A 108,204-nucleotide genomic window follows, 5' to 3' on the forward strand; every position below is an offset into this window, starting at 1 on the left:
CTCATCCCATCCTGGGGCTGGAGAAGGTCCCAAGGGTCGGGCTGTTCGCCCGTTAAAGGGGTACGTGAGCTGGGTTTAAAACGTCGCGAGACAGTTTGGTCCCTATCTGCCGTGGGCGCAGGAGACTTGAGGGGAGCCCTCCCTAGTACGAGAGGACCGGGAGGGACGCACCTCTGGTGTACCGGTTGTCCCGCCAGGGGCAGCGCCGGGTAGCCATGTGCGGACGGGATAACCGCTGAAGGCATCTAAGCGGGAAGCCCACCCCAAGATAAGGTCTCCCGTGAGAGTCCGAAAGGGCTCTCCCTAAAGGCCCCTTGGAGACTACGAGGTTGATAGGCCGCAGGTGGAAGCTCAGTAATGGGTGAAGCCGAGCGGTACTAATCGGCCGTGCGACTTGACCACAAAAACTAAGCGTCTTCCATATTCAAAATATTTTTTAAAATTCATGTCCCGGTGGCTATACCGGAGGGGCCACACCCGATCCCATTCCGAACTCGGAAGTTAAGCCCTCCAGGGCCGATGATACTGCGGCGATTCCGCCGTGGGAAAGTAGGTCGCTGCCGGGACTTTTTTATTCAGAGCTATATTTTAAAAGTATTATTCCCCATACACCAAAAAGAAGATTAGGAAACCAAGCTGCTAAAAAAGGGTAAATATAGCCACTTTTTCCTAAAGCAATAGAAAATGCTTGAATGACCCAAAAAATAAAAGCAATAAGTATTCCTAAACCAATTAAAGCAGCAGTCTTTGTCTCTTTTCCTTTAAAAACAAGTGCCATACCAAAAATTATTAAAATCAATGGGGTAAATGGAATTGATGTCCTCTGCCAAAGATCTGTAGCATAAGAAGACACATTATATCCTTGTTTTTTTAATTTCTTTACATAATTTTTTAATTGCCAAAAATCAAGTTGTTGATAATTTGCTTTTAAAAATTGAAAATCTTTTGGTGTTTCTTTTAAATTTATGTTTTTTTTAATAAAAGGAATCATCTTTATTTTTCCTTTAAATATTACTTGCTCAACTCCTTGATAAAAAACCCATATATTTTTTTGGGAATTCCAAGTAACTTTAGAGGCATCAAGTCGTTTTTTAAGTTGAAAATTCGGTGTAAAAAAATAAATAGTAACTCCATATAGTGTATTTGTTTTCAAATTTATAGCATCAATTTGATAAATTGCATTTTCTCCCTTTAACCAAATTCCCTGTTGAAAATATCCTCCTTTTGTTTTTCTTTTTTTTACCTTAATATTCCAGATATAGTTTGTTATAGCTTGCGTTTTACAGACAATAAATTCATTGTATAAAAATAAACTTATAGAAAAAATTATACCAAACAAAATATAAAAAGCACCAATCCGATATGGACTTATTCCACAGGCTTGCCATGCAATCAATTCATTATGTTTTTTTGCTAAACTTAAACTAAATAAGGTGCTAAGGAGACAAGCAGTAGGAAATAATTGACTGAGAATACCTGGAATGGAAAGTATAAAGTAAGTAATAATAGTTTTTGTATCTATACCCGCTTCAGAAAAATTATCTATTTTTTCTAAAAAATCAAATACAAGATAAATAATTACAAAAGAGACTAATAAGAGGATCAAAATTTTAATAAATTGTTTAGCTAAATATTTATCTATTAATTTAATCATTTACAATTTTATGCCAAAGATATAAAGTTACACCAATTACAACAAAATTAGGTATCCATAAGCAAATATGTGGAGATATTACTTGGATTTTTGCTAGTGTCTTGCCAGTTAAAAATAATATTTGATAAATGATTAACCAGATAAAACCTAAAGAAACAGCCCCTAAATGTTTTTTCTTTTCTTCTCTTAATCCTAAAACAGCTCCCAAAAAAACAAAGATAAAGGAAGTTACAGGAAGAGCAATATTGTGATGAAATGCAATGATAAAAGCAGGATCTTTTTCTTTTTTAATTCTTTGCCATAACTCCCAAAGATAATGTTCTTTGGGTCTCCTTCTCCTTTTATTTTTTTTATTTGGTGTTTCAATTAAAAAAGTATATTTTTTATAAGCTAAAAAATGACTTGCAAGTTTTTTTATAGGTTTTGTATCTTTCCAAATATAACCATTTTTAAAATAAAAAATAATTTTGCCTTTTTCTTGAGAAATTGATCCAGATTCTGCTATAATTAATTGATTTTGATAAATTTTCTCCTTTTTTTTATTTCTTTCATCATATAAAAAGATTCCTTTTAATTGTTCATTTTCAATCCTATCTACATAAAAAATTAAACCTGGTAAGGGGTTAGTAAATATTCCTGGTTTTATTGATATTTCTATTTTCTTTTGTGTAAGAGAAAAGATTAATTCTTTAGAAGCTCTGTATCCAAGAGGAAAGATTATACTTGTAATAAAAAGGTTAGTAAAAAAACAAAAACAAGCAAAAAGAAAAAGAAAAGATAAGAAACTGATTGGACTTATACCAGCAGTTTTAATAGCAATGTATTCATTGTCTTGTCTCATTCGTAAAAAAGTAAATAAAGTGCTAAGTAAAGCAGAAATAGGAATTATATAAGAGAGAAAATAAGGAAGTGCATAACAAAGGAGTTTTAAGATTACATTTAATCCAATATGATATTTAATAATAAGTCGCGCAAGCTCAAAGGTTTTTCCCATAAGGAAAAGAAATGAAAAGACTAAAGTACTTAAAAGAAAATAAATAAGGATTTCTTTAGTTAAATAATAAGAAAGAGTACGATAGCGTATAAACATAAATATGTTTTAACTAAGATTGATAGAATTGACAACTTAACTTGGGCAAGTTACTTTGAAATGATGAGTGTGATTTTGATTATTGCAGGATTTGATCCTTGTGGTGGAGCTGGACTTCAAGCCGATTTAAAAACAGTTACAGTATTAGGAGGGTTAGGTCTAACAGTAGTTACTGCCTTAACAATACAAAATACACAAGGTGTTAAAGAAAGTATTCCTATAGATAAAGAAAATTTAAAAAAACAAATAGATGTTTTATGTGAAGATTTTAAAATAAATGCTGTTAAAATAGGAATGTTGCCAAATGAAGAAATAGTGAAAATAACTAGTGAGGAATTGAAAAGATTTTCTTTGAAAAATTTAGTAATTGACCCAGTGATAAAGGCAAAAAATAAATTTTTACTTAATCAAGCAGTGAAAGTAATGTTAAATTGCCTTTTTCCCTTAGCTGATTTAATTACACCCAATCTTGACGAAGTAGGTTATATTTTAGGTAAAAAACCATTAAATGTATCAGAAATGAAAGAAGCAGCTTTAAAATTAAAAGAATTTGGACCAAAAGCTGTATTGATTACAGGTGGTGAGCTTTCACCGGCAATAGATGTGCTGTATGATGGTCATAACTTTTATGTATGGGAAACAACTAAAAAACAAAATATGCCTGTTCATGGTACAGGATGTGTATTTAGTAGTGCTATTGCTACGTTTTTAAGCAAAGGTTTTTCTTTGTTAGATGCAGTTATTCAAGCAAAAAAGGTAATTACTTTAGCGATTGATGGAGCTCTTGATTTAGGTAAGGGAAGTTTATTATCACATCCATTTGCTTATATTGAACAAGAAAAAGCACGATATGAGGTAATTGAGGCTTTGAAGGAAAGTTTAAAACAACTTCAAAAAATACCATTTATAGCAAAAGTTTTTCCAGAAGTAAGAATGAATTTTGTCTATGCCTTACCTTATGCAAGGAGTTTAATGGAAGTAGCTGGTTTCCCAGGCAGGTTAACTGTTATAAATGGTAAGATTTGTGCTTTTACAGCACCTACTTTTGGTGTTTCACACCATATGGCTAATGTAGTATTAAAAGCTATGGAATTTGATAAAAGTTATCGTGCTGCTATTAATATAAAATTTTCTTCAGAAATAGTAGCAAAAGCAAAAGCTTTAAGATATAAAGTTGAAGGAGTTTCTCGAACAGAAGAACCACTTGAATTAAAAGAAATAGAAGGAGTAAGCTTACCTTGGTTAGTAGAAAAAGCTGTTAAAAAAAGAGGAAGTGTTCCTGATTTAATTTATGATAAAGGAGATTGGGGTAAAGAGCCAATGATTCGAATATTGGGTAAAAATCCATATGAAGTAGTAGAAAAACTATCAAATATTTTGAAGGAGGTTTTTAAATATGGCTGAGACTCAAATTACTCTGGCCAAAAAGGGTGTTGTTACACCTGAAATGAAAGTAATCGCTGATGAGGAAGGTGTTGAGATTGAAGATTTAATGGCCAGAGTAGCTGATGGGAAAGTAGTTATTCCTGCAAATAAAAGAAAGAGGTTAAAAAGACCAATAGGCATTGGTGAAGGATTACGAGTAAAAGTAAATACCAATATTGGTACTTCTTCTGATCATGTAAATATAAATGAAGAGCTTGAAAAATTAAGGGTAGCTTTAGAGGCTGGGACTGATACAGTAATGGATTTAAGTACAGGTGGAGATTTAAATCACATTCGGCAAATACTTTTAAAGGAAACACCTGTGCCTTTTGGTACAGTACCAATTTATCAAGCAGCCATTGAAGTGGCTCAAAAAAAAGGCGGTATTATTAAAATGACAGTAGATGATATTTTTAATGTCATTGAAAAACATGCACAAGATGGTGTGGATTTTATTACTGTCCACTGTGGTGTTACTTTGCAAAGTTTAGAAAGGTTAAAAAAACAAGGACGGATAACAAATATAGTTAGTCGAGGTGGAGCATTTTTAACTACTTGGATGCTTTATCATGAAAAAGAAAATCCTCTTTATGAGTATTATGATCGCTTATTAGAAATCGCAAAAAAATACGATGTAACTTTAAGTCTTGGAGATGGATTGCGTCCTGGTTCTTTACCAGATGCTACTGATAGAGCTCAAATAGAGGAGTTAATTTTGTTAGGAGAATTAGCTGAAAAGGCTAAAGAAGCAGGTGTGCAAGTAATGATTGAAGGTCCAGGACATGTTCCATTAAATCAGATTGCTGCCAATGTGCTTTTAGAAAAAAAATTATGTAAAGGTGCTCCTTTTTATGTTTTAGGCCCATTGGTTACAGATATTGCCTCTGGCTATGATCACATTGCAGCAGCAATTGGTGGTGCTTTAGCAGCTTGGGCTGGAGCTGATTTTCTTTGTTATGTAACACCTGCTGAACATTTGCGTTTACCTACTATAGAGGATGTAAGGGATGGAGTTATTGGTGTAAGGATTGCTGCTCATGCAGCAGATTTGGCTAGAGGTAATAAAAAAGCATGGGAAAAAGATAAAAAAATGTCTGAAGCTAGAGGAAAACTTGATTGGGAAACGCAAATAAAACTTTCTATTGATCCAAAAAAAGCAAAATATTATCGTGAGACAAGTAAACCTAAAATAAGTGATGTATGTACAATGTGTGGCAAATATTGTGCTATTAAATTGCTAAAAGAATTTCTTGGTTGTAAAGATTAATAAAGCCCTCCTCTTAAGAGGAGGGCAAAATTTTAAAACAGATTCTTTAACTCCTTTCCAGGCTTAAAACGTACAACTTTAGTTGCTGGGATTTTAATAGGAGCACCTGTTTGAGGATTTCTTCCCTCACGTGCAGCCCTTTCTACAACACGAAAGGTACCAAAACCTGTCAATGTAAGTTTTCCATCTGTTTTGAGAATATTTTTCGCTTCATCTAAAAATGCACTTAAGACCCTCTCTACATCAACTTTTTTCATTCCTGTCTTATTTGCTAATCTTGACACTAACTCTGCCTTTGTCATATTAAACCCTCCTTTCTTTAAAAACTGCCATGTATAATTTTTTTTAAAAATATTTGTCAATTCCCTACCATAAAAAGATTTTTTTGGCAAGAGAAAAATTTATTTTAACCATCCTTTTTTCGCAAAGCTAAAAAATTCAGTGTTTCCTAAGATAATATGGTCTAAAATAGGTATGCCTATAATTTCTCCGGCTTGTATTAATTGATGAGTAATTTTTATATCTTGTTCACTAGGGGTAGGATTACCACTTGGATGATTATGAATAAGTATAATGCTTCGTGCTGCTTCAATAATAGCTTCGCGGAATACTTCTCTTGGATGTACTACACTAGCATTAAGTGTACCTTCAGAAACAGTTACTTCTTTTATAAGCTGATTAGCACTATTTAAAAGAAGAACTTTAAAAATTTCCTTTTTCAAACCTCGCATTAATGGAAGATAGACCATAGCTACATCCTCTGGTGTTTTAAATCTTTTTGGCCTTTGTCTTTGTGCTTGTAACCTTTTTGCTAGTTCAAAAGCAGCTGCTAAAATAACAGCTTTGGCCATGCCAATGCCTTTAATTGCACCATATTCCTTAGGATTGCATTGAGAAAGACGAAAGAGATTTTCAAATTTTATTAATAACTCTCTACCTAAATCTACAGCGGTTTTTTCTTTTGTACCCTTACCTATAAGAATAGCTAATAATTCAGCCTCTGTGAGAGAATGAGCTCCCATGTTTAATAACTTCTCTCTTGGTCTTTCCTGAATTGGCCAAGAGGGAATTTTATACTTCATTTAATCACCCCCATATATAAATAATAATTGCTCCTAAACACATAAGTCCTGTAGCTAAAAAACGAAGGAAAAATTTTTCTTCTTTAAGAAAAATTCCTCCATAAATTACACCAAAAAGAGGTGCTAAACGTTTAATGCTAATCATATAAACTGCTTTTATTTGACTTATGGCTATTACATGACTTACAATCATAAGGGCTGTGAAAAAGCCTATCATACAACTAGGAATTAAAATAGTTTTTTTCTTAAAGATTCTTTTTTTAAAAAAGAATGGTAAAAAGAATAAACTTAATCCTATGTAATAAAAGGGGCCAAAAAATAGAGCATTTGAATAAAGTATTGCTTTTTTTCCTAAAGCCGAAGTAATAGCATAAATGGCGGATACGAGTAACATTAGAAAAGAGCCTTTTTCTTCCCAAAATAATCGAAATGATTCTTTTAAGTTGAAAAATTGAGGTGGTAAATAAAGCAGATAGCTTCCAATAGCTATAGCCAAAATCCCCATTATACCTAAAAAATTTGGCATTTCTTTGAGAATAAACCAACCTGTTAAGATAAGAAAAATAGGGGTAAAAGAGAGAAAAGGTAATGTTAATGAAAGAGGAGAGATTTTAATAGCAGCCATATAAAGAAAAAGAGCAAGGATTTCCAATGGATAAAGGAAAAGCAAAGTTAACCAAAATTTTTTATTTAATAAGGGCCAAGAGAGAAAAAATAAAAATGGAAGTAAAAAAGGTAAAGCGTATATAATACGGATAGTACTCATTTCCCAAGGAGAAAGAAATTTTAAGTATTTTTTTGTAATAAAATCAGCTGTAGCAAGAGATAAAGCAGAAAGTAAAGACCAAAAGAGCCAGTTCATATTTTTATTTTCCACCATAGAAATAAAGAGATTATTTGTAAACAAATTATTGCTAAAATAACATAATTAAGTGAGATTTCATATAAAAATCCTATTAATCCACCACCTAAAAACCATGCCAGTCCATAAATGGTGTTAAATATTCCATAAGCAATCCCCCTTTTACTCAAAGGGGTTATATCAGCAACAGCAGCTCGCATAATTGTTTCTTGAATACCCATAACACTTCCCCAAATTGTTATACCAACTAAAATAAGAGAAGTATAAGAAGTGAAAATAAAAAATGGAATAAATATATTTAAAAAAGGTAATATAACTAAACAAGCTAAACCAAATTTATCATAGACTTTGCCAATCAATAAGGCAAAAATAGCGTCCACTCCCATAGCAATAGCATAAAAAACTGGAATATTAATATCTGAGAGGATCATTTTGGTTTTAAAATGATAAGAAATAATTTGAAAGTTTATAAAACCTGCGACTGTAAAAAAACTAAAAAGTGTGTAAATCCAAAAATTTTTAGAAATTTTTTCTTTTTTTAAAAAAACTTTGTCTTCTATTAAAACAAATGATGGATATTTAATTTTAGCTAAAGATAGAAATATTACAAGAAAAATGGCTGGAATAAATAAAAAAGCAAATCCCGTTTGATATGTTTTTTTTAAAGAAAAAATAAAAGAAAGAAATAAAGGTCCAATTATAGCACCAATTTGATCAAGTGCTTCATGAATTCCAAATCCAATCCCCCTTCCCATTCTTTCTGTAACATGTGAAAGAATAGCGTCTCTTGCAGGCGTTCTGATAGCTTTTCCAATCCGTTCTAAAATAATTAGAAAACATGCTAATTCCCAACTTTTTGTCCAAGCTAAAAAAGGTATAGCTAAAAGCATACCATAGCCAAGAAAAATCATTAACCAATAACGATTTGTGCGATCAGCTAAATAACCAGAAAGTAAGCGTAAGGAATAACTAAAAAATTCTCCTAATCCAACTATTAATCCTACTACTACTGCACTTGCACCAAGTAGAGACAAAAAAGGACCTATGATACTTCTAGCCCCCTCATAGATGATATCACCAAAAAGACTTACCAAGCCTAAAAGAAAAATAAATTTTAGGGCATTTTTTTCAATTAAATTCATTTTAACGAAAAACAATACCCCTTTTTGGATCTATTTGAATTACATCTCCAGGTTTTAAATGCTTAAGAATATTTTTTACACCAATAATAATTGTTACTCCTTTTTTCACAGCTTTTTTAATTATTTCAGGATTAAATATTTCATTTTCGATAATTACTCCTTTGAAAGAAAGAAGAGTAAATATCTCAGGCATTTCTTTTCTAACAAGAATTTCTCCCCTTTCATTTATTCCAAAACATACCTTTCCCCTTACTCGCCTTTTGCCAAAAGCAACACCTTTGCCTAAGATGTCACCCACAACTTGTACACGAATAATATTTGTGATGCCAGAAGGGCCAGAAGGTTCACCAGATGTAATTATTATTGTATTTCCTTTTTTAAGAAGTCTTTTTTTTAAAGCATTTTTAATAGCACTAGTAATAGTTTCGTCAGTAGTTGGTAATTTTTTGGTAAGAAAGCCTTGTGCTCCCCAAAGAATGGAAATTTGACGTAAAATTTTTTTGTTATAGGTAGCTACAAGAATTTTTGTTTTAGGTTTATGTCTTGAGATAAGTCTAGCTGTTTTGCCTGAACGGGTAAGACAGAGGATGGCATCTGCTTCCATTTCCTTTGCTAACAAAGTAGCAGCATTGCTTACATTGTGAGAAATGCCACCTTTTAATTCAAAAAATAGTGAAGTTTTAAAAAAGAAAGTTTCTGTTTTTTTAGCCACTTTTACTAATACCTTTACTGCTTCTATAGGGTATTTTCCTATAGCTGTTTCTCCAGAAAGCATAAGAGCATCAGCGCCATCTAAAATAGCATTAGCAATGTCTGAAACTTCAGCTCTGGTAGGTATAGGTTGATTTATCATTGTTTCTAAGATTTGTGTAGCAATAATAGTCGGTTTAGCTTGTGCCATAGCCATTTTTAAAAGATATTTTTGAACTTCAGGAAGTTCTTCCACTGGCATTTCCACCCCAAGATCACCCCTAGCAACCATAATGCCATCGCTTATCCATAAAATTTCTTCTATGTGTTTTATGGCACTTTTTGTTTCAATTTTGGCAATAATAGGTATGTTGCCTTTAAATTCTGTCAAAGCCTTTTTTATTTCAAAAATATCATTTGCCCGTCGAACAAAAGAAGCAGCAATAAAGTCAATTTCATTTTTAACAGCAAATTGAAGATAATTTAAATCTTTTCTAGTAAGATAAGGAAAGGGAAAATCTTTTCCTAAAACATTTACTCCTCTTTTCCCTTTTATCTTCCCGCCTTGAATTATTTGAGTAACAATTTCATCTTTTTTAACCTTAATTACTTTTAATTTAATCTTACCATTATCTAAAAGTACTATATCGCCTTTGTCTAAAAAAGGCGAAAGAGAGCGATTAAGAGAAAGCCGTTTTGATGTGCCAATAATATTTTCCGATGTAAGTAAAAGAGTTTTACCTTCTTTTAATTCTATTTCATCATTTTCTACCTCTCCTGTTCTTATTTCTGGTCCTTTTATATCCAACATTATACCTATGAATTTTTTTGTTTTTTTAGAAGCCTCTTTTAATCTTTCTACAAGATGCTGATGATATGTTGTATTACCATGAGCAGTATTAATGCGTGCAATATCTGCCCCAGCTCGAATAATACTTGTCATCATATGTATGTTTTCAATTGCAGGCCCTAAAGTAATAATAATTTTTGTCCTTTTCATAAAAACTCCTAATTAGTTTTTTATCATTGACAGTAATAAGAATGATAATTCCTAAAATAAAAAAAATAGCAATAAATAAAATAGAATAACGTAAGTTACCAGTAATATCGTGAATAAGTCCAAAACTAAATGGTCCAATGATAGCAGCAAATTTATGACTTATGGTATAAAATCCAAAAAATTCTGCACTATGTTTTTTGGGTATGAATAAAGTGTAAAAAGAGCGACTTAAAGCCTGAGTTCCACCAAGAATACAACCTACCATTCCGCCCAATATCCAAAATTCTAAAATTCTTTTCATAATATATGCATAGAGAATTATACCTAACCAAAGACTTAAAATAACAATTAATGCTTTTTTTGTTCCTATTTTTTTGGCTATTTTTCCCCAAAGTATTGTAGTAGGAATACTTATAAACTGAATAAATAATAAAACTTCAATTAAAGTAATTTCATCTAAAAGAAGTTCATTAGTAACAAAAATGGTAGCTAGAGCAATTACTGTTTGGATTCCTTCATTATAAAAGAAAAAGGCTATTAAAAATTTTAATGCCTCTTTAAAATGTTTTATTTTTTTTAATGTTTGAAAAAAAGTTGAAAGGTCATAGTGTTCAATAGATCCTTTTTTCTCTTTAAGAAAAATAAAAGTAGGAATAGAAAATACTGCCCACCAAATAGCCACTATAATAAAAATTATACGAATAGCCATTATCTGAGAAGATAAACCAAAACTTTTATATTTTGAAATTATTAATAAACTGAACAAAAGTAAAATTCCTCCACCAAAATAGCCATAAGCAAATCCCTTTCCAGAAACCAAATCCATCTCTTTTTCAGAAACAATGTCTTTTAAAAAAGCATTATAGAATACATTTCCAAGAGCAAAGGCCATATTAGCTGATATAAAAAGAAATATAGCCAGCCAATAGTCTCCAATTTCTACAAAATAAAGTAAACTAGTTAATATGCATCCTAGATAACAAAAGGAAAAAAGAAATCTTTTTCTTTTATAATAAAAATCAGAAATAGTTCCTAAAATAGGAGCAAAAAGAGCAACTAATAGCATAGAAATAGAAATAGCATATCCCCATAAGGCACTAGCATAAGAGGTAAATTTAAAGCCCAAAAAATAAAAAGAAATTTCATTTGGAGCTACATAACGAATAAAATAAAAAGGTAAGAGAGTTGCAAGGATAATAGTAGCAAAAGCAGAATTTGCAAAGTCATACATTAACCAGCCAAAAATTTCCTTATTCATTGAGTGATGTTTGTAACATTGTAAAGAGGAAAAATCAATTTAATGTTGACAAAAAAGGACTTGTGAGGATATAAAAATGCCTTAGTTATTAATGGAGGGAAGATATGGAGCCTAAGGAAATAGAGCTTATTAATAAATTGATTGAAAAAGATGAAGAGTTGAAAAAGTTATGGGAAGAACATTTAGATTTAGAAAAAAAGATTGAGGAATACAATAAACGAGTTTATCTTACTCCTGAAGAGGAGATAGAAAGGAATAGACTAAAAAAGATTAAATTGGCTGGAAAAGATAGGATACATGAAATTTTAAAAAAATATATGAAGGAAATGGGAGAATGAAGTTAACTGGTGCTCAAATAGTTGTTGAAAGTTTAAAAAAAGAAAATGTAGAAGTGATTTTTGGATTACCTGGAGGAGCAATTATAGATGTTTATGATGTACTTTATGACTCCTCTATTCGACATATCCTTGTACGTCATGAACAAGGAGCTATTCATATGGCTGATGGATATGCGAGGGCAACAGGTAAAGTAGGAGTAGCAATGGTAACTTCTGGTCCTGGTGCTACTAATACTGTAACAGGCATTGCTACTGCTTATATGGATTCTATTCCTATTGTTGTTATTACAGGTCAAGTTCCTACTAAACTTATTGGCAATGATGCTTTTCAAGAGGTAGATATTGTCGGTATTACTCGCCCCTGTACAAAACATAATTATCTTGTTAAAGATGTAAATGATTTAGCTCGAATTATTAAAGAAGCTTTTTATATTGCTAAGTCTGGGCGTCCAGGTCCTGTTTTAATTGATTTACCAAAAGATGTACAACAAGCAAAAGCAGAATTTGAATATCCTGAAAAAATTTCTTTACGAGGTTATAAACCTACATATTATGCTAATGTAAAACAAATAAAAAAAGCAGCTCAATTATTAATTAAAGCAACAAGGCCAGTTATTTATGCAGGTGGTGGGGTAATCTATTCTAAAGGAGCATCAGAAGAATTACGAAAATTAGCTGAAAATTGCTCAATTCCAGTAACTAATACTTTAATGGGATTAGGTAGTTTTCCTGGTGAACATCCTCTTTGGTTGGGTATGTTAGGTATGCATGGGACTTATCGAGCTAATATGGCTATCTCACACTGTGACGTTATACTGGCAGTAGGAGCAAGGTTTGATGATAGAGTGACAGGAAAAGTAGATGAATTTGCTCCTGAAGCAAAAATTATTCACATAGATATTGATCCTTCTTCTATTAGTAAGAATGTAGTTGTGGATATTCCTATTGTAGGAGATTGTTATGATGCTTTAAAGAAACTTAATCAGGCATTGAAAGAAATCTCTGAAGTTGATTGGAAAAATAAACATCGTGATTGGCTTGAGCAAATAGAAGAGTGGAAACGCTCTCATGCACTTGCATATGAACAACCTGAAGATGGACCTATTAAACCACAATTTGTTATTGAAAAAATTTATGAGTTAACAAAAGGAGAGGCAATAATTGCTACAGAAGTAGGTCAAAATCAAATGTGGACAGCTCAGTATTTTAAGTTTAATCGTCCTAGAAGTTTTCTTACTTCTGGTGGTTTAGGTACTATGGGTTATGGTTTTCCAGCAGCTATTGGTGCGCAAGTGGCATTTCCTGATAAATTAGTAATAGATATCGCGGGTGATGGAAGTATTCAGATGAATATTCAAGAATTAGCAACAGCAGTGGGGAATAAATTGCCAATAAAAGTGGCAATTTTAAATAATGGATATTTAGGTATGGTGCGGCAGTGGCAGCAATTATTTTATAGAGGTCGTTATTCACAAACAAGTCTTGAATATTCACCAGATTTTGTCAAAGTGGCAGAAGCATATGGTGCGGTTGGTTTGCGAGCAACAAAACCTCAAGAAGTAGAAGAAGTTGTTAAAAAAGCATTAAGTATTAATAATACTGTTTTTATGGATTTTATTATTGAATCTGAAGAAAATGTCTATCCTATGGTACCAGCTGGGGCACCAATTACTAAAATGCTTTTAGGTGGAACAGTTTTATTATAAGGATGGAAAAGCAGACGAGACATACTTTATCTTTACTTGTAGAGAATCAGCCAGGGGTACTTTCCCGTGTGGCTGGTCTTTTTAGTGGACGTGGTTTTAATATAGAAAGTTTATGTGTAGCTGAAACTATAGATCCTCAAATCTCAAGGATTACTCTTGTTACTATTGGAGATGAACAAATTATAGAGCAAATTAAAAAGCAATTAAATAAACTTATTAATGTTATTAAAGTCGTTGATCTTTCTGAAATGGATTCTGTAGAAAGAGAAATGGCTTTAATAAAAGTAAAGGCAGAACCACAAAATCGAGCTGAAATTTTAAGAATAGTAGATATATTTCGAGGGAAAATTGTAGATGTGAGTCCTCTTTATTACACAATAGAAATTACAGGAAGTGCTGATAAGTTAGAAGCTTTTATTGAACTTCTAAAGCATTTTCAAATTAAAGAGATTGCTCGTACAGGTACAGTTGCTTTACCAAGAGCAAAAAAGGATGTTAAAGGAAAGGAGGAATAAATGAAGATTTATTATGATTCAGATGTGGATGTGGTAGCATTAAAGGATGCAACTATTGCTATTATTGGTTATGGAAGTCAAGGTCATGCCCATGCTTTAAATTTAAGGGACAGTGGTTTTAAAGTCATTGTTGCTCAAAGGCCAGGTGGTCCCAATTATCAAAAAGCAAAAGAAGATGGTTTTGAACCTATCTCAGCATCTGAGGCAACTCAAAAAGCAGATTTAATTGCTATACTCACTCAAGAGCAAATACAACCAGAACTTTATAAAAAAGATATAGAGCCTTATTTAACAGAAGGTAAAACTATCCTTTTTGCTCATGGTTTTAATATTCACTATCATCAGATTATTCCTCCTTCTAACATAGATGTAATTATGGTAGCTCCAAAAGGCCCAGGTCATCTTGTGCGTCGCATGTATGAAAAAGGTATGGGTGTACCTGCTTTGGTAGCAGTACATCAAGATGCTTCAGGAAATGCTTTAAAAAAGGCTTTAGCCTATGCTATGGGTATTGGAGCTACAAAGGCAGGAGTGTTAGAAACTACTTTTAAAGAAGAAACAGAAACGGATCTCTTTGGTGAGCAAGTGGTTTTATGTGGAGGAGTGACAAAGTTAATGCAAACAGCTTTTGAAACTTTAGTAGAGGCAGGTTATCAACCAGAAATTGCCTATTTTGAATGTGTTCATGAGTTAAAACTTATAGTAGATTTAATATATGAAGGCGGTTTTAAACATATGCGTTATTCTGTTAGTGATACAGCTGAATATGGAGATTTAACAAGAGGAAGACGAGTTATAAACGAAGAGACTAAACAACGTATGAAAGAAATTTTAAGAGATATTCAAACAGGAGAATTTGCAAGAGAATGGATATTAGAGAATAAGGCTGGGCGTCCTGTATATTATGCTTTAAAAAGGCAAGAAGAAGAGCATCTTATTGAAAAGGTTGGTGCGAAATTGCGAGCTATGATGCCTTGGTTAAAAGAAAAGTAAATAACTTATGCATAAAAGTGGATGGCCATTTGTTATAATTATAAGTATTATTTCTTTATTTTTCTTTTTAAACAGATGGTATTTAATTGCTATTTTAAGTGCTTTTATAACTTTATTTTTTATTTACTTTTTTCGAGATCCAGAAAGATTTTTACCATTAGAACCAAATGCCATTGTTTCACCAGCAGACGGGCAAGTGGTTTTTCTTGGTATAGACAGATTGCCTTTTTCTCAAGAGAAAGCGCAAAAGGTGAGTATTTTTATGTCCCTTTTTGATGTTCATGTTAATCGTGTTCCTTTTGATGGAGAAGTAAAAAAGATTGAGTATAAAAAAGGTAGATTTCTTCCTGCTTATAAAACAAAAGCTAGTATAGAAAATGAAGCTAATATAGTTTTTTTTTCTACTGAAGAAGGGAAATTTTTTGTTATTGTTCAGATTGCTGGAATTCTTGCAAGACGCATTATTTGTCATTTAAAACCAGGACAAAAGGTAAAAAAAGGGGAAAGATTAGGTATAATTTGCTTTGGATCAAAGGTTGAATTATATTTACCTACTTCAGTGAAATTGAAGCCACTTTTAGGTAAACATGTTAAAGCAGGAGAAACTATTTTAGGTTATTGGTCATGAAAGAAAGGAAAAGTGTTTATATTTTACCAAATCTTTTAACTACAGCTAGTTTGTTTGCTGGTTTTTATGCTATTATTGCTGCTATAAATGGTGATTGGAAAAGAGCAGTTATGGCTATTATGGTAGCAGCCTTTTTAGATGGATTAGATGGTCGAATGGCTCGTATTACAGGTACGGTTACTCATTTTGGAGTTGAATATGATTCTTTAGCTGATTTAATTTCTTTTGGTGTTGCTCCTGTTATTCTCTGTTTTACCTATGCTTTAAATCTTTTAGGAAGATGGGGTTGGTTAGCTGCCTTTCTTTATCTAGCTTGTGGTGCTTTAAGATTGGCTCGTTTTAATGCTCAAGTGAAAAGCACGCAATTACGTTATTTTGTAGGATTACCTATTCCAGCAGCTGCCTGTATCCTTGCTTTAAGCATTATGAATGCTGAAGAATGGTATGTTTCTAAAGAATTTATGTCTGTTCCCCTTCTTACACTTACATATCTTCTTTCTTTTCTTATGGTAAGTACTTTTCATTATCGTAGTTTTAAGGATTTAGAATGGGTAAAACTTAAACCTTTTCGAATTTCTATTCTTGCTGTATTTAGTTTAGTGATAATTATGAGTTATCCATTTTTTATACTCTGGTTGCTTTTTCTTATATATATGATATCTGGTCCAGTAGCTTATACAAGTTATTTTATAAGGCGAAGGGCTTTACTTAAAAGAGAAAGCAGGGTGAAATAAATGGGTATGACTATTACTGAAAAAATTTTAGCTGCTCATGCTGGGTTAGAAATAGTAAAACCAGGTCAATTAATTAAAGTAAAAGTAGATTTTGCCTTAGCTAATGATATTACAGCTCCCTTAGCTATTAAGGCATTTAAGGCAGCAGGAGGAGAACGGGTATTTGATCCAGAGAGAATAGCTTTGATATTAGATCATTTTACTCCAAATAAAGACATCCCATCAGCTATTCAGTGTCAAAAGGTAAGAGAGTTTGCTAAGGCACAAGGAATTAAATATTTTTATGATGTTGGTGAAATGGGTATAGAGCATGTACTTTTGCCTGAAGAAGGTTTAGTTTTGCCGGGAGATGTAGTAATCGGTGCAGATAGTCATACTTGTACTTATGGTGCCTTAGGTGCTTTTTCTACAGGTGTTGGAAGTACGGATCTGGGAGCAGTTATGTTTACAGGAGAGATTTGGTTAAAAGTACCAGCTAGTATTAAGCTTGTTTATAAAGGTAGGTTACCTAAATGGATTACAGGCAAAGATATAATCCTTTATACTCTTAAAGATTTAGGTGTGGAAGGAGCTCTTTATCGTAGTATGGAATTTTGTGGAGAAGTTATTAATAAACTTTCTTTAGATGGAAGGTTTACTATGGCTAATATGGCTATTGAAGCAGGGGCAAAGAATGGAATTTTTATTCCCGATGAAAAAACAGAGGAATATTTAAAAAATAGAGCAAAAAGACCATATCAAATTTATCAAAGTGATGAGGATGCTAATTATCTTTTTGTAAAAGAATATGAAATAAGCCAATTAGAACCTCAAGTAGCCTTGCCTCATTCTCCTGATAATGTAAGAAGTATTTTAGAGATTGGTGAGATAAAGATTGACCAAGTAGTAATAGGTTCTTGTACTAATGGTCGTTTAGAAGATTTACGTTTAGCAGCTGATATAATGAGAGGGAAAAAAGTGGCAAAAAATGTACGTTGTATTATTATTCCAGGTACTCAAAAAGTTTTTCTTGATGCCTTAAGAGAAGGTATTATTGAAGTTTTTATTGAAGCAGGGGCAGCTGTTAGTACTCCTACTTGTGGCCCTTGTTTAGGAGGACATATGGGGGTTTTGGGGCCAGGAGAAAAGGCAGTTTCTACAACAAATCGCAATTTTATTGGAAGGATGGGGCATTCACAAAGTGAAGTTTATCTTGCAAGTCCAGCTGTGGCAGCTGCTTCAGCCATAGCAGGTAAAATTGCACATCCTGAGGAAGTGTTATGATTATAAAAGGTAAAGTTTGGCGTTTTGGCGATAATATAGATACAGATGTCATTATTCCTGCACGCTATTTAAGCACTTCGGATTCGCAGGAATTAGCAAAGCATTGCATGGAAGGTGTAAGAGAAGGCTTTGCAAATTTAGTCAAAGAGGGGGATATTATTGTTGCTGGAAGAAATTTTGGTTGTGGTTCTTCTCGTGAACATGCCCCTTTGGCTATTAAGGCAGTAGGAATAAGGGCAATTGTAGCTAAAAGCTTTGCTCGTATTTTTTATCGTAATGCCTTTAATATTGGATTGCCTATTGTAGAATCTCAAGCAGTGGTAGATGCTACAGAAGAAGGGGATATTTTAAAAATTGATCTAGATAAAGGAGAAATTATAAATATTACTAAAAATCTTATTTTTACAATTGAACCTTTACCTAGTTTTATGAAAGAGTTAATAGAAAATGGTGGTTTAATTGCCCATTTAGCTAAAAAAGGGGGGTATTAAATGGCAAAAGAAGTCAATGTAGCTGTAGTTGGGGCTACTGGAGCAGTAGGTAATGAGATGGTAAAAGTTTTAGAACAAAGAAATTTTCCTGTAAAAAATCTAAAACTCCTTGCTTCAGAACGTTCTATTGGCAAGACATTAAATTTTCATGATGAAGAGGTTCCAGTTGAGGTGCTAAGCGAAGATTCTTTTAAAGGTATTGATATTGCTTTATTTTCTGCTGGTGCTAGCATTAGTAAACAATATGCCCCTCTAGCAGCGGCTGCTGGTGCAGTGGTAGTAGACAATTCTTCTGCTTTTAGACAAGAACCTGATGTGCCTTTAGTAGTGCCAGAGGTAAATCCTCATGCCATCGCTCAATATAAAAATCGTGGAATTATTTCTAATCCTAATTGCTCTACTATTCAGATGGTAGTAGTATTGAAACCTATTCATGATGTAGCAAAGATAAAAAAAGTTGTTGTTGCTACTTATCAAGCTGTATCTGGAACAGGAAGAAGGGCTATAAATGAATTAGAAAATCAGGTAAAAGCATTATTTAATTTTCAGCCAGTTAATTGTGAGGTATATCCTCATCAAATAGCTTTTAATTGTTTACCTCATATAGATATATTTTTTGAAAATGGTTATACAAAAGAAGAAATGAAAATGTATTTTGAGACAAAAAAGATTATGGAAGATGAAAATATTATAGTAAGTGCTACTTGTGTCAGAGTACCTGTATTTTATGGCCATTCAGAGGCTGTACATATGGAATTAGAAAAGCCTTTAGATGTAGCGGATGTAAGGAAGATATTGAGTAATTCTCCAGGAATAAAAGTAATAGATGATCCAAGTAAAAACCTTTATCCTTTAGCTATAGAAGCAGCAGGTAAAGATGAAGTCTTTGTTGGGCGAATTAGAAAGGATTTGGCTTTTGAGAATGGTATTGCCATGTGGATTGTAGCAGATAATGTGCGAAAAGGGGCTGCTTTAAATGCTGTACAGATTGCTGAGATTCTTTTAGAGAAATATTTATAAATGCGGGTGATTGCTGGTAAATATAAAGGACATTGTTTAGCAACACCCGCTTATCAGTTTATTAGACCAACAACTCAAAAAGTAAAAGAAGCTATTTTTAATATTCTTACTAACACTTGGAATGATGCGATAGTTCTTGATTTATACGCTGGTACTGGCAATTTGGGGATAGAGGCTTTAAGTCGAGGGGCAAAAAAAGTAGTTTTTGTGGATAAAAGTCCTTTGGCAATTAAAATTATTAAAAAAAATATTTCAAAATTAGGAGATGTCCAAGTTAAAATATGGAGACGGGATGTTTTAAAAGGGCTTAATTTTTTAAAAGAAACATTTTCTATAATTTTTATAGATCCTCCTTATGAAGAAGGTTATGTAGAAAAGACCTTAACTTTAATAAAGAAAAAAACAGATATTTTGAGAAAAGGTGGAATAATAATTATTGAACATTCCCCAAAAGAAAAATTTTCTTTTTTAGGTTTTAATTTATTTGCTAGTAGACGTTATGGACAAACTCAAGTTACTATTCTTAAAAAGGAGATGTAAATGGAACGTGTTGCTGTTTATGCTGGTTCATTTGACCCCATTACTAATGGTCATATTAGCTTAATAAAACGGGCGCTTCAAATATTTGACAAAGTTATTGTAGCTATTGCTGTTAATCCAGATAAAAAACCTCTTTTTACTATAGAAGAACGTTTAGAAATTACAAAACAAGCTATACTTGAAACTATTCCTGAATACCATCGGGTAGAAGTGGATAGTTTTGAAGGATTACTTGTAGATTATGTTCAAAAAAAAGGTTCAAATATTATTTTAAGAGGATTAAGAGCTGTTTCTGATTTTGATTATGAGTTGCAGCTTGCTTTGATGAATAGAAGACTTAATCGTGATATTCAATCAGTATTTTTAATGACTGATTTTAGATGGTTATTTCTTAGTTCAACTATTGTTAAAGAGGCAGCAAGGTTAGGTGGGAATATTGAAGGACTTGTGCCAGATATTGTTGCTAAGAAATTAAAAGAAAAATTTGAGAAAATTAAAAAATAGATTTAAGGGTAGTATAGCCACCAAGGATAATACGGATAAGGAAACCAATGGTGGTAAATTTTGATTGTTTTTTGCTGTGGTTTCCAAAGATGTATTTTTCTTACTTTTAATATAGGATATGGATATTCAATTTCTCCTAAAGGAAGTTTTTTAATTCCCTCAATTTCTCCAATGACAGTAATTTCTCTTCCTTGACTATAAATAGCTACATCTAAATAACCATCATACAATATAAGAAATCTTCCTTCAGATTTATCTGTTTGTTTCGGTCGCCCTTGTCTGTCTAACGGTAAAGCAAGTATTTCTAAAAGTGTACCTTCTTTTTTGTTTATTCCCTTTAAAATTTTACCACCCCACATAACAACTTTGCTTTTAAATATTTCTGGATTTTTCTGTACTTCATAAATAGAAATGTCTTTTATCTTTTGTTTTAATTCTGAAGGTACAATTTGAGTACATGAAAATAAACAAAGAATAAAGATAATAATATAAATTCGCATATTTTTTTAATAAAAAAATTTTACTTGATTAGCAAGTGATAAAAAGTGTATCATTAAAATATGAAAGGACTTATTAGTTTTCAAGAGATGAAAGAAAGATATGAAAGAGGTGAAGATCCATTTGCATTAACATTAGAGAAATGGGTAAGGATTAAAAATTATCTTAATGTTACAGAAGAGATAGGATATCCTGAACTTATAAAACTCCTTGAAGCTGTCATGATGAAAATTCCTTTTTGTTTTGAATATGAATCTAATTGTAATCTTTGCCCATTAGAACGTCTATGTCAAAAATTTCCAAGCACTTATCATCAAATATTAGGATTATTTCATTATTTATTAGCAACTAATGCTCCCCTACCTAAACCATATCTTATCCAATTAATAGATAAATTGATGGTAGAGATTGAAGAAGCAAAAAAATTGTGGAAAAAAATGTTATTATGATCCGTGTAAGGTTTGCTCCTAGTCCTACAGGAACATTACATTTAGGTAATGCTCGTACAGCAATTTTAAATTGGCTTTTTGCCCGCCATTTTGGTGGAAAATTTATTTTACGAATAGAAGATACAGATATAGAAAGGTCTAAAAAGGAATATGAAATTCAATTAATAAATACCCTTATTTGGCTTGGACTTGATTGGGATGAAAAATATCGCCAATCAGAAAGGCTTGAGATATATAGAAACTATGCAAAAAAATTATTAGAAGAAGGAAAAGCTTATTATTGTTATTGTACGCCAGAAGAATTGGAGGCAGAAAGAAAATTTTGTCAGTCAAGAGGATTACCTCCTCGTTATTCTGGAAAATGTCGTTTTCTTACAGAAACTCAAAAAAGACGGTTTGAAATAGAAGGACGTAAACCTACCATTAGATTTCTTGTACCAGAAGGAGAAGCAATAGAGTTTTTAGATTTACTTAAAGGGAAAATGAGATTTCTTACAGATGAAATAGGAGATTTTATTATTATGCGTTCTACAGGTATTCCTGCTTATAACTTTGCTGTTGTAATAGATGATGCTTTAATGGAAATAACTCATGTTATTCGAGGGGAGGATCATTTAAGTAATACAGCTTGTCAGCTTCTCCTTTATAAAACACTGAATTTTAATCCTCCACAATTTGGTCATCATCCATTACTTCTTGCTCCAGATAGGACTAAATTGAGTAAACGTCATGGTGCTGTTTCAGTTGAAGATTATAAAGAAAAAGGATTCCTCCCAGAAGCTCTTTTCTTTTACTTAACTACTTTAGGAGGAACTAAAGAAATTTTAACAAAAAAAGAATTGATTGTTCACTTTGACCTTAAAAAATTAGGTCGAAGTAATGCTATTTTTGATGTGAAATCTCTTTTGGCTATTAATAGAGCATTTATTCGTAATTTACCGTTAGATACCCTTTTAAAATATACTAAGCCTTTTTTACCAAAAGCAAATTCACAACTACTTAAAACAGTGATTGAAATAGTACGAGAAAATATAGGAACTTTAAAAGATATTGAGATATATTGGCCAATATTTACAGAATTAGAAATAAATTTAGATAATGAAGCAAAAAAATTTTTAAAACAAGAAGAAATAAAAAAAATTATTCAATTATTTTATGAGAATATGAAAATAAGTAATGAAAATTTTGAAATTATTTTATCAAAAGTTGTAGAGAAAACAGGATTAAAAATAGGCAAATTATTATTACCATTGCGAGTAGCTCTTACAGGTAGAAAAGAAGGGCCAGAATTGAAAAAAATTCTCTCTTTTTTACCAAAGGAATGGATAAAGTTCAGACTTAAGAGAGCTTTAGAAATTTCTTAATTTTTTCTGAAATTTGAAATATTTTTTCTTTAATATATTTAGTATCAATAGAGGTTATTTTTCCTTTTTCCATAACAATTTTACCATTAACAATAACAGTTTCTGCCTCTTTTATTGAATATACAATGAGGGAATAAATATTGTGAAGAGGAAAAAGAGAAGGATGTTTCAAATCTATAATAATAATGTCAGCTAATGCTCCTTTTTTTAAACAACCTGTGTTTAAGTTAAACATTTTGGCAGGTATAGTAGTGGTCATTTTAATTACAGTTTTTGCTGGCATAATTGTAGGATCAAGGAGAATACCTTTATGGATTTTTGCAGCTGTATCCATTTCTTGAAAAAGATTTAAATTATTATTGCTGGCTGCGCTATCAGTACCTAATGCAACAGGGATATCTTTAGATAATAGCTTTGGTACAGGAGAAAGACCAGTAGCAAGTTTGAGGTTGCTTTCTGGATTATGGACAATACCTGCTCCAGTATCAGCTATAATAGAGATTTCTTCATCTGAAATCCAGTTTGCATGGATAAGGATAGTTTTTTCGTCAAGAATACCTAAATGATAAAGATAATATATAGGTGTAACTCCATAACGTTTTTTTATTTCTTCTACTTCCCATTGAGTTTCAGCGACATGGATAAATAAGAAGGTATTATAATTTCTTGTTATATCTTTTGCTTTTTTTAATGTCTCTGAAGAACATGTATATGGAGCATGCGCAAAAATAGCAGGAGTGATTAAATCAGAAAAATCTTTCCATTTTTTTAAAAATCTTTCAGCATTAATGAGACTTTTTTTTGGTTCTGGAACATCTGGTGTTGGATAATCTAAAACACCTTGAGCAAGAATACCTCTTAATCCTAATGTTTTACATGCTTCGATAGCTTCATCTTCAAAAAAATAGCCATCTGCTAAACAAGTTGTGCCACTTTTTATCATCTCCCAACCAGCCAAAAGTGTGCCCCAGTAGACAAAATCCTTATCTACAAGCTTCCTTTCAACTGGAAAAATAAAATCTTTAAGCCAAGTTTCTAAAGGTAAATCATCAGCTAATCCCCTAAACATGCTCATAGCTGCATGTGTATGAGCATTAATTAAACCAGGCATAATAAGTTTATCTTTAGCATTTATAACTTTATCAGCTTCTTTAAATAATTCAGAAGGTGGGTTTCCTTTATTTAAGGATTTAATTTCATTTTTATCAATAAAAACATAGCCAGGATAAAATAAATTATTATTTTCATCAAGTGTAACAATTATACCATTAAAAATAAGTAAACTCATTTTTGGGGAATTTTTTATATGAAAAGCTTTTATAATGTCAAGTTACCCTTGACTTATTTATAAGTATGGGCATATCTTTAAAATTGTGCAAAAACAAAATCTTTTTCAAAAAATTGTTCTTTTTTTAGGACCATTTCTTAGTATATGTATTCTTATATTCTGTGATTTATCTCCTGGTCATCCAGAAGTTACTAGGATGGCTTCGGTGACCATTTTAATGGCTATGTGGTGGATTGCTGAGTCTATACCTTTAGCAGTTACTGCTTTATTACCTGTAGCTCTTTTTCCTCTTATGGGTATCATGGATAGCAAAACAGTTTCAAGTTATTATTTTAATGACATTATTTTCCTTTTTATTGGTGGTTTTATTCTAGCTTTAGCTATGCAGAGATGGGGATTGCATAAACGCATTGGTCTTAAAATTATTCTTTTTTTGGGAATGAGTCCTAAACGAATTATTTTAGGATTTATGGGAGCAACTGCTTTTTTATCTATGTGGATTTCTAATACTGCTACAACTATGATTATGGTACCAATTGCAATGGCTTTAATATTAGAAATGGAAGAAAGATTTGGAGAAGAGCATATACATTTTTTTTCTATTGGTTTACTTTTAGGTATTGCCTATGCAGCCTCAATTGGAGGTATGGCTACACTTGTTGGCACACCTCCTAATTTAGTTTTAGCTAAAATTTTTTCAATTTCTTTTCCTAAAGGTCCTGAGATTTCTTTTGCACGATGGCTTATTTTTGCCTTTCCTATTTCACTTATCTTTCTTCTTTGCACTTGGTTAATGTTAGTCTTTATGTTTAGTCGGAATATTCAATTTAAAGGTGATTTAGATATTTTTAGAAAAGAATATAATAAGTTAGGTAAAATGAATTTCGAAGAATGGATAGTTTTAATAGATTTTTTTATTACTGCCATCTTATGGCTCTTTCGCAAAGATATCAATATTGGCCATTTTCATATACCTGGCTGGTCATCTCTTTTTCCTGTACCTACATATGTAAAGGATGGTACTGTAGCTATGACTACTACAATTCCTCTATTTTTTATACCATCAAAACGAGAAAAAGAATTTATTATGAATTGGGAAACTGCTTCTAAACTACCCTGGGGAATTGTACTTCTTTTTGGTGGTGGTTTTGCTTTAGCTGCTGGTTTTAAAACATCCGGACTCTCTATATGGATGGGAGAGCGACTTGCTAAACTTGCCCATTTTCATCTTCTTTTAATAGTAATAACTGTTTGTCTTATAATAAGTTTTTTAACTGAATTAACCTCAAATACTGCTACTGCACAGATGGCTTTGCCTATTTTAGCTTCATTGAGTACAGCAATTAAAGTTAATCCATTATTATTAATGATTCCTGCAACTATGTCTGCTTCTTGTGCTTTTATGTTGCCTGTAGCTACGCCTCCAAATGCTATTATTTTTGGTACACAAAAATTACGTATTTATCATATGGCTAAAGCAGGTATAATTTTAAATTTTATAAAAATATTTTTGTTTATAGGAGCCATTTTCTTATGGGGTAAAATAAATTTTGGAAACTTAGTACAATTTCCAAGTTGGGCAAAGTGAAGGATTATTTTAAAAATTTATTAAATTATCGTTGTTCTATAGGGATGTTATCTTGGATATTAATGCGGATTTCTGGTCTTTTATTAGTTATTTTTTTAATACTTCATTTATGGGTCATTTTTTATTATCATCAAAGAATAATTGATTTTTCTCATCTTTTAAGATGGCGTAATATGTCAATTATAAAAGTTTTAGAATTTTTTCTTATTTTAACCATTTGCTATCATGCTTTAAATGGTGTTAGACTTATTTTTATGGACATGGGTTTTTTAATTAAAATGCAAAAACCCTTATTTGTTACTATAATAATAATTTCTTTAATTGTGGCTATTGCATTTGTTTTCCCTTTTCCATCATGATTGGATGGTTGTGGCAAAGGATAAGTGGTTTTGTGCTTTTAATTTTATTATTTATTCATTTATGGAAAGCTCGTACTATGCCTTTTAATTATGAATATTTGAGAATACAATTAACTACTCCAAAGTGGGTAATTTTTAATATTCTTCTTTTATGTTTGGCTATTTCACATGCCTTAAATGGATTGTGGCAAATTGGTCAAGATTATTTAATGGGGAAAAACAAAAAAATTTTTAGCTATTTTCTTTTAATAATAGGAACTTGCTTTATATTATTAGGATTAAGCATTTTTATATTATGAATAAGCATCAACATGAAATTTTAATTATAGGAGCTGGTATCGCTGGGTTGAGTGCTGCTTTAGAGGCATGTTATGGTGGTGAAGTAGCAGTAATTTCTAAAGTATTTCCTATTCGTTCTCATTCTGTAGCTGCTCAAGGTGGTACAGCAGCTGCTTTAGGCAATATGGAGGAAGATCATTGGGAGTGGCATTTTTATGATACTGTAAAAGGGAGTGATTTTTTAGGTGATCAAGATGCTCAAGCCATTTTTTGTTATGATGCTATTAAGATGGCTTATTATCTAGAACATTTGGGCGTTCCGTTTAGTCGTAATGAAAACGGTAAGATTCTGCAAAGATATTTTGGTGGTCATTATAGTCAATTTGGTCAAGGTCCTCCTGTGAGAAGAGCATGTGTAGCAGCTGATAGGATCGGTCAAGCTATGTTGCATACTTTATTTGGAGAATGTCTTAGACGAAAAATAAAATTTTATAATGAATTTTTAGTTACTCATCTTTTGTTTCATAAAGATGGTTGCTGTGGGTGTATAGCATGGGATTTGGTAAAAGGAGAAATACATATTTTTCATGCTAAACTCATTTTATTAGCAACAGGAGGTTATGCTCGCCTTTTTCAATTCAGCACTAATTCTGCTATTAATACTGGTGATGGTCTTGGGATGATTTTAAATGCGGGATTACCTTTAGAAGATTTAGAATTTATTCAATTTCACCCTACAGGACTTTATCCTTGGGGATTTCTTATGAGTGAGGCAGTGAGAGGTGAGGGCGGGTATCTGCTTAATCAGGCAGGAGAAAGATTTATGGAAAGGTATGCTCCAACAAAAATGGAATTAGCACCTAGAGATGTAGTAGCTAGAGCTATTCAAATGGAAATAGAATTAAGTGGAAATCCTTATGTATATTTAGATCTTCGCCATTTATCTGAAGATTTTATTCAAGAAAGACTTCCTCAAGTTAAAGAAATGGCCTTTAAATTTGCAGGGATTAATATCAAAAAAGAACTTATTCCTGTTGCCCCAGCAGCCCATTATACTATGGGTGGTATTCCTGTCAATATAGATGGAGAAGTACTTGCAGATGGTAAAAAAGAAGCGATGCCAGGACTTTTTGCAGCAGGAGAATGTGCTTGTATCTCTATTCATGGTGCTAATCGATTAGGTACAAATTCTACAATGGAATGTGCAGTATTTGGTCATAGAGCAGGAAAAAAAATGGCTTCTTTAGTCAAAAAAACGAATTATTTACCTTTACCTAAAGAGCAAATTTCTTTGGCTTTAGAAGAAATAAATCATCTTTTTGTTCAACCACCTAAAATTTCTATAGCCGAATTAAGACAACAATTACAAGTTTCTATGATGCAAAATTGTGGTATTCTCCGTGACCAATCACGATTAAAAAAACAACTTATAATTATTCAAGATTTAAAAGAAGTTTATAAAAAAATAGGTTTAAAAGGTATTCCTCGCACTTTTAATTTAGCTTTTGAAGAAGTTTGGGAATTAAGAAATATGCTTAATATTGCTGAGGCTGTAGTTATAAGTGCACTTGCACGTGAGGAGAGTCGTGGCGCTCATTATCGGATAGATTTCCCTAAAAGAGATGATAAAAATTGGCTTAAACATACTCTTATTTGGAAAAAAGAAGATAAATTAAATTTAGATTATAAACCAGTAGTTATTACTCAATTTCCACCTTCAGAAAGGTTTTTTTAATGCAAAAAAAATTTATTATTCAACGTTTTTGTCCTGAAAAGGATAAAATACCTTATTGGCAAATATATGAAATAGATTGCCAAGAAGACTGGACAGTATTAGATGCCCTTGAAGCTATTAGAGCTTTTGACCCTACTTTAACTTATCGACGTGTTTGTAGACATGGTGTCTGTGGTTCATGTGCAATGAACATAAATGGTTTTAATTCTTTAGCCTGTGAAACAAGGATAGCTAGTTTACCAAAAAATATTAAAATTAGACCATTGCCTGGTTTTCCTATTATAAGAGATTTGGTTGTTGATTTAGAAAGACTTTATCAAAATTACACTGTTATTAAGCCATATCTTATTGCTTCTTCACCACCAGAAAAAGAATATATTCAATCTTTAGAAGAGCGTCATTTATTAGATGGCTTTTATGAATGTCTTTTATGTGGTGCATGTACATCTGCTTGTCCTACATTTTGGGTCAATCAGAATTTTTTAGGTCCAGGGATATTTTTGCAAGCCTGCCGTTTTATACTAGATAGCCGTGATAAAGGGTTTAATTTACGGAAAGAAATATTGAGAAAGTCTGATATATGGCGATGTCATGGTATTCTCAATTGTGTAGAGGCTTGTCCTAAAGGTCTTAATCCTTTTCAAGCAATTATGCATTTAAGAAAAATTTTATTATTTGGAGGAAAACGATGAAAGAAAAATTTCCTATTATTCCTAATAATCGGGCTGATGACATTCATAATTTAGAACATCTTCATGAAGCGGATTTAATTCTTTATATGGCAGGTAATCAATTTATGGTTATGGAAGAGTTACTTAAAGCTTTTAAAGAGATGCATCCACACATAAAACATATTTTTTATGAAACACTGCCTCCTGGATTAGAACTAAAACAAATTTTAGCTGGAGGTGCTGTTTTTCAAGATAAAATTTTACCTGGTATTCCAGATGTTTATGCTGCTGTTAATGAAAAAGCAATGCATAAATTAGAAGAGGCAGGATTAATTGAAAAAGATAATTATTTTGTTTATTTACATAACCGTATTGTACTTATGGTAAAAGAAGGGAATCCTTTAAAAATAAATTCTGTGCTAGATTTGGCAAGAGATGAAGTAAGAATCTCACAACCAAATCCAGAATTAGAGGATATTGGTATTCACATTCTTAATATGTATCGTGATGCTGGAGGTGAAACATTAGTATATAGAATTATGGAAGAAAAAAGAGCAGAAGGTACTACAATTTTTACTGTTGTTCATCATCGTGAGACTCCTTTGCGTTTAAAAAAATGCACAGTAGATGTTGGGCCTGTTTGGGCAACAGAAGTTTTAACAGCAAAAAAATTTGGTTTAAAAGTAGAAATGATAGAGCCAGGTGAAAATTTGGATCAACGTCATAAAGTTAACTATTTTATTGGTCGATTAAAACAATCTCCACATCCTGAAAATGCAGAGAAATTTTTAGAATTTATTAAAACAAAAACAGCTCAAGCTATTTATGAAAAATATGGATTTATTCCACATTGGTAGGCTTAGTTGACAAAGATTAACTAGTTGTATAAACAAAGTCATGTTTATTGCTGATCTTCATATTCACTCCAAATATAGTCGGGCTACAAGCAGGGATATGGAGGTAAGTACTCTTTATAAATGGGCAAAGCGTAAAGGTATTAAAGTATTGGGGACAGGCGATTTTACCCATCCTCATTATTTAATGGAATTAAAAAAAGAACTTGAACCTTTAGGTAATGGTCTTTTTAAGTTAAAAAAAGGTGATGAATCTGTATATTTTATGCTTACTACTGAAGTAAGCAATATCTTTTCTGTACGTGGGAGAGGAAGACGTATTCATACTCTAATTTTTGCTCCTTCTTTTGAAGTAGTAGATAAGATTAATGCTCAATTATCTCGTCGTGGGGATTTAATGGCTGATGGTCGACCTACATTTGGTTTTCATATAAAAGAACTAGTAAAGATAGTTTTAGATATTTCCTCAGATTGTTTATTGATACCAGCTCATGCTTGGACTCCTTGGTATGGGATATTTGGATCAAATGGGGGATTTGATTCATTAGAAGAAGCATTTGAAGAGGAGGCAAAATATATTTACGCTATAGAGACTGGTCTTTCTTCTGATGCAGCTATGAATTGGCGGCTTTCTGCTTTAGATAAAATTACTCTTATTTCTAATTCAGATGCCCATTCTCCTCACAGAATTGGTAGAGAAGCTAATGTTTTTAACTGTGCCTGTGACTATTATGAAATTATAGATACAATAAAGAAAAAAGATAAAAATCGTTTTTTATGTACTATTGAATTTTATCCTGAAGAGGGAAAATATCATTATGATGGGCATCGTAAGTGTAATATTTTATTTTCACCAAAAGAAACAAAAGAACACAATTATATTTGTCCAGTGTGTGGACAGCCAGTAACAGTAGGGGTAATGCATCGAGTAGAAACTTTAGCAGATAGACCTGAGGGTTATCGACCAGAAGGAGCTATTCCAGAAATTCATCTTATTCCTTTAGAAGAAATTATTGCTGAAGCAATGAATAAACAAATAAGTACAAAAGGTGTGCAAGAGGAATATGAACGTTTAGTAAGTTATGTTCCAGAATTTGATATTTTACTTAAACTATCTATTGAAGAATTATCTAGTTTTGTACCAACAAATATTCTTGAAGGTATTATTCGAGTAAGAGAAGGTAATGTATTTATTCGTCCTGGTTTTGACGGTGTTTATGGAGAGATAAGAATTTTTCCTAAGTCAGAAAAAGAAAAAAAGGAAACTTCTCAACAATTGGGATTGTTCTAAATTATGAAAAATGTAATTGTAATTGGAGCAGGGCTTGGTGGTCTTAGTGTAGCAAGCGCACTTCTTAAAGCAGGTTTTAAGGTTAAAATTTTTGAAAAAACATCTCATATAGGAGGGAGATGTCGTAGTATCTGGCTTGGAAATGAAGAATTTGGCAGATATCCATTTGATGTGGGCCCAATATTCTCAGGAACAAATATTATTAAATTAATTAAAAATGAATTAAAAGAAAAACCTAATTTTAAACCAGAATTTGTAAAAATTTATATATTTTCTAACAAAAAATTCCTTATGAATATGCCTCCCAGACATCATTTATTAAAAAATCTTAAGAAAATGGGATTTTCTTTTTCTGAAAGTATATTTTTTATTTATAAATTATGGAAACAAAGACAATTTGATAGTTATTCATATATGGATTCTCATAATGATATAGCTTGTTTTCTTACAAAAAACCAATTGATGCGAAATATCCTTAATATGAGAGCTGGTTTATTTCATGGGTGTCTTCCAGATGATATGCCTGGTTATACATTTAATGCAAAGGATTATGGAAGACCTTTTTATCCATCTGGTGGCATGCAAAAAATACCAGATACTTTTTTAAATGTTATAAAAAAGTATAATGGCCAAATTTATACAAATATGTCTGTAGATAAAATTTTAATTGAGAATAATAAAACAGTAGGGGTGGTAGTTCAAGGGGAATTTATAAAAGCTGATTTTGTTATAAGTGCTATAAGTATTGTTGAGACAGTATTAAAACTTTGTAAAGGGGTAAGTTTCAAAAATGAATTTCTTAAATTGATTAAATCATATAAACAAGGTTTAGAAGTTTCAATGTTTTTTATGATTGTAGATAAAAATAAAATTGATGTAGAGGATGGTAATGTTTTGTATGCATTTTTGCCAGAGTCTGATTTAAATAAAGTTATGCATCAACTTTTTAACGGCATTTATCCAAATGATCCGCCATTTGGTATATTTTTTACAAAAAGTGGAAAATTTAGACCAGTCACTCTTTTGTTTTATACTCCAAAAGGAGAAAAAAATAAAAAACGTATAATTCAAGCAGGAGAATTTCTTCTTGAAATAGCTAATTTGGCAATCCCTAATCTTATAAATGCCATTGTTTGGAGAAAGATTATTACTTCATTAGATTATCCAAATGAAATAGGTTTTAAAAGTTGTGTTTTGCCTGTTGCTGAAAGCAAAAATTATAAAAAAGTTTCTTTTCAATTACCTATTAAAAATCTTTTTAATGTAGGTTCTTCTGTGCTTCCAAGTGGTGGTGGAACAGTTCAGGCTGTAAAGTCTGGATTAGAATGTGCAAAATTTATTATTAAAGGAAATAAATTATGCAGTTAGAAACTATTACTATGCAAGATTTTGAGAAACAAACAAAGAAAATAATAATTTTGCCTTTTGGCTCAGTAGAAGCACATGGTAAACATTTACCACTTGGTACAGATACTATTATTGCTTATGAAATTGCTTTAAAAGTAGGAGAAAAAACAGGTGCTATTGTAGCTCCTCCAGTTTATTATGGTGTTTGTCGTAGTACAAAAGAACATCCAGGTACAATAAGCATTTCTGCATCAGGATTTAGATTATTGGTGAAAGATATTATTAATAGTTTTATCTCTCAAGGTTGCTATCGTTTTTTAATCTTTTCAGGTCATGCTGGCAGTTTACATATGGCTGCTTTAAAAGAAATAGCTGAAGAGATGATTGAAACAGATCTTGTGAAAAAAATAGCTGTTCTTAGTATTTTGGATCTTTTAGATGAAAATATAGGACTTGAAACAAAAAAAGATAGTCATGCAGGAGAATTAGAAACAGCTCTTATGCTTTATTTAAAACCTTTATGGGTTAAAAAAATACCATCTGAAGATTATCCGAATTTTCCACGTTTTTTATTAGTTAAAGAAAAAAGAAAATATTGGCCAAGTGCTGTTTGGGGGAATCCTCTTGTAGCGTCTAAAGAGAAAGGGGAAAGATTTTTCAATTATTTAGTAGAAAAATTAGTAAATATCGTAAATTTATTAAAAGAATAATGGAAATTTTGGCACCAGCTGGAAATTTTGAAGCTTTTTTTGCTGCTTTAGAAAAAGGTGCAGATGCAATATATGTAGGGATTAAAACATTTAATGCTAGAGCTTATGCAAGGAATTTTACTTTAGAAGAACTGGCATTAATGATTCCTTATGCACATCAATTAGGAAGAAAAGTTTTTGTTGCCCTAAACAGTCTAATTAAAGAAACAGAGTGGAAAGACTTGATAGAGATTATTATTGCTTTAGGGCAAATCAAACCAGATGCTATTATTATTCAGGATTTAGGTATTTTTTGGTTATGTAAACATCGTTTTCCTCATTTGGTTCTTCATGCCAGCACTTTAATGGCTTGTCATAATGTTATAGGAGTAAAAAAGTTAGCAAATATGGGATTTAAACGAATTGTATTAGCTAGAGAGCTTACACTTAAAGAAATAGAAAATATAAAGAAATCAGTTTCAGTAGAATTAGAGGTTTTTGTACATGGAGCTTTATGTTTTAGCTATTCTGGTCTTTGTTTGGCAAGTAGTTATTTAGGTGGGCAGAGTAGTTTAAGGGGAAGGTGTCGTCAACCTTGCCGTTTTCTTTATCAATGGGGAGAAGAAAAGGGTTATTATTTATCCTGTAATGATCTTTGTGCTTTAGAGTTAATACCTATTTTAAAAGAAATGAGAATTGATGCTATAAAAATTGAAGGGCGTATGAAGAGTGCAGAGTATGTAGCTACAGTAGTAGAGGCATATCGGTTAGTGCGAGATGCTTCACTAGACGAATCTCAAGCAGCTATTGATTATGCTAAATCTTTACTTAGTAAAGTTGAAAGTAGACCACTTACCACTGGTTTTTTTCTTACTGTAAAACCTAAAAATGTGCTTGATCCTAAACATCCTGGAGCGTTTGGTATATATTTAGGAAGGGTTTTACGTAAAGAAGGTGAGAGAATCTTTTTTCGACCTGAGGCAGAATTAAAAGCAGGTGATAGAATTCGTGCTCAAAATGAAATTTTCGGTAAAGGGATAGCATGGAAGGTAAAAAATTTAGAAAAAATTGGAGAATTAATTTGTCTTAATGCTCCAACAATGGTTGAACCAGGTTATCTTCTTTTTCGAGTTGTTAGTGCAATACCTGGTTTAAAAAAATCAGATAAAAAATTAAAAACAAAATTAAATCAAATGGTTAAACCAATTGACTTTAAAATTTCTTCTTCATCTAAAAAACGCTTGCAGCAATGGATATATGCTCAAGGTATTGAAATACCAAAAAAAAGATTTAAAAGAATTATTTGGTGGATTCGCCACGAAGAAGTAAATTATTTTCTCAATTACAAATTACCTGAAGGAAGTATTCCCATTTTATCTCTTAATTTTCAAACATACCCACTTATTCTTGCTCATTTTAAAAAATTATTAAAAAAACATCCGTCTTTAACAATCAGCCTTCCTCCAATAATTTTACCTCATCAATTGGCTTTTTTTGAAAAAGCTATAAAACAGCTTTTAGATTTAGGATTTAAACGTTGGCAATTGGCTAATATAGGCCACTTTGAGCTTTTTCCAGAGAAAAAAGGCTTAATCTTTAGTAGTGACTACACCTTTAATATAGCAAATCATTTAGCTTTGCGAACTTTAAAGAATATGGGTATACATTTTTTAATGCTTTCTTTAGAATTAGATAAGAATACTATTAAAACACTAGTTAAATATTGGAATAAACATGAAATAGTTATAAATGTTTATATGAGAATGCCTATTTGGATCTCTCGCTTAAGCTTAAAACCTTTTTGGCGCTCCAATTCTCTTATATCTCCATTAGGGGAAAAATATTATCCTCTTAAAAGAGACGAAATTACTTATATTTTACCTGAAATTCCCATCTCTTTGAAAGATTATCTAAAAGAATTAAAATCATTTGGAATTTATCAGTTCTGTGTGGATCTAAGATTCCTTCTTAAGAAAGAAGTAGAAAAAATTGTTACATCAAAAGGTGTATTTTTACCTAAAGGATATCAGTTCAATTATCAAAGAGGTTTGGCATGAAAAGACTAGCTATTTTTTTATTAATTCTTTTTTTAGCATGTGGAGAAAAAAGTGTTCCTGAATATGCACCAGATTTTACTTTACCAGATTTAAAAGGAGATAAAATTTCTCTTTCTGATTTTAGAGGCAAAATTGTTATATTAGAATTTTTCACTACTTGGTGTAAATCTTGCCGTTTAATAGTACCTGATTTAAATCAACTTTATAATCGTTATAGAGATAAAAATGTAATTTTTTTAGGTATCAGTTTAGATGAGAACGTTGATCGTATTTACGATTTTGCAAAAAAATTGAATATTGCATATCCAATACTTATTGGGAATGAAGATATTGTTTTAAAATATGGTGGGATTTCTGTATTGCCTCATCTTGTTATTGTAGATCCAAAGGGACGTATATACAAAACGCATCAAGGATTTATGAAAAAGAAAAAACTTGAAGATGATATTATAAGTTTAATACATTTAGGACCTTAATGACTAACAGCAAAAAACGAGTATTTATTATTGGACACCGTAATCCAGACAGTGATTCTATTTGTAGTGCTATTGCGTATGCTTATTTTAAAAATATTACTGATAAAAAATACCTTTATATTCCAGCCAGAACAGGTTCTCTTAATGCTGAAACTCAATTTATTTTAAAATATTTTGGCCTTGAAATACCATTTCTTATTAAAAATGTTATTCCTCGAGTAAATGATATTGATTTAAAACCACCTATTTATATCTATCCTGAAGAACCTATATACCATGCAGTTCAAATTATGCGAAAAAAGGAAATTCGTATTCTTCCTGTAGTAGATGAATATCAAAATATATTAGGAATTATAGGACAAATGGATATTGCTCAATATTATGTAGAAAAAATTACTTGGGATATTCTTACTATTCCAATTCAGATTAAAACCCTCGTACTTACATTAAAAGGTCGTATTTTAGCCAATCCTTATAAAAAAGAGGAATTAAAAGGTCGCATATTTATTGCAGCTATGCAGAAAGGCACCACGCTTCATTATGTTCAACCAGGAGATATTGCGATTTTAGGTGATCGTACAGATATCCAATTAGAGCTAATCAAGGCTGGTTGTGAAGTATTAATTTTAAGTGAAGAACCAATTATTAGCGAAGAGGTTTTGGAATTAGCAAAAGAAAAAGGGACAATAATTATTTCTTCTCCTTTTAGTATATACACGATTGCTCAAATTCTTCCTCTTTCTCTTCCAGTAAAGGCTATCATGAAAAAAGCAGAAGTGGTTCATTTAGATACTCCAATTAGTGATGTTAAAAAAAGAGTTTTAGCTTCTCGTTATCGTTCAGTACTTGTAGCAGATTCTGAAGGAAGACTTATTGGTGTAATAACACGTTCTGATTTAATTAGTCCTATTCAAAAAAAGGTTATACTTGTTGATCATAATGATAGTGCTCAAGCAGTATTAGGTATAAAGGAAGCAGAGATATTAGAAATTATTGACCATCATCATTTAGGAGATATTTCTACTTTTAAACCTATTTATGTTTATAATGATCCTATAGGAAGCACCTGTACTATTATAACTGAACTTATGCAATTACATAGAGTAGAAATTGTGCCTGAGATTGCTGGTGCCCTTTTAGGTGGAATACTCTCTGATACTCTTATACTTACCCTTTCCACTACTACTGAAAGGGATAAAAGAGCAGCTTTGTTTTTAGCTAAAAAAGCTGGCGTTAATATAGAAGAATTTGGACGTAAGCTTATAAAAGCTCAGGCTGAAATTAAAGGAAAAACAGCTAAAGAAATCCTTTTTAGCGATTTTAAAGAATATCATATTGGTGATAAAAAAATAGGAGTAGGACAGATTTTGGTATTAGATAGAAAAGAAATTGAACCTTTAACTAAAGAAATTAAATTAGAAATGGAAAAGGCATTAAATGAACAGAATTTTAATTTAGTAACTTTTATCATTACCTGTCCATTTGATCAAAAGGGAGAACAAATTTTTGTTAAAGGAGAGAAAGAAATTATAGAAATGGCATTTGATATAAAAATAGAAAATGATGCTTGTTTTATTCCTCAAGTAATGTCAAGAAAAAGAGATTTTATACCTCAGTTAGCACAAGCAATGACTAAATATGAATTTTAAAATTTTTCCAGATATTTTAAAAGAAATAGAAAATTTACCTGCTGAAGAGAATAAAATTATAAAACAATTTTTTACAAAACTTCAACCAACTTATTCTTTACAAAAAGAATTGTTAACATACCTTTTAGATATTAAAGCAAGAGATGAAATTTCAATAACAGAATTGGTAAAAATGGTTAACGATACAATTAACAATCCAACTTTAACAAGGGAACAAAAACTTACAATTGTAAGAAATTTTTTTAGAAAACGCCGTTTCCCTTTACTTACTAAAGCTGAAGAAATTTTTAATAAAAAAATTAAAAATTTAAATTTGCCATCAAAATGTAAAATTATTCCTCCAATTTATTGGGAAGGGGATGAATATGAGATAAAATTTTATTTTAAAAATAATAAAGAATTTATCCAAAAATTGGAAAGATTGTTAAAAATAAGTCAAATGGATATTTGGCAACAATTGATAGATGGAGGGTGGTTTGAAGAAATTTTTTCCCAAAAAAATTTTGATAGATAAAACAGTTCTTGATTTACCCTATACACAAGAAATTTTAAAAAGAATTTCACATATACCACAGGAAGTAGTGGCGCCAGAGACAGTAAAAGGTGAGGTTTATAATAAAGAAATTCTTTATCTTACACGTAATAAGGGACGTTTTTTTCGCCCTTGTCCTTGTACAAATAAGACATTTTATATTAGCTGTGAATATTATATTTTAGAAGTGGGGACTAATTGTGCTTTTGATTGTACTTATTGTATTTTGCAAAGTTATCTTAATCAACCTTTTATTCAAGTTTATGTAAATTTAGAAGACCTTTTTAAAGAATTAGACGATATAAAAATAAAATTCTATCGAGTGGGAACAGGAGAATTGACTGATAGCCTTTTTTTAGACCATATTACTCAATTAAGCCGTTATTTGGTTCCATATTTCGCTAGACGTGATAATTTAATATTGGAGTTGAAAACAAAAAGTATAATAATTGACAATTTGGCTGATCTTGATCATAATGGACATACTGTAATTTCTTGGTCACTTAATGCTCCAGAAATTGTATTAAAAGAAGAAAAAAATACTCCTACTCTTGAAGAACGTCTTAAAGCTGCTCATCGTTGTCAAGAATGGGGATATTGGATAGGATTTCATTTTGACCCAATAATTTATTATCCTGGTTGGAAAGAAGGATACAAAGAAGCTGTTGACCTAATCTTCAAATATATTCAACCAGAAAAGATTGCTTGGATCAGTTTAGGTACATTTCGATTTATGCCTTCTTTAAAAAATATTATAAGACACCGTTTCCCAGAGAGTAAAATTATTTATGGTGAATTTATATCAGGTTTAGATGGTAAACAACGATATTTTAAGCCTATTAGAATCCTTCTTTATAAAACAATTCTAAAATGGATAAGAGAATATGCTCCTCAAGTAAATGTTTATTTATGTATGGAAAGGCCAGAGATATGGAAAGAAGTTTTTGGCTATGTACCAATAAAAGGTGCATTAAGAGAGATGCTTAATAATATTTTTAAGAAAAACTGATGCAAAATAAGATAGAAGATATCTTAAAACAAGTAAGATTTTTAAAGCCTACAAGTGGTGCAGTTATTAAAGTATTGAATGTATTAAATGATCCCAATACAGATGCAGAAGAAATAAAAGATGCTATTCTTTTAGATCCAGCCCTAACAGCCGATGTTTTACGTATAAGTAATTCTGCCTTTTTTGCCTTTAGACAAAAAATTACTAGCATTAAACATGCTGTAGTTTTATTAGGTAGAAAAATATTAAAGAAAATTGTTTTTACTGTTCAAATGAAAGGTATTTTAAATAAAAAATTGAAAGGATATCCTCAAACAGAACATACTTTATGGGAACATTCATTAGTAGCTGCTGTTTCTGCAGAACTTATTGCTGAAAAACTTAAATATAAAAATAAAGAATTAGCCTATATTGGTGGTCTTCTCCATGATATAGGTAAAATTATATTAGATCAATATGTAAAAAATGCCTTTGAAGAAATTACAAAAAAATTAGCAGAAGGTATGGATTTATTAAATATAGAAAAGGAAATGTTTGGATATAATCATGCTGAAATAGGTGGAATTATTGCTGAAAATTGGCAATTGCCTCTTCCTATAAAAGAATCAATTGCTTTTCATCATTCTCCAACAGAGGCTACTCAAGAAGTTATTATTGCTCTAATTGTCTATCTTGCCAACAACCTTGCTACTTTTATCTCTCCTGTTGGTTTTCATTCTACACCACAAACTGAGTCTCAACTTCTTAATGAAATAGGCTTAAATGAAGCTGATTTAGAAGAAATTATGGTCAATGTTATCGCTAAAAAAGAGGATATTCTAGCTTTTTAATTTTTTTAGTGCTATTACTTCCCTCTTAATATTACTAAAAGGAAGCATAAAACTTTTTTGTATAGCTATTGAAAGATTATATTTTTTACAAATTTGCTCAATTTCTTTTTTATTGTCTTTACCTCCTCTCATGATAATAAGTAAACCTTGATTTGCAACATAAGGTAGAGCTAATCGAATATATTCAGTTAATGGAGCTACAGCTCTCCCCACAACAACATTAAATGTTTTTTTTGATAATAAAGGAGATGGAAGGTGTGTTTGAATAATTTCTATATCTTTTAATTCCAAAAGACGTTTAATCTCTTTTAAAAATACTACTTTTTTTTGTTTTGCTTCAACTAAAGTTAATTTTAAAGAGGGGAGGGCAATTTTTAAAGGAATACCTGGAAAGCCTGCACCAGTGCCAATATCTAATAGCTCCCATTGAGGTTTTAAAAAAGAAAAAATAGTAAGTGAATCTAGAAAATGTTTTATAACAATATCTCTTTCTGTTTTTATCCCAGTGAGATTAATATGATGGCTCCACTTTTTTAATCTAAGTAAGTAGAGTTGGAATTGATAAATTTGTTTTTCCTTTAATTTTATTCCAAGTGTCTCACTACCATTAATTAAAATTTCTTTAATCTTAGCTTCCATAGATGTTGCCATAAATATTGCCATTTTTATAATAAACAATTTTTACTGGAACAATAGTATTAATTTTTAACTTTTCTGACTCAGGAATACGGACTAAAAGATAATTTTCAGTATGACCTTTAAAGTAATTTTTATTTTTTGTTTCTATTAATAAATTTAAAATTTTATTTTTATTTTTTTCAAAAAATTTTGCTCTTTTTTCTTTATCTAAAATTCTCAATATATTAACTCTCTTTTGAATAATTTCTAATGGCACTTTTTCAGTATATCTAGCTGCTAATGTATTTGGTCGCTCAGAATAGGAAAAAATATGACAATAGGCTATAGGTGTTTCTTTTATCAGATAATATGTTTCTTCAAAGTCATTTTCAGTTTCTCCTGGAAAGCCTACAATAACATCAATTCCAATAGCAAACAAAGGAAAATGTTGAATAAGAGTTGAAACTATTTCTTTAAAAAGTTCTGGAGTATAATTTCTACCCATTTTTTGAAGGATTCTTTTAGAACCACTTTGTAATGAAATATGCAAATGAGGACATAAATTTGGCCATGAGATAAAGAGATTTATTAATTCTTTTGTAATTTCAGATGGATTAAGAGAACTTAAACGCAAGCGTGCTTTTAAATTAGAATTTTTTATAGAATATAAAAGCTTTGTAAGAGAAATAGGTGGGGTTAAATCTTTTCCATATTCTCCTAAATGAATGCCAGTCAGTACAATTTCTTTAAACCCTAATTTTTCTAAAAAAATTAATCTTTTTATTACTTCATCAGGAGGTAAACTTCGTGTTCTTCCACGTGCATAAGGTACAATGCAATAACGACAGAATGCATCACATCCATCCTGAATTTTAAGATAAGCTCGAGTGCGTTTAATTGAAGCTGCTGGAGGTAAACAGATTAAAGTATCTAAAGTAGTTGGTTGTTTACTTACTAAAATTTTAGGAGATGGTTGTTTTTTTAAATAAGGTAATAATTTAGGTAAATTGGGCTTTTCTTTATTGCCAATTAAATAATCAATTCCTTTTATTTCTGCCAATTTCCTATATGCTATTTGTACATAACATCCAGTAGCTATACAAATAGCATTAGGGTTTTTTCGAATGATTTGGCGAAGATAATGTCGGCTATCATAATCTGCTCTATGTGTTACAGTGCAAGTATTGACAATACATATATCAGCTTCTTCTATTTTTGAAACAATAGTATACCCTTGTTGAGTAAATAAAAAAGCAAGGGATTCAGATTCATATTGATTTACTTTGCAACCTACAGTAAAAATAACAATTTTCATTTTGCAGATATTATCCAACCTCCTCCCACACAAACTTCATCTTGATAAAAAACTGCTGCCTGTCCAGGTGTTACAGCAAATTGTGGTGTTTCAAATATTATTTGGACCTTTTTTTCATTAATAGGCTTAATTAAAGCCTTTGTTTCAATTTGTTTATATCTTATTTTAACAGAAACATAAAGAGGTTCTTTTAAAGAATCAAAAGGGAAAAAATTTACATTTTCAACAATAGCTTCTTTGAAAAATAAAGCCTGACGCGGAGCTACAATAAGACAATTTTTATCTGCATCAATAACACGCACATAATAAGCTTCTCTTGCTCTAATTCCTAATCCATGCCTTTGACCAATAGTATAACGCCAAATTCCACTATGTTTGCCAATAACCTTGCCTTCTAAGTCAAGTATTTTCCCTTCTTTTGTTAATCTTTCTTTAGCATGTTTTTCTAAAAATAATCGATAATTTCTTTCAGGAATAAAACATATTTCCCTACTTTCTTTAGTATTTAAAGATAATCCAATACTTATAGCAATTTTTTTAGTTTTTTCTTTATTAATTGTTCCTAATGGCCATAAAATATAGGATAATTGTTCTTGAGTGAGAGGAAATAAAAAATAAGATTGATCTCTTTGTTGATCAATACCACGTAAAAGGATGAAGCGATTATTTTTAAAAATTTTGCGAGCATAGTGACCAGTAGCTAAGAAATCAAATCCCATTTTTTTAATTTCCTTTAACAATATGCCAAATTTAATCTTTTGATTGCACCATATGCATGGATTTGGTGTTTTGCCTAAAAGATATGTTTCGATAAAAGGTTTAATAATTTCTTTTTTAAAAATATCCTTTAAATCAAGTTCAATATAATCAATCTTTAACAATTTAGCGATATTTGAAGGAGAGTAGGGAGGTTGATTTTCTGTTAATCTTAAAAAAACACCTGTTACTTTATAACCTTGTTCTTTAAGAAGATAAGCAGTTACTGCACTATCAATACCACCACTTAATGCAACCGCTACTTTTTTCACGAAATAAGACCAAATTTGTTTGCAATTTTTTCAAAATGAGGCATGGCTTTTTTAATAACAGTTTCTTCTACACAAAATGCTAAACGAAAATATCCAGGAGTTCCAAAACCACTTCCAGGTACAGCTAATATTCGTTCTGTCTGTAAAGCTTTCACAAAGGCTATATCATCTGGTATAGGTGTTTTAGGAAAAAGATAAAAAGCACCTTTAGGTAAAATAAAAGAAAAGCCTAAATCGGAAAGTCCTTTACACAATAGGTCTCGATTACGTTTATAAAATTCAATATTTACAGAAGTATTTAATAAATGCTTGATAATTCTCTGCATAAGAACAGGTGCATTTACAAAACCTAAAATACGATTAGCTAAAATACAGGCTTCTATTAATTCCTTTTTATAAGTACAATTAGGATGAATAGCTAAATAACCAATCCTTTCTCCAGCCAAAGATAAATCTTTAGAAAAAGATGTAGCTAAAATAGTTTCTGGATAAATTTTAAATATACTAGGAAGCTTAATACCATCATAAATAATTTTTCGATAAGGTTCATCCATAATAAGATAAATAATATTTTTTGTTTTTTTCTTATGTTCTTTAAGTATTATTGCTAACTCTTTAAGAACAGCTTCAGAATAAACTTGACCTGTGGGATTATTAGGAGAATTTAATAATATTGCCTTTGTTTTTAAATTTAATGCTTTATTAATAGCCTCTAAATCTAAATCAAAATTATCCTTTGTTAAGACAACTTTCATTATTCCTCCATGATTATCTATATAAAATCCGTATTCTACAAAAAAAGGGGCAAGTACAATTACTTCATCTCCAGGATTTAAGAGTGCTTTTAAAATTACATTTAAAGCACCAGCTGCACCACAGGTAAGAATAATCTCATTAGCACAAAATTTAATACCATGTTCTTGGCTAAGATATGCAGCAATTGCTTCTCTTGTTTCTAAGAGTCCTGCATTTGGCGTATAGCTATGACTTTTTTCAATCTCTTTTTTTAAAGCTTGATAAAATAAACTGGGTGGTTGCAAATGGGGATTACCTAAACTGAAATCAAAAACATTTTCAGTTCCATATTTTTGTTTTAAATAAGCTCCTTCTTCAAACATTTTTCGGATCCAGGAAGCTTTCTCAATAAATTCTTGCATTTTTTGTGATATGGACATTTTTATTCTCTTATATGAATTTTTACTGTTATATCCATAGTTTTTAAATTCTGTTGTAAAGCTTTTGCAACCCAATCAATAGGGGCTGGTGTAAAATTTACTAAAATAAGAGGAGTTAAAGGACATAGGCTTATTCCCCGTCCTTCAGCTTCCAAAATTACAGTGTTTTCTTGAATTATTGCTCTATATTTCCACCAGGTTAATGGGAATCCAATTATTTTATTAGCAGTATGTGGTGGCCAATACATCCAAATACTTTCTAAAGAATAAGGAGGGTCTTGAAACTCTACTGGAATTGTTAGTTCTTGAAAAGTATCAAGTACTGTTTGATAAACTTCATAAACATTTGGTTTTCTTTCTCCAGAAGGTACCATGATTGTTTTAGTTGTAGTGCATCCTATTAATATAAGAAAAAAAATAACCAATCCTTTTTTCCCCATTTTACCCCCCATATCTCTTATTTTTGAAAGTTTAGTTTTAAACTCAATTATTTGTCAAGTATAAGATATCTCCATACGTTTCTATATAAAAAACTATTTTCTATATTTTCTTCTATTTCTAAAAACATCTCAAAAGGAATAGCAAAAGTAAAAATATTATCTCCAAGTTGTTTTCTAATATTTTTCCTTGCTGAAAGATCCGTTAGTCCCACTACTGCTTTTTGAGGTTTTGAATAACATTCCTTATAAGCACATATTCCGATTGTTTGACATCCTGCAGCCCAAGGAATAGTTACATTATTAAAACTATCTCTTCCATAATTTGCAAGTACAACAAGAGCTGAAAGTTGATGAGGATTAACAGGAAAAACAATCAAAATAGGCTTTTCTTCATCAAGATTAACCTCTTTTAAGGGTTTAAAAATTACATATTCTGTTGGAACTTCTATAATAGGCAAATTTTCTACAAACTTTTTTACTAACTCAGGGTCTTTTAAATATCTCTCTCCTTCTAAAAATTCATCAAGAAATTCTTTTGTGACATAAGGCTTAATTTTTTCTGCCACCTCCTTACCTTTTTCCCAGTTTTTATTTCCTGAGGATAAAAAATAATAAAAACATTCAATCCCTCCTGGAAAATCAAAATATTTGTTTCCAAAACCTAATCCAACACCTCCTCCCCAACATCCGTAAGTTTTTCTATCAAATACAGCAGTTTTTCCCTTAGCCACATTAGCAAAAAGCCACATTACACAACCCCATTTACCTTCCTTAAATTGTAAGGCATTTTGTGGTTTTTTATTTGACCATATCACCGCTACTGGATTAAACATCATATTTAAAGCTTTTGCTATTTTGCTTTCCATCTCTTACTTTTAAAAATAAAATTATTTAATGATTGTAATGAATTTATGATAATAAGACAAGTGATTAAATTTGACATAATATAAATTATCCGAACTAACAATTCTGCTTGACTAAAAGGATTTATTGAAGTAATTTATGAGAGAGTTGAAAAAGGAGGATTTTATGGATATTATTCTGGAGGAAGAAAAAGTAGATAAACTTACATTGCTTTTAAATAAATTAATAAATGAAGGTGGTGCAAGTTATGTTCTTCTAACTGATATGGCTGGTAATTTGATTTGTAAATCAGGGGAAGGTTCTATAGATGCTACTTCATTAGCAGTACTTTCTGCTGCGAATTTTGCAGCAACAAAGGAAATTGCCCGTTTAATAGGAGAAGATGAGTTTTCTCTTTTATTTCATCGTGGTCAAAAGGAAAATATTCATTTTACAAGAATTGATCCAGAAATCTTAATGATTGTGCTTTTTAAACCATATGTTTCTTTAGGGCTTCTTCGGATAAAAATAGAAGGTATAAAAAAAGAAATCCAAAAAATTCTTGGAGAGTAATTATGGCTGTTATTAATTTTAAAGAAAAGCTAATTCAAGTAAAAATTGTTTATTATGGCCCAGGAAGAAGTGGGAAGACAACAAATTTGATTTATATTTATGATAAACTTCAACAAAAATTAAGTGGAAGACCAGCTAGTAGATTAATTACAATAGATACTAGAGGTGATAGAACTCTTTTTTTTGATTTTTTCCCAGTAGATTTAGGTAAAATTTATGGTATGGATTTAAAAATTCAACTTTATACTACACCAGGACAAGTAGTTTATAATACCACTCGTAAATTGGTATTAAAGGGAGTTGATGGTGTTGTTTTTGTAGCTGATTCTTTACCTGCACGTCGTCAAGCAAATATTGAAAGCCTTCAAAATCTTAAAGAAAATTTAGCTCATTATAACTTAAAAATTGAAGACATACCATTAGTTTTTCAATGGAATAAAAGAGATTTGGAAGATGAAGGATTAGTTTTATTGGACATTGAGACATTAGAGGACGATTTAAATAAAGAATTGAAGGCGCCTTCTTTTCCAGCAAGCGCTATAAGGGGGTATAACGTGTTTCAAACTCTTAAACAAATAGCAAAGTTAACTATTAGTTCTGTTATTAGAAAATTTATGTTATCAGAGCAAATAGTAAAAGTTGCAGGAGGTTAAAATTAAGATGGAAGAAAAAGAATTTTCTTTAGAAAAATGGGAACAAGAAATAAATAAAGAGCTTTCTTTTCTTGAAGAAATTTTAGATGAAAAAGAAACTTCTGAAAAGCCATCTCCAACATGGCAAGTTTTGGAAAAGAAATTAAATAATTTTTTAAAGGTAAAAGATAAAAGTTTAGGAGAAGAAATTCTTTCTCAATGTGAAAGTCTTATTTCAAAAACAGATAAATCAACACAGCTTTATCTTCGTCTTATTCAAAACCTTGTTAAAGGGCTTTTAAAATTTGAAAATATTTCTCAATTATTAAATAAAATGGTTGCAAATTTACCACTAATTTTTTCTAATGCTAATCCTACTAAAAAAGAAGATTTAGTTCAAAGTTTTTATTATCAATATCAGACATTAAAAGGAAAGCCTAGTTCTTCTTTAAGAGAAACAAATTTGAAAAAAGAAGAAATAGAAAATTTATTAAAACAAGTTATTGAAAGTGTTGAAGCCAAATTACACGAAATTAACATTAAAGTGGAAGAAAATCAAAGAACTTTGCATCGTTTATTAGTAGGTCCCTCTCCAGAAAAAATTGAGCAAGAAAAGATAGAAGGTATTAAAGAAACACCTGAAAATGAAGAAAAATTTTATATATTGGAAATAGGAGAAAAGAAATTTGCCCTTCCAGCGGAGACAGTGGTAAATGTTTATAAAATCTCTCCTAAAAAGGCAAAAAAATTAACTCAAAAATCTTTAATTAAATTTGGCCAATTAGGGAGTTTTTTTAACCCTATTACTAAAGGGTTAAAAGGAGAATTAAAGAAAGTTAAAAAGAGCCAGTTAAAAAATATGTTCTTGAATGTATTTCAACCTGCTGAAGGTTTGCAAAATAACAATTACAATGGTGCAGTAGTAGTTAAAGTTTCTGATATAGATAGTTATGGTGTAATATTTGTTGATCGTATTCCTTCTTTAGATAAACCTATTTCAGGAAAACTTCTTGAAGATAAAGTAGAGACTCCAGAAGGTACTTATCCATTTTTAAATTTAAAAGCTTTATGGACAGAAAAGCAAATAGAATTAGGTTTAACATAATAAATAACTATGCTTAAAGGAAATATACAAGATGTTTCTGTAGCAAGTGTAGTCCAGCTTTGTTGTCAGGAGAAAAAAAGTGGTTGTTTATCTTTCTATAAAGATGCCATTAAAATTGGTGATATATATTTCCAGGATGGAGAAATTATTGCTGCCCAAATGGATAATTTAAGTGGAGAAAAGGCTTTTTATAAACTTATTAGATTAAAAAGTGGTGAATTTATCTTTCAAAATAATGTTCCCCTTCCACAACGACAAATTAACAATTCTTTTGAATATCTTCTTTTAGAAGCAGCTCGTTATGAAGATGAAATGAAAGGTTACTTAGATAGTATAGTAAAAAAACTTACAAAAATTGTTGGTAAAGTAAAAGAAATAGAAGAGGCATCTCCATTTATTAAAGAAATTTTTTTATTTTTATCTCAATGTGGTTATCTTTTAGAAGCAGGACCTATAGAATGGATCTGGTTAAAAGAAGAAGAAAATATTTCTTTATTTTTAGAAATAAAAGGAGAGATTTTTAAATTTGCCCTACCCTCTCAAACTATTTTAGAAGAGGTTTTCTCACAAATTTCAATAAAGGGGAAATAAATGTTTCTGCCTCGATTTAAAGTGCGTCTTAGCAATCTTCATACATACTATTTAGAAATGCCTAAATTAATTGAATTTTTAAAAAATGATTTATTTACTGGTTATATACAAATTCAAGCAGAAGGAAAGAATCTAATGATTTTTTTAGATACAGGACAGATAATTAATTGTTTAGAAGTTTCAAACAATGATTATCGTAACATTACTTTAGAAGAATTATTAACTAATATAAAAAAAGAAGAATTTGTTCATGTTTTTTATTTACCTGAAAATACTGTATTATTTTGGGCTAATTTATTTACAGGAAAAATCCTCTACCCTGATCTCAGTACTGAATTTACTGATGCAAATCGATTGATTCAAAAACTTAAACGTGAAAATTTAACAGGTTGGATGGAAATTAATCTACCTATGGAAGAAAAAGGAATCATTTATTTTCAAAATGGTGAAATCATAGGTACTTGTTCTTCTTGGAGAAAATGGAATTTTCAAGAAGGTGAAGAATTTCTTCCTGAAATTACAGAAAGAATATCTCAGGCAACATTTGATGTTTATAAATTGACATTAGAAGAAACATTAGAAAATAATCTTACAGTAGAAAATATTCTTTCTTTTTTTCAAGAACTTATATCTGCTTTGGAAGATATTATTGGAGAGAAAGAATTCTTTTTGTTATGGCGCCATAAAGCTATTGAAAAAGCAGAAAAATATCCATTTCTTGATCCATTTGCTAATGAATTTGAATATAAATCAAAAAAGATAATCTATGAAGGTACTGCATCAGAAAAGGAGTTGATAGATGGATTGAAAGAAATATGTGGGGAAATTATTAAAGAAAGAAAATTACAAAAAGAAATTAGCTCCAAAATAAAAGAATTAAAGGAAAAATATAAACTTTTTATTGAAAAAGCTGAATTATTAGAGCTTTTTAAAGTTTAAAATGGAAAAAATAATTGAAAAAATACTTAATTTAGATGGAGTTAAAGGTGTCTGGTTTATTGAAGGTGAGAAAATAATAGAAAGATTAATACTTCCTTTGGACCCTGAAACTTCAAGACGTTTAAAAAGGATTTTCTCTCGATTGTTCTTATTTTTTCAAGAAAGAAATATAAAAAAAGAAATTGGTGTAGTGTTTAAACATGATTATTTGTTTTTTAAACCAACAAATATGGGTTGGTTCACAATATGGATTAAAAGAGAGACAGAAACTTCTTTAGCATTGCTTAGAATGGAAATTGAAGTTATTTTAAGTGAAATTAATAAACAAAAATGGAGTTTATTAAAGAAATTTAAATTTTGGTAAAAAGAAATGGCTGAGATATTAAAAGGAAATATTAGACAAATTAATATACTTGATTTATTAGGATTACTTGTAAAAGCAAAACATACTGGTAGATTGTCTGTTACTACTCCTGAAGGAGAAGGTCTTGTCTTTCTTAATGGAGGAGAAATTTATGCTGCTACTCTTGGAGGGAAAAAAGGATATGAAGCCCTTTTTGACCTTGCTAGACAGACAGAAGGAAACTTTAGCTTTCAAGACAAATTAGTTACTTCTGAAAGACATTTTCATGAAGATACAAATGCCCTTTTAGAAAAGATTGCTGAAGATTTGAAAACATTTACTTCAATAACTTCTGCTTGGAATAAAGTTGTTACCCTCATTCCTAAAGAACAAGAGGTAACTTTATCTCCTAAAGATTGGATAGTAGTAGCTTTAAGTCAAAAAAACTTAACAATTTCTGAAATAGCTCAAGAAGGGGAAGTGGATCCGGTTGAGGTATTGCGTACAGCTAAAAAATTGGAAGAGATGGGTTTGGCAAAACTTCAAGAAAAAGAAAAAGTTACAGAGAAAAAAACACAAAAGGTAATTCCTCCAATTTTTTGGAAAACTTTAAAAGCAGAATTAGCTGCTCTTATAGGACCTATTGCTGAAGCAGTTATTGAAGATGAGATAGATAGTTTGGGTGAAACAAGGGAGTCATTTCCTTATAATAAAATATCAGCACTTATAGACCGGATTTCTCAAGAAATTGACGGTGAGGAAAGGAGGATTACCTTTAAGAAAAAAATGTTAGAGATACTAAAACGAGCATAGGAGGGGACTATGAGTCTTAAAGGAAAATTTGTTCTAATATTTTTAATTATTTCGCTTATTCCATTGCTTCTTGGTGCAGGTGCCAGTTATTATCATCTCAAAAAAATCCATCAATTATTTTTATCTCAAACTGTTTCTAGTTTAAGAGATTTAGGAGAAATCTTAGTGGAGCAAAAAGTTGAAGATATTGTGAGGATGTTAGATTTTTATATCCAAACACAGGTTCGTAAGCGGCCAGGAGAAAAAATTAATTGGGATGAGCTTCAATATGATCCTGTTTTTATTCGAATAGCTGTTCAAACAGTTGGGAAAACAGGATATTCATCTGTACAAAAAATAGAAGATGGAAAAATTTCCATTTTTGCTCATCCTAACCCCAAATTTATTGGAATAGATATAAACACTTTTAAAAAAAGTAATCCAGATTTTTGGCGAATTATTAAAGGCCCAAAGCCTGGTGAACGGTTTAGTAAGGGTTATTATCCTTGGAAAGAACCTAATGGCCGAGTTGAAAATAAATTTACTGTAGTAATGCCTGTTCCTGATACACCTTTAACTGTAGCTGCTACAATATATACTAAAGAGGTCGAAGCACCTTTAAAAAGTTTTGAAAAAAATCTTTTATCATTTCAAAAACAATTTTTATGGCAATTTCTTTTGGGTGGTGCTATTATTGTGATATTAGTTATTGTAATAGCTATTTTATTTGCCTTACACTTAGTTAAACCAATTTTACATCTTACAGATGTAGCAGAAAGAATTAGTTTAGGTGAGTTGAATGTACCTATTGAAATCACTTCTACGGACGAAATAGGTGATTTAGCCGATGCTTTAAGAAGAATGCAAGCAAGCTTAAGAAAGGCAATTCAACGCTTACAAAGAAGACAAAAAATCTAATTTAGGAGAATAAAGTGAAGATAAAATGCTGGCTATTATTGATATTAGCAATAATTTTCAGTATTACTTTTAAAACTCATTCACAGCTAGTTTCAGCCCCTCCAGAATTATTGAGGATTAGAGATTCTGGTTTCGCAAAATTTGGTCCATATAAGTATCCACCAGTAAGTTTTTCGCATGAGCTTCATGCTGGTTTATATAGGGTAAAATGTTCTACTTGTCATCATCTATATGAAAATGGAAAAAATGTATGGACACCTGAGCATGGAGTTCAAGAATGTTCTGATTGTCACGGGAAATCTAAAACAGAACTTACTGTTGCTTATCACATGAAATGTTGGGGATGTCATGAGAGATTGGAAGGAGTATATTTAGAATCGGATGCACCTATTAATCAATGTTTTAGATGTCATCTTAAAAATATTGAAGTAGAAAAAATAAGAATTCATCAAAAGTTGAAAAAAACTAATAAAAAATTGATGGATGCTATAAAACAACTTGAACTAAAAGGATTTTATAAATAAAAAGATGGGCATTTATAATATTTTAGCCGATTTTATAATAAAAAATAAAATGAAGAGGTAGGTTATGATGGAGCAAATTGATTTAAAAAAATTAGAAGAGGCTGCTTTTTCAGCTATAGATGAGCTTTTTTCTGAAGAACCGGAATTGAAAGACGAGCGCATTTTGCGGCTTGAAGAGGCAATTCTTAGTCTAGATTGGGAGTTTACTCACAAAGATTTAAATAATCTAAGGCTTGCTATTCAAGAATTGATTGAAACTTATGATGATAAATTAAACAAAGCCATATTGTCGATGATGGAAAGCATTACTAAATTTTTAATTATATCTAAAGAATTAGCGCCACCTGAGACTCTAACTGTTTTAGGAAAGATAGCTAAAATTTTTAGGGAATTAAATACTTTAAGTTTTCCTGAAAGGGAAAAGAAAGCTAAAGTTAAAGAAGCTTATGCCCTTTTTAATCGCTGGCGAGAAGAAATAACTCAGATAAAGAAGACAAAAGAAGAAAAAGAGAAAAAATATGAAGAACCTCCTAGAGAGATACCTGTGCCAGCTATTACAGAAAGGGCAGTAGTTGAAGTTAAACCAGAGGTACCCTTAGATCTCTCTGAAAAAATGGTTATAGATGAAAAGACTTTTTCTCATTTAAAGGAATTAGTCCAATCTTTAAAAGAAGATTTACAAGCAGAAGGTAAACAAGTTGCTTTTTACTTTCAAAAATTAGAGACAAAAATTTCAGATGTTTTAAAAGAAATTGAACAAATTTATTCACGATTAGTTATTATTGAAGATTTTAAATTGGAATTTGATTTTCTAAAACAAAAACTAATAGAGTTAGAAAATAAATTAAAAGAAGAAAAAATTGAAGTCGTTGAAGCAAAGGAAAAGGCTTCTTTAGAGGAGATAAAAAAAGAAATAGAAGAAATAGAAAAAATATCAGAAGTAAAAGAAGAGGAAGTGAAAGAAGAAGTTATCGCAGAAGAGCCTTTAGAAGAGATGTGGCCATATGTTTTGGTTTTTTCCTTTGGAAATAAATTAATAGCTTTACCAGTAGAAAACATAGCTAATATTTATTCTATTTCTCCTAAAAAAGCACAAAAGCTTAAAGAGAAAGAAAAAATCTATCTTAAAGAGCTTAAATCATTTTGGCGTAAATTAAGAAAAAATATGAAAGGAAACTTAAAGAATTTAAAAGAAAAAGAATTGGAAAAAATGGAAGTGCCTGTGTTGAGCCTTTCCCAAAGTGATGAGGGGTCTTATAATACAGCTGTACTTATAGAATCTGGAGAGAAACATGGTGTTTTATTTCTTGGAAAAATTATATCTAAAAATACATTTTTACCTGAAAAAGGAAAAAAGATTGAAGAAAATGAGATAGAAGCAGAAGTTGAAATTCCAGATAAAGGTATTGCTTATTTGGTAAATCCAAGTTATTTTTTTGAAACTTAATTATGGCGGTTAGAGCAGAAAGAAAAGAATTAGATCAAACCAAATTTAATACACATTTAAAAGAAGCAGAGATATATTATGATCAAGGACTTTATAGAGAAGCAAAGGAAATTTATTTAAAGTTACTTTCTCAATTAGAAAATATGTCCCCTACTCCGCAAATAGACGCTCAAAAACATATGCTTAAAGCAAAAATTGAAGAAATAGAAAGTATGCAACAAAAAACAGAAGAAAATGTGCTTACTTTTCCAACTACTCATGAAAAAGAAAGTTCTTCTGAAATATATGAAAAAGCTCAAGTTTTTAAAGAATTAGGACTTTATAAACAAGCTATTGAAGAGTTTAAAAAGGCTTTATATAAGGGCTATAAAATAGAAGAGTGTATTCATAATGTTATTAACTGTTATGAAGCTCAAGGTAATAAACTTAATGCTATTTCTTTTTTAGAACAGATTTTAAATCATCCTTCTTTTTCTAGATATAGAGAACAAATTAAATATAAGTTAGGTGAATTATATGAAGCTGTAGGAGCTTATGGTAAAGCATTAAATTACTTCAAGAGTATTAAAAATAAAGAGAAATTTCCTGATGTAGAACAGAAAATTAAAAGTTTATCTTTTCGTGCAAGAGGTGGAACACGTTTTGATTATCTTCTTCGAGAGGGCATTATTACTAAAGAAGAATTGGAAGATGCTGTTACTGAATCAAAAAAAGAGAATAAAAGTGTTGAATTTATTCTTATGCAGAAATATGGAGTGCCTAAAGAAGAAATTGGAAAATCTTTATCACTTTTTTTCGGTTGTGAATTTGTTTCTTTTGACCCCAGTATACCTATACCTTTGGATTTAATTAGAGGATTAAAATATCAATATCTTAAACATAATGGCTGGGTACCTTTACGAAGAGAGGAAAATAAAATTATTGTTGCTATTGATAACCCTCATGATCTTTCTAAGTTAGATATTATTAAAACTCTTCTGCAAAGTTCAGACATTGAATTAGTAGTAAGTATTAGAGAAGATATAGAAAATTTTATTGACTATTTTTGGGGGCAAGAAAGCACACCTTCTATTGAAGAACTTGTTGAAACTGTTGAGGAAGTAGCTATTGACGAAGAAGCTGAAGAAGTATCAGAAGCAGATAGTAGGGTTATTCAATTTGTAAATCAAATGATTCTTGATGCATGGCGAAAAAAAGCATCAGATATTCATATAGAACCTTCTCCTTCAGATAAAATTACACGTATTCGGTTTCGTATTGATGGTATTTGTCAACCTTATATTCAAGTGCCTAATGCATTTACAAGGGCTGTTGTTTCAAGAATAAAGATTATGGCTAATCTTGATATTGCAGAAAAAAGATTACCTCAAGATGGTAAAATAAAATTCAAACAAAAAGGTAAAGATCTTTTGGAATTGCGTGTTGCTACTGTTCCAACAGTAGGGGGACTTGAAGATGTAGTGTTAAGATTGCTACATACTGGTACTCCTTTAAAACTTAATGAAATTGGAATGTCTGAAAGAAATTTAAAAAAATTTATTGATATTATTTCTCAACCTTATGGTTTAGTTTTAGTAGTAGGACCAACTGGTTCAGGTAAAACAACTACCCTTCATTCAGCCTTAAGTTATATAAATACTCCTGATAAAAAAATATGGACAGCTGAAGATCCAGTAGAAATTACTCAACCAGGTTTAAGGCAAGTAGAAGTTCGCCCTAAAATAGGTCTTACTTTTGCTCGTATTATGAGGTCATTTCTTAGAGCTGATCCTGATGTGATTATGATTGGTGAGATGCGTGATGAAGAAACTGCTACTATTGGTATAGAAGCTTCTCTTACTGGTCACCTTGTTTTTTCCACACTTCATACTAATAGTGCCCCAGAAACAGTAACAAGACTTTTAGAGATGGGTTTAGATCCTTACAATTTTGCTGATTCTTTACTTGGTGTCCTTGCTCAAAGGTTGATACGCACTCTTTGCAAAAACTGTAAAGAGGCATATCATCCTACTAAAGAAGAATTTGATGAATTAGTTGCTGAATATGGAGAAGAATATTTTGGGCGAGTGGGAGTGAAATATTCAGGTAATTTAATCCTTTATCGACCAAAAGGATGTGATGTATGTGGTGGCACTGGTTATAAAGGAAGAATGGGTATTCATGAATTACTTATTAATGATGATGAAATAAAAGCATTAATAAAGAAAAAAGCTCCTACAGAGGAAATTAGAAAGGTGGCAATTCGTCAAGGTATGACTACTTTAAAACAAGATGGTATTGAAAAGGTGCTTAAAGGATATACTGATTTGAAAGAAGTAAGGCGTGTTTGTATTAAGTAATCTTTATTTCATTTATTTCTCCAATACTTTTTGTATGTTCTATTTTTCTCTTTAAAAATTGATTAATTATCCAAATATTTGTAATAAGATGTGAAGAAATGATAGTTTTAAAACAAGATTGTCCTGATGCAAGACAAAGATAAGGTATAATTTGATCTGCTAAATGTTCTTCTAAACAAACATTTGCTCTATAATAAGTAAAAAAATATTTAAATACTTCTTCTGCTACTTCTTCTGCAGGTTTTCCCTTTGCACCCAATGCAGAAAATCCTGCTTTTATTTTTTCATCAATCCATAAAAAAAGAAAACTTCCCTTCCCTTTTCCTGAAGCTTCAATTTCTTCTTTAGATTTAATTTCTAATCCTATTTCTTTTAAACGAAAGATTAATCTTTCAATTTGTCTTTTCCTCACATGTTCTGGTAAATGAGAAGAAGCAGAAATGGCTTTAAGACATGAAAAATTAGGTGGTTCATTCCAAGATTGAGCTTTTAATTCTTTGGCAGGAAAGACTCTTATAACTATTTCTCCACCACCTTCTGGATACCAACCCCACTGATATAATTTAAGTTCTATTTTAATCCCTATTGAATTAAGCATTGGCGCAAAAACATATTTTAAATAATGAAATGGAGGACTCCAAGGAACATGCGTACCTCCTTTGATTTTTATTTCTGAAGCTTCATTTGCCATACTTAATGGTAAAAGGATACTTTGTAAAACCAAGCTAGTAGAACCTGCTGTGCCAATATCAAAATTGTATTTTCCTGGAAAAATCCCTTTTGGAGAAAATCTTAATTTTTTTGCACCTATTTCTGCTCCATCTACATCTGCATGTGTAATTTTTTGCACCGCCTTTACACAAACAAGATGCTGAGGACGTAATCCTGGTTTTGGTCTTTTTGCTCGAATATTAAAAATTTCAATTGGTTTTTGTAAAATTGCAGATAAAGCAAGACTTGTCCGTAATATCTGTCCCCCACCCTCGCCATAAGAACCATCAATTTTAATCATGTTCGCAACTCTACAATATCTTTGTCTTGCAATATATAATCTTTCTCTACCCTTAAACCATTTAATTTTTTGTTCCAAATACGAGCAAATTTTAGATTAGCAGCAATTTCCCGATGGACCTTTTCAGCAAAATCTAAGATTGTGCTTCCTTTTTTAATAATAAAAGGTTCTTCTAAATCTGGTTTTTTTCCTGGTGCTTTTGAATAAATGCGAATAACATCTAGATGTTGAAAGATTCTTTCAGCAAGCATATTGAGATTAATATTCTTTTCAACAGAAATAGGAATTAATGGTAAATCCAATTCCCAAAAAGATTGAAAAATCTCAAAAACTTCATTTGCTCCAGGTGCGTCTATTTTATTAGCAGCCACAACAGTTTTTTTAAAAAAGAAACCTATTGTTTTTTCTAAAATCTTAATCTTAAGTTCTTCAAGACGTTTTAAAATATTTTCCCATTGATATAATGGATCATCAGTTAAGTCTAACATTATTAACAATAAATCCGCTCGCCGAAGAACATCTCCTACCCAAGGCTCTATATATTCAATTGTTAAAGCAGGCATATCTATTAGTTGAATTTTGATATCTTCAAATGGCATCATTCCCGGTATAGGTATACGCGTTGTAAAGGGATAATCTGCTACTTCTGGGGTGGCTTTAGTTACTTTTCTTATAAAGGCAGATTTACCTACATTAGGAAATCCAACTAATGCTACCTGTCCTGCTCCTTCTTTTTCAATTACATAACTTACACCCTTTTTAGTCTTTTTTTTAGCTTCAATAGCACTTTTAATTTGTGCTAGCTTTCGTCTTAGAGCTGCTCGCAATTTATCAGTACCCTTATGTTTTGGCATAATCATGAGCATTTCTTCAAGGAAAGCCATTTTTTCTTGTAGTGTTTTTGCTTCTCGATATTTTTTTTCAGCAGCGTAATATTGAGGTGGAAGATTGGCAGGCATAATTATTAACTGCTTAAACTACATTCTTTACAACTTACTGGACACTTCCAAACATCAAAAGCAGCTAATATCCTTTTTTCTTTTTCTTTTCTTTCTTCAGAAATAGGATCAAAACGGAATTTAGGTAACATTTCTTTTAATTCATTTTTTGTTGGAATAGCATTTAAATCTTCAGCTATTACTTTACCTGAATATGTATCTAAAACTTCTGTAGCAAAACCATCAGTAATAACAGTTAAAGGGATTGGGTAATTGTCTAAAAGGCGAGCACAAGCAAGGGTAACTTTCTCTCGAGTGATCAAAGCTGTAGGAAAACATTTGATTAAAATAAGTCTTTTTCCTTCTAACCTTATGATATAATCAATAGGAATTACTATCTTCTTTTCATTTGCTATGGTTTCAAATATAATGTTTATTTCTATATCTGACTTATCATATCCTTTTTCTTCAACTAAAAATCTTCCAACCTTTTGTCTTAAACGTTCCATATCAGTATCTGGCAATTTTTTTCCAGTAAAAAAGTCAACAATTTCTTCTGCCATTTTTGACTCCTTAAAAATTTTTAATATTATATAATTTAAATTATGAGATTTAAAGGTCCTATTTGGCTTATGCAGCCTATACCATATTTTGGAGAAAAATTAAACTTAAAAGAATGGATTTGGGAGCCTAAAATTGATGGTTGGAGAATGCAGATAATAAAATATGAAAATAATAAAATAGAATTTTATGGTAGAAGATTAGAGACTAATCCTAATTGGACAAAAAAATTAAATTATCTCATAAATATAGCTAATCAATTTTTACCCAATTATACATTACTTGATGCTGAACTTTACTCTTCTGGAGGGCGAAGGTTTATACCTTCATTATTTGCACAACAGCCAAAAGCAGAGCCTATAATTTTTGTATTTGATATAATTTTTTTAGAAAAAGAATTTTTAGGCAACTTACCTCTTTTGGAAAGAAGAAAATTGCTTAAAAAAATAAAATTTAAAAAACCATTTTACATTATTAAACAAAATAAGATAAAAGAACTTCCAATAGCACTAAAGGAATCTTTATTACAAGGTAATGAGGGTATAGTGATAAAACAAATTTATTCAAAATATCAAATTTCAAAAGATGGCCCAATAGCTACTGAATGGTGGAGGAAAATAAAGAAATAATTATTTTACAAATCTATCCAATATCTTAGCTCCAACCATGTCACCCCATACATTAACAGAAGTCCTTAACATATCTAAAAATCTATCTACTGCAAGTATTATACCTATTCCTTCTATAGGCAATCCTACTGTATTTAAAACTAAAGTCATGGTTACTAATCCAGCACTAGGTATACCTGCTGCTCCAATAGATGCTAAAGTAGCAGTTAAAAAAATCACAATTTGCTGTCCAAAATTTAAGTTTATGCCATAGATGTTGGCAATAAACATGGATGCAACTGCTTCATATAAAGCTGTTCCATCCATATTTATTGTTGCACCAAGAGGTAAAACAAATCCCGCAACTTTTTTACTTATTTTTGCCTTTTCTTCTGCTACCTCAAGAGATATAGGTAAAGTGGCTGAACTTGAGGCAGTTGAAAATGCTACTAATAAAGCCCCTCTTACTTCCATAAAATGAAATAAAGGATTAAATTTTCCTACTAAATATCCTAAAAATCCTAAATTAATTATTGCATGAATTAATAAGCCAACAACTACAGCTAAAATATATTCCCATAATAAAATTATAGGTTTTATTCCTTTTATAGCTACAATATGGGAGACAATAAAAAATACTCCAATAGGAGTTAGTTTTATAATCCATTTTGTAAGTCTTATCATGCTGTCATTTACTCCATCAAAAAAATTATATATTTGTTCTTTCTTTTTTTCATTGATTGTTAAAACGGCTAAACCAAATAGTATAGCAAAAAAGATAATTTGCAAAACTTTACCTTCTACTAAACTTTTTAAAGGATTTTCGGGAAAAATGTTTAAAATTAAATCTGATATTTTAAATTCATGCTCAAATGTGCACATTTTTTTTGTAAATTCTGCTCCTTTACCTGGAGTTAATATGTTAACAATACTCAATCCTGTAATCACTGAAATGCTAGTTGTTGCTAAATAATAAAAAATAGTTTTTCCTCCCAAATCTTTAATATTTTTTAGAGAACCTAAAGAAACAATACTTACAAATACTGAAGCAAATATTAATGGTACAATAACCATTTTAAGAAGAGTAATAAAAATATCACCAATAAATTTAAATTTTGAAATAAATTCTGGAAAAAAGATACCAAGTAAGATACCTACAATTATAGATAATAATGTAAGATTTTCTATTGTTATAAAGCGTTTTATACCCATGTTTTTCTTATAACAAACTTTTTAAATAAGACAAATATTTTACTTTTAAAAGTTTTAATTCAGCAAAAAGCTTGACATTTACAGCTATATTTAGCATTAAGCTTCTGAGATGATAAAACAATGGCGATTTATTCGTTCAGGATTTTGTGACCCTTACACTAATATGGCTATAGATGAGGCTATATTGATAGCACATAGTAAAAAAGAGAATTTACCTACTTTAAGGGTTTATGGCTGGAAACCTCCTGCTTTTTCTATTGGTTATTTTCAAAAAGTTGAGGAAGTATTAGATTTAAATAAATGTAAGAAAAAAGGAATCTTATTTGTCAGAAGAATCACAGGGGGAAAGGCTATTTTTCATTATCAAGAATTAACTTATAGTTTAACTTGCTTTAAAGATGAGATTAATGCCTTTGGTTCAGTAAAAGAAGGTTTTAAAAAGATTTGTTCATTTCTTTTAAATGCTTATAAAAAACTTGGGCTTAATCCACATTTTGCTATAGAAATTAAGCTGCCTGCTTCAGAAAAATCTTTACTTTGTTTCACTTCTTATGAAGATTATGACATTATCATCAATGGGAAAAAATTAGGTGGTAATGCCCAAAAAAGAAAAAAAGATTTAATCTTTCAACATGGTTCTATTCCTTTACAGCTAGAAATAGATGACTTTTTTTCATTCTTGCGTTATAAACCAGAAGGGTTGGAAGAAAAAGTTTGTTCCTTAGAGGATGTTTTAGGGAGAAAAATAAGTTTTACAGAAATAGAAAATATTATTAAAACATCTTTTGAAGAAACTTTTTCAGTAAGATTGGTAGAAGGGGGACTAACTTTTAAAGAACAAGAATTAGCTACTAAATTAAGGGAAGAAAAATATAAAACTTTAGAGTGGAACCTAAAAAGGTGAAAAAGCCAGTTTGGTTGCATAAAAAGATTGATTTAAAAGCATGTTATGCCTTAAATGTCCTTTTAAAGAACTTAAAGTTACATACTATTTGTCAAGAGGCCAATTGTCCTAATATTTCTGAATGTTTTTCTAAAAAGATAGCTACTTTTTTAATCCTAGGAAACATTTGCACAAGAAACTGCCGATTTTGTGCAGTAAAAAAAGGAAAGCCAGGGGTTGTGGATATAGAAGAACCAGAGCGTATAGCAGAAGCAGTCTCTCGGCTTAATTTAAAACATGTAGTTATTACCAGTGTAACTAGAGACGATTTGCCAGATGGAGGGGCTGAACATTTTGCGAAGACCATTTATAGTATCAGAAAAAAAATGAAAAAAATTGTTATTGAGGTCCTTATCCCAGACTTTAAAGGAGAAAAAGAAGCGATAAAAAAGGTAATAGAAGCAAAGCCAGATATTATTGGGCATAATATTGAAACTGTACCAAGATTGTATCCCATTGTGCGTAAAGGTGCAAATTTTTTACGCTCTTTAGAGGTATTAAAAACTGTAAAAGCACTAAGCAATGGTATTTATACTAAATCTGGCATTATGTTGGGTTTAGGAGAAAAAGAGGAAGAAATATTAGAAGTATTTAAAGATCTTCGTAAAGTAAACTGTGATTTTTTGAGCATAGGTCAGTATTTATCCCCTAGTCGAAAGGCATATCCTGTAAAAGAGTATGTACATCCAGATAGATTTGATTATTATAAAGAAAGAGCTTTAGCACTAGGATTTCTTTATGTCGCCAGTGGGCCTTATGTTCGCAGTTCTTATTTGGCAGAAGAGTATTTGGAACATGTAGAGGATAATAAAAAATGAAAAAAGATTTTGATCTTATTGTCATAGGTGCTGGGCCAGGTGGATATACAGCTGCCATTTGTGCTGCTCAATTAGGTGGAAAGGTAGCTATTATTGAAAAAGGCGATTTAGGAGGTACTTGTTTAAATAAAGGATGTATTCCGACAAAGTCGCTAATTGCCAGTATTCATATTTTAGATTGTATCAGGAAGGCAAAGGAGTTTGGAATTGTTATTGAAAAGGAAAAGATTGATTTTGCTAATGTAATAACCAGAAAGGAAAGAATAGTAAAACAGTTAAGAAATGGAGTTAATTATCTCCTTAAAAGTTATGGTATAGAGGTAATAAAAGGCAATGCATACTTTATTTCTTCTTCTGAAGTAAAAGTGAAGGATGAAATATTTAGATTTAAAAAATGTATTATTGCCACTGGTTCCATTCCATCTGCAATCCCAGGAATTGAGATAGATGGTGAAAATATAATGACAAGTGATGAGCTTCTTGAAATTAAGGAAATACCTTTTTCTCTCCTTATTATTGGAGGCGGAGTGATAGGATTAGAATTTGCTTGTATTTTTCAATCTTTGGGGACTAAAGTAACCATTGTTGAGGTATTACCTTATATTCTTCCTGGTGAAGATAGGGAGATTTCTCAAACATTAGAAAGAATTTTAAAGAAAAAAGGCATTGATATTAAAACTAATACTACTGTAAGGGAAATAAACTATGCTGATAAAGGGCTAGAGATAGTTTTGGAGTCATCTAATGGTTTGAGTAGGCTTTTAGTAGAAAAGGTACTTGTGGCTACAGGGAGAAGACCTTGTATTGAAGGATTGGGTTTAGAAAATGCAGGTATTGTTTGTGAAAATAATAAAATAATCGTAAATAAAAAAATGGAAACAAATATAAAAAATATATATGCCATTGGAGATGTAATAGGTGCTCCTTTTTTAGCTCATAAGGCATATGCTGAGGCTATGGTAGCAGCAAAAAATGTAATGGGAGGAGAAACCATTATTGATTATAAAGCTATTCCGCGTTGCATATTCACTATTCCTGAGGTGGCTAGTGTAGGTTTAACTGAAGAGCAGGCAAAAGAAAAAGGATATAAAATTAAAATAGGAAAATTTCCCTTTATGGCTAATGGGAAGGCTGTTACTTTGGGAGAGATAAATGGATTTGTTAAGGTTATTGTTGATAAAGATAGTGACATTATACTTGGTATTCATATTTTAGGTGTTCAAGCAACTGAGATGATAACACAGGCAGCTTTAGCAATCGATTTAGAATGCACTACAGAAAAACTAATCAGAATAATTTATCCACATCCAACTTTAAGCGAAACAATATTTCAGGCTGTTCTTGATGTTCATAAAAAAGCGACAGATTTGCCCAAAATTAGTTAAATTTATATCCCCATCTTTTCCTTCGTCTATGTTGACAATGCCATGGCCAACCGTTGACTAATTTTCCTTTAAGAAAAAGATTGAGTACTTCTTGCCATTCACCACTAACCCAAGAAATAATTTTAATGCCATGCCAGGTTAAAACTCGCATCCAAAAACAAGGGATAGCGCCACAGATCAAGACATCAACTGCCATGGAACGAATTTGGTTGATTATGCTTAAAGGATTTTGCCAAGAGAGTGTTATTTCTTTTTGTTTTAATAATTTTCCATTTTCTACCTCTAAAATTAACATTTTTAAAGCACAATCAAATCGAGGTGCTACCCGATTCCCAAAAACAGGAATACCTACAATAGTTTTTTTATAATAAACCATAGCGTTTCATTTTTCGCCAAAGTGTGCTTTTATCAATGCCCAGCTCTTGAGCAGCTCGCCCTCGATGTCCTCTATGTTTTTGAAGAGCTGTTTTAATAGCTTTTATTTCTAAAGCTTCTAAAGAAAGCTCCTTTTCTGTAGGAATTTGTACAGGCTTACGAACAGTTTCTATTACTTCTTTAGGAAGATGTTCTAATTGAATAACAGAACCACGACAAAGGATAAAAGCATGTTCAATGATATTTTCTAATTCTCTCACATTTCCAGGAAATTCATACTTCATGAGAAATTCAAGTACTTCATCAGAAACGCCAATAATATTTTTATTCATTTTGGCATTAAGGCGATGGATAAAGTGATCAATCAATAAAGGGATATCTTCACGGCGCTTAGAAAGTGGTGGAAGTTCTATTTTAATTACATTGATGCGATAATATAAATCTTCCCTAAATCGCCCTTCAGCTACTAATTTTGCTAAGTCTTTATTAGTAGCACAAATAACACGTACATCTACTTTTACTGATTTTGTTGCTCCCAATGGTTCAAATTCCTTTTCTTGCAACACTCTAAGTAGTTTTACTTGCATTGCTGGAGAAATATCTCCTATTTCATCCAAAAATATGGTACCTTTATGGGCTAAGGCAAAGCGTCCTGGTTTATCATGTTTGGCATCAGTAAATGCCCCCTTTACATAACCAAAGAGCTCAGATTCTAATAAAGTATCAGGTAAAGCAGCACAATTTACTACTACATAAGGACCATGATGACGGGGACTTAAGTTATGTATAGCTTTAGCAAATAATTCCTTTCCTGAGCCACTTGGTCCTTGGATTAAAACTGTGGCATCACTTTCAGCAATATAAGGAAGAACTTCAAAAATTTTTTGAATTTCATGACTTTTACTAATAATATCTTCAAATGTATATTTTTTTGTAATTTCTCTTTTTAATTCTTCTACAGCAGAAAGGTCTCTAAATGTTTCTACACCTCCTACAACTTTACCTTTTTCATCTCGCAATACAGCAGTGCTGATACTTAAAGGTATTTTTCTGCCCTCGCGATTTATAATATTTATTGGAAGATCAATAACAGGTTTTCCAGTTTTTATAGTTTTTTTTAAAGCACAATCAGTCTGACATATATTGGCATGAAAAACTTCATAACAAGGACGCCCTAAGGCTTCTTCTTTAGAAACACCAGTAATTTTTTCAGCAGCATGGTTAAAATATGTAATTTGCCATTCTTTATTTACAGCAAAAACACCTTCACTAATACTATCTAAAATAATTTCAAAAAAAGACCTTGCTTCTTTTACTCCTTCCATTTCTGTCAAAGTGATTTTTTCTCGCAGCATCTTTTAGGGTCAGCGCATGGATTAGATTTACCACAACAAGAATCACTACGTTTATAATCAGTGGCATAAAAACCGCTACCTTTTAAAATAAAACCTGTCCCACCTGTAATAACCCTTTTGACAGGACCACCACATTTAGGACATATATTTAAAGGTGCATCAGTAATTTTTTGTTCTTTTTCAAAAACAAAACCACAATTGTGACATTGATAAGTATATGTTGGCATTTTTTCTCACCTCCTTTATTTTTTCACTTTATTGCTCCAAATAGGGTCTTGGCCAAATTTATCCCACCACCACCATTCTGTGCCTACCATATTTCTACGAAAAGTTTCTAAATCAAAACTATATTTATAACGTCGACAATAACTAGTAATAATCTCATATGCTCGATTAATTTCAGCCATTTTTTTATGGGCTACTTCTTTATTACACCGGTCTGGGTGCCATTCTTTTATTTTACGCCTATAAGCCTGTTTTATCTCAGCTTGTGTTGCCCGTAATGGTATACCTAAAACTTCTCTAGCCCATGTTAAATCTTCATAGGTAAATTCTTTTTTGTCCATATAAATGTTTATAAATCTTTTCCCACATCTGAGCAACTAAAGATGTCACAGATGCTTTAATTTCAATTACTGTTTTTGCTTGGACTACTGCTTCAGTCACTTTTGGATCAAAGGGAATTTTTCCAACCAAAGTAATTTGATTTTTTTTACAAAATGTTTCTATCTTTTCACTAAATGTAGGATTTAAATCAAACTTGTTAATACAAGCCAAACAAGGAATGCCAAAGTGTTTAAATGCTAATTGCCAAACTCGCTCCAAATCATGGAGACCCGAGGGGCTAGGTTCTGTTACAATCATTACTACACTTGCCCCAGTTACACTTGCAATGACTGGGCAACCAACACCTGGGGGGCCATCCACAATAATTAAGTCATAACCACGATCTTCAGCAATAATTTTAGCCTGTTGACGTACAAGAGTAGCTAAAAGTCCTGAATTTTCTTGACCAATATCTAACTGGGCATGTACCATTGGTCCAAAACGTGTTTCAGATATAAACCATTTTCCACAGGTACGTTGAGGAAAATTTATCGCTTCTTGTGGACAAAAATGGACGCAAACACCACAACCTTCACAGTCTATAGGATTAATTTCAAATTCTTCATTAATAGCATGAAAACGGCAGAGCTCTCTACATTCTCCACATTGAATACATTTCTCTTTATCAATGATAGCATAATGGCCACCTTTAAAAGGTTCCTCATGTTTAATTTGTGGAGAAAGAATGAGATGTAAGTCAGGGGCATCTACATCTGTATCTGCAATGACTTTATCTTTTGCTAAGGACGCAAAGGCTGCAGTTAACGTAGTTTTTCCCGTCCCTCCTTTCCCACTAATAATAACAAGCTCTTTCATTTATAACCTCAATGTGTACCGTAGATGATTTGCACTTTATCTCCAATTTGCTTTTCTAAAACTTCTTTAATTTGAGGGAAAAAGGGGCAAGGGTAATATTTTGATCCTGGATGTTTGCCAACAATACAAGAAGAAAGAACGATTGCTTCTGCTCCTTTTTCTATCATTTTTTCTGCCCGTGGTAAAATTTCTTTTCCAGGACAACCACCACAGGTTACATGTCCGATCACCTCCACTGGCCCTATTTTTTCAAATCCTCCTTTTCCTTCCTTTGCCATTCTAAAACAAGCAGTGCCAGGACACATTGCTTCTGTACCCAAACACCTAATTATACCTGCCTTTTTCATAATTTATCCCCACTTATGGTTTTTATTTTTGTCCACAAGTTTAAAAAACGATCATGCCAAAAGGTTTTTCTCACTAACAATTCACCTTTGGCATAATCTTCAGCAATTTTTTTATCAAATGGGATAGTCATAAGAATAGGGATATTTTCTTTTTCACAATAATCAAATACCCTTTCATCACCTAAATCAGCTCGATTTATTATCACACCCAAAGGAATGTTTAATATGCGCGCTACTCCCACTGCTAATTTTAGGTCATAAAGACCAAAAGGAGTAGGTTCTGTTACTAAGATTGCCATATCTACTCCTTTTAAAGCAGCAATAACAGGACATGAAGTACCAGGTGGAGCGTCTATAACAGCTACTTTATTAGGTTTAATTTCTTTTTTTACTCTTTCAATTAAAGGCACAGCTTGAGCTTCACCAATCTTTAAATACCCATGGACAAATTCAACCTCTTTAGCTATTCCTTTTTCTAATTTGCCTATTTCTTTTGATGTTTCAAAAATAGCCTCTTTTGGACAAATTAATTTACAACCACCGCAACTATGGCAAAGTTCAGGAAATATAAGTACATTTTTTCCTAAAACAGCAATGGCATTGAATTGGCAAAAATCAGCACATTTACGGCAAAAATCGCATTTTTCCAAGTCAACCTTTGGTACAGGTACAGAAACAATTTCAGAATATTCAATCTTTGGTTTTAAAAACAGATGTCCATTTGGCTCTTCCACATCACAGTCCACATACTGAGCAACTTTACCTAAAACTGCTGCTAAATTAGTAGCAATTGTAGTCTTCCCTGTTCCTCCTTTCCCGCTGGCAATACATATGCGCATTTTTTCCTATTCACCCATCATCTGAGTGCCACATTTAGGACAAGAAATTTGTCTACAAGGTACACCTCTTTGATGAGGTACCCTTGTACCACAATTTGGGCATACACAGTGAGTAGGAGGCCCTCCTCCTTGACCCTTACCTTTTCCTCTACCTTGTCCACCACCTCTACCTTGTCCTTTACCTCTTCCATTTGGCATCTTTTTCTCCTTTCATTTTTTAATGATTACATATATTTTCACCAACTTCTAATGTGCCTGCCAGATATTGTTTTACTACTTCCTCTACTGGCATTTCAGGTGCTCCTACTACTACCTGAATGCCATATTGATTAAAGAACTGCTGAGCACGCATTCCCATACCACCACAAATGATTACATCTACCTGAAGTTCATGCATCCAAGCTGGCAGAATTCCAGGTTCATGGGGAGGTGGTATGAGATAGTTAATACTTTCTATCTTACCATTTATAACATCAATGATGGCAAATTCAGGGGCATGTCCAAAATGGGCACAAAGATGCCCATTATTGGCAGGGATAGCTATACGCATTATTCACCTCCCAATTCACCAGAAATAAATTTTTGTACTAATTCTTCTGGTGTTAATTCTGGGACATCTAATAGTACCCCTACTCCATTTTTATAAAATACATACTTTGCTTTTTCTTTCATGCATTTTGTTATTACAAGATCAGCTCCCAAATGTACTAATGCCATAGGTACAACTGCTATGTCTTTTTCTGCTGGTACCATTTTTTCTATCTTTTTAATTCCTCCATCTTTTACATGTATCATAGCCAACTCGTCACATTCTGTGAGAAAATCAGCACGTCTTCCATCCTTTAAAGGAATAGCCACTTTATATTCCTTTCTAGCTCTAATTTCAGCAAGGGATACAGGTTTTACTTCCATTTGCTTTAATTGGTCTACTACATTTGCAGCAATTTTGCTAAATGCCTTGATATAGGGATTGTCTTGATTTTGCATATATTCCAATAATTTTCCTTCATCTCCTGCTTCTACTACGCTTAAATCCACAGGCAATTTGCCTAAGAATGGAATACGAGCAATTTCAGCTGTTTTTTCTCCTCCTCCGGTTTTAAAAATATTTATTTCCTTACCACAATGTGGACAAACAAAACCACTCATATTTTCAATTAATCCAACGATATCCATTTGCACATGTTTGCAAAAAGAAATAGACTTACGAATATCAGCTAAGGCTACCTCTTGAGGTGTAGCTACAATAATAGCCTTAGCATCAGGAATTAAATGTGCAACAGAAAGTGGTTCATCACCTGTGCCTGGAGGAGAATCAATGACAAGATAATTTAATTCTCCCCACTCTACATCTGCTAAAAATTGTCGAATAGCTGAATGTTTTAAAGGGCCTCTCCAAATTACTGCTCGATCTTTATCTTCATCTGCCATAAAACATTCAATAGAAACTACTTCTAAATTTGGCATAAGCTTTTTAGGCAATATCTTTTGCTCTGTAATTTCTAATAAATCTTTAATACCTAAAAGGTGTGGAATACTAGGGCCATGTAAATCTATATCTAAAAGGCCTACTTTATACCCTTTTTGTGCTAAAGCAATGGCTAAACACGTAGCTACTGTACTTTTTCCTACTCCTCCTTTTCCACTCATAACAATAATTTTATGCTTTATACGAGATAATGTTGGTTTTAAAAGTTGTTCTTCATCTATCTTACATACATCCTTGCTTGTACAAGTTTGACACTTTTCCTTTTCTGCCATTTTTTATCCTCCTTCAAACAAATTTTTAAAAGCAATTTATGTGCCAAATAATAATTTATAAGTATTTTCATAAATTAAAACATTGCATATGGCAATAATAATTGCATATTGCAATCATGGTATAAAAGCATATTTTTGCATTTTTTTTGGAACATACCATTTAATAAAATTATAACTAATGCCTGCAGGTGCTGGCTTAATACCATGAAAGCGGGCATGGATAATAGGTAAAGCTTCTGGTACATAAAGAAAAGTATAAGGTTGTTCTTCGGCAAGGATTTCTTGAATGCGAAAATAGTATTTCTTTCTTTCTTCCAAATCAAAAGTATGGCGTGCTTTTTCTATCAATTCATCTACTTCAACATTATGATAACCAATAAAATTTAAACCACCAAGTACATCTTTGGAAGAATGCCAAACATCATATAAATCTGGTTCAGGTGGAATAGTCCAACCAAGAATGGTAGCTTCAAAACGACGTTTATTAATAAATTCTTTGATAAAAGCTGCCCACTCAATCACTCGAATTTTTACTTTAATACCTATTTTAGCTAATCTATATTGAATAATTTGTGCAGCATTTAAACGATTTAAATTACCTTGATTAGTAATAATAGTAAAGGAAAATGGATGACCATCTTTATCTAATATTCCATCTCCATCTGTATCTTCCCAGCCAGCTTTTTTTAATAATTCCTTTGCTTTTTCTGGATTATATGGATAACGTTTTACATTAGGATTATAAGCCCACATATCAGGCTTATAAGGTCCTGTGGCTATTACTCCTAAACCAAGTAGCACTCCCTCTATAATCTCTTTTTTATTTATGGCATAACTTAAAGCTTGACGTACCCTTTTATCTTTAAAGAAAGGATGACGCAAGTTATAACCAAGATAAGTATAACTGGCAGAAAGATACCTATATTTTTTAAAGTGCTTTTTAAACCACTCTGTTTCTGTTTGTCTTCTATACTGCAAAGGTGTTAATCCCATATAATCAATTCCACCAGCTTTTAATTCCAAAAACATGGTCGCCATATCTGGAATCACACGAGTAATATGCCAGTTAATATAAGGACGTCCTTCAAAATAATCAGGATTATATTCTAAAACAATTTTTTGTCCACTTATCCATTCCTTAAATCTATAAGGACCTGTGCCAATAGGATGGCGAATAAGTGAGCTTTTAGTAATGTCTTTACCTTCTAATAGATGTTTAGGAAGAATAGAAATAGTCCAACTAGCAAGACCAGGGGCAAAAGGCTGTTTATAATGGACACAAAAAGTATGTTTATCTAAAACTTCAGCCTTTGCTATTTCAAAAAAATCACTTGCATAAGGGGTAGGTGTATTTGGATCCACCATAAGTTTATAGGTAAAAAGTACATCATCTGCTGTAAGAGGATGGCCATCGTGCCACTTTACTCCTGAACGCAAATGAAAGGTAATTTTTAAACCATCAGAAGAAACTTCCCAAGATTTTGCCAAATCTCCAGTAATTTTTAAATTTTTATCATATTTAAGAAGACCATTATATATTAAGCTTGCAATATCATGAGAAGCACTATCAGAAGCTAAAATAGGGATTAAATTACTTGCTTCGCCAATAGAGCCAACAATAATAGCATCACCATAAGGCAAATTTTCACTCCAGCCAGGTTTTTCCAAATAAAATACAATTATTGACAAAATCAAAAATATCATGGCTAAATAAATAAGATGTATTATTTTATAATCATTTGCATCATCTTTGTAGTGTCAAGTTGCACACTTGTCAAGGTGGCTACTTTTCCAGCTAAAATAGCAGTGAAAACAGTGGAAATTACTGGAAAAGCAACTTGGAAATTGGTTACAGCCCCTTTACCTGAAAGTGAGCTTGAAGGAATTGCTTCTTGGTATGGTTCTGAATTTCATGGTCGTCGTACTGCCAGTGGAGAAATTTACAATATGTATGATTACACTGCTGCTCATAAAACTTTGCCACTTGGGACTTATGTTAAGGTAATAAATTTAGAAAATGGAAAAAGTGTAATTGTTCGTATAAATGACCGTGGTCCTTTTAAAAAAGGAAGAATTATTGACTTATCTTATGCTGCTGCTAAAAAAATTGGTATAATTGAAAAGGGTACTGCTAGAGTAAGATTAGAAATTATAAGCAAACCTTGATAAAATTATTTTATTGGAAAATGAATAACTTCCATTTTTGCTTCTTTTAACATTGTTTGTGAAAGCTCATCAGGATATCCCTTTGCATAATAAATCTTTTTTATTCCAGCATTAATGAGCATTTTTGTACAGATAACACAAGGATGATGGGTGCAATAAATAGTTGCTCCTTTAATAGAAACACCATGATAAGCAGCCTGAATGATGGCATTTTGTTCGGCATGAAGACCACGACAGAGCTCATGCTTTTCACCAGAAGGAATACCTATTTTTTCTCGCAAGCATCCAATATCTAAACAATGAGCAAGCCCAGCAGGTGCACCATTATAACCTGTTGAAAGAATTCTTTTATCTTTCACAATCACTGCACCTACCTTACGTCGCAGACATGTAGAACGTTGCGCAACCATAAAGGCAATTTTCATGAAGTATTCATCCCAAGTAGGTCTTGACATTTTAATAGATGCGCCAGGCAAAGAGAGGAAACTGAGCGCAGAATTCTTTTACCTCCTTTCTTAATTGATTAATAACTTTTTCATTATTAATATTTGTTAAAATTTTTATAATAAATTCACCGATAATTTCCATTTCTTTTTCTTTCATACCTCTAGTAGTTACAGCAGGTGTACCAATCCGAATACCACTTGTGATAAAAGGACTTTTAGTATCAAAAGGAATAGTGTTTTTATTTACAGTAATTCCAGCTGCATCTAAAGCTTTTTCTGCATCTTTGCCAGTAATGCCTTTATCAGTCAAATCTACTAAAAATAGATGATTGTCTGTACCCCCTGAAACTAAACGATAGCCTGCGTTTTTCAAAATTTCTGCCAATTTTTTGGCATTAGCTATTACTTGTTTTTGATATTCTTTAAAACTTTCTGTCAAAGCTTCTTTAAAAGCTAAAGCTTTAGCAGCAATAATATGCATCATTGGTCCACCCTGAATACCTGGAAAGGTTGTTTTATTAATTATCTTAGCAAATTCTTCTTTTGCTAAAATAAAAGCACCTCTTGGACCACGCATAGTTTTATGAGTAGTGGAGGTAATAAAGTGAGCATAAGGTATAGGTGAAGGGTGAAGTCCAGCAGCAATAAGACCAGCAATATGAGCCATATCTACCATGAGATAAGCCCCTACTTCATCAGCAATTTCTCTAAATTTTTTAAAATCTATTATTCTAGGATAAGCGCTTGCTCCAGCCAAAATGAGCTTTGGCTTATGTTTTAAAGCTAATTGTCTTACTTCTTCATAATCAATAGTTTCTGTTTCTCTAGAAACTCCATAAAAAACTATATTATAAAGCTGTCCAGAAAAATTTACTGGACTGCCATGGCTTAAATGCCCACCATGAGGCAAACTCATACTTAAAATGGTATCTCCTGGCTTTAAAACAGCAAAATAAACAGCCATATTAGCTTGAGTACCAGAATGAGGTTGGACATTGGCATAATCAGCACCAAAAATTTTTTTTACCCTTTCAATAGCAAGAGTTTCAGCAATATCTACATACTCACATCCACCATAATAACGTCTTCCAGGATAACCTTCAGCGTATTTATGTGTCATCACACTAGCCATAACCTGTCTTACCCAAGGGCTGGCAATATTTTCTGAAGCTATAAGTTCTAACTTATATTTTTGTCTGTTTATTTCTCCTTCAAGACCTTCTACTAATTCAGGGTCAAATCGTTTTAAATAGCTATAATCATCAAGAGCACAATATTCATTATCAATCTGATTAATTCTTCGAGCATGGCGACCACCAGCAAATTGTGTTTCAAGCCAAGTATTTAAAATTTCTAAAGCATGATTTTGATCAACATCTCTCTCTCCTAATACTAAAATATTGGCATCATTGTGTTCTCGACTTGCTTTGGCTAAGAAACAGTTATTACATAAAGCAGCTCTTACTCCTGGTAAACGATTGGCAACAATACTCATCCCAATGCCACTGCCACAGACAAGAATACCACGGTCACATTCTTGACTAGCTACTGCCCTAGCCACAGCCCAAGCAAAATAAGGATAATCTACTGATTCTTCTGATTGTGTACCTACATCCTTTATTTCATAGCCACGTTCAAGTAAGATGTTTTTTAAAAATTCTTTAAGTTTAAAACCAGCGTGGTCAGAACCAATAGCAATTTTTTGCATTATATACTCCTATTCTTGATACTTTTTAAAAAGCAGGACCGCATTAGTTCCACCAAAACCAAAGGAGTTAGACATAGCTATTTTTGGATTGGCCTTTCTAGCTTTATTAGGCACATAATCCAAATCACATTCAGGATCTGGATTTTCATAATTAATAGTAGGAGGAATAATACCAGTATAAAGTGAAAGAACAGTAAAAACAGCTTCTACCCCTCCTGCACCTCCTAAAAGATGACCAATCATAGATTTAGTAGAACTTATAGCTAATTTATAAGCATGTTCTTTAAATACAGCCTTTATAGCCTTTGTTTCAGATACATCATTTAATGGTGTTGAAGTGCCATGAGCATTGATATAATCCACTTCTTCTGGAACAATACCAGCATCTTTTAATGCATTTTCCATACATAATACTGCCCCCTCTCCTTCTGGTGGTGGGGCAGTAATATGGTAAGCATCACTAGTTGCTCCATAACCAATGAGTTCAGCATAAATTTTTGCTCCTCTTTTTAAAGCATGATTTAATTCCTCTAACACTAAAATACCTGCCCCTTCACCTACAACAAATCCATCTCTTTCCTTATCAAATGGTCTTGAAGCTTTCTCTGGTTCATCATTTCTAGTAGAGAGTGCCTTCATAGCACAAAAGCCAGCAATACAGAGAGGAGCAATGGTTGCTTCTGTACCTCCTACTACCATTACATCGGCTAATCCCATTTTTATATAACGAAAACCTTCACCAATAGCATGAGCTCCAGCAGCACAAGCAGTAGTGGTAGAAATATTTGGCCCTTTAAGACCATATTCAATAGAAATGAATCCAGCAGCCATATTAGTAATAATCATGGGTACAAAAAAAGGAGAAATTCGATTTGGTCCTCTTTCTAAAAGAATCTTATGATAATGCTCAATATAAGGCAATCCTCCCAAACCACATCCTATAATAGCGCCTGCGCGGGGTGCAAGTTCCTCATCTATTTTTAACTGAGCCATTTCCATAGCCATACGAGCAGCAGCTAAGGCATATTGAATAAAGAGATCCATGCGCTTTATTTGCTTTTTTGAAATAAAGTCTTCTGGATTAAATCCTTTTACCTCACCTGCAATTCGGCTATCATAACCTGAAGCATCAAAGCGCGTAATTTCTCCTATACCAGATTTTCCAGCACAAATAGCTTCCCAAGTTTCTTCAACTCCAATTCCTACAGGAGTTACTAGTCCTAATCCCGTGACCACTACCCGACGCAATGTTTCCTCCTATTCTTCTATGTGTTCCTGAATGTAATCAATAGCATCTTGAACTGTGCGAATCTTTTCTGCTTCCTCATCCGGTACTTCCACTCCAAATTCCTCTTCAATAGCCATTATTAACTCTACTAGATCCAAAGAATCAGCTCCAAGATCCTCCACAAAAGAAGCTCCAGGTACTACTTCTTCAGGATTTACCCCTAATTGATTAGCAATAATCTCTTTTACCCTCTCTTCAATATTTGCCATTTTTTCACCTCCTTAAGAATTTACATATACATACCACCATTAACGTGGATGACCTGGCCTGTAATGTAACTAGCAGCATCAGAAACTAAAAAAGCTACTACTTCTGCAACTTCTTCTGGCTTACCAAATCTACCTAATGGAATCATGCTTAGCATGTGTTCTTTTATTTTTTCTGGTAAATTCGCTGTCATATCTGTTTCAATAAAACCAGGGGCAACAGCATTTACTGTAATTCCTTTTGGAGCCAATTCTCTAGCAAGTGCTTTAGTGAAACCAATTAGTCCTGCTTTAGCAGCAACATAATTTGTTTGTCCAATATTACCTATAAAAGCTACAACAGAAGTGATATTTACAATCCGACCATAATTTTGTTTAAGCATAGTCTTAACAACTGCTTTTGTGCAATTAAATGCCCCTTTTAAATTAACAGCCAACACTCTTTCCCAATCTTTTTCCTTCATACGCAAGAAAAGACTATCTTTTGTTATTCCAGCATTGTTGATGAGATAATCTATCCTGCCAAACTTATCAAGTATTTTTTTAAAAAAATTTTGCGTTGCCTCAAAATCAGCTACATCAAATTGATAAGCAAATGCCTCCCCTCCTTTATTTAAAATCTCCTTTACCACTTTTTCTGCTGCCTCTACATTCTTAACACAAGTAATTATTACCTTTGTATTATCTTTTGCTAAGCGAAAAGCTATAGCTCGACCTATCCCCCTTGAACCTCCTGTTATAACAGCTATTTTTTGCATTAGTCTATTCCCCTTGCTTTTTTAATTTCTTTAATAAGTGCAGGGATAACTTCAAATAAATCTCCTATAATACCATAATTGGCTATATTAAATATTGGCGCTTCTGGATCTTTATTGATAGCAATAATTGTCTTTGCTGACCGAATGCCTACAAGATGTTGAATAGCTCCAGAAATACCACAAGCAATATATAATTTTGGACTTACTATTAAACCTGTCTGGCCAATTTGACATCGAGGAGGGAGCCAACCAGCATCCACCACAGCTCGACTAGCACCAATTTGAGCATTTAAAAGAGTAGCCAGTTCTTCTATTAATTTTAAATTTTCTGGTCCTTTTATTCCCCTTCCTACACCAATAATAATATCAGCTTCAGTTAAATTTGGCCCTTTAACTTCTGTTTTTACAAAAGAAATTATTTCTGGCATATGAGGAATTTTTTCCTCATTTATTGGAAAATTTATAATTTTACCTTTATGATTAGAAATAGGTTTAGGTCGTGGTAGAATATGAGGTCTAACAGTAGCCATTTGCGGACGATGTTCAGGACAAGCAATTGTAGCCATAATATTTCCACCAAAGGCTGGTCTTGTTTGAAGAAGTAATCTTTTTTTTATATCCACATCTAAATCTGTACAATCAGCTGTTAAGCCTGTTTCCAAACTAGCTGCAATTTGAGGGATAAGAGAGCGTCCTCGAGAAGTAGCCCCAGCTAAAAATATATTAGGACAGTGATTTTTTAAAATTTCAATTAATACTGTACCATATCGTTTTTCATTAAATATAGATAAACTAGGATGTTCAGCTACATAGACAATATCAGCACCATAGTTTATTAATGTTTGAGCTAAATGACTTATTTTATCTCCAATGAGAATGGCAATTAGTTTCTCTCCAAGTTTATCTGCTAATTCCCTTCCTTTACCCATTAACTCATAGACTACTGTTGCCAATTCTCCATCTTTTGTTTCAGCATAGATCCAGATATCTTTTGCTTTAATCGCAGGTTTTTTCTTTATTTTTTCAGGTAAAGAAATAGCACCTTCTTTACAAGCCTTTACACAAAGACCACACAAGCGACATTCTTCATTAACTACTGGAAACTTATCCTTTAAAACAATAGCACCAAAAGGACAGACATCTACACAATCACCACAACCTGTGCATTTTTCCTTATCTAACAAAAGTTCCATTTTTATTTCAAAATATTATCTATTTTTTCCCAAAGTATCTTAACTTGCTCTTCTAAAGAACCTGAAATAATTTCTTTCCTTTCTCGCAATGGAGGACTGAAGATTTTCAATACTCTAGTAGGAGAACCAGAAATTCCAATTTTTTCTTCTTTTGCTTCAATATCTTTAGCTGTCCAAATAGGGATTTGGAGTTTTTTAGCTCGCATTTTTCCCCTTATTGAAGGTACTCGAGGTTCACCGATTTCCTTAACAATAGTCAAAAGTGCTGGTAAAGTAATCTGAATTATCTGATAACCATCATCTAAATCTCTTTCCACAATAAGACTATTTTCCTTTAACTCAATCTTACGCACATAAGTGACATAAGGTAGATTAAGCCTTTGGGCAAGTTCTGGTCCCACTTGAGCTGTATCACCATCAATAGCTTGTTTTCCACAAAAAATAATATCGTAATGTCCTATTTTTTTAATTGCCTGAGCTAAAGTATAACTTGTAGCTAGAGTATCAGCACCTGCAAATGCTCTATCACTAAGCAAAATTGCCTCATCTGCTCCATAAGAAATAGCCTCTCTTAATGCCTCTTCTGCTTGAGGAGGCCCCATACTCAAAAGGATGATTTTTCCCCCATAACGTTCTTTCATCTGTAAAGCAGCTTCTAAAGCATAGAGGTCATAAGGATTGATAATGCTTTTTACTCCTTCACGAATTAAAGTACCTGTTTCAGGATTAATTTTTACTCCTTCAATTTCAGGTACCTGTTTTATACAAACAATATATTTCATTTTTGTTTCCCATATTCTTTATTTAAAATCTGAGCAATAATGTTTCTTTGAATCTGATTTGTTCCTTCATAAATCTGGAGAATCTTTGCATCTCGCATCATTTTTTCTACTGGATAATCTCGCATATAACCATATCCACCTAAAACTTGCACAGCATCTGTTGTTACTTTCATAGCCACATCTGAAGCAAAAAGCTTTGCCATAGCTGCATATTTGGTGAAATCTTTAGGATTTGTATCAATATATTTACAAATAGTGTAAGTTAGAGCTCTAGCTGCTTCTATTTGAGTAGCCATTTCTGCTAGCATATGTCCAACTGCTTGAAAGGAAATAATAGGTTGACCAAACTGTTTTCTTTGTCGAGCAAATTTAACTGCTTCATCCAAAGCTGCTTGTGCCAATCCTACTGCTAAAGCTCCCACTCCTGGACGAGCGTAATCTAAGGTTTTTAAGGCAATAATAAAACCCATTCCTTCTTTTCCAAGAAGGCGTTCTTTAGGGATACGGCAGTCTTCAAAAATCAAATCTCCAGTAGTAGAGGCTCGTATACCCATCTTTTTTTCTTTTTTCCCAAAAGAAAAACCAAGATCTCCTTTTTCAAGAATAAAGGCACTAGCTCCTCTTGGCCCTTTTTTCTTATCAGTTAAGGCAATGATTACATATATTTCTGCCTCTCCGGCATTTGTAATCCATTGTTTAGTGCCATTTATAATATAATAATCACCATTTTTAATAGCTGTTGTTTGGATACCTCCAGCATCACTACCAGCATTTGGTTCTGTTAGACCAAAAGCAGCCAATTTCTCGCCTTTGGCAATAGGAGGAAGATAAGTACGTTTTTGTTCTTCATTTCCAAATAGAAGGATAGGATAAGCACCAAGTCCACTAGCAGCAAATGCAGTTGCTACTCCTGCACATCCCCAAGCAATTTGTTCCACAGCTAAAGAATTCTCAAAACTGCCAAATCCTAATCCTCCATATTCTTCTGGTATAAAAATGCCAAATAAATCAGCTCGAGCAATTTCCTTTAAGATATCTCGTGGAAATTCTTCTTTTTCATCCAGCTCTGCACGTTTAGGTATAATTTTTTCCTCTGCAATGCGCCTAGCTACTTCTTTAATCATAAGCTGTTCTTCAGTAAGGGGATATAACATTTTTGCCTCCTTGAGATCTTACCATCTCATTAACAATGCCCCATATGTAAAACCACCGCCAAAAGCGTCTAATAATATTAAATCACCAGGTTTTATAAAACCTTGCCGTACAGCTTCATCTAAGGCAATAGGTACAGTAGCAGCTGAAGTATTTCCATATTTTTGAAGATTTACAAAAACTTTCTCTTTAGGTATTCCCAATTTTTGAGCTACCATATTGATAATACGAATATTTGCTTGATGAGGAACAAGCCAATCTACTTCTTCTGGTGATACATTAGCCATTTTAAGCACAATCTTTGCTACTTCTTCCATATGCCTAACTGCATATTTGAAAACTTCATTACCTTTCATCTTTACATAATATTCTTCTTTTGGAACTTCCTCTTTGCAAGGTGGGTATACAGATCCTCCACCAAGTACACATAGTAAGTCCCAAACTTTAGGATTAGATTTGATACAACTAGCAAGTACACCTTTTCCTTCTTCTACACTTCCTACTACTGCTGCCCCTGCTCCATCACCAAATAAAACACAAGTACTTCTATCTTTCCAATTTGTTACACTACTTAATATCTCTGCTCCAATAATAAGGGCTTTAGTATTAGGGTTTTCTTTAATAAATTTTTCAGCAATTACAAGTGCATAAATAAATCCAGTACAGGCAGCAGAAATATCAAAAGCAGCAGCATTATAGGCCTTTAAATTTTCTTGCACAAGACAAGCCCCTGCTGGTAAACGATAATCTGCTGTAAAGGTAGCAGCAATAATAAGATCTAATTCACTTGCTTCTATTTTGGCCATCTCTAAAGCTTTTTTTGATGCCTCAGTTGCTAAAAATGACCAAGTTTCGTCTGAGACAATTCTTCTTTCTTTTATGCCTGAGCGTGTAGTGATCCATTCATCAGAAGTATCAACCATTTTTTCTAAATCATGATTGGTTAGTATTTTTTTAGGCAGATGAGAACCAGTGCCTAAAATACCTACCTTCATTAGGATAAGACCTCTTTTAACCTTCCTGGCATAAATGTTTCATGTTCCTTAAGTCCTTTTTCTAAATGAGCATTGATGTTTTTCTTAACAAAAGTAGCAGCCATTTTGATACCATTCTTTATTGCTTTAGCTTCAGAACGACCATGTCCAATAATTACTGTTCCATTTATTCCTAATAAAGGTGCCCCTCCATATTCAGAATAATCTAATTTTTTAAAAACCCGTTTAAGTAGCCTTTTTGCTAAAATAAGTCCTACTTTAGAAACAAAACTTCTTTTGACTTCCTGTCTTACTAAAGTAAGTAAACTTTCCACCACCCCCTCACCTAACTTTAAAGCTACATTACCTACAAACCCATCACATACAACCACATCAGCTTTGTGCCAAAGGATATCTTTTCCTTCTATGTTTCCAACAAAATTAAGAGGACTTTTTTCTAAAAAAGTATATGTTTCCTTTACTAGTTCATTTCCCTTTAATGGTTCTTCTCCAATATTAAGTAATCCCACACGAGGGTTAGAGACATTTAAAATATATTTAGCAAAGACATGTCCCATTATAGCAAATTGCACAAGATGATAAGCACGACAATCTACTACCCCTCCTACATCTATCATTATAGTGTAACCCTCAGGTGTAGGAATGATGCCTGCAAGAGCAGGTCTTTTTACTCCTTTTAAACGGCCAAGTATAAACATAGCTAAAGCTAAAGTAGCACCCGAATTACCAGCACTAAAAACACCATGTGCCTCTCCTTTTTTAACTAATTCTAAAGCTATTTTAATAGAAGTATCTTTTTTTTGACGTAAAACTTCAGAAGGAGATTCAGCCATGTCCACTACCTGAGGTGCATGGCAAACTCGAATAGGGAAATTTTCAGTATTAGCTTCTTTTTTAAGGATAGGTGTAATTTCTTCTCTTTTCCCCACCAAAATTACTTCCATTCGCATTTCTTGAACAGCTTGAATTGCTCCTTTAACAATCTCTTCAGGTGCATAGTCACCTCCCATAGCATCTACAGCTATGATTATTCGTTCTGCCATCTTTAAACTTCTTTTATTTCTATAATTTCCTCCCCTTTATACTTACCACAATGAGGGCACACTCGATGAGGCAATTTATATTCATGACAATGAGGACATTCAACCAAATTTGGAGGTATTAATTTAAAATGTGTTCTTCTTTTATCTCTTCTAGATTTAGAATGTTTTCTTTTTGGAACAGCCATTTTCCTCTCCTATTTTTTAATAAAATGTTTTAAGGCTTCATAAAATGGAGTATACTTAACAGGGCGACAATTACATTTTTCTTTATTTAAATTTTTACCACAATATGGACATAATCCAGCACAATCTGGTTTACACAACGGCTTTATAGGTACATTAAGGAATATCTGTTCACTTACAATCTGATCAATATTTATTTCTTTACCATCAAAAAATTCAATTTCCATATCATCTTTTGTTAATCTCAACATTTCTTTTTGTGGTGCCAAGCTATAAGGTACAAGCACAAAATCCATAGTAGTTTTTAAAGGAAAAGAAAAAGATTCTAAACATCGTGCACAAAATAATCTCAAAGTAGCTTCAATTGTTCCTTTCACATGTACTTTTTCTTGTATTACTTTTAATCTAATTTTTGCCTTTGAAGGGCCATCCAAATCTACTGAAAGAAATTCTTCTTTTTCTTTCCACCATTTTTCTCTTCTCTCAAACACTACTTCTAACCCTTCTGGAGGAATATCTTCTACTTTAATTATCATAAAACTTCCCTTTTAAAAAAGCGCATGTTAAATATATAGAAAAAAGGGCTTTGTCAAGTAAAGCCCAAAGTGAGCATATCATATTTAATGAGAAAGTTAAAGTGCCAGTTTATCCTAAAGAAAGATTTTCATTTCTTTTAAGCAAAATTCCAAAAGGAATAAAAGAAAAAATTTTTTATTTTTATGGTGATTCTTTCCTTTGTGAGGCAGCAGCTAAGGAAGTAATTGCTCGTCTTAAAAAAGAGAAAACCATTACTTATGAATGTCTACATGAAGAAGATATAGATGAGACTATTCTTATTGAAAAATTGTTTAATATATCTTTGTTTAGCAGTGAAAAGGTAATATGGCTTAAAGATTTTTTTTCTTTTTCTTATTTAAATACAGAAATTCTTAAAAAAACATCTTGTTATATAATAATTACTTCAAAAGAAGATGTATCTCCTGATTTTTTAAAAAAGCTAGCTATAGTAGTAGATTTTACCGTAAAAGCTTCAAAAGATGAGCAAGAAATATGGCAAAAACAAGTAATGTTTAGTATTCTTGAAAAGGCAAATAAAAAAATTACTTCTGATGCTCAAAAATTACTTTTAAATCGAATAGGTTTTAATCTTTTTGCTTTAAAGAACTATCTTGAAATATTAATAAATTATGTAGGAGAAAAAGAGTTTATAGATGAAACAGATGTAAAGCTTCTTGTAACGCCTATAAAGGAAGAGGCAGCTTTTGAAATTGGCGAAAAACTTGTTCAGGGAGATATTGAAACAGCGCTTAATTTTTTTAAAAATCTTCTTGAACAAGGTTTTCATCCTTTAGCTATTTTAGCTATGTTGACAAAAGAATTGAAATCTCTTATTGAAGCAAAAATTCTTCAAAAAGAAGAAAAAATAAAATTTTCACCTTCCTTTACTTATCAAGATTTTCTTAAAATTACTTATCCAGAAATTAAACAAATTTTAATAAACTTTCATCCTTATGCACTTTATCATCTTCTAAAACGTGCCTCTCGATATACATTTAAAGAGCTTTGTAGTATTCAAAAAATGTTATTAAAAACCGAAACAATTTTTAAAAATAATCTAAAAGCTGCTCCTTATCATTTAGAACAGCTTATAATCTTTTGGTGTAGAATAGCTAAATAATAACATTTATTGAGCTTATTTGAAAGCTATGATATATAACTTGTTCAAAAGGAGGAAAATATGTTTATATTAGCTAATTTTTTAAAGGCACTTGCTTCTGTTTTGGATGTAGTCTTAACGTTTTATATGTGGATCATAATTATTCGTGCCTTAATTTCCTGGGTGAACCCAGATCCATACAATCCTATTGTACGTTTTCTTTATGCAGTAACAGAACCAGTACTTTCTCAAATTCGTCGTTATTTACCTGTGGTTTTTGGTGGTTTTGATCTTTCCCCATTAATAGCAATTTTAGGTGTGCTTTTTTTACAAAAATTTCTTGTAAGTACTCTTTATCAATTAGCCTTGAGATTGGTTTAATTTGGATGGTTATAGCTATTGTTGTGGCTGCAGGAGAAGGAAAACGTATGAAGGAAGATGTCCCAAAGCAATTTTTGTTATTAGGTGGAAGACCTATTTTATGGTATAGTTTGTCTGCTTTTGAAAAAAATCCTGTTATTAATGAGACTATTTTAGTAATAAATCCATTATGGGAAAAAAAAGGTCAAGAGATTGCAAAGGAATTTTCTAAAATAAAATATATTGTACCTGGTGGGAAGTTTAGGCAAGAATCAGTATGGGCTGGGCTTAAAATGATAAAAAATGCAGAAATTGTATTAGTCCATGATGGTGTAAGACCTTTTATCTCTCAAAAATTAATAGAAGCAGTAATAAAAGGCGCTTATAAATATGGAGCAGTAGTACCGGCTTTACCAGTAAAAGAGACTGTTAAATGGGTAGAAGGAGATATAGTAAAAAAAACATTACCTAGAGATTATATTTGGCTTATACAAACTCCACAAGGCTTTAAGTTTGATATATTAAAAACTGCTTATTTAAGATTTCGAAAAGAAATATTTACTGATGATGCAAGTCTTGTAGAAAAACTTGGTATAAATGTACATGTAATTTTAGGAGAGCAAACAAATATAAAGATAACAATACCTCAAGACTTAAAATGGGCAGAAATATTGCTGAATTTTCTATAGGATTTGGTTTTGATGTTCATCGCTTAGTTGAAGGAAGACCTCTTATTCTTGGCGGAATAAAAATTCCCTTTCAAAAAGGATTGTTAGGACATTCAGATGGAGATGTTTTAATTCATGCTATTATTGATGCTATTTTAGGAGCGATGGGAAAGGGAGATATTGGACAATACTTTCCAGACACAGATCCTAGTTTAAAAGGAATTTCTAGTTTAAAAATGCTTTTATCTATTAAAGAAAAAATGGATAAATCCAATGTTATCTTAATTCATTTAGATGCAACTATTGTAGCACAAGAGCCAAAAATTTCTCCTTTTTTTTCACAAATGAAAGAGAAAATTGCAAATGCTTTAGATGTAAAAAAAGACATAATAAATCTCAAGGCAAAAACCACAGAAAGACTGGGCTATATTGGAGAAGGAAAAGGAATGGCTGCATATGCAGTAGTTATAGTAAAAAAATTATAATTTTGTTTTAGGTTTTATTGTATCCCATTCTCCACATTTAGGACAATGCCAATAAAGTTTAATTGATTCATAACCACAATGTGAACATTGATATATCTGTTTTGGTAAAGTTTCTGGGATTTTTTTAAGCAATTCAATGGCTTCTTGTGTTTTCCCTTCTTCTAAAAGAATTTGAGCCATAAATTGGCTCGCACTTGGTTGTGAAGGTTCTTCTTCTAATACCTCATTAAAATAAAATTTAGCTTTTTCTAAATCTTTTTTTATGAGACAAAATTTTCCTATAAAAATAGAAGAAAATATATCACGTTCCTTTTTTTCTTCTATTATTTTAATAAATTTATTAAACGCTTTTTCATCCTTTATTTCAGAAAAATGTTTTTCTAAACGAGAATATACTAAAAAACTATATTCTGGTGTAAGTTCTATAACATTTTCCCAAATATCGAATGCCTTTTTAAAATTTTTTTCTTCAAAATAAAGATCACCCAAATGAAGATATGCATCAGTGCATTTTTTATTAGTTTTTATAGCTTTTTTGTAAAAGGATTCTGCCTCTTTCTTATTTCCTTCTTTCTGATGTTTTTTCCCAATTTCTACCAAAAAATGAGCAAGCATGAGACTATAATCTTCTTTTGTAAATTTACTTAATCGTTCAATAATTTCATAAGCTGCTTGCCAATCTTTAAGACTTTGATAAAGATTGGCTAATTCTAAATAGGCTTCTTTTTTAGCAGGATCTTTGCGAATAACTTCCTTAAAAGTATTAATTGCTCGATCAAAAAGACCTGCTTTTTTATAATCTAATGCTAAGTCATAAAGGGCCTGAAGACGGATTTCTGGTTCAAGATGAGGTCTAGTAATAATACTTTGGTGAATACGAATGGCTCTTTCAATTTCTCCTTTATCTCTAAAAAGGCTTGCAAGAGCAAAATATGTTTCTACTGTATCAGTGTCTAAACTAACAGCTTTCATAAAAGCTTCAATTGCTCTATCAGGTTCATTTGAAAGAAGATAGCGAAAACCAGTTAAAAAGGCAACTTTACTTTCTTTTGCTTCTTGAAAGGGATGTGAAGAAAAACGTCGGCCAATAAAAAGACCAACACCAAGACCTATAATAAAAGAAAAAATACCACCATAAATCCATTCCATATTAAATGCCTTGAGGCTTTTCTTCTGTTAAAGGAAGATTACGAAGGGAGTCAAGTTCCTCTTTTAGCTTTCTTATTTCTTCATTTTTCTTCTTTAATTCATTTCTCTTTTTAAACCAAGCTTTAAAAGTATAGGCAAGACCAAAGAGCATTCCAAAGAAGAAAGAAAAAAATAATAAAAGATAAAGTTTTAAAGAAAAATTATAGGTCAAAAATTTTAAATTAGCCATTTGATCAAAAAAATTTAGGTTCTCAATAATGAAAATACCAATCACTCCCAATACTGCTACCCAAAAAATTGCTTTAATCCATTGCATTATTCTTCCTCCCTTAATTTATCAAAATAAGGCTTAAGTCGTTTATATGTTTCCTTAAGACTTTCAGGAATAACCCTTGTTTCTCCTAATGTTGTCATAAAACTTGTATCCCCATTCCAACGAGGTACAATATGAAAATGTAAGTGAGCAGCTACTCCAGCTCCAGCTACTTTGCCTATATTTAATCCTACATTAAATCCATCTGGCTGCATTTCTTTACGAAGAAAATCAACAGAGGCTCGAATCTTAATCATTAAATCAGCTAATTCTTCAATAGTTAAATCATCTAATTCAGGTACATGTCTTATTGGGGCTACAAGAAGATGACCATTATTATAAGGATATTTATTCATTATTACTGTTGTTAGTTTTCCTCTATATAAAATTAAATTTTCCTCATCAGTTCCTTCTCGATTATGAATACAAAAAATACAATTTTTTTCTTTCTTCCCAAGAATATATTTTATGCGCCAAGGTGCCCATAAAATATTCATTTTTATACCTCAAATAGTTATTAAATCAATATCTCCCCAAATAGCTAAATGTTTGTCTAAAATAATGATTAAACCTTTTACACCTTCAATATTTTTTGCCCATTGTGCTGCTTTAGTAATATCTTGTTTTTTCCTTATAAGATTACCTATAGCAGTAGCAGCTGCATCTGCTAAAGCAGCATCTTCAGCGATAACAGTTACTGCATCTGCTTGTCCACTACTGAAAGAATGGCCAATTTTGCCAGAGGAAGTACATACTGCTATAGCTTTTTCTGTAGGCTTTAATTTTAAAGCTATTTTTCCACTTAAAAGTGAAGAACCCGCAAATATACCTATTTGGACAGGCGTTCTTATTTTAAGATAAATATCACCACCATTTTCTACAATTACCTCTTTGGAATACTTTAACAATTCTTCTCCTACTGCTTGAGCAATAGCACCTGCTACCGCTGCCATTGGCCCTACTCCTGCTTTTTTTGCAGCTAAAAGCATCTGGCGCACTATTTTAGGTGCAAATGGGTCAAAAGGCAAGGGCAAGAAGGCATCTTTAAATTCAGGATGAAATTTAATATATTTTTCTAATTGTGCTCTATACTTAAAAACAGCTTCTTTAGCTTCTTTATCAAGAACTTTCTGTGCTTTAATCCATAAATCAGTTTCTTTTACTACAACAGAAAAACTAGTTAAATGCTTATTATGGCACCATTGGCGATAGAAACGATTCATTCTATTATTACTGCTTCATATCCTAATAATTGATTTATCTTTTTTATAAAATCTTCAGTCAATGTCACTTTTAAATGAGGAGGTAAAGCAACAAGGATATTGCTTGGTAAAATTTTAAAATATACAGGTAAATTGCCTTTATATTGCTGAAGTATTTGTTTAAGATACAATAATTGTTTTTTTTCAATATTCCCTTCACGAAGAATAATTTTTATTTCTTTTTGTTGCTCCTTTGAAAAATGTTCTTTTTTGATCAATTTTTCTTTTTCTTCTTCTAAAAAACAAATTTTTTCAGCAATTATTTTACTTGAATTTTCATCTTTGCTTACATGTCCTGTAATAAAAATAGGCTGATCACTATTGAGATAATTTTCTGCTTCTTGATAAACAGAACTAAAAATCACTACCTCTACTTTTCCTCTTGTATCTTCTAAAGTAGCAAATGCCATACGCTCTCCTTTTCTAGAGCTAATTTCTTTTATCTCTGTAATTATACCACCAAGTTTAACTGGTGTTTTATCTGGCAATTCAGAAATTTTTTCTGTGTTTGTATTACTTAAATTTTTAAGCACTTCTTCATAACCCTTTAAAGGATGTCCAGTAAGATAAAATCCAAGAGCTTCTTTCTCATAAGTAAGTCGTATATCATCTGACCATTCTTCCATTGGAGGTAATTCTATTTCTGATGTTTCTTTCACCGTATCAAATAAACTTAGCTGATTTAGATTTGTTCGACGTAATTTGCGTTGAGCTTTATCTATTGTTTCTGATAAAACAAACATAAGTTGTGAACGTTTTACACCAAGACTATCAAAAGCACCAGCTTTAATTAGGCTTTCAATTACCCTTTTATTTACCTTTTGTAAATCTACTCGCTGGCAAAAATCCATTAAAGATTTAAATAAACCTTTTTTTCTTGCTTTAAGAATCTCTGGTACAGCAGCTGTTCCTACATTCTTAATTGCTGCTAATCCAAATCTAATTTTTCCATCCTCTACTACAAAATCCATTTCACTGCGATTTATATCTGGGGGTAAAATTTCTATTCCTTTATCACGACATTCATTGACATATTTTACTACCTCATCCATAGAATTCATTTCACAGGTAAGCAATGCTGCCATAAATTCTGTGGGATAATGTGTTTTTAGATATGCTGTACGGTAAGCAATTAGAGCATAAGCTGTGCTATGAGACTTATTAAAACCATAACCAGCAAATTTTTCCATCAAATTAAAAATATGTTCTGCTTTCTTCCTAGGAATTCCTTTTTTAACAGCACCCTCAATAAAACGAATGCGCTCCTGTGCCATTAATTCTGGCATCTTTTTTCCCATAGCCTTACGCAGATTGTCAGCCTGTCCTAAAGTATAACCAGCTAAAGCTACAGCAATTTCCATTACTTGCTCTTGGTAAAGAATAACTCCATAAGTTTGTTTTAAAATAGGTTCTAATTCAGGCAATTCATATTTTATAGGAATTTTGCCATGCTTACGATTAATGAATTCATCTACCATTCCACTTTCTAATGGACCAGGGCGATAAAGAGCAATTAAAGCAATTAAATCCTCAAAACAATTTGGTTTTAATCTTTTTAAAAGTTCTTTCATTCCAGAACTTTCAAGTTGAAAAACACCTGTTGTATCTCCTCGGCTTAAAAGTTGATATGTTGCTTTATCATCTAAGGGAATTTGAGAAATATCTGGACGTATTCCTTTGTGTTTTTCTATAAGAGAAAGTGTTTTATCAATAACTGTAAGGGTTTTTAGCCCTAAAAAATCAAATTTGATTAAACCTATGCGCTCAACACCCTTCATATCAAATTGAGTGACTACTTCACCTTTATTTCCTCGATAAAGAGGAAGATAATGCACAAGGGGCTTTTCGTCTGAAATAACAATACCAGCAGCATGTGTAGAGGCATGGCGAGGTAGTCCTTCAAGAGCTTGAGCAATTGTTAAAAGTTTTTTTACACGTTCATCTTGTTCAGCTAATTTTTGTAATCTAGGTTCAGCTGCAATGGCATCAGCTAAGCTGATATTCAAAGCCGGTGGAATAAGTTTGGCAATTTTATCTACTTCTTGATAAGACATATCTAAAGCACGTCCTACATCTCTTACCACTGCTCTGGCTTGCATCTTACCAAAAGTGATAATTTGAGCTACATGTTCTTTCCCTCCATATTTTTTAAAAATATACTTTAAAACTTCCTCTCTACGTTCCATACAAATATCTGTATCTATATCTGGTAAGCTTTTTCTTTCTGGATTTAAAAATCTTTCAAATAATAGTCCATAAGGCAATGGATCTATTTCTGTAATATTCAAAGCATAAGCTACAAGGCTTCCAGCAGCAGATCCCCTACCTGGTCCTACTGGAATTCCTCTTTTTTTTGCATAATTAATGATATCAGCAACAATGAGAAAATAACCAGCAAAACCCATTTGTGTAATAACATCTAATTCATATTTAAGACGCTCTCTATATGTTTTTTTATCTTCTTCTTTAATCCCTCTTTTTTCTAATTTTTTTTCTAATCCTTCTTCTGCCTTTTTCCAAAGATAACTTTCTAAAGTTTCACCTTTTGGGACTGGGAAGACAGGAAAATGAGGTATATCTAATTCAAATCTAAGATTACAACGTTCAGCAATAACTAAGGTATTTTTGATAGCTTCTGGTACTTCAGCAAAAATATTCACCATTTCTTCTGGAGACTTAAAATAAAATTGATCATTGCTGAAGCGCAATCTATTTTTTTCATTTACACTTTTACCTGTTTGAATACAAAGTAAGATGTCATGAGCATAAGCATCTTCTTTATTTAAATAATGACAATCATTTGTAGCTACTAAAGGTATTTCTAATTCATGGCTTAAGCGTATTAAACCTTTATTGACAATTTCCTGTTCAGGTAATCCATTTGCTTGTAACTCTAAATAAAAATTTTCTTTTCCAAAAATCTCTACATAGCTTTGAGCTGCTTTTTTTGCTGCTTCATAATTTCCCTGAAGAAGAAGACTAGGTATTTCTCCATGAAGGCAGGCACTCATAGCAATAAGTCCTTCATGATATTGAGAAAGTAAAGCCTTATCTATACGAGGTTTATAATAAAAACCTTCAAGATAAGAAATACTTATCAGTTTTAATAGATTTCGATAACCTATTTCATTTTCTGCTAAAAGCAAAAGGTGTGTTAATTTTTCTTTACCTGCCTTTTTTTTATAATCCGGTGCAATATAAACTTCACATCCAATGATAGGTTTTAATCCACTTTCTAAAGCCATTTCATAAAATTCAATTGCACCAAAGAGATTGCCATGGTCAGTCATAGCTACAGCTGGCATATGATATTCCTTTGCCTTTGCCATTAAATCCGTAAGGCGAATAGCACCATCTAAAAGGCTATATTGAGTATGGACATGAAGATGTACAAATTCAGCCATATCTTTCACTCCCATTCAATAGTACTAGGTGGTTTAGAAGAAACATCATAAACTACACGATTTACTCCTTTTACTTCATTAATAATTCGATTAGCTATTTGAGCAATTAAATTATAAGGAATTTTTGCCCAATCAGCAGTCATACCATCTAAACTTTCTACTATTCTTAAAGCAATAACATGTTCATAAGTGCGTTGATCTCCCATTACTCCTACTGTTTTAATAGGCAATAATATAGCAAATGACTGCCACACTTTATTATACATCTTTGCCTTATGCATTTCTTCTATAACAATTTTATCTGCTGCTCTTAAAATAGTTAAACGTTCTGGAGTTACTTCACCAATAATGCGGATAGCCAAACCTGGCCCAGGAAATGGCTGACGGTGAATAAGAAATTCAGGTAAACCCAATTGATGACCAAGTTCACGAACCTCATCTTTAAATAATTCTCTCAATGGCTCAATAAGTTTTAAAGACATCCTTTCTGGTAATCCAGCTACATTATGATGAGATTTAATTCTAGCTGCTGGACCTTTAAAAGAAACACTTTCAATAACATCAGGATAAAGAGTACCTTGGGCTAAAAAATCTACTTTACCTATTTTTTTTGCTTCTCTTTCAAGGACTTCAATAAATAAGTTCCCAATAATTTGTCTCTTTTCTTCTGGATCTGTTATACCTTTTAAAGCAGAAAGAAATTCATTAGAGGCATCTACATAATAAAAATTAAGAGGGAATTCTTGTGTAAATACTTTTTTTACTTCTTCTGCCTCTCCCTCTCGTAGAAGACCATTGTTAATAAAAATAGCATGAAGTTGTTTCCCAACAGCCTTATGTAAAAGGGCGGCTGTTACTGCAGAATCTACGCCTCCACTTAAGGCACAAATTACTTTACTTTTTCCTATAGTTTCTTTCAATTTAGGTATTACTCGTTCAATAAAGGAACCTATTGACCATTTTTGCTCACAATGACAGATTCGAAATAAAAAATTATGTAGTATTTCTTTTCCTTGAGGGGTATGAACTACTTCAGGATGAAATTGAACTCCATATATTTTTTTTTCTTCATTAGCCATAGCTGCTACTGATGAATTTTTACTAGTTGCAAGCAATAAAAAGCCATCTGGCAATTTTGTAACTGTATCTCCATGACTCATCCAAACCTTTACTTCATTATTTAATGGCAAACCATAAAATAATTTTGTTTCTTTTAAAATTTGGATTGTTGCTAAGCCATATTCTCTTTTTTCACCACTTTCAATCTTTCCTCCTAAAAGGAAGGCTATAAGTTGAAGCCCATAACAAATGCCAAGTATTGGTATATTTAAAGAAAATACCTCCTTATCACATGTTGGAGCATCAGGGGCTAATACACTTGCAGGCCCTCCACTTAAGATAATACCCTTTGGATTAAATTGTTTTATCTTTTCTATTGAATAATCATAAGGCTGTATTTCTGAATATACTCCCAGCTCCCTTATACGTCTGGCAATAAGCTGAGTATATTGGGAACCAAAATCTAAAATAAGGATTTTATCCATCAGACCCCTCTCTCTAATTGATAATTGGGTGCTTCTCTTACAATAATTACATCATGCACATGGCTTTCTCGTAAGCCTGCTGTAGTAATCTTTACAAATTTTGCCTTAGTTTGAAGTTCTTTAATATTGCGACAACCAAGATAACCCATACCTGCACGCAATCCTCCTACTAATTGATAAACAATGCCTGCCAAAGGTCCACGATAAGGCACCCTTCCTTCTATCCCTTCTGGAACAAATTTAGTAGATGGAATAGATTCTTCTAAAGTATATTTAAATTCTTTTGTCTCAAGACTTTGCATGTACCTATCACTAAATCCCTCTTTTAAAGCACCAAGCGATCCCATTCCTCTATACAATTTATACGTCCTGCCTTGATATAAAATAGTTTCACCTGGACTTTCTTCTGTGCCAGCAAAGAGGCTGCCAATCATAACGGCATTTGCCCCTGCTGCAATTGCTTTAGTAATATCACCAGAGAATTTAATACCTCCATCAGCAATAATTGGTATATTATACTTTCTTCCTGCTTTAACAGCATCCATAATAGCTGTAATTTGTGGTACACCAACTCCAGCAACTACTCTAGTAGTACAAATGGAGCCAGGTCCTACTCCTACTTTTACGGCATCAGCACCAGCTTTTATTAAACTTTCAGCTCCTTCTTCAGTTGCAACATTACCAGCAATTACTTCTACATCAGGAAAATTAGCTTTTATAGATCTTACTGTTTCAATTACTTTTTTAGAATGACCATGTGCGACATCTATTACTACTACATCCACATGTGCTTTAATTAAGGCATCAAGTCTTTTTTCCCAATCTGGTCCTACACCAATAGCTGCACCTACCCGCAGCCTTCCTAATTCATCTTTACAGGCATTAGGGTATTTTTTTAACTTCATAATATCTTTAATAGTAATCAATCCACAAAGGTTTCCTTTTTCATCTACAACTAATAATTTTTCAATTCTATGTTTATGTAAAATTTCTTTAGCCTGCTCAAGGCTAATGCCAGGACGTACTGTAATAAGATTTTCTTTTGTCATTACCTCTTCTACCGTTTTTTCTAAATTAGTTTCAAAACGTAAGTCTCTATTAGTAACAATTCCTACAAGTTTTTTCCCTCTTACTACTGGAACACCAGAAATTCTATATTCCTTCATAATTTCAAGTACTTTATAAATCTTCTGTTCAGGTTCAACTGTAACAGGATCAACAATCATACCACTTTCAGATTTTTTTACTTTTTCCACTTCAAGAGCCTGTTTTTCAATAGACATATTGCGATGGATAATACCGATACCACCTTCTCTGGCTAAACTAATAGCTGTGCGAGCTTCTGTTACAGTATCCATAGCTGCACTTAAAATAGGAATATTAAGACGAATGCGAGGTGTTAAATATGTAGAAACATCTACTTCTTTTGGCAACACTTCAGAATATGCTGGCACTAATAAAACATCATCAAATGTTAAAGCTTCTTTTATATCCATTGTTTTTTCCCCCTATAAAATAATTTTTAAATTTTTTTTCTTGCTAATTTTTTCAAGATAATCTATAAGAATACCTTCAAGGAGACCTCCTTCACTTACTATCAATGTATCCTTTTGAAATATATTGAATAATGCTAGAACAATAATAGAGCCACCTAATATAACTTCTTCTCTACCTGATTCAAGACCTGGTATAAGACATCTTTTTTTAGCAGGCAATTTTTTTAAATTATTAAATATTTCTAAGACTCGATTCTTTGATAAAATATGTCCATTAATTAAACGAGGTTGATAAACATCCATTTTTAAATCTATGGCAGCTAATGTAGAAATTGTCCCAGCTGTACCAACAAGTATTTCTGGAGAAGGAATATTTAAATTATATATTTTTTCTTCAGTTAATTTAAATGCTCTATTTATTTCTTCTAAAGAAGGTGGGTCATGTTTTAAAAACTGACATGTAAGCCAAGTAGCTCCGATAGGTAGGCTTAAAGCTATTTTTTTAGCTGGCCAAATAAATTCTGTGCTACCTCCTCCGACATCAACAATCAAACTTTTTGTTTTTTCCACTTCTAATGTAGAAAATACTCCTTTAGCTGTTAAAATTGCTTCTATTTCACCATTTACGACTTTTATTTCAAGCCCAGTCTTTTTTTGTATAGTTTCAATAATTTTTTGACTATTGTCTGCCTGTCTTAAGATGGCTGTAGCTATTGCTTGATATCCTTTTACTTTGTGTAATTGCATAATTTTTGTAAAATTTTTTAAAGTTTTAATTAAAAAATTTATTCCAGTTTCAGTAATATTATTACCATCAAAATAAAATCCTAATTTTGTTATTGATCTTTTTCTAAATAAAGGTCTAAGCTTATTATTTTCAAAAGAAACAATTAATAATCTAGTTGTATGAGTACCTAAGTCTATGGAAGCATAAGGAGAAGCCATAAAGATTAAATAACAAATAAGATAGTCTAGGGCAACTCCTTGCCCTTTAAAAAAAGAAATGCTAGAAATGGCACATGTCAGTGATTGAAAAAATTATTTCTCACAAGAGAAAAGAAATAGAGCAATTAAAAAAGGATAAACCATTAGATAAGATAGTAACTTCTTTTAATCTTTATCCTAATCGAAAATTTTCAGCAGCTATATCTCAAAATAATAAAATAAATATTATTGCTGAATTAAAAAAGGCATCACCTAGTTTGGGTATTATTAGAGCAGACTTTGATCCAATAAATATTGCTCACATTTATGAAGAAGGTGGTGCTGTTGCTATTTCTGTTTTAACAGAAAAAAAATTCTTTTGTGGAGATATTTCTTTTTTACCTGATGTAAAAATGGCAGTAAATCTTCCTATCTTACGAAAGGATTTTATTATTGATTCTTATCAAATTTATGAGTCTAAACTTTATGGTGCGGATGCTATTTTGCTTATTACTTCAATTTTGTCTTTAAATAAATTGAAAGAATTTATTACTTTAATATATGATTTGGGTATGGAGGCTTTAGTAGAAATTCATAATGAAGCAGATTTAGAAAAAGCATTAAAAGCAGATGCAAAAATTATTGGTATTAATAATCGTGATTTAAAAACTTTAAAAGTTGATTTAAAAACCTCTTTAAAATTGGTTTCTAAAATACCAAAAGAAAAGATTAAAGTTGCTGAAAGTGGTATTAATAATTCAAAAGATATTTTAACTTTAAAAAATGCTGGCTTTCAAGCTTTTTTAATTGGGACATCCTTTATGAAAGCTAAAGATATTAAAGCAAAACTTAAAGAATTTTTAACAATATGCGAATAAAAGTGAAAATTTGTGGTTTAACAAGGTTAGAAGATGCTTTTTTTGCAACTTCTCTTGGTGCTCATGCTTTAGGATTTATTTTTTATTCTAAAAGTCCTCGTTATATTAATCCAGAAAAAGCAAAAGAGATTATTGATCAATTACCTCCTTTTGTGCAAGTGGTGGGTGTATTTGTTAATGAAGAGAAAGAAAAAATTAAAAAGATAGCTCAATTTTGTAATTTAAATCTTATTCAGCTTCATGGCAATGAAAGTCCAGAGTTTTGTGAGACATTGGGTTTGCCTTGTATTAAAGCATTTTCTGTTAAAGATAAAGAGAGTTTGAAGTTTTTATCTGTTTATAAAGGTAAAGTTAAAGGGATATTGCTTGATACTTACAAAAAAGGTAAATTTGGTGGAACTGGTGAGACATTTGATTGGAATTTGGCTATAGAGGCAAAGGCACTTGGAATGCCTTTAATTCTTGCCGGCGGATTAAAACCAGAAAATGTAAAAAAGGCAATAAATATAGTGAAACCATTTGCTATAGATGTAAATAGTGGTATAGAAAAAGCACCTGGGATTAAGGATAAATATTTAATGGAAAGGTTATTTAAGGAAATACAAGATGAAATTGCCTGATAGAAAGGGACATTTTGGGATTTATGGTGGTAAATATGTACCTGAAACTCTTATGCCCCTTTTGACTGAGTTAGAAAGGGCTTATAAAGAGGCAAAAAAAGATAAAAATTTTAAAAAAACTCTTCAATATTATTTAACTACTTATGCTGGACGCCCTACTCCACTCTATTTTGCTAAAAATTTAACAGAATATTTGGGTGGAGCTAAAATTTATTTAAAAAGAGAAGATCTTACTCATACTGGTGCCCACAAAATTAACAATACCATTGGTCAAGCCCTTTTGGCTAAAAGGATGGGGAAAAAAAGAGTAATTGCTGAAACAGGAGCAGGTCAACATGGTGTAGCTACTGCTACAGCTTGTGCTCTTTTAGGATTAGAATGTGTGATTTATATGGGTGAAGAAGATACACGTCGCCAGGCAATGAATGTTTTTCGGATGAAACTTCTTGGTGCTGATGTAATTACTGTTAGACAAGGCACTTGTACTTTAAAAGATGCCATTAATGAAGCTATAAGAGATTGGGTAACAAATGTACGTACAACTTATTATTTAATTGGCTCAGTAGTAGGACCTCATCCTTATCCTATGATAGTTAGGGATTTTCAAAGCATTATTGGACAAGAAACTAAGCAACAGATTTTAAAAATAGAAGGACGTCTGCCAGATTATATTATTGCCTGTGTAGGTGGGGGCAGTAATGCTATGGGAATATTTTATCCTTTCAGAAAGGAAAAAATAAAACTTATTGGCGTTGAGGCAGCTGGTTTGGGTTTAGATAAAGGTATGCATTCAGCTACTTTATGTGCTGGAAAGCCTGGAATTTTGCATGGAGCAATGAGTTATCTATTACAAACAGAAGATGGACAGATTCAACCAACACACTCTATTGCTCCTGGTCTTGATTATCCTGGAGTAGGTCCAGAACATAGTTATTTTAAAGATAAAAAACTAGCTTTTTATGATACTATTACAGATGAAGAAGCATTAGAAGCATTTCATCTATTATCTCGTATAGAAGGGATTATTCCTGCTTTAGAAAGTGCACATGCTGTTGCTTATGCTACAAAACTTGCTTCAAAATTAGATAAAGAAAAAATTATTATTATTAATCTTTCAGGTAGAGGAGATAAGGATTTAGAAATAGTTTTTAAGAGAGTTAAAGAAGGAAATGAAAACCATTAAGCAAGTTTTTCGCAATTTAAAGAAACAAGGGCGCCGTGCTTTAATTCCCTATATTACTGCCGGTGACCCAGATTTAGAAACTACAAAAAGGTTAATTTTAACTGTTGCCCAATCCGGTGGGGATATTTTAGAGTTGGGAGTACCTTTTTCTGATCCATTGGCAGATGGCCCTACCATTCAAGCTGCCTCACAGAGAGCTTTAAAAAGTGGCACAAATCTTAAAGAAATTTTAAAATTGATTAAAGAAATCAGGCCTCATACAGAAATACCTATTGTATTGATGAGTTACTATAATCCTCTTTTGCAATATGGCTTAGAAAGATTAGCTCAAGAAGCAGTTAAGGCTGGGATAAATGGTTTTATTGTTCCTGATTTAACTCCAGAAGAAGCAGATAAATGGATTAAAATTTGTCGGATTTATCATTTAGACACTATCTTTCTTATCGCTCCTACTACACCTCTGAGTCGAGCGCGAAAGATAGTTCAAAAGAGCCAGGGCTTTATTTACTATGTCTCTGTTACTGGAGTTACTGGTGCAAGGGATAAACTCCCATCAGATATAATACAAAATTTAAATCAATTAAAACGAATTACAAAAAAACCTATTGCTGTTGGATTTGGCATTTCATCTCCTGAACATGTGAAAATGCTTATTCATTATGCTGACGGTATTATTGTAGGCAGTGCTATTGTAAAAATTATAGGAAATTCAAAAAATACAAATCAAATTTTAAAAAAAGTAAGTACATTTATTAAATCCCTTTCTCAAGCTACAAAGTTATAACATTTTCAATTTTATTCTGAATAATTAACTTAAAAAAGACGAAATTAATTAAAATGAGAAAACTATTTATGTTATTTCTTCTTTTTACAATATTCTTATCAAAGGGAGAGTGTAACTCTGATTTTAATCGTCTTAAAGAAAGATTGATTGCTGATGGATTTGATAAAAAAATAATTGAAAAATTTTATTCCCATCCTAAAGCTAAATTTTTACCACAAGTAATAAAAATATACTCAACATATCGTGAAAGTAAATTAAATTATAAGCATTTTTTAAATAAATGTTTTATCTTTATGGGTCAAAAATATTTAAAACAATATCAAAATACATTTTCTAAGGTATATAAACAATATGGTGTTGATCCAAATATTATTGTTGCTTTGCTTATCATAGAAACAAAGCTTGGTACATATAATGGTAAATATACTGTCTTTAACGTGCTTTCTAGTTTAGCAATTTCAGAAAAATTTAAAAAAAGAGCAAAATGGGCATATAAAGAACTTAAGGCTTTTCTAAGATATGTAATAAAATATAACTTGGACCCATTTTCTATCAAAGGTTCCTTTGCTGGTGCGTTTGGTATACCACAATTTATGCCTTCTAGTTTATGGAAATTTGGTCAAGATGGTGATGATGATGGCATTATTGATTTATATAATCATCATGATGCCATTATGAGTGTAGCAAATTATTTAAAAGCCTCTGGTTGGAAAGAAGATTTAAGTGAGGAAGAAAAGAAAAAAGTTTTGCTTCACTATAACTGGAGCATTTATTATGTAAACACAGTTTTAGAACTATCTAAAAAGTTAAAGAATTCTCAATATCTTTCTTCATCACAGACAAAAAGTTATACTAAATTTTGAACAACACTAGGTCAAAGAAAATTTATTTTTCATTTTTCAATCTTTCGTGAATTAATTGAGCTACTCTTTCGCCAGAAAGGAGCATTCCCCCAAATATAGGCCCCATACGGTAAGAGCCAAAAGTGGCATTAGCAGCCATTCCAGCAACAAAAACACCGGGATATGCTTCTTTTGTATTTTCTACTGTATTAGTTTCAGCAATCTCTGCCCAAAGAGACATTTCTCCCATAATCTTTCCAGTGGGCGTAAACAATTTACCTTCTGTTTTTCGTTCTATTACTTTAATGACTTCTGTATCATGACCAGTAGCATCAACAATATAGCGAGCATGGATTACTAATGGGTCAACATGTAATCCTGTAGTTTCTACAGGAGACCAATTAATGACCAACCCACAAACCCTATTTTCTCTTACTACTACATCTTCAACAGATATACAATTAAATATTTTTACTCCTACCTGACATGCCCTAGCACAAATAACAGTAGCAGCTTCGATGGCATCAGCTGTAAAATAATCTTCTTCATAATGTACATTATTTACACCAAATTCATCAAGGATGCGTTTTGCCTTTTTCTGTACCACAATTTGATTAAACATCATTCCTCCACCCCACATCCCACCACCAATACTCAATTTCCTTTCAAAAATGGCTACTTTATAGCCCTCTTTTGCCAAGTAATAAGACGCTACCATCCCTGAAGGCCCAGCTCCAACGATGGCTACATCCAAATCAAGACAACTTTTTAATTTTTCCATAAATCTTTCAATAATTGCCTGCGTAATTTTTATTTCATTTAATGGCATTTTTTCCTCCTTTATGTCATATTTTCCTCTTCCATCAGAATAATTGCTCCATAAGCGCATACAGAGAGGCAATGTTTACAACCAATACATCTTTCTTCAATAAATGAAACATGCATAGTTTCTCTATTAACAACAAAACACTGGCCAGGACAGCCAGGTACACAAGCAGTACAATGTACACATCTTTCTTCCAACCACTTAATACCCTCAATAACTGGGCGTATTTCTACTTTTAAACTGGCAAGATAATTCATCGCTTCTCTTAAATTTTCTTCTTCTCCTTCTACTTCTACAGTCAATTTACCTTTTTTTCCTGGGGTAACACTTGCCTTCAAGATGTTAATGACTAAGTGGTAATCATGTATAAGATGGTAAGTAATTGGTTGTTCTACAACCTGTGGAGGAAAGACCAAAAGATATTTTCTTTTAACCATAACTTACTCCAAGTTCTTCCAAACTAACAGAAGGTTGAGTAAGAGTAAAACGGCCTTCTTTAATCCAACGCTTTAATATTTCTGCCACTTCCCTTGCTCTTGCATAGCTAGAAAGACTACCAGTAGGTACTTTTTTGCCTCCAATTTCTACTTCTCCTGATTGTAACTCTGCATAAGTTACTTCTTCTAAAACTTCTTCTTTACCTTGAGGATAAGCTTCACCATAATCCACTACAGGCATATGGATATCTTCATTAGTTACTAAAGTATAATAAAGAATTTCTTCATCTAATAAAGGGATGGGTATACCTACACCAACAGCCAAACTTACTCCATAGCCTTTTAATGAAACCCCTCTTAACCAATAACTATTCATCTGTTTTAAATTGCCAATAAGTGCTAATGTTCCAGCAGGACGAGTAGGAATGCCTTTGTTTGTTCGTGGTACCTTACTACGGTGTTGAGTACCATACCAAATAACATAGCCTATTCCACCACCAAGAAAAATACGTGTGCCAATACCAATAGTTTTACCATAAGGATCATTGAAAAGAGGAGAAAGTTGTCCTGCTGTAGCATAATTGGCATTTCCTAATCTAGGAAGTAAAACTCCCATATAAGTATAAAACACTTTATGAGATAGATTTACAGCAACATTATAATTCTGATATACATTGCGAGGATTTAATAAAAAAGCATTATTTAATGAATGAATGTTAATAAAACCAGTATATTCTGTACGAGGATAACAATGAGTGCCATAAGCATAGGCTTCTATTTTAATATCTTTTCCTGCTACTAATTCCTCAATTACATGTCCTCCACCATATTTAAACTCTCCAGGATAAACTTTATTTCTAGGGTCATCTTCAGGTAAAGCTGTAGCCCCTAAATAAATATCAGCTGCTGCCAATCCACAATAAGCAGGTACACTATTTAAATAAACCTCTCCTCCCCCTAGCTTCATCAAAGATACAGAAGATTTTAAATTTAATAAAATACCAGAAGAACACATAGGGCTAAAAGTACCAGTGGTTACTACATCTACTTCTTGAAGTGTCTTTTTAACACCTTTTTCTTTTACAACTTCTATAATTTCTTCTGCTGTAACTACCACTACTTTACCTTTTTTTATTTTAGCATTAATTTCTTCGATAGTTTTCATCTTTTGCCTCCAAAGTTCTACCTTTCTATAAATCAAACTCAAACTTGTCAAGTTTTTTCTCGATGTCGCCAAAGAGGGCCATAAGGTGTATCTATTATTTCTATGCCTTTAGATAAAAGAAAATTGCGTATAGCATCAGCCTTTACCCAATCTTTCCTTTTTCTTGCCTCCTCTCTTTCTCTAATCATACTCAACAATTCTTCATCAATATGTATAGGGGTAAAGTCCATAATATTTAACACCATATCAAGTTTTTTAAAACTTTTTAATATTTTTTCTTTATCTGATTGACTTAAACCTTGCTGCCAAAAGATAGGATTGATTTTATTAATAAAACTAAATATAGCAGCCAAGGCAGCAGATATATTTAAGTCATCATCCAATGCTTTAACAAAGCGTTGTTCCATCTCCTTTAAAATTTCTGAAGTTTTCTCATACCCTTTTCCATGAACAGGTTGATGTAAAAGTAAAATAAAATTGTTTAGGCGAGAAAGGCTTTGTTTTATAGCCTTTAATGCTTGATGAGAAAAATTAAGTGGCTTGCGATAATGGGTAGCTAAAAGAAAATATCTAATTTCCTTTTCAGTATAACCATCTTTTAAGAGATCAAAGACAGTAATATAATTACCAGCAGAACGAGACATTTTTTTCCCATCTACAAATACTAATTCAGTATGAATCCAATAATGGACAAATGGTTTACCAGTTAAAGCTTCAGCAATAGCAATTTCATTTTCATTATGTGGAAAAATTAAATCCTTACCACTTGTATGAATATCTATAGTTTTATCAAGATATTTTATAGCCATTGCTACACATTCTATATGCCAACCTGGTCTTACTTTTCCCCATTCGGTGTCATAAAAAATGCCAGCTTTCAATTCACTTAAAGTACATCGTTTGAAAAGTGTAAAATCTCTTGGGTCTTCTTTTTCATAACTATCTAAATCTACTGTTAAACCAACTTTTATTTTATTTAAGTTTATTCGGGAAAGTTTTCCATAATTTTTAAAGCGAGCAATATTAAAATAAACAGAATGGTGTTTTTCATAAGCATAACCCTTTTTTAAAAGCTCTTTTGTGATATTTACCATTTCTTCAATATGCTCACTAGCTTTTGGATAATGGTCTGCTGGTTTAATACCCAAGACTTTTGTCACTTTTAAAAACTCTTGTGTATAAAAAGAGGTTATTTCTTGTAAAGGTTTTCCTTCTTGCTGCGCTTTGTTTATGGTTTTATCATCTATATCAGTAATATTGACAATATGTTTTACTTTGATTCCTTTAAATTCTAAATATCTCCGCAATAAATCAGCTACTACTAAACGGCGACATACTCCTAAATGAGGAATATCATGGACAGTAGGACCACAGGTATACATGAGGATTTTTTCAGGAATAATAGGTTTTAAAAATTCCTTTTTACGAGTAAGAGTATTATAAAGACGTAAAGTAAGGGTTGGTTTTTCTATAAAAAGAGCAGTACTCAAATAACGTTCTCCACCATCAGGGAAAATTACTACAATTACTCCTCTATTTAAACTTTTAGCCTTTTCTAAAGCAGCAAACATAGCAGCTCCTGAACTAATACCTGCAAGTATTCCTTCTTCCTTAGCCAACTTGCGAGTTATACTTATAGCATCTTCAAGGCTTACATTTACTTTCTCGTCTAAAAAACGTTTATCATAAATCCCTGGGACATAAGATTCTTTTAAATTTTTAAGCCCTGGAATCTCTTCCCCAGGATATGGCTCTACTCCTACAATTTTAATATTTGGATTATATTCTTTAAGACGGCGAGAGATTCCCATAACTGTACCAGTAGTGCCAATACCTGCTACAACCATAGTAACTTTTCCTTGTGTTTGTTGCCAAATTTCTTCAGCAGTGCCATAATAATGAGCTTTCCAATTATATGGGTTATTAAATTGATCCGTAAGATAATATTTTTCTGGATGTTCTCGTACAAGCTGATATACTTTTTCAATAGCTCCATCTGTCCCTAAATGAGCTGGTGTTAAAAGAAGTTCTGCACCATAAGCTTGTAAAATGCGTTTTCGCTCTGCACTTACTGATTCAGACATAGCTAAAAGTAACTTATATCCTTTTATTGCTGCTACCATAGCTAGACCTATACCAGTATTACCACTTGTTGCCTCAATGATAGTTTTCTCCTTAGTTAATTCTCCGCTTTTTTCAGCCCCTTCAATCATAGCTAAGGCTACTCTATCTTTTATAGAACCGCCTGGATTAAACATTTCTAACTTAGCTAAAATGGTTACTTTAGGATTGGAATTAAGTCTGCGTATTTCAACTAAAGGAGTATTGCCTATTAATTCCAAAAAACTTTTATATACTTTCACGATTGGCATTCTATATTATGGTTAAACAATTGACAACTTTTCTACACCAAGTTAACTTGAAATATGTCTTATTTACATTTTATTTTATTTTTCACCACTTTTATCACCACAACAGTTGCTGGTGCATTTCAAGCTGGTTACAATCCTTTTTCTTCTTTTATTGCTTTTAGTAAAGGATTCCCTTTTTCATTTACTCTTATGTTTATTTTGCTTTCACATGAACTTGGACATTATTTTGCCTCTAAATATTACAATGTAAAGGTGACCCCGCCTTATTTTATTCCAGCTCCTTCTCTTATTGGTACATTTGGAGCATTTATTAAAATTAAATCTCCTATGCCAGATAATAAAGTTTTATTTGATGTAGGTATTGCTGGCCCTTTGACAGGTGTAATTGTCTCTTTACCTATTCTTATTTATGGTCTTTCTCATTCACACTTAATGATAATGCCTAAACCACCAGTAGAAGGTTTAGTACTAGGTGAATGTCTATTATTTAAGTTCTTTGCTTGGGTTATCTGGGGAAGTTTGCCTGATAATGTCCATATTATGCTTCATCCTATGGCTTTTGCTGGTTGGATAGGCATTTTTGTTACAGCCTTAAATCTAATGCCTGTTGGTCAACTTGATGGTGGACACATTAGCTATGCTCTTCTTGGAGAATATGGACATAGCATTCTTTCCCGTTTAGTTATAGCAGGACTTATTATTTTAGGTATTATTGCCTGGCATGGTTGGCTTTTTTGGGCAATTTTACTTTTTATTTTAGGTTTGCATCATCCAATGCCTTTAGACCCATTTTCTTCTATTGGAAATAAAAGAAAAATTCTTGGAAGCATAGCCTTTTTAATTTTTGTTTTATCCTTTACACCTATACCTTTTAAATTAGGCTAATTCTTTTGTTCCAAAAAAACAGTACGAATAGGGAAAGGAATTTCAATTCCCTCTTCATCATAACGTTTTTTCAAACGTTTAACAAACTCATGTTTTACTAAATATTGATCCACAAATTCCTTTGCCCTTAAAATAACTGTAAAATTAATGCTAAAATCATCAAAGGTATGATATCGGATAAATGGTTCAAATTCAGGCACACCTCCATTAACTTCCCGCATCACTTCCTTTGCCACCTCTATCGTTACTTTTTCTACTTTTTCTAAATCACTGTCATAACTTACACCTACCTGTACTAATACAGACATTTCTTTTTGAGGCAGGTTATAATTGGTAATAATGGCTGAAGCAAGTTTTGAATTAGGAATAATGACAATATTATTTGGTAATTGTCGAATAGTTGTATCTCTCCATGTAATATCTGTTACATAACCTTCTTCGCCACTCTCGAGCTTTATATAATCTCCAGGCTTTATTTTTTTACTGGCTAAAATGTGCAATCCAGCAAAGAGATTGGCAAGGGTATCTTGCAAGGCTAAAGCAACAGCAAGGCCACCTATGCCTAGAGTAGTAATAAGTGGGGTAATAGAAATACCTAAAGTATGTAAGATTACTAATGCACCTAAAACAAGAATAAGTCCTTTTATTAGATTTTTAAAAATAGTTGCTCCAGGCAAAACACTTCTTATTTTATCTCCATAAGCCTCAATAATTTTGGCAAAAAAATTAGCTAGAAACCAAAAAAAGGAGAACAAAAAAAGGGCTAATAAAATTTTTTCCACAAATTTAGAAAATTTTAAAGGAAACTTAGCAATAATAAGAGCTACATACACACCAGCAAGAAAAAACCATCCTATAACGATTCCTCGTAATGAAGAAAAAAGAATATTATCAAGAGTAAATTTTGTTTTTGAAGCAAGTTTTATTAAATGGACTAGAATCCATCTTTGAAAAATTATCCCAGCAAGAGAAAAAATTAAAACAATGCCAAGAGGTAAAAGATAGTGCAGAAAAGTGTTCATTAATTTTCCTCCACTTTTAAGCTATTAATTAAATTATTAATATCTTTTAAATTATAATTTTTAAGATAATTTTTTATCCCTTCAGTCACTTCAATAGCAGTAAAAGGATTCAAAAAATTGGCTGTGCCAATTTGTATTGCCTTTGCCCCTGCAATTAAATATTCTAAAGCATCTTCTGCTGTCATAATGCCACCAATACCCATTACTGGTATAGAAAGTGTTTTCACCACTTCCCATACCATTTTTAAAGCAATTGGCTTTAAACAAGGGCCAGAAAGCCCTCCTGTTACATTACCTAACTTTGGCTTACGAGTATGAATGTCTATTGCCATTGCTGGAAAGCTATTGATAAGTGATACACCATCTGCTCCTGATGAAACAGCTGCTTTTGCTAAAATTACAATATCTGTTACCTGAGGTGGGAGTTTAACAAATAAAGGTAAATTAGTTTTTTCTCGTACAGCCTTAGTGATCTTACTAACCATTTCGGGGTCTGTGCCAAAGCTTTTTCCTCCAGCTTCAATATTTGGACAAGAGACATTTATCTCTAATGCATCTATACCAACATTGTCTAATTTTTCAGCTAAAATTGCATATTCTTCAACTGTAAAACCAAAAATATTGACAATAATTTTTGTATCAAATCTTTTTAAAAATGGCAGTTTTTCTTTAATAAATTTTTCTACTCCTATATTTTCAAGTCCAATAGCATTAAGTAAACCACAAGGAACTTCTGCTAAACGTGGTGGAGGATTTCCTCTTTTTGGTTTTAGAGAAGTACCTTTGACAACAATTCCACCTAATTTATTCAAATCTATTAATTTAGCATATTCTTCCCCATAACCAAAGGTGCCTGATGCTACAAGGACAGGTGTTTTAAGTTCAAGTCTACCTAATTTTACTGAAAGATTTATTTCCATATTATCTCCTCAATATCAAATATAGGTCCATCTTGACATACTTTACAATAACCAGCTTTAGTAGAAACAACACATCCTAGACATGCTCCAATCCCACATGCCATATTAGTCTCTAAAGAGATTTGCATAGGAATTTTTTTATCTTTATTCCAAATGGCTAATGCTTTTAACATAGGCAAAGGGCCACAAGCATAAATAAAGTTAGGCTTTTTTTTATCAAAAAATTTTTTTACTCCATCCATTATCAGACCTTGATAACCTAAGCTTCCATCTTCAGTATAAATAGTTATATCAAAGTTTTCCTTTAAAAATGCTAAAAGTTCAGAATGAACCTTATAACGCAATCCCCAAATAAATTTAAAATTAGCTTTTTTCTTTTTTAACACTTTTGCTAGAAAAAAAAGAGGGGCAATGCCCGCACCCCCAGCCAAAAGCCAGATTGAAGAAAGGGAACAAACTTTAAATCCATTACCTAAAGGGCCAAGAATATTTACATTATCTCCTTCTTTCCAATAAGTCATAAGTTTTGTGCCTTTTCCAACAACTTTGTAAAGAATGGCTATTTTTTCTTTTTCACAAAAAAAGATAGAAAAAGGACGACGCAAAAGAGGGTCAAAATTATTACTTATCTTTACCATTAAAAATTGACCAGGTTTTGCACATGAAGCAATCTTAGGAGCATTTAAGATAAGAAGATGAAATGCTTCTGCATCCTCTATTACAAAATGGATATGCTTAACAACTTTAGCAATTTCAAGAAACATCTTTAAGCATGATTACAACAGCAAATCGCCCTGTCTTTTTACCATCTCGTCTATAGGAAAAAAAGCGTCTATCACATACAGTACAGATATTTGCAATTTCAATTTGTTTTTCAGGTACACCAGCAGCTATGAGTTGTTTTTTTGAAATAGTCCACCAATCAAAATAACAATTATTAATTTTATATTGCCAAAAATCTTTTGGTAATAATTTTTTATAATCTTTAAATTCTCCACAACAAGGGCCTAAAGATGGGCTTATTCCTGCCCAAATATCTTTTGGGGATGTATTAAATTTATTTTGCATAGTTTTTATAGTATTTTCAATTACATTTACTACATTACCACGCCAACCACAATGAATAGCAGCAATTATCTTGTGTACCGGATCACAAAGTAAAATACCCTGACAATCAGCCAATTTTATTAAAAGCATAATTTTAGGTAAATTGGTAATAAGGGCATCATATCCCTTAACAGGGCTTTTTTGATCTTTTTCAACAACAAATACCTTATTACTGTGTATCTGCTCTGACCAAACAATATTTTTGGCAGCAAACAAATTTTTTATTAAAAAAAGATTTTTCTTTACAATTTCAGGTTCATCACCTACTTCATAACTTATATTTAAACTTGCATAACGACCATGACTATAACCACCAAGACGGGTAAAAATAGCATGTTTTAAAAAAGAAAAATGAGAAAAATTAGAAAATTGAAAGAAAGGCAACTTGCCTTTTTTATATAACATAATTACAACAAAAAATGTATCAATTGAGTTTAAAGAAGTCAACAGATGGAGAAAGAAATTTTAAAAATATTTTTAGAAGTTAGAGAAAAATTTGGTGAAATAAAAGAAAAAGTTTCCTTGCTTAAAACCTATTTAGAACTTCATGTCTCTTCTCCTGGTATAGCAATAAGTCTTAATGAATTTGAGAAAATTTTTGGATTTAGACCAAAATTAATTTATAGATCAAGGGAAAATATCTATGGTATTTCAGTTATTTATACAATTGATGATGATATAACTAGAGGAATAATAGCTCATGAATTTGCAGAAATAGTTGCTAAAGAAAAAGGTATTTATAATCATGAAACAGTTGATAAAATCTGTTTTGAAAAAGGATTTGGGAAAGAACTTTTGCTTGCTTTAGAAAATATTTTACCAGGAAGGGTTGAAAGAATCTTTATTGATGCAGAGGATTTGAAAAACCGAATAAAAAAATTAAAGGAAAAATTAAAATAAACTAATTTGACAAACCAATAAAATCTTTATAAACTAAGGAAAAATAAAATTACCACAGAGGTAATTTATGGACAGATATACAGAATTGTATGCCTGGATGTGGAAGGTTTTTGAGAGGGAGGAGTTTTCCTTAGACAGGTTTCGCTCGGTGTTTCCCACCTCCCAGGCCGCAAAGGTCATCCATGACTTGGCTAAGAAGGGTTATATCCAGAGGGTAAAAAGAGGGGTATATAAGGTTACAGAGCCTGAGGAATTTATAAGAAAAATCTCCGAGCAGGAACCCCAGGATGGAATATTGGATGAATCCGGCATGGACTATGCTTTTTGTGAAAGCACGGCAGTAACAATCTGGACTGACGGTTATTACTGGACAGGGTTTACCAAGGGATTTAGGCCTGTTCACATTGCTGTCAAAAAGAAGGACTTAAACTCCTGGAAAAAATTTTTCAGGAAAAAAGGATTAAAATATGCCTTAGAAGGAGAGAGCAAGACCTTGTATGGAAAGGTCTATATTTTGCACCCAAGAAAGTCCTTGCAGGTTGTCTTAAAGGATGGATTAAAGGTTATTCCCTTGGAGGAAGTGGTGGATTTTTGTTTGAAAAGGGAGATAGAATATAAGCCGGCATTGGAGTATTTGGATGAAAAATACGGGATAGGCTATCCTAAAAGGGAGTGATCATTTTCCTTCCATTAGCTCTCCCCTTATCTTTAGAATT

The 108,204-nt window shown here is 31.9% G+C and carries 115 protein-coding genes, 2 rRNA genes and 3 pseudogenes (1 of these 120 cut by a window edge); 60 read left to right on the forward strand and 60 right to left on the reverse strand.

Annotation, left to right across the window (positions count from 1 at the left end):
- Together LWW95_04535 and rrf are read left to right on the forward strand one after the other, a co-directional pair.
- A 23S ribosomal RNA gene (locus tag LWW95_04535) occupies window positions 1-402 on the forward strand (it extends 2,676 nt beyond the left edge of the window).
- 47 nt (window positions 403-449) lie between these two features.
- Window positions 450-566 (forward strand): 5S ribosomal RNA (gene rrf / locus LWW95_04540).
- Between the two features lie 5 nt (window positions 567-571).
- Here rrf and lptG read toward each other — a convergent pair.
- The gene (lptG, locus tag LWW95_04545; GenBank protein ID MDL1956302.1) at window positions 572-1,654 is read right to left on the reverse strand and encodes an LPS export ABC transporter permease LptG; all 1,083 of its coding nucleotides are present in this window, start codon (window positions 1,652-1,654) and stop codon (window positions 572-574) included.
- Entirely contained in the window at window positions 1,647-2,744 is a 1,098-nt protein-coding gene (locus LWW95_04550; protein ID MDL1956303.1) for an LptF/LptG family permease, read from the reverse strand. Before LWW95_04550 ends, lptG begins: the two co-directional genes overlap by 8 nt.
- 63 nt (window positions 2,745-2,807) lie before the next feature.
- Here LWW95_04550 and thiD point away from each other — a divergent pair, with 63 nt between their 5' ends.
- Together thiD and thiC are read left to right on the forward strand one after the other, a co-directional pair.
- Window positions 2,808-4,148 carry a bifunctional hydroxymethylpyrimidine kinase/phosphomethylpyrimidine kinase gene (thiD, locus tag LWW95_04555; protein MDL1956304.1) on the forward strand — a complete coding sequence of 447 codons (1,341 nt, stop codon included), beginning with the start codon at window positions 2,808-2,810 and terminating at the stop codon, window positions 4,146-4,148.
- On the forward strand, window positions 4,141-5,436 hold the full coding sequence (gene thiC, locus LWW95_04560; GenBank protein ID MDL1956305.1) for a phosphomethylpyrimidine synthase ThiC: 1,296 nt from the start codon (window positions 4,141-4,143) through the stop codon (window positions 5,434-5,436). The genes thiD and thiC overlap by 8 nt, the downstream gene beginning before the upstream one ends.
- A 32-nt stretch (window positions 5,437-5,468) precedes the next feature.
- Here thiC and LWW95_04565 read toward each other — a convergent pair whose 3' ends face one another.
- The 6 genes from LWW95_04565 to LWW95_04590 form a co-directional block, all read right to left on the reverse strand.
- The gene (locus LWW95_04565) at window positions 5,469-5,738 is read right to left on the reverse strand and encodes an HU family DNA-binding protein (protein ID MDL1956306.1); all 270 of its coding nucleotides are present in this window, start codon (window positions 5,736-5,738) and stop codon (window positions 5,469-5,471) included.
- Window positions 5,739-5,837: 99 nt separating this feature from the next.
- Window positions 5,838-6,518 (reverse strand): DNA repair protein RadC, encoded by a 681-nt coding sequence (gene radC, locus LWW95_04570; GenBank protein MDL1956307.1) that lies wholly within the window; start codon window positions 6,516-6,518, stop codon window positions 5,838-5,840.
- Between the two features lie 4 nt (window positions 6,519-6,522).
- Window positions 6,523-7,380 (reverse strand): DMT family transporter, encoded by an 858-nt coding sequence (locus tag LWW95_04575; GenBank protein MDL1956308.1) that lies wholly within the window; start codon window positions 7,378-7,380, stop codon window positions 6,523-6,525.
- Window positions 7,377-8,522, reverse strand: coding sequence for an MFS transporter (locus LWW95_04580; GenBank protein MDL1956309.1), 1,146 nt, complete (start codon window positions 8,520-8,522; stop codon window positions 7,377-7,379). Before LWW95_04580 ends, LWW95_04575 begins: the two co-directional genes overlap by 4 nt.
- Window position 8,523: 1 nt before the next feature.
- Window positions 8,524-10,212 (reverse strand): pyruvate kinase, encoded by a 1,689-nt coding sequence (pyk, locus tag LWW95_04585; protein MDL1956310.1) that lies wholly within the window; start codon window positions 10,210-10,212, stop codon window positions 8,524-8,526.
- Entirely contained in the window at window positions 10,169-11,470 is a 1,302-nt protein-coding gene (locus LWW95_04590) for an MFS transporter (GenBank protein ID MDL1956311.1), read from the reverse strand. The genes pyk and LWW95_04590 overlap by 44 nt, the downstream gene beginning before the upstream one ends.
- Window positions 11,471-11,574: 104 nt before the next feature.
- Here LWW95_04590 and LWW95_04595 point away from each other — a divergent pair, with 104 nt between their 5' ends.
- Genes LWW95_04595 through coaD form a run of 11 tightly spaced genes read left to right on the forward strand, consistent with a single transcriptional unit; the run spans window position 11,575 to window position 20,202 of the window.
- The gene (locus LWW95_04595; protein MDL1956312.1) at window positions 11,575-11,808 is read left to right on the forward strand and encodes a YdcH family protein; all 234 of its coding nucleotides are present in this window, start codon (window positions 11,575-11,577) and stop codon (window positions 11,806-11,808) included.
- Window positions 11,805-13,514 (forward strand): biosynthetic-type acetolactate synthase large subunit, encoded by a 1,710-nt coding sequence (gene ilvB, locus LWW95_04600; protein MDL1956313.1) that lies wholly within the window; start codon window positions 11,805-11,807, stop codon window positions 13,512-13,514. The genes LWW95_04595 and ilvB overlap by 4 nt, the downstream gene beginning before the upstream one ends.
- Before the next feature lie 2 nt (window positions 13,515-13,516).
- Window positions 13,517-14,029 (forward strand): acetolactate synthase small subunit, encoded by a 513-nt coding sequence (gene ilvN / locus LWW95_04605; GenBank protein MDL1956314.1) that lies wholly within the window; start codon window positions 13,517-13,519, stop codon window positions 14,027-14,029.
- Entirely contained in the window at window positions 14,030-15,022 is a 993-nt protein-coding gene (ilvC, locus tag LWW95_04610; GenBank protein ID MDL1956315.1) for a ketol-acid reductoisomerase, read from the forward strand.
- A 7-nt stretch (window positions 15,023-15,029) separates the two neighbouring features.
- Window positions 15,030-15,650: a phosphatidylserine decarboxylase family protein gene (locus LWW95_04615; protein ID MDL1956316.1), complete on the forward strand. Its 621-nt coding sequence runs from the start codon at window positions 15,030-15,032 to the stop codon at window positions 15,648-15,650.
- Entirely contained in the window at window positions 15,647-16,384 is a 738-nt protein-coding gene (pssA, locus tag LWW95_04620) for a CDP-diacylglycerol--serine O-phosphatidyltransferase (GenBank protein ID MDL1956317.1), read from the forward strand. The genes LWW95_04615 and pssA overlap by 4 nt, the downstream gene beginning before the upstream one ends.
- A complete protein-coding gene (gene leuC / locus LWW95_04625; protein ID MDL1956318.1) occupies window positions 16,385-17,647 on the forward strand; it encodes a 3-isopropylmalate dehydratase large subunit in 1,263 nt (420 codons plus the stop codon).
- On the forward strand, window positions 17,644-18,138 hold the full coding sequence (locus LWW95_04630; protein ID MDL1956319.1) for a 3-isopropylmalate dehydratase small subunit: 495 nt from the start codon (window positions 17,644-17,646) through the stop codon (window positions 18,136-18,138). Before leuC ends, LWW95_04630 begins: the two co-directional genes overlap by 4 nt.
- A complete protein-coding gene (locus LWW95_04635; GenBank protein ID MDL1956320.1) occupies window positions 18,139-19,158 on the forward strand; it encodes an aspartate-semialdehyde dehydrogenase in 1,020 nt (339 codons plus the stop codon). It abuts the gene before it with no gap.
- Complete coding sequence (gene rsmD, locus LWW95_04640; protein ID MDL1956321.1) at window positions 19,159-19,698, forward strand: 16S rRNA (guanine(966)-N(2))-methyltransferase RsmD; 540 nt, start codon at window positions 19,159-19,161, stop codon at window positions 19,696-19,698. It begins immediately after the preceding gene.
- The gene (coaD, locus tag LWW95_04645) at window positions 19,699-20,202 is read left to right on the forward strand and encodes a pantetheine-phosphate adenylyltransferase (GenBank protein ID MDL1956322.1); all 504 of its coding nucleotides are present in this window, start codon (window positions 19,699-19,701) and stop codon (window positions 20,200-20,202) included.
- A gap of 2 nt (window positions 20,203-20,204) precedes the next feature.
- On the opposite strand, the gene LWW95_04650 is transcribed toward coaD, so the two are convergent.
- Window positions 20,205-20,702, reverse strand: a complete 498-nt coding sequence (locus LWW95_04650) for a Slp family lipoprotein (protein ID MDL1956323.1) — start codon at window positions 20,700-20,702, stop codon at window positions 20,205-20,207.
- A 60-nt stretch (window positions 20,703-20,762) separates the two neighbouring features.
- Here LWW95_04650 and LWW95_04655 point away from each other — a divergent pair, with 60 nt between their 5' ends.
- Together LWW95_04655 and gltX are read left to right on the forward strand one after the other, a co-directional pair.
- Window positions 20,763-21,149 (forward strand): hypothetical protein, encoded by a 387-nt coding sequence (locus LWW95_04655; GenBank protein MDL1956324.1) that lies wholly within the window; start codon window positions 20,763-20,765, stop codon window positions 21,147-21,149.
- Window positions 21,143-22,513: a glutamate--tRNA ligase gene (gltX, locus tag LWW95_04660; GenBank protein MDL1956325.1), complete on the forward strand. Its 1,371-nt coding sequence runs from the start codon at window positions 21,143-21,145 to the stop codon at window positions 22,511-22,513. Before LWW95_04655 ends, gltX begins: the two co-directional genes overlap by 7 nt.
- On the opposite strand, the gene LWW95_04665 is transcribed toward gltX, so the two are convergent.
- The gene (locus LWW95_04665; GenBank protein MDL1956326.1) at window positions 22,488-23,801 is read right to left on the reverse strand and encodes an amidohydrolase; all 1,314 of its coding nucleotides are present in this window, start codon (window positions 23,799-23,801) and stop codon (window positions 22,488-22,490) included. The genes gltX and LWW95_04665 overlap by 26 nt on opposite strands.
- A gap of 85 nt (window positions 23,802-23,886) precedes the next feature.
- Here LWW95_04665 and LWW95_04670 point away from each other — a divergent pair, with 85 nt between their 5' ends.
- From LWW95_04670 to LWW95_04740, 15 genes are read left to right on the forward strand one after another with little or no spacing between them, the layout of a single operon-like run.
- On the forward strand, window positions 23,887-25,389 hold the full coding sequence (locus LWW95_04670) for an SLC13 family permease (GenBank protein MDL1956327.1): 1,503 nt from the start codon (window positions 23,887-23,889) through the stop codon (window positions 25,387-25,389).
- Window positions 25,386-25,748 (forward strand): succinate dehydrogenase, cytochrome b556 subunit, encoded by a 363-nt coding sequence (gene sdhC, locus LWW95_04675; GenBank protein ID MDL1956328.1) that lies wholly within the window; start codon window positions 25,386-25,388, stop codon window positions 25,746-25,748. The genes LWW95_04670 and sdhC overlap by 4 nt, the downstream gene beginning before the upstream one ends.
- Entirely contained in the window at window positions 25,745-26,047 is a 303-nt protein-coding gene (locus LWW95_04680) for a hypothetical protein (protein ID MDL1956329.1), read from the forward strand. The genes sdhC and LWW95_04680 overlap by 4 nt, the downstream gene beginning before the upstream one ends.
- Complete coding sequence (locus LWW95_04685) at window positions 26,044-27,762, forward strand: FAD-binding protein (GenBank protein MDL1956330.1); 1,719 nt, start codon at window positions 26,044-26,046, stop codon at window positions 27,760-27,762. Before LWW95_04680 ends, LWW95_04685 begins: the two co-directional genes overlap by 4 nt.
- On the forward strand, window positions 27,762-28,454 hold the full coding sequence (locus LWW95_04690; GenBank protein ID MDL1956331.1) for a succinate dehydrogenase iron-sulfur subunit: 693 nt from the start codon (window positions 27,762-27,764) through the stop codon (window positions 28,452-28,454). Before LWW95_04685 ends, LWW95_04690 begins: the two co-directional genes overlap by 1 nt.
- Window positions 28,451-29,290 carry a substrate-binding domain-containing protein gene (locus LWW95_04695; protein MDL1956332.1) on the forward strand — a complete coding sequence of 280 codons (840 nt, stop codon included), beginning with the start codon at window positions 28,451-28,453 and terminating at the stop codon, window positions 29,288-29,290. Before LWW95_04690 ends, LWW95_04695 begins: the two co-directional genes overlap by 4 nt.
- Window positions 29,291-29,330: 40 nt before the next feature.
- On the forward strand, window positions 29,331-30,578 hold the full coding sequence (locus tag LWW95_04700; GenBank protein ID MDL1956333.1) for an endonuclease Q family protein: 1,248 nt from the start codon (window positions 29,331-29,333) through the stop codon (window positions 30,576-30,578).
- Between the two features lie 3 nt (window positions 30,579-30,581).
- The gene (locus LWW95_04705) at window positions 30,582-31,946 is read left to right on the forward strand and encodes an FAD-dependent oxidoreductase (protein MDL1956334.1); all 1,365 of its coding nucleotides are present in this window, start codon (window positions 30,582-30,584) and stop codon (window positions 31,944-31,946) included.
- A complete protein-coding gene (locus LWW95_04710) occupies window positions 31,937-32,635 on the forward strand; it encodes a creatininase family protein (GenBank protein MDL1956335.1) in 699 nt (232 codons plus the stop codon). The genes LWW95_04705 and LWW95_04710 overlap by 10 nt, the downstream gene beginning before the upstream one ends.
- A complete protein-coding gene (locus LWW95_04715) occupies window positions 32,635-34,671 on the forward strand; it encodes a U32 family peptidase (GenBank protein MDL1956336.1) in 2,037 nt (678 codons plus the stop codon). The genes LWW95_04710 and LWW95_04715 overlap by 1 nt, the downstream gene beginning before the upstream one ends.
- A complete protein-coding gene (locus LWW95_04720) occupies window positions 34,668-35,147 on the forward strand; it encodes a TlpA family protein disulfide reductase (protein MDL1956337.1) in 480 nt (159 codons plus the stop codon). Before LWW95_04715 ends, LWW95_04720 begins: the two co-directional genes overlap by 4 nt.
- Window positions 35,147-36,796: a putative manganese-dependent inorganic diphosphatase gene (locus LWW95_04725; GenBank protein ID MDL1956338.1), complete on the forward strand. Its 1,650-nt coding sequence runs from the start codon at window positions 35,147-35,149 to the stop codon at window positions 36,794-36,796. Before LWW95_04720 ends, LWW95_04725 begins: the two co-directional genes overlap by 1 nt.
- Complete coding sequence (locus LWW95_04730) at window positions 36,786-37,310, forward strand: hypothetical protein (GenBank protein ID MDL1956339.1); 525 nt, start codon at window positions 36,786-36,788, stop codon at window positions 37,308-37,310. The genes LWW95_04725 and LWW95_04730 overlap by 11 nt, the downstream gene beginning before the upstream one ends.
- Window positions 37,273-38,337 carry a radical SAM protein gene (locus LWW95_04735; protein MDL1956340.1) on the forward strand — a complete coding sequence of 355 codons (1,065 nt, stop codon included), beginning with the start codon at window positions 37,273-37,275 and terminating at the stop codon, window positions 38,335-38,337. Before LWW95_04730 ends, LWW95_04735 begins: the two co-directional genes overlap by 38 nt.
- Window positions 38,337-39,167 carry an HDOD domain-containing protein gene (locus tag LWW95_04740; GenBank protein MDL1956341.1) on the forward strand — a complete coding sequence of 277 codons (831 nt, stop codon included), beginning with the start codon at window positions 38,337-38,339 and terminating at the stop codon, window positions 39,165-39,167. The genes LWW95_04735 and LWW95_04740 overlap by 1 nt, the downstream gene beginning before the upstream one ends.
- Here the strand turns inward: LWW95_04740 and rsmG are convergent.
- The 6 genes from rsmG to LWW95_04770 are packed head-to-tail and all read right to left on the reverse strand — an operon-like array spanning window position 39,156 to window position 44,609.
- Complete coding sequence (rsmG, locus tag LWW95_04745; GenBank protein ID MDL1956342.1) at window positions 39,156-39,806, reverse strand: 16S rRNA (guanine(527)-N(7))-methyltransferase RsmG; 651 nt, start codon at window positions 39,804-39,806, stop codon at window positions 39,156-39,158. The two genes, LWW95_04740 and rsmG, sit on opposite strands and share 12 nt — an antisense overlap.
- On the reverse strand, window positions 39,796-41,100 hold the full coding sequence (gene mtaB / locus LWW95_04750) for a tRNA (N(6)-L-threonylcarbamoyladenosine(37)-C(2))-methylthiotransferase MtaB (GenBank protein ID MDL1956343.1): 1,305 nt from the start codon (window positions 41,098-41,100) through the stop codon (window positions 39,796-39,798). Before mtaB ends, rsmG begins: the two co-directional genes overlap by 11 nt.
- The gene (gene mnmA, locus LWW95_04755) at window positions 41,097-42,128 is read right to left on the reverse strand and encodes a tRNA 2-thiouridine(34) synthase MnmA (protein MDL1956344.1); all 1,032 of its coding nucleotides are present in this window, start codon (window positions 42,126-42,128) and stop codon (window positions 41,097-41,099) included. Before mnmA ends, mtaB begins: the two co-directional genes overlap by 4 nt.
- Window positions 42,125-43,303: a pyridoxal phosphate-dependent aminotransferase gene (locus LWW95_04760; GenBank protein MDL1956345.1), complete on the reverse strand. Its 1,179-nt coding sequence runs from the start codon at window positions 43,301-43,303 to the stop codon at window positions 42,125-42,127. The genes mnmA and LWW95_04760 overlap by 4 nt, the downstream gene beginning before the upstream one ends.
- Before the next feature lie 2 nt (window positions 43,304-43,305).
- Window positions 43,306-43,743 carry a hypothetical protein gene (locus LWW95_04765; protein MDL1956346.1) on the reverse strand — a complete coding sequence of 146 codons (438 nt, stop codon included), beginning with the start codon at window positions 43,741-43,743 and terminating at the stop codon, window positions 43,306-43,308.
- 47 nt (window positions 43,744-43,790) lie between these two features.
- Complete coding sequence (locus LWW95_04770) at window positions 43,791-44,609, reverse strand: DUF169 domain-containing protein (protein MDL1956347.1); 819 nt, start codon at window positions 44,607-44,609, stop codon at window positions 43,791-43,793.
- A gap of 163 nt (window positions 44,610-44,772) precedes the next feature.
- Here LWW95_04770 and LWW95_04775 point away from each other — a divergent pair, with 163 nt between their 5' ends.
- From LWW95_04775 to tadA, 11 genes are all read left to right on the forward strand, one after another.
- Entirely contained in the window at window positions 44,773-45,159 is a 387-nt protein-coding gene (locus LWW95_04775; protein ID MDL1956348.1) for a roadblock/LC7 domain-containing protein, read from the forward strand.
- A gap of 2 nt (window positions 45,160-45,161) precedes the next feature.
- The gene (locus LWW95_04780) at window positions 45,162-45,812 is read left to right on the forward strand and encodes a GTPase domain-containing protein (GenBank protein ID MDL1956349.1); all 651 of its coding nucleotides are present in this window, start codon (window positions 45,162-45,164) and stop codon (window positions 45,810-45,812) included.
- 7 nt (window positions 45,813-45,819) lie between these two features.
- Complete coding sequence (locus tag LWW95_04785) at window positions 45,820-46,896, forward strand: hypothetical protein (protein ID MDL1956350.1); 1,077 nt, start codon at window positions 45,820-45,822, stop codon at window positions 46,894-46,896.
- 9 nt (window positions 46,897-46,905) lie between these two features.
- Window positions 46,906-47,487 carry a DUF4388 domain-containing protein gene (locus tag LWW95_04790; protein MDL1956351.1) on the forward strand — a complete coding sequence of 194 codons (582 nt, stop codon included), beginning with the start codon at window positions 46,906-46,908 and terminating at the stop codon, window positions 47,485-47,487.
- On the forward strand, window positions 47,488-48,426 hold the full coding sequence (locus LWW95_04795) for a hypothetical protein (GenBank protein MDL1956352.1): 939 nt from the start codon (window positions 47,488-47,490) through the stop codon (window positions 48,424-48,426).
- A gap of 1 nt (window position 48,427) precedes the next feature.
- Window positions 48,428-48,790 (forward strand): hypothetical protein, encoded by a 363-nt coding sequence (locus LWW95_04800; protein MDL1956353.1) that lies wholly within the window; start codon window positions 48,428-48,430, stop codon window positions 48,788-48,790.
- Between the two features lie 6 nt (window positions 48,791-48,796).
- Window positions 48,797-49,582, forward strand: a complete 786-nt coding sequence (locus tag LWW95_04805; protein ID MDL1956354.1) for a DUF4388 domain-containing protein — start codon at window positions 48,797-48,799, stop codon at window positions 49,580-49,582.
- A 9-nt stretch (window positions 49,583-49,591) separates the two neighbouring features.
- Complete coding sequence (locus tag LWW95_04810; protein MDL1956355.1) at window positions 49,592-50,479, forward strand: HAMP domain-containing protein; 888 nt, start codon at window positions 49,592-49,594, stop codon at window positions 50,477-50,479.
- 14 nt (window positions 50,480-50,493) lie between these two features.
- Window positions 50,494-51,003, forward strand: a complete 510-nt coding sequence (locus LWW95_04815; protein ID MDL1956356.1) for a cytochrome c family protein — start codon at window positions 50,494-50,496, stop codon at window positions 51,001-51,003.
- 64 nt (window positions 51,004-51,067) lie between these two features.
- Complete coding sequence (locus tag LWW95_04820) at window positions 51,068-52,450, forward strand: hypothetical protein (protein MDL1956357.1); 1,383 nt, start codon at window positions 51,068-51,070, stop codon at window positions 52,448-52,450.
- 2 nt (window positions 52,451-52,452) lie between these two features.
- On the forward strand, window positions 52,453-54,789 hold the full coding sequence (tadA, locus tag LWW95_04825; protein ID MDL1956358.1) for a Flp pilus assembly complex ATPase component TadA: 2,337 nt from the start codon (window positions 52,453-52,455) through the stop codon (window positions 54,787-54,789).
- Here the strand turns inward: tadA and rtcA are convergent.
- Genes rtcA through LWW95_04840 form a run of 3 tightly spaced genes read right to left on the reverse strand, consistent with a single transcriptional unit; the run spans window position 54,782 to window position 57,302 of the window.
- Complete coding sequence (gene rtcA / locus LWW95_04830; protein ID MDL1956359.1) at window positions 54,782-55,801, reverse strand: RNA 3'-phosphate cyclase; 1,020 nt, start codon at window positions 55,799-55,801, stop codon at window positions 54,782-54,784. The two genes, tadA and rtcA, sit on opposite strands and share 8 nt — an antisense overlap.
- Window positions 55,798-56,760 (reverse strand): 50S ribosome-binding GTPase, encoded by a 963-nt coding sequence (locus LWW95_04835; protein ID MDL1956360.1) that lies wholly within the window; start codon window positions 56,758-56,760, stop codon window positions 55,798-55,800. Before LWW95_04835 ends, rtcA begins: the two co-directional genes overlap by 4 nt.
- Window positions 56,761-56,765: 5 nt before the next feature.
- Window positions 56,766-57,302 carry a type I restriction enzyme HsdR N-terminal domain-containing protein gene (locus LWW95_04840; protein ID MDL1956361.1) on the reverse strand — a complete coding sequence of 179 codons (537 nt, stop codon included), beginning with the start codon at window positions 57,300-57,302 and terminating at the stop codon, window positions 56,766-56,768.
- A gap of 42 nt (window positions 57,303-57,344) precedes the next feature.
- Here LWW95_04840 and LWW95_04845 point away from each other — a divergent pair, with 42 nt between their 5' ends.
- On the forward strand, window positions 57,345-57,929 hold the full coding sequence (locus LWW95_04845; GenBank protein ID MDL1956362.1) for a hypothetical protein: 585 nt from the start codon (window positions 57,345-57,347) through the stop codon (window positions 57,927-57,929).
- On the opposite strand, the gene LWW95_04850 is transcribed toward LWW95_04845, so the two are convergent.
- Window positions 57,930-59,120, reverse strand: a complete 1,191-nt coding sequence (locus LWW95_04850) for a dicarboxylate/amino acid:cation symporter (GenBank protein ID MDL1956363.1) — start codon at window positions 59,118-59,120, stop codon at window positions 57,930-57,932. It lies immediately after the preceding gene.
- Between the two features lie 109 nt (window positions 59,121-59,229).
- On the opposite strand from LWW95_04850, the gene LWW95_04855 reads away from it, so the two are divergent.
- Genes LWW95_04855 through lpdA form a run of 3 tightly spaced genes read left to right on the forward strand, consistent with a single transcriptional unit; the run spans window position 59,230 to window position 62,266 of the window.
- The gene (locus LWW95_04855; protein ID MDL1956364.1) at window positions 59,230-60,024 is read left to right on the forward strand and encodes a lipoate--protein ligase family protein; all 795 of its coding nucleotides are present in this window, start codon (window positions 59,230-59,232) and stop codon (window positions 60,022-60,024) included.
- Between the two features lie 14 nt (window positions 60,025-60,038).
- A complete protein-coding gene (lipA, locus tag LWW95_04860; protein ID MDL1956365.1) occupies window positions 60,039-60,881 on the forward strand; it encodes a lipoyl synthase in 843 nt (280 codons plus the stop codon).
- Entirely contained in the window at window positions 60,878-62,266 is a 1,389-nt protein-coding gene (lpdA, locus tag LWW95_04865; GenBank protein MDL1956366.1) for a dihydrolipoyl dehydrogenase, read from the forward strand. Before lipA ends, lpdA begins: the two co-directional genes overlap by 4 nt.
- Here lpdA and LWW95_04870 read toward each other — a convergent pair.
- The 11 genes and pseudogenes from LWW95_04870 to LWW95_04920 form a co-directional block, all read right to left on the reverse strand.
- Window positions 62,259-62,642 carry a hypothetical protein gene (locus LWW95_04870; GenBank protein MDL1956367.1) on the reverse strand — a complete coding sequence of 128 codons (384 nt, stop codon included), beginning with the start codon at window positions 62,640-62,642 and terminating at the stop codon, window positions 62,259-62,261. The two genes, lpdA and LWW95_04870, sit on opposite strands and share 8 nt — an antisense overlap.
- The gene (locus tag LWW95_04875) at window positions 62,629-63,966 is read right to left on the reverse strand and encodes a sigma 54-interacting transcriptional regulator (GenBank protein MDL1956368.1); all 1,338 of its coding nucleotides are present in this window, start codon (window positions 63,964-63,966) and stop codon (window positions 62,629-62,631) included. Before LWW95_04875 ends, LWW95_04870 begins: the two co-directional genes overlap by 14 nt.
- 5 nt (window positions 63,967-63,971) lie before the next feature.
- Entirely contained in the window at window positions 63,972-64,223 is a 252-nt protein-coding gene (locus LWW95_04880; protein ID MDL1956369.1) for a zinc ribbon domain-containing protein, read from the reverse strand.
- A 15-nt stretch (window positions 64,224-64,238) separates the two neighbouring features.
- Window positions 64,239-64,562, reverse strand: a complete 324-nt coding sequence (locus tag LWW95_04885) for a DnaJ domain-containing protein (GenBank protein MDL1956370.1) — start codon at window positions 64,560-64,562, stop codon at window positions 64,239-64,241.
- Window positions 64,537-65,418, reverse strand: a complete 882-nt coding sequence (locus LWW95_04890) for an ATP-binding protein (protein MDL1956371.1) — start codon at window positions 65,416-65,418, stop codon at window positions 64,537-64,539. The genes LWW95_04885 and LWW95_04890 overlap by 26 nt, the downstream gene beginning before the upstream one ends.
- A gap of 8 nt (window positions 65,419-65,426) precedes the next feature.
- Entirely contained in the window at window positions 65,427-65,765 is a 339-nt protein-coding gene (locus tag LWW95_04895; GenBank protein MDL1956372.1) for a CGGC domain-containing protein, read from the reverse strand.
- Window positions 65,762-66,604 carry an ATP-binding protein gene (locus tag LWW95_04900; GenBank protein MDL1956373.1) on the reverse strand — a complete coding sequence of 281 codons (843 nt, stop codon included), beginning with the start codon at window positions 66,602-66,604 and terminating at the stop codon, window positions 65,762-65,764. Before LWW95_04900 ends, LWW95_04895 begins: the two co-directional genes overlap by 4 nt.
- A gap of 6 nt (window positions 66,605-66,610) precedes the next feature.
- Window positions 66,611-66,802: a hypothetical protein gene (locus tag LWW95_04905; GenBank protein MDL1956374.1), complete on the reverse strand. Its 192-nt coding sequence runs from the start codon at window positions 66,800-66,802 to the stop codon at window positions 66,611-66,613.
- Window positions 66,803-66,821: 19 nt separating this feature from the next.
- Entirely contained in the window at window positions 66,822-67,154 is a 333-nt protein-coding gene (locus tag LWW95_04910) for a NifB/NifX family molybdenum-iron cluster-binding protein (protein ID MDL1956375.1), read from the reverse strand.
- A pseudogene (locus LWW95_04915) lies at window positions 67,154-68,266 on the reverse strand (P-loop NTPase). Before LWW95_04915 ends, LWW95_04910 begins: the two are co-directional and overlap by 1 nt.
- A gap of 213 nt (window positions 68,267-68,479) precedes the next feature.
- A complete protein-coding gene (locus tag LWW95_04920) occupies window positions 68,480-70,069 on the reverse strand; it encodes a peptide-binding protein (GenBank protein ID MDL1956376.1) in 1,590 nt (529 codons plus the stop codon).
- A gap of 171 nt (window positions 70,070-70,240) precedes the next feature.
- Between LWW95_04920 and LWW95_04925 the strand changes: the two are divergent.
- A pseudogene (locus LWW95_04925) lies at window positions 70,241-70,519 on the forward strand (septal ring lytic transglycosylase RlpA family protein).
- Between the two features lie 17 nt (window positions 70,520-70,536).
- Here LWW95_04925 and LWW95_04930 read toward each other — a convergent pair.
- From LWW95_04930 to LWW95_04990, 13 genes and pseudogenes are all read right to left on the reverse strand, one after another.
- Window positions 70,537-70,986: a cytidine/deoxycytidylate deaminase family protein gene (locus tag LWW95_04930; protein ID MDL1956377.1), complete on the reverse strand. Its 450-nt coding sequence runs from the start codon at window positions 70,984-70,986 to the stop codon at window positions 70,537-70,539.
- A 1-nt stretch (window position 70,987) separates the two neighbouring features.
- Window positions 70,988-72,181 carry a serine hydroxymethyltransferase gene (locus tag LWW95_04935; protein MDL1956378.1) on the reverse strand — a complete coding sequence of 398 codons (1,194 nt, stop codon included), beginning with the start codon at window positions 72,179-72,181 and terminating at the stop codon, window positions 70,988-70,990.
- 135 nt (window positions 72,182-72,316) lie between these two features.
- Window positions 72,317-72,685 (reverse strand): annotated as a pseudogene (gene rpiB, locus LWW95_04940) (ribose 5-phosphate isomerase B).
- Window positions 72,686-72,694: 9 nt separating this feature from the next.
- Entirely contained in the window at window positions 72,695-73,933 is a 1,239-nt protein-coding gene (gene fabF, locus LWW95_04945) for a beta-ketoacyl-ACP synthase II (protein MDL1956379.1), read from the reverse strand.
- Between the two features lie 9 nt (window positions 73,934-73,942).
- The gene (gene acpP, locus LWW95_04950) at window positions 73,943-74,182 is read right to left on the reverse strand and encodes an acyl carrier protein (GenBank protein MDL1956380.1); all 240 of its coding nucleotides are present in this window, start codon (window positions 74,180-74,182) and stop codon (window positions 73,943-73,945) included.
- 20 nt (window positions 74,183-74,202) lie between these two features.
- The gene (gene fabG, locus LWW95_04955; GenBank protein ID MDL1956381.1) at window positions 74,203-74,937 is read right to left on the reverse strand and encodes a 3-oxoacyl-[acyl-carrier-protein] reductase; all 735 of its coding nucleotides are present in this window, start codon (window positions 74,935-74,937) and stop codon (window positions 74,203-74,205) included.
- On the reverse strand, window positions 74,937-76,130 hold the full coding sequence (locus LWW95_04960) for an electron transfer flavoprotein subunit alpha (GenBank protein MDL1956382.1): 1,194 nt from the start codon (window positions 76,128-76,130) through the stop codon (window positions 74,937-74,939). The genes fabG and LWW95_04960 overlap by 1 nt, the downstream gene beginning before the upstream one ends.
- 2 nt (window positions 76,131-76,132) lie before the next feature.
- Window positions 76,133-76,912, reverse strand: a complete 780-nt coding sequence (locus LWW95_04965; protein ID MDL1956383.1) for an electron transfer flavoprotein subunit beta/FixA family protein — start codon at window positions 76,910-76,912, stop codon at window positions 76,133-76,135.
- Window positions 76,909-78,066: an acyl-CoA dehydrogenase family protein gene (locus LWW95_04970; protein MDL1956384.1), complete on the reverse strand. Its 1,158-nt coding sequence runs from the start codon at window positions 78,064-78,066 to the stop codon at window positions 76,909-76,911. The genes LWW95_04965 and LWW95_04970 overlap by 4 nt, the downstream gene beginning before the upstream one ends.
- 18 nt (window positions 78,067-78,084) lie before the next feature.
- Window positions 78,085-79,059, reverse strand: a complete 975-nt coding sequence (locus LWW95_04975; GenBank protein ID MDL1956385.1) for a ketoacyl-ACP synthase III — start codon at window positions 79,057-79,059, stop codon at window positions 78,085-78,087.
- Window positions 79,059-80,090 (reverse strand): phosphate acyltransferase PlsX, encoded by a 1,032-nt coding sequence (plsX, locus tag LWW95_04980; GenBank protein MDL1956386.1) that lies wholly within the window; start codon window positions 80,088-80,090, stop codon window positions 79,059-79,061. Before plsX ends, LWW95_04975 begins: the two co-directional genes overlap by 1 nt.
- A gap of 14 nt (window positions 80,091-80,104) precedes the next feature.
- Window positions 80,105-80,287 (reverse strand): 50S ribosomal protein L32, encoded by a 183-nt coding sequence (gene rpmF, locus LWW95_04985; protein ID MDL1956387.1) that lies wholly within the window; start codon window positions 80,285-80,287, stop codon window positions 80,105-80,107.
- Window positions 80,288-80,296: 9 nt separating this feature from the next.
- Window positions 80,297-80,821 (reverse strand): DUF177 domain-containing protein, encoded by a 525-nt coding sequence (locus tag LWW95_04990; GenBank protein MDL1956388.1) that lies wholly within the window; start codon window positions 80,819-80,821, stop codon window positions 80,297-80,299.
- Between the two features lie 101 nt (window positions 80,822-80,922).
- Here LWW95_04990 and holA point away from each other — a divergent pair, with 101 nt between their 5' ends.
- From holA to ispF, 4 genes are read left to right on the forward strand one after another with little or no spacing between them, the layout of a single operon-like run.
- Window positions 80,923-81,963 carry a DNA polymerase III subunit delta gene (gene holA, locus LWW95_04995; GenBank protein MDL1956389.1) on the forward strand — a complete coding sequence of 347 codons (1,041 nt, stop codon included), beginning with the start codon at window positions 80,923-80,925 and terminating at the stop codon, window positions 81,961-81,963.
- A 60-nt stretch (window positions 81,964-82,023) separates the two neighbouring features.
- Complete coding sequence (locus LWW95_05000) at window positions 82,024-82,323, forward strand: YggT family protein (protein ID MDL1956390.1); 300 nt, start codon at window positions 82,024-82,026, stop codon at window positions 82,321-82,323.
- A gap of 5 nt (window positions 82,324-82,328) precedes the next feature.
- Window positions 82,329-82,991, forward strand: coding sequence for a 2-C-methyl-D-erythritol 4-phosphate cytidylyltransferase (gene ispD / locus LWW95_05005; GenBank protein MDL1956391.1), 663 nt, complete (start codon window positions 82,329-82,331; stop codon window positions 82,989-82,991).
- Entirely contained in the window at window positions 82,961-83,455 is a 495-nt protein-coding gene (ispF, locus tag LWW95_05010) for a 2-C-methyl-D-erythritol 2,4-cyclodiphosphate synthase (protein ID MDL1956392.1), read from the forward strand. Before ispD ends, ispF begins: the two co-directional genes overlap by 31 nt.
- On the opposite strand, the gene LWW95_05015 is transcribed toward ispF, so the two are convergent.
- From LWW95_05015 to LWW95_05050, 8 genes are read right to left on the reverse strand one after another with little or no spacing between them, the layout of a single operon-like run.
- On the reverse strand, window positions 83,450-84,604 hold the full coding sequence (locus tag LWW95_05015; protein ID MDL1956393.1) for a tetratricopeptide repeat protein: 1,155 nt from the start codon (window positions 84,602-84,604) through the stop codon (window positions 83,450-83,452). The two genes, ispF and LWW95_05015, sit on opposite strands and share 6 nt — an antisense overlap.
- A 1-nt stretch (window position 84,605) precedes the next feature.
- A complete protein-coding gene (locus tag LWW95_05020) occupies window positions 84,606-84,920 on the reverse strand; it encodes a lipopolysaccharide assembly protein LapA domain-containing protein (GenBank protein MDL1956394.1) in 315 nt (104 codons plus the stop codon).
- Window positions 84,920-85,414 (reverse strand): HIT domain-containing protein, encoded by a 495-nt coding sequence (locus tag LWW95_05025; protein MDL1956395.1) that lies wholly within the window; start codon window positions 85,412-85,414, stop codon window positions 84,920-84,922. The genes LWW95_05020 and LWW95_05025 overlap by 1 nt, the downstream gene beginning before the upstream one ends.
- A gap of 9 nt (window positions 85,415-85,423) precedes the next feature.
- Window positions 85,424-86,140 (reverse strand): UPF0280 family protein, encoded by a 717-nt coding sequence (locus LWW95_05030; protein ID MDL1956396.1) that lies wholly within the window; start codon window positions 86,138-86,140, stop codon window positions 85,424-85,426.
- The gene (gene dnaE, locus LWW95_05035) at window positions 86,137-89,583 is read right to left on the reverse strand and encodes a DNA polymerase III subunit alpha (protein MDL1956397.1); all 3,447 of its coding nucleotides are present in this window, start codon (window positions 89,581-89,583) and stop codon (window positions 86,137-86,139) included. Before dnaE ends, LWW95_05030 begins: the two co-directional genes overlap by 4 nt.
- 5 nt (window positions 89,584-89,588) lie before the next feature.
- Entirely contained in the window at window positions 89,589-91,127 is a 1,539-nt protein-coding gene (gene guaA, locus LWW95_05040; protein MDL1956398.1) for a glutamine-hydrolyzing GMP synthase, read from the reverse strand.
- Window positions 91,127-92,623 (reverse strand): IMP dehydrogenase, encoded by a 1,497-nt coding sequence (guaB, locus tag LWW95_05045; protein MDL1956399.1) that lies wholly within the window; start codon window positions 92,621-92,623, stop codon window positions 91,127-91,129. The genes guaA and guaB overlap by 1 nt, the downstream gene beginning before the upstream one ends.
- A 12-nt stretch (window positions 92,624-92,635) precedes the next feature.
- The gene (locus tag LWW95_05050) at window positions 92,636-93,568 is read right to left on the reverse strand and encodes a hypothetical protein (GenBank protein ID MDL1956400.1); all 933 of its coding nucleotides are present in this window, start codon (window positions 93,566-93,568) and stop codon (window positions 92,636-92,638) included.
- Between the two features lie 74 nt (window positions 93,569-93,642).
- Here LWW95_05050 and trpC point away from each other — a divergent pair, with 74 nt between their 5' ends.
- The 5 genes from trpC to LWW95_05075 are packed head-to-tail and all read left to right on the forward strand — an operon-like array spanning window position 93,643 to window position 97,875.
- The gene (gene trpC / locus LWW95_05055) at window positions 93,643-94,425 is read left to right on the forward strand and encodes an indole-3-glycerol phosphate synthase TrpC (protein ID MDL1956401.1); all 783 of its coding nucleotides are present in this window, start codon (window positions 93,643-93,645) and stop codon (window positions 94,423-94,425) included.
- Window positions 94,416-95,045 (forward strand): phosphoribosylanthranilate isomerase, encoded by a 630-nt coding sequence (locus LWW95_05060; GenBank protein MDL1956402.1) that lies wholly within the window; start codon window positions 94,416-94,418, stop codon window positions 95,043-95,045. The genes trpC and LWW95_05060 overlap by 10 nt, the downstream gene beginning before the upstream one ends.
- Window positions 95,032-96,228, forward strand: a complete 1,197-nt coding sequence (gene trpB, locus LWW95_05065) for a tryptophan synthase subunit beta (GenBank protein MDL1956403.1) — start codon at window positions 95,032-95,034, stop codon at window positions 96,226-96,228. Before LWW95_05060 ends, trpB begins: the two co-directional genes overlap by 14 nt.
- Window positions 96,215-97,012, forward strand: a complete 798-nt coding sequence (gene trpA / locus LWW95_05070) for a tryptophan synthase subunit alpha (GenBank protein ID MDL1956404.1) — start codon at window positions 96,215-96,217, stop codon at window positions 97,010-97,012. Before trpB ends, trpA begins: the two co-directional genes overlap by 14 nt.
- A gap of 53 nt (window positions 97,013-97,065) precedes the next feature.
- A complete protein-coding gene (locus LWW95_05075) occupies window positions 97,066-97,875 on the forward strand; it encodes a lytic murein transglycosylase (protein MDL1956405.1) in 810 nt (269 codons plus the stop codon).
- 22 nt (window positions 97,876-97,897) lie between these two features.
- Here the strand turns inward: LWW95_05075 and LWW95_05080 are convergent, their stop codons facing one another.
- From LWW95_05080 to cysS, 4 genes are read right to left on the reverse strand one after another with little or no spacing between them, the layout of a single operon-like run.
- Complete coding sequence (locus LWW95_05080) at window positions 97,898-98,683, reverse strand: sulfide-dependent adenosine diphosphate thiazole synthase (GenBank protein ID MDL1956406.1); 786 nt, start codon at window positions 98,681-98,683, stop codon at window positions 97,898-97,900.
- Between the two features lie 11 nt (window positions 98,684-98,694).
- Window positions 98,695-99,117, reverse strand: coding sequence for a 4Fe-4S dicluster domain-containing protein (locus tag LWW95_05085; protein ID MDL1956407.1), 423 nt, complete (start codon window positions 99,115-99,117; stop codon window positions 98,695-98,697).
- On the reverse strand, window positions 99,110-100,282 hold the full coding sequence (locus tag LWW95_05090; GenBank protein ID MDL1956408.1) for a homocysteine biosynthesis protein: 1,173 nt from the start codon (window positions 100,280-100,282) through the stop codon (window positions 99,110-99,112). Before LWW95_05090 ends, LWW95_05085 begins: the two co-directional genes overlap by 8 nt.
- 47 nt (window positions 100,283-100,329) lie before the next feature.
- Window positions 100,330-102,654: a cysteine--tRNA ligase gene (gene cysS / locus LWW95_05095; GenBank protein MDL1956409.1), complete on the reverse strand. Its 2,325-nt coding sequence runs from the start codon at window positions 102,652-102,654 to the stop codon at window positions 100,330-100,332.
- A 54-nt stretch (window positions 102,655-102,708) separates the two neighbouring features.
- On the opposite strand from cysS, the gene LWW95_05100 reads away from it, so the two are divergent.
- Window positions 102,709-103,539 carry a site-2 protease family protein gene (locus LWW95_05100; protein ID MDL1956410.1) on the forward strand — a complete coding sequence of 277 codons (831 nt, stop codon included), beginning with the start codon at window positions 102,709-102,711 and terminating at the stop codon, window positions 103,537-103,539.
- Here LWW95_05100 and LWW95_05105 read toward each other — a convergent pair.
- Genes LWW95_05105 through pgeF form a run of 4 tightly spaced genes read right to left on the reverse strand, consistent with a single transcriptional unit; the run spans window position 103,536 to window position 106,993 of the window.
- Entirely contained in the window at window positions 103,536-104,561 is a 1,026-nt protein-coding gene (locus tag LWW95_05105) for a mechanosensitive ion channel family protein (protein ID MDL1956411.1), read from the reverse strand. The two genes, LWW95_05100 and LWW95_05105, sit on opposite strands and share 4 nt — an antisense overlap.
- Complete coding sequence (locus LWW95_05110) at window positions 104,561-105,475, reverse strand: dihydroorotate dehydrogenase (protein MDL1956412.1); 915 nt, start codon at window positions 105,473-105,475, stop codon at window positions 104,561-104,563. Before LWW95_05110 ends, LWW95_05105 begins: the two co-directional genes overlap by 1 nt.
- The gene (locus LWW95_05115) at window positions 105,472-106,245 is read right to left on the reverse strand and encodes a dihydroorotate dehydrogenase electron transfer subunit (GenBank protein ID MDL1956413.1); all 774 of its coding nucleotides are present in this window, start codon (window positions 106,243-106,245) and stop codon (window positions 105,472-105,474) included. Before LWW95_05115 ends, LWW95_05110 begins: the two co-directional genes overlap by 4 nt.
- A complete protein-coding gene (gene pgeF / locus LWW95_05120) occupies window positions 106,235-106,993 on the reverse strand; it encodes a peptidoglycan editing factor PgeF (protein MDL1956414.1) in 759 nt (252 codons plus the stop codon). Before pgeF ends, LWW95_05115 begins: the two co-directional genes overlap by 11 nt.
- A 45-nt stretch (window positions 106,994-107,038) precedes the next feature.
- Here pgeF and LWW95_05125 point away from each other — a divergent pair, with 45 nt between their 5' ends.
- Both LWW95_05125 and LWW95_05130 read left to right on the forward strand, forming a co-directional pair.
- Window positions 107,039-107,488, forward strand: a complete 450-nt coding sequence (locus LWW95_05125) for a hypothetical protein (GenBank protein ID MDL1956415.1) — start codon at window positions 107,039-107,041, stop codon at window positions 107,486-107,488.
- A 67-nt stretch (window positions 107,489-107,555) separates the two neighbouring features.
- Window positions 107,556-108,164 (forward strand): hypothetical protein, encoded by a 609-nt coding sequence (locus tag LWW95_05130; GenBank protein ID MDL1956416.1) that lies wholly within the window; start codon window positions 107,556-107,558, stop codon window positions 108,162-108,164.
- Window positions 108,165-108,204: the final 40 nt, after the last annotated feature.

This window comes from Candidatus Desulfofervidus auxilii, assembly GCA_030262725.1.
In the GTDB taxonomy this organism is placed as follows: Bacteria; Desulfobacterota; Desulfofervidia; order Desulfofervidales; family Desulfofervidaceae; genus JAJSZS01.

What these genes read in the sequence shown, in the direction of transcription:
- lptG (MDL1956302.1), bottom strand. Translation starts at nt 1,654, where the DNA reads ATGATTAAATTAATAGATAAATATTTAGCTAAACAATTTATTAAAATT.
- LWW95_04550 (MDL1956303.1), bottom strand. Translation starts at nt 2,744, where the DNA reads ATGTTTATACGCTATCGTACTCTTTCTTATTATTTAACTAAAGAAATC.
- thiD (MDL1956304.1), top strand. Translation starts at nt 2,808, where the DNA reads ATGAGTGTGATTTTGATTATTGCAGGATTTGATCCTTGTGGTGGAGCT.
- thiC (MDL1956305.1), top strand. Translation starts at nt 4,141, where the DNA reads ATGGCTGAGACTCAAATTACTCTGGCCAAAAAGGGTGTTGTTACACCT.
- LWW95_04565 (MDL1956306.1), bottom strand. Translation starts at nt 5,738, where the DNA reads ATGACAAAGGCAGAGTTAGTGTCAAGATTAGCAAATAAGACAGGAATG.
- radC (MDL1956307.1), bottom strand. Translation starts at nt 6,518, where the DNA reads ATGAAGTATAAAATTCCCTCTTGGCCAATTCAGGAAAGACCAAGAGAG.
- LWW95_04575 (MDL1956308.1), bottom strand. Translation starts at nt 7,380, where the DNA reads ATGAACTGGCTCTTTTGGTCTTTACTTTCTGCTTTATCTCTTGCTACA.
- LWW95_04580 (MDL1956309.1), bottom strand. Translation starts at nt 8,522, where the DNA reads ATGAATTTAATTGAAAAAAATGCCCTAAAATTTATTTTTCTTTTAGGC.
- pyk (MDL1956310.1), bottom strand. Translation starts at nt 10,212, where the DNA reads ATGAAAAGGACAAAAATTATTATTACTTTAGGGCCTGCAATTGAAAAC.
- LWW95_04590 (MDL1956311.1), bottom strand. Translation starts at nt 11,470, where the DNA reads ATGAATAAGGAAATTTTTGGCTGGTTAATGTATGACTTTGCAAATTCT.
- LWW95_04595 (MDL1956312.1), top strand. Translation starts at nt 11,575, where the DNA reads ATGGAGCCTAAGGAAATAGAGCTTATTAATAAATTGATTGAAAAAGAT.
- ilvB (MDL1956313.1), top strand. Translation starts at nt 11,805, where the DNA reads ATGAAGTTAACTGGTGCTCAAATAGTTGTTGAAAGTTTAAAAAAAGAA.
- ilvN (MDL1956314.1), top strand. Translation starts at nt 13,517, where the DNA reads ATGGAAAAGCAGACGAGACATACTTTATCTTTACTTGTAGAGAATCAG.
- ilvC (MDL1956315.1), top strand. Translation starts at nt 14,030, where the DNA reads ATGAAGATTTATTATGATTCAGATGTGGATGTGGTAGCATTAAAGGAT.
- LWW95_04615 (MDL1956316.1), top strand. Translation starts at nt 15,030, where the DNA reads ATGCATAAAAGTGGATGGCCATTTGTTATAATTATAAGTATTATTTCT.
- pssA (MDL1956317.1), top strand. Translation starts at nt 15,647, where the DNA reads ATGAAAGAAAGGAAAAGTGTTTATATTTTACCAAATCTTTTAACTACA.
- leuC (MDL1956318.1), top strand. Translation starts at nt 16,385, where the DNA reads ATGGGTATGACTATTACTGAAAAAATTTTAGCTGCTCATGCTGGGTTA.
- LWW95_04630 (MDL1956319.1), top strand. Translation starts at nt 17,644, where the DNA reads ATGATTATAAAAGGTAAAGTTTGGCGTTTTGGCGATAATATAGATACA.
- LWW95_04635 (MDL1956320.1), top strand. Translation starts at nt 18,139, where the DNA reads ATGGCAAAAGAAGTCAATGTAGCTGTAGTTGGGGCTACTGGAGCAGTA.
- rsmD (MDL1956321.1), top strand. Translation starts at nt 19,159, where the DNA reads ATGCGGGTGATTGCTGGTAAATATAAAGGACATTGTTTAGCAACACCC.
- coaD (MDL1956322.1), top strand. Translation starts at nt 19,699, where the DNA reads ATGGAACGTGTTGCTGTTTATGCTGGTTCATTTGACCCCATTACTAAT.
- LWW95_04650 (MDL1956323.1), bottom strand. Translation starts at nt 20,702, where the DNA reads ATGCGAATTTATATTATTATCTTTATTCTTTGTTTATTTTCATGTACT.
- LWW95_04655 (MDL1956324.1), top strand. Translation starts at nt 20,763, where the DNA reads ATGAAAGGACTTATTAGTTTTCAAGAGATGAAAGAAAGATATGAAAGA.
- LWW95_04665 (MDL1956326.1), bottom strand. Translation starts at nt 23,801, where the DNA reads ATGAGTTTACTTATTTTTAATGGTATAATTGTTACACTTGATGAAAAT.
- LWW95_04680 (MDL1956329.1), top strand. Translation starts at nt 25,745, where the DNA reads ATGATTGGATGGTTGTGGCAAAGGATAAGTGGTTTTGTGCTTTTAATT.
- LWW95_04685 (MDL1956330.1), top strand. Translation starts at nt 26,044, where the DNA reads ATGAATAAGCATCAACATGAAATTTTAATTATAGGAGCTGGTATCGCT.
- LWW95_04690 (MDL1956331.1), top strand. Translation starts at nt 27,762, where the DNA reads ATGCAAAAAAAATTTATTATTCAACGTTTTTGTCCTGAAAAGGATAAA.
- LWW95_04695 (MDL1956332.1), top strand. Translation starts at nt 28,451, where the DNA reads ATGAAAGAAAAATTTCCTATTATTCCTAATAATCGGGCTGATGACATT.
- LWW95_04700 (MDL1956333.1), top strand. Translation starts at nt 29,331, where the DNA reads ATGTTTATTGCTGATCTTCATATTCACTCCAAATATAGTCGGGCTACA.
- LWW95_04705 (MDL1956334.1), top strand. Translation starts at nt 30,582, where the DNA reads ATGAAAAATGTAATTGTAATTGGAGCAGGGCTTGGTGGTCTTAGTGTA.
- LWW95_04710 (MDL1956335.1), top strand. Translation starts at nt 31,937, where the DNA reads ATGCAGTTAGAAACTATTACTATGCAAGATTTTGAGAAACAAACAAAG.
- LWW95_04715 (MDL1956336.1), top strand. Translation starts at nt 32,635, where the DNA reads ATGGAAATTTTGGCACCAGCTGGAAATTTTGAAGCTTTTTTTGCTGCT.
- LWW95_04720 (MDL1956337.1), top strand. Translation starts at nt 34,668, where the DNA reads ATGAAAAGACTAGCTATTTTTTTATTAATTCTTTTTTTAGCATGTGGA.
- LWW95_04725 (MDL1956338.1), top strand. Translation starts at nt 35,147, where the DNA reads ATGACTAACAGCAAAAAACGAGTATTTATTATTGGACACCGTAATCCA.
- LWW95_04730 (MDL1956339.1), top strand. Translation starts at nt 36,786, where the DNA reads ATGAATTTTAAAATTTTTCCAGATATTTTAAAAGAAATAGAAAATTTA.
- LWW95_04740 (MDL1956341.1), top strand. Translation starts at nt 38,337, where the DNA reads ATGCAAAATAAGATAGAAGATATCTTAAAACAAGTAAGATTTTTAAAG.
- rsmG (MDL1956342.1), bottom strand. Translation starts at nt 39,806, where the DNA reads ATGGAAGCTAAGATTAAAGAAATTTTAATTAATGGTAGTGAGACACTT.
- mtaB (MDL1956343.1), bottom strand. Translation starts at nt 41,100, where the DNA reads ATGAAAATTGTTATTTTTACTGTAGGTTGCAAAGTAAATCAATATGAA.
- LWW95_04760 (MDL1956345.1), bottom strand. Translation starts at nt 43,303, where the DNA reads ATGTCCATATCACAAAAAATGCAAGAATTTATTGAGAAAGCTTCCTGG.
- LWW95_04765 (MDL1956346.1), bottom strand. Translation starts at nt 43,743, where the DNA reads ATGGGGAAAAAAGGATTGGTTATTTTTTTTCTTATATTAATAGGATGC.
- LWW95_04770 (MDL1956347.1), bottom strand. Translation starts at nt 44,609, where the DNA reads ATGGAAAGCAAAATAGCAAAAGCTTTAAATATGATGTTTAATCCAGTA.
- LWW95_04775 (MDL1956348.1), top strand. Translation starts at nt 44,773, where the DNA reads ATGGATATTATTCTGGAGGAAGAAAAAGTAGATAAACTTACATTGCTT.
- LWW95_04780 (MDL1956349.1), top strand. Translation starts at nt 45,162, where the DNA reads ATGGCTGTTATTAATTTTAAAGAAAAGCTAATTCAAGTAAAAATTGTT.
- LWW95_04785 (MDL1956350.1), top strand. Translation starts at nt 45,820, where the DNA reads ATGGAAGAAAAAGAATTTTCTTTAGAAAAATGGGAACAAGAAATAAAT.
- LWW95_04790 (MDL1956351.1), top strand. Translation starts at nt 46,906, where the DNA reads ATGCTTAAAGGAAATATACAAGATGTTTCTGTAGCAAGTGTAGTCCAG.
- LWW95_04795 (MDL1956352.1), top strand. Translation starts at nt 47,488, where the DNA reads ATGTTTCTGCCTCGATTTAAAGTGCGTCTTAGCAATCTTCATACATAC.
- LWW95_04800 (MDL1956353.1), top strand. Translation starts at nt 48,428, where the DNA reads ATGGAAAAAATAATTGAAAAAATACTTAATTTAGATGGAGTTAAAGGT.
- LWW95_04805 (MDL1956354.1), top strand. Translation starts at nt 48,797, where the DNA reads ATGGCTGAGATATTAAAAGGAAATATTAGACAAATTAATATACTTGAT.
- LWW95_04810 (MDL1956355.1), top strand. Translation starts at nt 49,592, where the DNA reads ATGAGTCTTAAAGGAAAATTTGTTCTAATATTTTTAATTATTTCGCTT.
- LWW95_04820 (MDL1956357.1), top strand. Translation starts at nt 51,068, where the DNA reads ATGATGGAGCAAATTGATTTAAAAAAATTAGAAGAGGCTGCTTTTTCA.
- tadA (MDL1956358.1), top strand. Translation starts at nt 52,453, where the DNA reads ATGGCGGTTAGAGCAGAAAGAAAAGAATTAGATCAAACCAAATTTAAT.
- rtcA (MDL1956359.1), bottom strand. Translation starts at nt 55,801, where the DNA reads ATGATTAAAATTGATGGTTCTTATGGCGAGGGTGGGGGACAGATATTA.
- LWW95_04835 (MDL1956360.1), bottom strand. Translation starts at nt 56,760, where the DNA reads ATGCCTGCCAATCTTCCACCTCAATATTACGCTGCTGAAAAAAAATAT.
- LWW95_04840 (MDL1956361.1), bottom strand. Translation starts at nt 57,302, where the DNA reads ATGGCAGAAGAAATTGTTGACTTTTTTACTGGAAAAAAATTGCCAGAT.
- LWW95_04845 (MDL1956362.1), top strand. Translation starts at nt 57,345, where the DNA reads ATGAGATTTAAAGGTCCTATTTGGCTTATGCAGCCTATACCATATTTT.
- LWW95_04850 (MDL1956363.1), bottom strand. Translation starts at nt 59,120, where the DNA reads ATGGGTATAAAACGCTTTATAACAATAGAAAATCTTACATTATTATCT.
- LWW95_04855 (MDL1956364.1), top strand. Translation starts at nt 59,230, where the DNA reads ATGATAAAACAATGGCGATTTATTCGTTCAGGATTTTGTGACCCTTAC.
- lpdA (MDL1956366.1), top strand. Translation starts at nt 60,878, where the DNA reads ATGAAAAAAGATTTTGATCTTATTGTCATAGGTGCTGGGCCAGGTGGA.
- LWW95_04870 (MDL1956367.1), bottom strand. Translation starts at nt 62,642, where the DNA reads ATGGTTTATTATAAAAAAACTATTGTAGGTATTCCTGTTTTTGGGAAT.
- LWW95_04875 (MDL1956368.1), bottom strand. Translation starts at nt 63,966, where the DNA reads ATGGAAGGAGTAAAAGAAGCAAGGTCTTTTTTTGAAATTATTTTAGAT.
- LWW95_04880 (MDL1956369.1), bottom strand. Translation starts at nt 64,223, where the DNA reads ATGCCAACATATACTTATCAATGTCACAATTGTGGTTTTGTTTTTGAA.
- LWW95_04885 (MDL1956370.1), bottom strand. Translation starts at nt 64,562, where the DNA reads ATGGACAAAAAAGAATTTACCTATGAAGATTTAACATGGGCTAGAGAA.
- LWW95_04890 (MDL1956371.1), bottom strand. Translation starts at nt 65,418, where the DNA reads ATGAAAGAGCTTGTTATTATTAGTGGGAAAGGAGGGACGGGAAAAACT.
- LWW95_04895 (MDL1956372.1), bottom strand. Translation starts at nt 65,765, where the DNA reads ATGAAAAAGGCAGGTATAATTAGGTGTTTGGGTACAGAAGCAATGTGT.
- LWW95_04900 (MDL1956373.1), bottom strand. Translation starts at nt 66,604, where the DNA reads ATGCGCATATGTATTGCCAGCGGGAAAGGAGGAACAGGGAAGACTACA.
- LWW95_04905 (MDL1956374.1), bottom strand. Translation starts at nt 66,802, where the DNA reads ATGCCAAATGGAAGAGGTAAAGGACAAGGTAGAGGTGGTGGACAAGGT.
- LWW95_04910 (MDL1956375.1), bottom strand. Translation starts at nt 67,154, where the DNA reads ATGCGTATAGCTATCCCTGCCAATAATGGGCATCTTTGTGCCCATTTT.
- LWW95_04920 (MDL1956376.1), bottom strand. Translation starts at nt 70,069, where the DNA reads ATGATATTTTTGATTTTGTCAATAATTGTATTTTATTTGGAAAAACCT.
- LWW95_04930 (MDL1956377.1), bottom strand. Translation starts at nt 70,986, where the DNA reads ATGTCAAGACCTACTTGGGATGAATACTTCATGAAAATTGCCTTTATG.
- acpP (MDL1956380.1), bottom strand. Translation starts at nt 74,182, where the DNA reads ATGGCAAATATTGAAGAGAGGGTAAAAGAGATTATTGCTAATCAATTA.
- fabG (MDL1956381.1), bottom strand. Translation starts at nt 74,937, where the DNA reads ATGCAAAAAATAGCTGTTATAACAGGAGGTTCAAGGGGGATAGGTCGA.
- LWW95_04960 (MDL1956382.1), bottom strand. Translation starts at nt 76,130, where the DNA reads ATGGAACTTTTGTTAGATAAGGAAAAATGCACAGGTTGTGGTGATTGT.
- LWW95_04965 (MDL1956383.1), bottom strand. Translation starts at nt 76,912, where the DNA reads ATGAAATATATTGTTTGTATAAAACAGGTACCTGAAATTGAAGGAGTA.
- LWW95_04970 (MDL1956384.1), bottom strand. Translation starts at nt 78,066, where the DNA reads ATGTTATATCCCCTTACTGAAGAACAGCTTATGATTAAAGAAGTAGCT.
- LWW95_04975 (MDL1956385.1), bottom strand. Translation starts at nt 79,059, where the DNA reads ATGAAGGTAGGTATTTTAGGCACTGGTTCTCATCTGCCTAAAAAAATA.
- rpmF (MDL1956387.1), bottom strand. Translation starts at nt 80,287, where the DNA reads ATGGCTGTTCCAAAAAGAAAACATTCTAAATCTAGAAGAGATAAAAGA.
- LWW95_04990 (MDL1956388.1), bottom strand. Translation starts at nt 80,821, where the DNA reads ATGATAATTAAAGTAGAAGATATTCCTCCAGAAGGGTTAGAAGTAGTG.
- LWW95_05000 (MDL1956390.1), top strand. Translation starts at nt 82,024, where the DNA reads ATGTTTATATTAGCTAATTTTTTAAAGGCACTTGCTTCTGTTTTGGAT.
- ispD (MDL1956391.1), top strand. Translation starts at nt 82,329, where the DNA reads ATGGTTATAGCTATTGTTGTGGCTGCAGGAGAAGGAAAACGTATGAAG.
- ispF (MDL1956392.1), top strand. Translation starts at nt 82,961, where the DNA reads ATGGGCAGAAATATTGCTGAATTTTCTATAGGATTTGGTTTTGATGTT.
- LWW95_05015 (MDL1956393.1), bottom strand. Translation starts at nt 84,604, where the DNA reads ATGGAATGGATTTATGGTGGTATTTTTTCTTTTATTATAGGTCTTGGT.
- LWW95_05020 (MDL1956394.1), bottom strand. Translation starts at nt 84,920, where the DNA reads ATGCAATGGATTAAAGCAATTTTTTGGGTAGCAGTATTGGGAGTGATT.
- LWW95_05025 (MDL1956395.1), bottom strand. Translation starts at nt 85,414, where the DNA reads ATGAATATTTTATGGGCACCTTGGCGCATAAAATATATTCTTGGGAAG.
- LWW95_05030 (MDL1956396.1), bottom strand. Translation starts at nt 86,140, where the DNA reads ATGAATCGTTTCTATCGCCAATGGTGCCATAATAAGCATTTAACTAGT.
- dnaE (MDL1956397.1), bottom strand. Translation starts at nt 89,583, where the DNA reads ATGGCTGAATTTGTACATCTTCATGTCCATACTCAATATAGCCTTTTA.
- guaA (MDL1956398.1), bottom strand. Translation starts at nt 91,127, where the DNA reads ATGGATAAAATCCTTATTTTAGATTTTGGTTCCCAATATACTCAGCTT.
- guaB (MDL1956399.1), bottom strand. Translation starts at nt 92,623, where the DNA reads ATGGATATAAAAGAAGCTTTAACATTTGATGATGTTTTATTAGTGCCA.
- LWW95_05050 (MDL1956400.1), bottom strand. Translation starts at nt 93,568, where the DNA reads ATGGCTTCTCCTTATGCTTCCATAGACTTAGGTACTCATACAACTAGA.
- trpC (MDL1956401.1), top strand. Translation starts at nt 93,643, where the DNA reads ATGTCAGTGATTGAAAAAATTATTTCTCACAAGAGAAAAGAAATAGAG.
- LWW95_05060 (MDL1956402.1), top strand. Translation starts at nt 94,416, where the DNA reads ATGCGAATAAAAGTGAAAATTTGTGGTTTAACAAGGTTAGAAGATGCT.
- trpB (MDL1956403.1), top strand. Translation starts at nt 95,032, where the DNA reads ATGAAATTGCCTGATAGAAAGGGACATTTTGGGATTTATGGTGGTAAA.
- trpA (MDL1956404.1), top strand. Translation starts at nt 96,215, where the DNA reads ATGAAAACCATTAAGCAAGTTTTTCGCAATTTAAAGAAACAAGGGCGC.
- LWW95_05075 (MDL1956405.1), top strand. Translation starts at nt 97,066, where the DNA reads ATGAGAAAACTATTTATGTTATTTCTTCTTTTTACAATATTCTTATCA.
- LWW95_05080 (MDL1956406.1), bottom strand. Translation starts at nt 98,683, where the DNA reads ATGCCATTAAATGAAATAAAAATTACGCAGGCAATTATTGAAAGATTT.
- LWW95_05085 (MDL1956407.1), bottom strand. Translation starts at nt 99,117, where the DNA reads ATGGTTAAAAGAAAATATCTTTTGGTCTTTCCTCCACAGGTTGTAGAA.
- LWW95_05090 (MDL1956408.1), bottom strand. Translation starts at nt 100,282, where the DNA reads ATGAAAACTATCGAAGAAATTAATGCTAAAATAAAAAAAGGTAAAGTA.
- cysS (MDL1956409.1), bottom strand. Translation starts at nt 102,654, where the DNA reads ATGCCAATCGTGAAAGTATATAAAAGTTTTTTGGAATTAATAGGCAAT.
- LWW95_05100 (MDL1956410.1), top strand. Translation starts at nt 102,709, where the DNA reads ATGTCTTATTTACATTTTATTTTATTTTTCACCACTTTTATCACCACA.
- LWW95_05105 (MDL1956411.1), bottom strand. Translation starts at nt 104,561, where the DNA reads ATGAACACTTTTCTGCACTATCTTTTACCTCTTGGCATTGTTTTAATT.
- LWW95_05115 (MDL1956413.1), bottom strand. Translation starts at nt 106,245, where the DNA reads ATGTTTCTTGAAATTGCTAAAGTTGTTAAGCATATCCATTTTGTAATA.
- pgeF (MDL1956414.1), bottom strand. Translation starts at nt 106,993, where the DNA reads ATGTTATATAAAAAAGGCAAGTTGCCTTTCTTTCAATTTTCTAATTTT.
- LWW95_05125 (MDL1956415.1), top strand. Translation starts at nt 107,039, where the DNA reads ATGGAGAAAGAAATTTTAAAAATATTTTTAGAAGTTAGAGAAAAATTT.
- LWW95_05130 (MDL1956416.1), top strand. Translation starts at nt 107,556, where the DNA reads ATGGACAGATATACAGAATTGTATGCCTGGATGTGGAAGGTTTTTGAG.